This window comes from Nonomuraea sp. NPDC052634, assembly GCF_040678535.1.
Classification (GTDB): Bacteria; Actinomycetota; Actinomycetes; order Streptosporangiales; family Streptosporangiaceae; genus Nonomuraea; species Nonomuraea fastidiosa.
The window spans coordinates 79,909-192,919 of sequence record NZ_JBFATY010000002.1 but is presented as its reverse complement, the minus strand read 5'-3'; the positions used below and the strand labels follow the sequence as shown (position 1 = coordinate 192,919).

Sequence of the window (113,011 nt, the reverse complement as noted above, 5' to 3'; positions counted from 1 at the left end):
GGCCTGCGTGCATCCGCAGGAGTGGAGCATCGAGACCACCCCGTGGACTCAGGGCGTCTACGGGCCGATGCCACAGGTGAGCGGCGGCGTCGTACCGGCTCCGACCGCGCCGGGCTGGGGCGTCGAGCTGCTGCCGTCCTTCGTCCGCGACGCCGACAAGGCCGTGTCACGGGAGTGACGGCGGGGCGGCGGCTCCCGCCGGCTCCCGCCGGGGGACGGGTCCTCCGGCCGTAGAATGCCGGGTCTCGGCTGGCGACGGGAGCGTTCGTTGGGGCTGGAGATCAAACTACTCGGGCCGCTGGTGGTCGAGGCCGGCGGCACGGCGGTCGCGATCACCGGGCGGCGGCGGGTCGGTGTGCTGGTACGCCTCGCGCTCGACGCGGGGCGGGCCGTGGCCGCCGAGTCGCTGCTCACCGACGTGTGGGCGAGCAGTTCCGCCGCCACCGCGGGCAAGCAGCTGCACATCGTGGTCTCGAAGCTGCGTGAGACCCTGGCCGCCCACGGCGCGGCGGAGGCCATCGAGACCGTCCCCGGCGGCTACCGGCTCGCGGTCGAGCGCGATCGCGTGGACGTCCACGCCTTCGCGCACCTGGCGGAACAGGCCCGCGCCGCCTGGGCGGACGGCGCGGCGGCGACCGCGGACGTGCTGTTCCGCCGCGCGCTGGAGCTGTGGCGCGGGCCGGCGCTGCCGGAGCTGGACGCGCACTGGGCGGTGATCGAGGCCGAACGGCTGGAGACCGAGCGGCTCGGCGTGCTGGAGGACCACGCCGAGCTGCGCCTGGCCACCGGCGACCACCGGGCGCTGGCCGTGGATCTCATCGCGCACGTCAGGGAGCATCCGCTGCGCGAGCGCCTGGCCGGCCGGCTCATGCTCGCCCTCTATCGCGACGGGCGGGCACCCGAGGCGCTCGACGTCTACCGGCGCCTGCGCCAGGCCATGGTCGAGGAGCTGGGGCTGGAGCCCGGCGAGGACATACGCCGGCTGCACCAGGCCGTGCTCGCCGGCGATCCCGAGCTGGACCTGCCCGGTGAGCGGCGGGCCTGGCACGTCAGGCCGGCCGAGCTGCCCGCCGACGTCCAGGCGTTCACGGCGCGGGCCGCCGAGGTGGCGCGGCTGCGCGCCGACCTGCTGAGCGACAGCCCGGTGACGGTGATCGACGGGCCGGGCGGCATCGGCAAGTCGGCGCTCGCCGTCCACGTCGCCCATCTCGTCGCCGACCGGTTCACCGACGGCGTCATCTACGTCGACCTGCACGGCTCCACCGACAGGCTCGCCCCGCTCGACCCGGCGCAGGCGCTTCGCCGCCTGCTGCGCTCCCTGGGCCTGGACGGCGCCGCCATCCCCTCCGACGCCGAGGAGGCGGCGGCCCGCTACCGCTCGCTCACCGCCGCGAGCAACCTGCTGGTCATCCTCGACAACGCCCGCCACGTACGCCAGATCCGCCCGCTCATCCCCGCGGGGCCGCGCTGCCGCGTCCTGATCACCAGCCGGCATCCGCTCGCCACCCTGGACGGCGCCCGGCACCTGCACCTCGGCGGGCTCGGCGACGCCGACGCGGCCGCCCTGCTCGCCAGGATCGTCGGCGCGGACCGCGTGGAGGCCGAGCCCGAGGCGGCGCGGGAGATCGTCCGGCTCTGCGGCGGATTCCCGCTCGCGCTGCGCATCGTGGCCGCCCGGCTGGCCGCCCGCCCCGACCGCCCGCTCTCCCATCTCGCGGTCCGGCTCGCCGACGCCGCCCGGCGGCTCGACCTGCTGGAGTACGCCGACCTCGCGGTGCGTGCCAGCCTCGCGGTCAGCCACCAGCAGCTGCACGAGGAGCCCGCGGGCCGGGACGCTGCTCACCTGCTCTGCCTGCTCGGGCACGCGGACCTGCCGGCGTGCACGCCGCCCGCCACGGCCGCGCTGGCCGGCTGGCCGGAGCACCGCGCGGAGGACGCGCTGGAACATCTGGTGGACGCCCGCCTGCTCGAACGCGCCGGACCCGACCGCTACCGCCTGCACGACCTGGTCGGCCTGTACGCGCGCGAGCAGGACATCCCCGGCGAGGAGCGGAAGAGCGCGGCCGGCCGCATGCTGCAGCACTACCTGGCCACCGCGCAGCGGGCCAACGACCTGATGAACGACCACTCGACCACCGTCCTGTTCGCCCCGGAGCAGGCGGGCGAGGAGCTGCCCACGCTGCAGGACGCCAACGCCTGGCTGGACAGGGAACGCGACAATCTCCTGGCCGCGGTGCGCCAGGCGACGCGGCTTGCCGACCGCTCGGCGGCCGGGCTCGGCTATCACCTGCTGTGGCTGTTCGACCGCAGGGGATGGTTCGCCGAGGCCCTGGAGGTGGGGGAGGAGGTGCTGCGGCAGGCTCGTCAGGAGGGGGACTGGAAGGTGCAGAGCAACCTGCTGCAGGAGCTCGCCGCCATCCACCAGCAGCTCGGGCATCTCCAGGAGGCGGTCCGCTGCCTGGAGGAGGCGCTGGACTGCTGCGACCGGGCGGGGCTGCCCGACACGACGGCGGGCATCTTCAACGATCTCGGCATCACCTACACACAGATGGGGCGCTACGACGCCGCGCTCGCCGCGCTGGGGAGCGCCATCGAGGTCACCCGGCGCACGGGGCGCACCCTGCACGAGGCGTACGTCCGCAACAACCGGGCGCAGGTCTACTACCGGCAGGGCAGGACCGCGGAGGCCGTGGACGAGGCGCGGCGCGGTCTGGCGACGCTCAAGGAGGAGAGCGGCGCCGGCGGTCTCGGCATCGGCCACGACGCCCTCGCCGACTGCCTGCGGGCGCACGGGCTGCTGGAGGAGGCGGCCGAGGAGTACCGGGAGGGGATCAGGCTGCAGCGCGAGGCGGGCTACGCCATGGGGCTCGCCGTGTCCCACTGGTGGTACGGCCACACCCTGCACGACCTCGGCCGTCTTGAGGAGGCGAGGGAGTCCTGGCGGGAGTCGCTGAAGATCCTGCGCGAGGCCCGGCTGCTCACCCCCTCCGAGGAGGCCCGCTACCTCGCGAAGCCGGTGCCGGACACACCCGAGGTGATCAAAAACCAGCTCTGAGGTGGATGGCGGGCTCCGCCGTCCGGTGCGACCGTGGTGCGAGGCGACCACAGGAGGAGCCCGCTGGAGGAGAACGTGGGAAACCCCGAGCTGACCACCAAGACGGTTCTCGCCGCCATCCGCGACCACGGAGACGCGGCCTACGACTTCCTCGTCGACGACTACCCGCCCGACCAGGTGATCGCCGAGTTCACGAAGGCGGCGAGGTCGGGCTTCACCACGTTCGGCCTGGCGGTGCACATGGCGACGCTCACGGAGAAAGGGCGCAAGGAGCTCGGCTGACCGGCGAGCGCAACGCCTGAGCCCGGCAGGCCCGCGGCCCGTCCGCGCCGTCCGTGCGTACGGGCCGCTTGCCGCGCGTGCGGCACCCTGACGTTTCCGCATTCCGGCGGTCGATGACGGCTACCCGGCCGCTTCCGCCGCGAGACGGCCCGGGTCACCTTCCCGTATCAGCTGGTCGATCACTCTTGCCGCGGTTCCCCGCCCCGTCCGAAGGTCTATGAGGAACGGGGAAGGAGAGGCCGAACATGCGGGCGCCGCTGGTCGTGAAGCGGGCCCTGGACGAGCCGCTGCTCCTGCTCGGCGCGTTCGGGGCGATCCTCCTGGCGACGACCACGCTGGTGGCGATGATCATGTACGCCGCCGCCATCGCCGGGCCGGGCGTGCGCCGCGCCGTACAGGACGCCTCCTACCGCCAGACGAGCGTCACCGTCACCGCCCAGGTCGACGCCACCACATTCCCCCGGTACGACCGGCTCGTCCGCGACGAGCTGGCCGCCGCCTTCGGCGCACCCCCGGCCGTCACCACCAGCCTGCGCTCCGACTCGTACGTCATGCCCGGCCAGGAGGACGCGGACCTGCCGGGGCTGCTGCGCTTCGGCAGCCACGACGGGCTCGACCGGCACGCCCGGCTGGTCACCGGCAGGTGGCCGCGAACCGGCGGGGAGAGCGTGGAGGCGGTCATCTCGGAGCCGGCCGCCACCGCGACCGGGTTCGCAAGCGGCGCGGAGTTCGTCACGAAGGCCAGGAGCGACGGCAAGCCGGTCAAGGTCCGCGTCGTCGGCGTCTTCCGGCTCGACGACCCGGTGAGCGAGCGGTGGGCGGGCGAGGAGCTGCTGAGCCGGGGCGTGGAGCGCGGCGAGTACACCACGTACGGGCCGTTGATGGTGACGCGGGAGACGTTCGTCGCGGGCTTCGCCACCAGCGTCAGGGCGGTGTGGGCGGCCGAGCCGGACTTCGGCGCGCTCACCTCCGAGCGGCTGCGCCCCTTGGCGGCGGCCGCCGAGGGGATCGGCGCCAGGCTCATGGCGGGCGGCTGCGTGAGCTGCCTGGCCGCCACGGAGCTGCCCGCGCTGCTCACCCAGCTCGACAGCGCGTCCCTGGTGACCCGCTCCGTCCTGCTGATCTCCATGCTGCAACTGCTGCTGCTCGCCGGGTACGCGCTGGTGCTCACCGCGCGGCTGCTGGCCGACCACCGCCGCATGGAGACGGCGCTGCTGCGCTCGCGCGGCGCGGGCACGGGCAGGCTCGTGGCGCTGGCGGGCGGCGAGGCCCTGCTGATCGCGCTCCCGTGCGCGGTGGTGGCGCCGCTGCTCGGGCCGCCGCTGATCGCGCTGATCGGGCTGCTGCCCGGGATGGCGTCCCCGCCGGTGGCGCCGGACGCGGGCGCGTACCTCGTCTCGTCCGGGGCGGCGCTGGCCGCTGCCGTGCTGCTCGCGCTGCCGTCGGTGGCCGGCGGGCGGCGCACGTACGTGCAGGAGCAGTCGGCGCGCGGGCGCGGCCTGCGGCGCGCGCTGATCCACGGCGCGGGCGGCGACATCGCGCTGCTCGCGGCGGCCGCGCTGGCGATCTGGCAGCTCCAGCGCTACGGCGGGCCGGTCACCGCGACGGCGGCGGGCGGGCTCGGCATCGACCCGCTGATCATCTCCGGCCCCGCGCTCGCCCTGCTCGCGGGCGGCCTGCTGGGGCTGCGGCTGGTGCCGCGCGTGTCGCGGCTGGCCGAGCGGATCACCGCGCGCCGCGCCACCCTCCCCGCCGCGCTCGGCTCCTGGCAGGTCAGCAGGCGTCCGCTCAGGTACGCGGGCCCGGCGCTGCTGCTGACGCTGGCCATCGCGGTCGGCGTCGTCTCCATGGCCACCACCGCCACCTGGCGGGACTCGCACCGTGACCAGGCCGATCACCGGGCGGGTGCCGACCTGCGCCTGCCGGGCCCGTACGAGGCGCCCGAGCTGGGCGTGCTCGGCCGGGGCACGGCGTTCGCGGGGCTGCCCGGCATCACCGCCGCCTCGCCGGCCTTCCGCGCGCAGACCGACGTGGGCGGTGAGAGCGCGCTGCTGCTCGCCCTGGACGCCGACCGGCTGCCCCAGGTGTTCCACCTGCGTCCCGACCTGTCGTCGCGTACGGTCCCGCAGCTCGCCGCCGCGATCAAGGGCGAGCGGGCCGGCCGCCTGGAGCTGCCCGGCAGGCCGCGCGCCCTCACCGTGCGGGTGGAGTCTCCGGCCGCCGCGACCGGCAGGCTCGTGCTGTCGGACGCGCTCGGCACCTGGCACGACCTGCCGCTCGGCGAGCTGCGTGAAGGCGTCAACATGGTGCGGCTCGATCTGGCGGCGCTGGCGGGCCGCTCCGGCGAGATCACCTATCCGCTGTCCGTACGCGGCCTGGCCGGCGACGAGCAGGCGGGCCTGCGGCTGGCCGGGCTGAGCGCGGACGGCACGGATGTCCCCGTCACCTCGGCCGCGACGAACCCGCAGGGCGTGACCGCCTTCGGAGCCGACCGCTTCGCGCCGGGCCCGCTGCCCGTGGTACTCACGCCCGGCCTCGCCGCCACGCTCAAGCTCCGCGAGGGGCAGGACGGGTCCGTGCGCTTCGCGGGGAACGTCATGCGGATCAAGGTGGCGGGCATCGTGGCGAGCATGCCCACCGGCGAACCCGGGCAGCAGGCGGTGCTCGCCGACTGGGAGTCGCTGCACGCGTACGAGCTGGCCGCGGCGCTGCCGTCCCGCCCCGCCACCGAATGGTGGCTCGCCACCCCCGACTCCGCGCCCGCCGAAGAGGTGCTCCGCCGCAACCCCCAATGGGACGCCGGCGCCGTCGACCGGCACGAACTGGCCGCGCGGCTGCGTGGCGATCCGCTGGTCGGGGCGCTGCACGGCGGTCTGACGCTGGGGTTCGCCGCGGCGCTCGGCTTCGCGGTGCTCGGCTTCCTGGTGAACGCCGTGGTAGCCGCGCGCGAACGCCGGGCCGAGTTCGCCGTGCTGCGGGCGCTCGGCACCGGGCCCGGTCAGATGCTCGGCATGCTCGCCACCGAGCAGGCGTTCGTCGTCGGGCTGTCGCTCGTGTCCGGCACCGCGCTCGCCGTGGCCGTCGGGAACCTGGTCGTCCCGCGGATCGTCCTGTCCGGGCAGGCGGCGGCGGTCGAGCCCGCCGTGCTGTTCCGGCTCCCGTGGCCGTCCGTGGCCGTGATGCTCGCCCTGGTGACGGCGGCGCTTGCGGTGATCGTCGCCGGGCTGGCCCGGCGCATGTGGCGAGGGCAGAGCTTGGAGGAGCGGTGAGTATCCCCCTGGGCGTACGCGCGCACGCGGGCACCGTGGCGCTGCTCGCCGTGCTGGCGGCGGTCGCCTGCCTGCTCGTGTCCGGCCTGCCGAGGACCATGCAGGCGTCGTACGACGAGGCGCTGCGCCGGTCGCTGGCCACGGCCGGAGTGGCGCGTACCGACCTGGTCGTCACCGGCGCTCCCGCGCTGCCCGCCGGGGAGATGCACTCGCGCGCCGAGTTCGAGGCCGCCGGACGGCGCTGGCGCGGGCTCATACCGGCCGCGCTGCGCCCGCTCGTCGCGCCCGGCGGCCATATCAGCGCCAAGACCTTCCGCACGCCCGCCGACGGCACCGGCGATATTCGCGAGTTCGTCAACCTCGGCTGGCTGTCCGACGCCGACCGGCGCGTGACGTGGGTGCGGGGCCGCGCGCCCGGCGCGCCCTCGTCCATGCGGTACATGGGCTCGGCGATCCCCGTCATCGAGGTGGGCATCGCCGAGGAGGCCGAGGCCAGGATGGGGCTGCGCGTCGGGCAGATGCGGCTGCTCGGCGCGAGCGTCTCCACGGCCGTGCGCATCGTCGGCGTCTACCGGGCCGCGAACCCGGCCGACCCCGCCTGGGGCCACGACGCGGACATGCTCCACGTCACCAGGGTCGTCCCCATGGACGGGCCGGAGGAGCTGCACACCACCACGCTGATGTCGGACGCCGGGCTGGCCGCGCTGAGCGACAGGACCCGCACGCTCACCTACCGCTGGATCCTGCCGCTCGACCCATGGGGCGCGAACGCCCTCGATGCGCCCGGCATCCCGCCCGCGGTCGCCGACTTCCACCGGCAGGTGGACGTCCAGGGCGACGGCACCATCAGCTACCGCCTCGTCAGCGGGCTGCCGCAGCTCATCGACGCCTTCATGACCGCGCTGTCGGCCGCGCAGACCGTCCTGTACCTGGTGCTCGGCGGGCTGTTCGCGGTCGCGCTCGGCGTGATCGCGCTGGCCGTCCGGCTGCTGACCGACCGCCTGGAGCGCACGCTCGCCCTGGCCAGGGCACGCGGGGCCGCGCTGTGGCAGGTGGTGGCCGCGGGGGCCGGGCTGACCGCGCTCACCGTGGTCCCCGCCGCCCTCGCCGGGTACGGCCTGTCGTTCCTGCCGGCGGGACCCGCGCTGCCGATCGTGCACATCGGCCCGGCGGTCGTGGTCGTCGCCGCGGTGGCCTTCGCCGGGACCCGCGTGGCGCTGGCCCACCGCGCCCCGCTGCGGGAGCGCCGCGCCGACCTCGCCGCCGTCCGGCCGTCGGCGCGGCGCGTCACGGTGGAGGCGCTGGTCGTCGTGCTCGCGCTGGCGGGCGCGTACGCGCTGCGCGCCCGCGGGCCGTCCGGCACCGCGCAGCAGGACCCGTACCTGCTGCTGATCCCGGTCGCGCTGACGCTCGCCGCCGCGCTGATCACGTTGCGGTGCCACCCTTATCCGCTGCGGCTCGTCGTCCGGCTGGCCGCCAAAGGGCGCTCGGCCGTGCCGTTCCTGGGGCTGGCCAGGGCGGCGCGGCAGCGGTTCACCGGCGCGCTGCCGGTGCTGATCCTGCTGCCCGCGCTGAGCCTGTCGGTGTTCGCCGCCGTGATCCACGAGGGGATCACCACCACGCAGCTTCTGGCGTCCTGGCAGAAGGTGGGCGCGCCGATCAAGGTGACGTCGATCGAGGACATCCCGGCCGACGTGATCGAGCGGGTACGCCGGGCGCCCGGCGTCGACGAGGTGGCCCTCGCGCTCACCGGCCGCGCCCAGATCCCGGACACCGGCGAGCAGCCGTACACCGTCGCCGTGCAACTCGACGCCTGGCGCAGGGTCACCGAAGGCGCGCCCATCACCCCGCCCGCGCTGTCCGGCGCCACGTCCGCGCTGCTCTCGCCCGCGCTGGGACAGCGCGGCGCCTTCGACCTCACGTGGCTGTCGGAGGCGCCGGTGAACGGCCGGGGCGTGATCGACTCCGTGCCCGGGTTCTACTCCAGCGGGCAGTTCATCCTCCTGCCGTGGGAGGTGCTGCCCTGGCCCGCCGCCAACACGCTGCTGATCAAGGGCGACATCGCGCCCGCCGAGCTGGCCCGGCTCGTCCCATCGGCCACCGTGGAGACACAGGCGGCGGCGCTGCGCGACATCCAGGCCGACCCGCTCACCGCGACCGTCCGCACGACGATGGTGGTGGTGACGGTGGCGCTGGGGGCGTACGCGCTGGTCGCCATCGTCATGTCGCTCGTCGCCGGCGCCGAGGGGCGGACGCGGACGATCTCGCTGCTGCGCACGCTCGGGCTGTCCGACCGGCAGGCCCGGTGGCTGGTCCTGCTGGAGCTGCTGCCCGTCGTCCTCATCACCGCGCCCGTCGGCGTGGCGCTGGGCATGATCCTGCCGGCCGCGCTGGGGCCAGGAGTGGACGTGTCCGTCTTCGCCGGCGGCCTGCCCGTCACCGGCCACGCGCCCGGGCTGCTCACGCCGTTGGCGCTGGCGGCCGGGCTGGCGCTGTGCGCGCTGGCCGGGTCGTACGCGCACGCCACCCTGACCCGCCGCCGCAACCTCGACGCCGCGCTGCGCGTGGGCGGCGAGTGACTGCCGGGGATCGAGGGATGCGTTTTACTCAGGTTGACATAGGTAGCAAAGGTGCATAAGTTGCCGCACACGTGTGTGAACGATCATCATGATCGCGCGCCTCGCCGCGCAGCACGGCGGGAGGCCACCACTCACCGACGTCCATCGTTAGGAACGGCTTTTATGCGCATCTTCACCAGGGCAGGCGTGCTCGCGCTCACCAGCGCGGCGGCCCTCGCCGGATCCCTCCTCACGAGCGCCCCGGCGCAGGCCGCCTCGTCGCCCATCGCCGCCTGCGGCGGCGGCAAGTACCACGTGATCGACCGCCAGCCCCTGGGCGGCGCCACCGTCTACCTGCTCTACAACGGCACGACCAACTGTGTGGTGACCTGGCGCAACAAGCCCAGCAAGAAGAAGGTCTTCCTCAAGGCGATCATCCGCCGTGAGCGCCAGAATTACGTGGTGGACTCCGGCTACTTCACCACCTACGCCGGGCCGGTCAAGCTCAAGGCCAAGGGCTACTGCGTCCAGTGGGGCGGCGACTACGGCAAGAAGAAGTACACCTCGAAGCTCGAGCACTGCGGGAAGTGACCCGGTCGCCTAGAAGGTGAGCGGCGGGGCGGCGGCCCAGCCGGGCAGCGGCTCGCAGCGCACCCGCCACTGCCGTGGCAGGTGCGCCTGCGGGCCGGCGGCTACGATGCCGCCGACGATGGCGCACGTGGTGTCGACGTCGCCGCCCGCCACCGCCGTGGTCCACATGGCCGTCTCGAAGTCGTCGCGGTGCCGGGCGGCCACCCACAGCGTGAACGGCACCGTGTCGTGCGCCGCCACCTGCCGCCCGTTGCCGAGCGCACCGGCGGCCAGTGCGGGGTCGCCGATCGTGAGCAGCCGCCTGGCCTCGGTGATGCCGTCACGGACCATGCCGGGCGGCACGTGCTCGGCGACCCGGTCGAGGAACGGCCCCGCGGGCAGGCCGGGATCCGCGGCGGTCACCGCCGCCGCCACCGCGACGGCCACGGCGCCCGCCACCGCCTCGGGATGGGTGTGGGTGACCCGCGCCGACAGCTCGGCCTGCCGGGCGGCCTCCGCCGCGTCACCAGCGAACCACGCGCCGAGCGGCGCCACCCGCATCGCGGCGCCGTTGCCCCACGAGCCCTTCCCGTCGAACAGCCCCGCCGACAGTTCACGCCAGTCGCCGCCCTCGCGTACCAGCCGGAGCATCCGGTTCGTGGACGGGCCGTAGCCTCGATCGAAGTCGTGGCGGGCGGCGAAGCTCGCCGCCAGCTCGTCCTGGTCGATGCCGCCGTGATCGGCGAGCACCCGGTAGATCGAGCAGGCCATCTCGGTGTCGTCCGTCCACTGCCACGGAGCGGGCGGCAGCGAACGCGCGGACAGATGATCGCGGTTGGCGGGGACGAAGAACTGCGAGCCGAAGGCGTCGCCGAGCGCCAGGCCGTGGAGCGAGGCGGCGGCCCGCGCGAGGAGCTGATCTGACATCGCCCCCATTCTGGTGCACGCGGCTCCGATCGCACCGCCCCCGGCGCTGAGGGCCGCGCCGCTGATCTCGCTGCGCCGCTGGTCGCGTCGCCTGCCGGTCCCGCCGCTTACTCCACCCCGCCGCTTAGGCCGCTTCGGCGGTGAGCGTCGGGGCCACGGGGCGGCGGGCCGCCAGCCGCGCGGGCAGGGCGACGAGCGCCGCCGTCACCAGGACGGTCGCCACCGCCACCCCGAGCAGCCCCGGCATGGGCGGCGCCGCGGCGTTGCGCGCGGCGAGCAGCGACAGCAGCACAGCGCCCAGCGGAACACCCGCGAGCGCGCCGGACAGCGCCGGCAGGAGCTGGGCGACGGACAGCCCGGCGGCGACCTGCCCGGGGGTGGCGCCGACGGCCTGGGCGATGGCCAGGTTCAGCCGGGCGTCCATGGCGGTGGTCCAGGTGAGGATCAGCGTGTTCACCACGGCCAGGGCCACGATCAGCACGGTGACGGCGAGCAGCAGCGCGCGGTCGTGCTCGCCGCGCAGGTTCGGCAGGGCCTGCGAGCCGCCCAGGCCGTAGCCGCGGTCGTGCTGGGCGTGCAGGGCCAGCAGGGCGACCAGCGTGATCACGGTGACGGCGGTGGCGCACCCCTGCAGCACGGCGCGGCCCGGTCTGCGGGCGGTCAGCCGCAGTCCGAGGAGCAGCGGCGTGGGCAGCAGCGCGGACAGCCTGGTCAGCCAGGGCCGGTGCGCCGGCCTGCGGACGCCGGCGCTCAGTGCCGTGACCGTCGCCGTACGCATGGCGTGCAACGTGGGACGCAGCGTGGACAGCACCGCCACCGCGACGGCCAGCAGCGTCGCCGCGACCACGGCGGTGCCGGTCAGTGAGACGTCGCCGATACGGCTGGCGGTGGGGCTGGCGATGGCGGGCATGGCCAGCCGGGCGGTCACCAGTCCGAGTGCGTTCCCGGCCAGCGCCGGCACCAGGTATTCGGCGAGCAGGACGATCGCGATCAGGCCGGGCGTGGCGCCGACGGCCTTGAGCAGACCTGCCCTGCGGGTCTGCTCGGCGGCCCGCCCGGCGGCCAGCGCGGCCACGCCGGTGACGGCCAGCAGGTCGAGCAGCCAGCCGCCGAGCACCAGGATCGGCTGGGCGTTCCTGAGGATGGTCTTGTCGTGCCGGGCCTTGAACTGCCAGGAGTGGAAGTTCACCCTGATCCCGTCGAGCTCGTGGTGGGCGTCGCGGAAGGTGTCGGCGGTGGCGGGATCGCGCAGCTTGAGGTCCACGGCGGTGGTCACCGGCAGGTCGCCGGACCGAGCGAGGGTGCGCGCGTCGGACGTGGTCAGCCAGGCCAGGCCGCTGTAGTCGCTGGGACCTCCGCCTGGGCCGATCTGCGCCGCCCACGGGTAGATCGAGGTGGCCGCCGTGACGGCGATCCCCACGACGGGGTACGTCCGGCCGGCGATCGTGACCTCGTCGCCGGGGCCGACGCCGAGCGCGGTGGCGAAGCCGCGTTCGAGCACCACGCCGCCTGGGCTTACCCACCGGCCCGAGGTCACCACCGGCCGCTCGACCGGTGCGGGCCGCTCGCCGATGGCGTGCACCACGACCGGGGACGCGATCCCGTCGCGCGCGATGAGATCGGCGTAGACGACGCGGTACGGGCCCCGATGGGCGACGACACGCGGATCCTCCGTCAGGGAGGCCAGCGCCGAGGACACGGCGGGGCCCGTGTCGCCGGACAGCACCACCACGTCGGGGCCTGCGGTGGCGGCGCGCGTCTGCGCGTACAGCGAGTCGCTGACGTCGGGCAGGGACACCCCCACGGCCAGCGTCGCCGCGGCCACGGCCACCGCGATCAGCAGCAGCACGCCCTGAACGCGATGCCGGCGCAGATCGGCACGCACCAGCCGCACGAGAAGGGCGAGAAATCCGGCTGCGCTCAGTCCCCCGGTGCGATCGGAGCCCACGGCGCTCGGCTCTCCAGCCCGATGAGCCCGCCGGGCCTGCCTGGAGGCGTCAAGGGAGCCCACGGTGCTCAGCCCCCCAGCCCGATGTGGCCGCCCAGCCCGGACAACCATCCGCCGCCGCCCGTGCCCGCCATGACCGTGTCGCCGACGAACATGCCGTCGCGCATCATGATCAGCCGGTCGGCGGTGGCCGCCACCCGTTCGTCGTGGGTGACGATCACAAGGGTCTGACCGGAGCGCCGCAACTCCTCGAAGACGCGCAGGATGTCGTTGGTCGCCGCGCTGTCGAGATTCCCCGTCGGCTCGTCGGCGAGGACGACCCGAGGCTCGTTGACCAGCGCGCGGGCGATGGCGACCCGCTGGCGCTGCCCGCCCGACAGCTCCGACGGCAGATGCCTGGCACGCTCGGCGAGCCCCACCCGCTCCAGCAGCTCGGACGCCCGCCGCCTGGCCTGCCGGGGCGAACGCCCGGCCAGCAGCGCGGGCAGCTCCACGTTCTCCGCCGCCGACAGCTCCTCCACCAGGTGGAACGCCTGGAAGACGAAGCCGACGGAGCGCCGCCGCAGGCGGGCCAGGGCCCGCTCGCTCAGCGTGTCGATGCGCTGCCCCGCCACCCACACCTCGCCGCCGCTCGGCCGTTCGAGGCCGCCGAGCAAGTGCAGCAGGGTGGACTTCCCGCAGCCGCTCGGCCCCATGACGGCCAGCGTCTGCCCCTCGGGCACCTCCAGATCGACCTCGTCCACCGCGCGGACCCGGCTCCGCCCCTGGCCGTGCGTCTTCACCAGGCCACGGGCCTGCACCGCGATCATGCGTCCTCCGTACGGGTCCAGGCTCGTTCGCAGGCGTCGAGCCAGCGCAGGTCCGCCTGCAACCGCAGCACGACCCCCTCCAGCAGCAGGGCGGCGCCCGACTCCGGCGGCTCGGCGAGCGCCGCCTGCTGCGTCTCGCGCAGGCGGCGCAGCAGCTCGCGGCGCTGCGCCGCGATCAGCTCCACCGGGTCGGCCAGCCGGGCCGCCGCGGCGGCGGCCAGCTTGAGATGGAACTCGGCGAGGTCCGGCTTCGGCCAGCCCACCTCGGCCAGCCAGGCGGCCACCCGCTGCTGCCCGGCGGGCGTGAGCGCGTAGACCTTGCGCTCGGGCCGGTCGGGCAGGCCGTCGGCGCGCTCGCAGACGACGAGCCCTGCCTTCTCCAGCCGGGCCAGCGTCACGTAGATCTGGCCCCGGTTCATCGCCTCGCCGAGCGGGCCCAGGCTGCGGCGCAGCCGGGCGTGCAACTCGTAGCCGTGCGACGGCTCCTTGGCGAGCAGCGCCAGCACCGCGTCCTGCATGCCACCCCCTAACGGTTAGCCAAATAGATAGCGGTTACCTATGAAGGTGTCAAAGCGTCCCGTACGGTGATCGGCGCTGCCCGTCGTCGGCCCTCCGCCTGAAGCGGCCGGTCCGCATTGTGGCCGCCTGATGCCCTACTTGTAGGGGATCGAAGATTCCCCGGCCCTCGTGATCGAGTGATACTCCGATCGTCAGACGCGCGCCCGTGGCCGGCCCACGCATCCAGGGGGAGTACGAGGGCCACGGCGGACAAGGGGGATTGATGGTCGGCCATGCCAAGAACGTGCTGCGCATCGTGTTCACCGCGGACGATCTCGCGCTCACCCGCATCGCGACCCGTACCGACCTGTTATGGGAGATGGTGGGCAGCCTGCACCGCCTGCAGGCCCGCGACGGCGACCAGACGCTCGCGTCGTGGCGCCGCCAGGCGCGGGTCCGGCTCAAGCAGTACGGCCTGCTGCCGTCGGTGCGCCACCTGCTGCTTCCGCTCGTGCCACGGGGCCCGTACTTCCCCGACTTCCTCACTCCGATCCAGGCGCAGGCGGGCGACGACCTGGCCATCGAGGCGTTGCTGGACACCCCGACAAAGCGCGTGCGGCACGACATGGAGCTGCTGCGCCGCAGCGCCGGCGTGGCCTCGGCCGATCTCGAGGAGCTGGCACGCGGCGATCAGCGGACGTTGCAGCGGCTCGGGCGGGTCGTGACGGCGTACTGCCGGGCCGTGCTCGCTCCGCATTGGGCGGCGGCCGACCGGGCGCTGGCGGCGGAACGCGCCATCATGCACCGTCACCTGGTCTCCGGCGGCGCGGAACAGCTGCTCGCCGGGCTCGCGCCGGCGATGCGCTGGCGCCCTCCCGTGCTGGAGGTCGACTACCCGGCGGGGGCGGGCAGGGAGGTGCACCTGCGCGGGCGCGGCCTGACGCTGATCCCCACCTATTTCGGCCGGGCGAACCCGGTCACGCTGGTGGACCCGGCGCTGCCGCCCGTGCTGGTCTTCCCGATCCCCCGCAGGGCCATGCCGGACGACGTCGCGAGCCGGGACCTGGTGGCGCTCCTGGGCAGGACGCGGGCGGAGATCCTCAGCCGGATCGCGCACGCCCCGGGCTGCACCACCAGCGAGCTGGCCCGCGACGTCGGCGTCTCCGTCAGCACGGCGAGCGAGCACGCCCACGTGCTGCGCAGGGCCGGGCTCATCGCCAGCGTCCGCCAGGCCAACCTGATGCTCCACCACGCGACCGGGCTCGGCACGGCGCTCACCGGGCCGCCGCACGCCGAAGCGGCCGCCCGCACTTCGTACTGAGAAATCCGGCGGAAAAGACGGCACGCCCCGCGCGATAAAGGCACCGCACTTTCGGCGGCGGCCGAAAGAGATCGACGCCGGTCGCGCGCGGATCACACACTTCTCACGAGGCCCGGGAAATGCACGGGCGCACGCGGAAGAAAGGGTTTTACAGTGATTCGCTGGGGACGCATCATCGCCACGATGGGAACGGCCGTCATGCTCGCCGCCACCATGCTCGCCGGCAGCGCCGCCGCGCAGCCGCGGGCCGCCGCCCCGCCGGAGATCCAGCTCACCGAGTCGCAGAAGAAGGAGCTACAGGCCGAGGTGGACAAGCACCTCAAGGACTACGGCGGCGGCAAGCAGATCGGCATCAACGAGATCGCGTACGAGGACGGCGCGATGATCCTCACCCTGCCGCTGCCGGGCGAGGCGAAGGCCCGCTCGGTCAACGAGCCCGTCACTCCGCTGGGCACCGCGAACTGCTCGTACGAATACGCCTGCCTCTGGTCGGACACCAATTTCAACGGCAGCCGGTTATCGCGGTGGGCGTGCGGGACGGTCACTTTGGGCTCGCCGTTCAACTCCACCGTCGGATCCATTCACAACAACCAGACGACCGGCACGCAAACGGTTCTGCTCAATTCCGCGCGGCAGGTTTTGAACGCGAGCATGGCGCCGAGCAGGATCAGCGACACCGGCGTCGGCAGCCGCTGGAGCGCCCGCTACTGGGTGGTCTGCTGACGGCCTGAACGGGCCAGGCGGGCGGATGCGGGGTTCCCGTGTCCGCCCGCCGCCGTTTCACGCTGGGCTTCGGGTGCGGCGGGAGGCGTCCTGGCTGGGGGCCGTACGGGATGTCCGTCCGCGAGGCGCTGCGCCGCCGCACGCTCCTGCGGGCCTGGCGCGGTGCCGGTGGACGGCGTTCGCCTGTCGCCGTCAGCGGGTGAGGTGGCGGCCGCCGGCGACGGAGATGACCTCGCCGTTGACGTGGCCGTTCGCGGCCGAGCCGAGGTAGGCGACCGTGCTCGCGACGTCCTGCGGGGTGCAGATGCGGCGGGTGGGCGTCTTCGCCGCCTCGGCGTCCACCACCTCCTGGCCGAAGCCCGGCGTGGTCAGTGCCCGGTCGGTCAGCGTGAAGCCCGGCCTGACCACGTTGGTGAGCACGCCGTACGGGGCCTCCCGCGCCGCCAGCACCTCGGCAGCGGTCTCCAGCGCGGCCTTGGCGGCGGGGTAGGCCACGCCGGCCGGCAGCGGCTGGGCGACGACGTCCGACGAGATCACCACGATCCGCCCCCATCCGGCCGCCCGCATGCCGGGCAGCGCGGCCTCGATGACCGACAGCGTCCCCGTCACGTTGGCGGTGAAGTCGCCGGTCAGGCTCTCCCACGTCTCGGGTCCCCTCGTCGGCCAGGACACCGCGTTGGCGACGAGTACCGCGATCTCGCCGAGGTCGCGCCGCACCTGCTCGACGGCCGCCCGGATCGACCCCTCGTCGCGCTGGTCGAGGCGGACCGCCGTGGCCTTGCCTCCCTCGCGGGCGATCGAGTCCACCAGCTCGCGGGCCCGCTGCTCGTTCCGGTGCCAGGTCGCGGCGACCAGGGCGCCCTCCTGCGCCAGTAACGCGGCGATCGCGCGGCCGATGTCGCCCGACGCGCCCGTGACCAGCGCCACCCGTCCTGCCAGTCCGAGGTCCATTGCGATCTCTCATTTCCATAGTCGGCTATCTGGTAGCCGACTATATACCAGTAGGGTGAGGTCCTGTGGAAGCACGTGAGGTGATGCGCGTCAACCGGGCGCTGAACAAGATGAGCCAGCTCTACCGCGCGTCCAAGGCGCGCAAGCTCGCCGCGCTCGGCCTGCATCCCGGCCAGGACGTGCTGCTCTGGGTGCTGGCGCAGGAGCCCGACGGCATGACGGTCTCCCAGCTCGCCGCCCGGCTCGGCGTCGAGCAGCCCACCGCCACCCGCAGCCTCGCCCGCCTGGAGACCGGCGGCTGGTTCCGCCGCGAACCCGTCCCCACCGACCGCCGCCAGGTCCGCATCGTCGTCACCGAGGCAGGACACCGGCTGCTGCCCGCCATCGAAGGCGTCTGGACCGAGCTGGCCGAGGAGACGCTGGGCGAGGTGGACGAGGAGCGGCGGGCGATCGTGCTGGACGCGCTCGAACAGGCCAACGACCGGCTCCGCGCGAAGGTCGGCGAAGAGGCCCTCGCCGAGAGCTGACCGCCTCCTGCCCTGGGCCCTTTCCCGGTCTCGCCTCCTGTCCGGTCCTCCTTTCGGCATCTCGCCTTCTGACCGGTGCCGCTCAGCGCCCGAGGGGCGGGCCGGCCCTCACCGCCGGACCGGGGTCAAGGGAGGGCGGCGAGTTCGGCGCGTACCGCGTCCGCGTGCCGCCCTGCCCGATGGCAGGCGTGGCCGATGCCGTACGGGCGTCGGCCGCCGGGTCGCCCGCGTCGAGGGTGTCCAGCCGCCTGCCCCGGCCGGCGAGCCGGGCGGCGACCGCGGCCAGGGTGGTCGCGTGCGCGGCGGCGTGCGCGGCCGCGATGCCCAGCGCGAGCGGCAGCCCGGCGCAGCGCGCGACGATGGCGTCGGCCGCCTCGCGCTCGGCGGCGACGCGGGCCGCGCCGAGCCGGGCCGCCAGCAGCTCTCTTGCCTGGCCGGGACGCAGCAGGCCGAGGGGCAGCGCGGCGGCCGCCTCCGTCGCGATGAGGCCGGTCAGCGCGTTCCTGCTGGTCACCAGCACCGCGCAGGACGGTGCGGCGGGCAGCAGCGGCGTGACCTGATCGGCCTGCCCGGCGTTGTCCAGCACGATCAGGACCCGCTTGTCCGCCAGGATCGTCCGGTACAGCGCGGCGCGGGCGGGCAGGTCTTCGGGGATCCGGCGCGGCGGCACGCCCAGCGCCTCCAGGAACGTGGCCAGGGCGTCCCGGGGGTCCACCGCGTCGCCCGCCGGGCCGAAGCCCTTGAGGTTCACGTACAGCTGGCCGTCCGGGGAACCACGCGCGTGCCCGGTGTCCCCAGTGCAGGGCCAGGCACGTCTTGCCGATGCCCGCCATGCCGGAGACGACGCAGATCCGCGTGCCCGCCTCGTCCGCTCGCGGGCCCAGCAGCGCGTCCAGCTCCGCCAGCTCCCCGGCCCTGGCCACGAACCGCGGCACACCCCTGGGGAGCTGGCGGGGGGGCACGCCACCCGGCGGTGGCCTTAGCCTGGCGGCCGTCGCCCGTCTCGGCGTCGTCTCCCGCGTCCTTCGCGTGGGCGGCCTTGTCCGCGCTGCCCGCGGACGTCGCGGCGGCGGCCAGCAGCGCCTGCTCGTACGGGTCGAGCTGGAGCGCCTCCGCGAGCAGCCTGAGCGACCTGCTGCGGGGACGGTGGACGGCGTCGTTCTCCAGGCGGCGGATCGTCCGCACGTTGACGCCGCTCTTGGTGGCGAGCTCCTCCTGGGTCAGCAGCGCCCGGCCGCGCCAGGCCCGGATGAGCGCGCCCGAGCTCCGGCTCTGCGGCGCGGAGAAATCGCCCGCGCCGTCACGCATGTCAGCAGGCATGGCGACCCCTCGATCGAACGCCCTCGGCGCATCGCCCGCGTTCCAGTGACGCCGACGGGGTGGAGTCTACGTAGGCCCCGCGCTCCGCAAGAGCGTCGTGTCCGTTTGCGCCCGCTGCCTGTCCGGAATGACCCGTTCGGCATCTTCCTGTGCCGGGTCTTCGCGGTGGCCGCGGTGCCGGACAGCACGCTGGAGGCGGCCCGCCTGGACGGCGCGGGCGAGCTGCGGATCTTCGTCACGATCGTGCTGCCGATGATGACCAGGGCCTGGTCACGGTGTTCCTGCTGCAGTTCGTCGGCATCTGGAACAACTGCCTGCTGCCCTTCATCATGCTCTCCGACCAGGACAAGTATCCGATCACGCTGGGCCTGTACACGTTCCTCGGCAAGGGCGCGGGCGGCGGCGACCTGTACTCGCTGGTCATCACCGGCTCGGCCGTCGCCGTGATCCCGCTGATCGTGCTGCTGCTGGTGCTGCAGCGCTTCTGGCGGGCGGACCTGCTCGCGGGCGGGCTGAAAGGCTAGAACCATGAAGTTCACCGACGGGCTCTGGCAGCTCCGCCCCGGCGTCACCGCGCTGTACGCGGCCGAGGCCTACGACATCCACACAGAAGACGACGCGATCACCGTGACCGCGCCCACCACCGTCATCACCCGCCGCGGCGACACGCTCAACCGCCCGGTGCTGACCCTGCGGCTGTCGTCACCGCTGGAGAACGTGATCCGCGTCCGCATCGACCACCACATCGGCGGCGGCGAGCAGCGCGGCTTCGACCTGCCGGGCGACGGCGACGGCCCGGCCAAGACCGACGGCACGACGCTCACCAGCGGAGCGCTCAGCGCCACCGTGACGCCCGGCGCCCCCTGGAACCTGGCCTTCCACGCGGGCGAGCGGCGGCTCACCGAGAGCGGCCACAAGTCGATCGGCTACTTCCGGCTCGACGCCGACGCCCAGACCGACCCCGGGCCGGTCGGCAAGCGCAGGACCGGGCCGTCGGCCCACCTCGCCCAGCAGCTCTCGCTCGGCGTCGGCGAGGTGGTCTACGGGCTCGGCGAGCGCTTCGGCCCGCTGGTCAAGAACGGCCAGACGGTCGACATCTGGAACGCCGACGGCGGCACCTCGTCGGAGCAGGCGTACAAGAACGTGCCGTTCTACCTCACCAACCGGGGCTACGGCGTGTTCGTCAACCACCCGGGGCACGTCTCGTACGAGGTGGGCTCGGAGGTGGTGCAGCGCGTGCAGTTCTCCGTCGAGGGGGAGAGCCTTGAGTACTTCGTCATCTACGGGCCCACGCCCAAGGAGATCCTCGAACGCTACACCGCGCTGACCGGCCGTCCCGCCCGGCTGCCCGCCTGGTCGTACGGGCTGTGGCTGTCCACCTCGTTCACCACCGACTACGACGAGCAGACCGTCACCTCGTTCATCGGCGGCATGGCCGAGCGCGACCTGCCGCTGTCGGTGTTCCACTTCGACTGCTTCTGGATGCGCGAGTTCAACTGGTGCGACTTCACCTGGGACCCGCGCGTCTTCCCCGACCCCGAAGGCATGCTGGCCCGGCTGCACGACAAGGGCCTGCGCGTATGCGTGTGGATCAACCCGTACATCGGGCAGCGCTCGCCGCTGTTCGCCGAGGCGGCCGAGCGCGGCTATCTGCTGCGGCGGCCCGACGGCGGCGTCTGGCAGTGGGACATGTGGCAGGCCGGCATGGGCCTGGTGGACTTCACCAACCCGGGCGCGACGCGCTGGTTCCAGTCGAAGCTGCGCGGCCTGCTCGACCAGGGTGTGGACGCGTTCAAGACCGACTTCGGCGAGCGCATCCCGCTCGACGTCGTCTACCACGACGGCTCCTCGCCCGAGCGCATGCACAACCTGTACGCCCAGCTCTACAACCAGGCCGTCTTCGAGGTGCTGGAGGAGCGGCGTGGGCGCGGCGAGGCGGTGCTGTTCGCCCGTTCGGCGACCGCGGGCGGTCAGCGGCTGCCCGTCCACTGGGGCGGCGACTCGGGCTCGTCGTACGAGTCCATGGCCGAGAGCCTGCGCGGCGGCCTGTCGCTGGCGTTCTCCGGTTTCGCGTTCTGGAGCCACGACATCGGGGGTTTCGAGGGCACCCCCGATCCCGGCGTGTTCAAGCGGTGGGTGGCCTTCGGGCTGATGTCCTCGCACTCGCGGCTGCACGGCTCGTCGTCGTACCGGGTGCCGTGGGCGTTCGACGAGGAGGCGGTCGAGGTCACCCGGGTGTTCACCAAGCTCAAGCTGCGGCTGATGCCGTACCTGTATCAGGCGGGCATCGAGGCGCACGAGCGGGGCACGCCCGTCATGCGGCCGATGGCGATGGAGTTCCCCGGCGATCGCAACGTCGCCCACCTCGACACCCAGTACATGCTCGGCCCCGACCTGCTCATCGCCCCCGTCTTCAGCGCCGACGGCACCGTGGAGCTCTACCTGCCCGAGGGCACGTGGACGAACTACCTGACGGGCGAGCGCGTCGAGGGCGGGCGCTGGCGCACCGAGCGGCACGGCTTCACGTCGATGCCGATCTACGTGCGCGAAGGCGCCGTCCTGCCCGTCGGGGCCCGCGACGACCGGCCTGACTACGACTACCTCGACGGCCTGACGCTGCGCGTCTACCCCGGACCCGACGGCGAGACCACGCTCACCGTCACCGACCCGGCGACGGGCACGCCGGCCAGGTTCACGGTCGTACGCGCGGGCGGCGAGGTCACGGTCACCTCCACGCTCGGCTCCGGCTGGCGGCACGAGCCCGCCTGAGCGGGGGCGGCCGGGGTCACCTGGGGTTCACGTGGGCCGACAGGAACGCCACGACCCTGGTGACGAAGGCCGCCCTGTTGGCCATCCGCCGGATCTCGTGACCTTCGTCGTCGAAGATCAGGTGCTCGCAGGGCAGGCCGAGCGCGGCGGTCGCGGCGATCACCTGCTCGGCCTCGTACAGCGGCACGTTGGTGTCCTGCGCCCCGTGCACCACCAGCAGGGGAGCGGCCAGCCTGTCGAGCGAGCGCAGCGGCGACAGCGCGCGCAGCAGCCGCCGGTCCGCCTCAGGGTGGCCGTACTCGGGGACGGCCGCGGCGGCGATCCACGGCTCGGTGCGGGCGTAGAAGGTCTCGAAGTCGGCGATGCCGCTCACGGTCACGCCCGCCCGGAACAGGCCGGGGTGGGCGACGAGCGCGGCGAGGGTCAGGTAGCCACCGTACGACCAGCCCATGCAGGCGAGCCTGGACGGGTCGCCCGCGCCGATGCGGGCCAGCTCGGCCGCGCAGTCGGCGACGTCGTCGATCGCGTGGAAGCGCAGCTCGCGGTCGTCGGCCTCGCGGAAGGCCCGCCCGTACCCGCCGGAGCCGCGCACGTTCGGGGCGAGCACCCCGATCCCGGCGGCCAGCAGCCCCTGGTAGAGCGGGTTGAACGCGGGCCGCTCCTGGTCCTCCGGCCCGCCGTGCAGGAAGATCGCGAACGGCGCGGGGCCCTGCGTGTGCGGCGGCCGGTAGAGCCAGGCGGCGAGCTCCAGCCCGTCGCGGGCGGGAAAGCGCACCAGCTCGGCCCCGGCCGCCGTGGGCAGCCGGCCCGCGCCCGCCGCGTGCAGGTAGCCGCCGTGGTCGAGGTCGCAGAGCAGCACGTGGGACGGCTCCTGCGGGCTCTCGGCGGCGAGCGCGGCCAGGTCGCCATCCCAGCCGATCCTGGCCGAGGTGACGACGTCGGCGGGCGGCGGCGGCAGGTGTTCGAGCCGGCCGCGCTCCAGGTCCATGACGTCCAGCTCGGAGCGGCCGTGCCGGTTCCACACGAGCAGCGCGCGGCGGCCGTCCGGGCTGAGCGCGAACCTGTCCAGCTCGGCGTCCTGCCGCTCGGCCAGCACCACGGCCTCGGCCCCCTGGTGGACGGCGAGCAGCGCGGCGCGGTCGCGTCCCGCGTCCGACACCAGGTAGGCGGTCCTGCCGTCGGGGGAGAGCGCACCGTCGTCGGTGGTGCCCGGCAGGCCGGGCAGCAAGGGGTGCTCGTCGCTCGGCTCGTGCGCGCCGAGCGCCTCCGACACCAGATCGACCACGTACATGCGGCGGTGGCCGCGCGGCCCGCGCCGCAGCAGCATCCTGGCGTGGTCGCGGCTGACGGCGACGGGCCGCAGCAGCGGCCCCGCGGCGATGACCTGGCGCGCGCCGGTGACGGCGTCCACGAGCACGGCCCTGGACACGCCGTCGGCCGACGTCTCAGTGACGAGCAGCGTCTCGCCCCGCCCGGTCCAGCGCACCGGCACGGCCGAGCCGCCGGAGGGCGCGGCGAGCACCCGCAGGTCGCCGCCGTGCGGCTGGACGGCCCACACCTGGGTGTGCTCGCCGCCGCCCGGCGCGACCTGCACGGCGAGGTGCGTCCCCGCCGGTGACCAGCGCACGTCCACCACCGGCTGCGGCCCGGTGCCGACCGTCCACGGCTCGCCGCCGCCGCGCAGCGGCCGGATCCACACGCGGGGCGCGCCGTCCTGGTCGCTGACGTACGCCACCGCGCCGTCGCCGGGGGCGAGCGCGGGCGCGTGGCAGGTCCACGCGGTCAGCCCGGCCGCCGCCGGCAGATGCGACAGCCCGCCCAGCAGGTTCCCGTCGGGGTGCGGGCGCGCCAGGTCGTCGAGGCGCGGCACCTCGAACGGGTACACCGGCCCCGCCCGGCTCACGGCGACGGGCGGGCGGGGCGTGTCGTCACCCGGCCGCGCCATCACAACCCGTGGGTCTGCAGCCACAGCTCCAGCAGGCCGAGCTGCCACAACGTGTTCACACCCGTCGGCGTCCTGTCCCGCTCGGGGTCGGCGAGCAGCCGGTCCACCAGGTCGCGGCGGAACAGGCCGCGCTCGCGGGCGGCCCTGCCGGTCAGCGCGTCACGGAGCAGATCGAGCACGGCGCCCCGCACGTGCCGGATCGCGGGCACGGGGAAGTACCCCTTCGGCCGGTCGATGACCGCTGCAGGCAGCAGCCGCCGCGCGGCGTCCTTGAGCACGCCCTTGCCGCCGTGCGCCAGCTTCAGCTCGGCGGGGCAGGCCGCGGCCAGCTCGACCAGCTCGTGATCGAGGAACGGGGTGCGCGCCTCAAGCCCGTGCGCCATCGTCATGTTGTCCACCCGCTTGACCGGGTCGTCCACCAGCATGGCGGTGATCTCCAGACGGAGCACGGCGTCGAGCGCGGTGTCCGCGCCCGGCCTGGCCAGGTGGTCGCGGACGAAGTCGCCGCTCGCATCATGGTCGAGCAGGCGGTCCGGCTCCAGCAGCGCGGCCAGCTCCTCGTGCGAACGGTCGAAGAACGCGCGCTCGTACACGGCGGCCGCCTCGGCGCGTGGCACGCCGGCCAGCGGCGGGAACCAGCGGTAACCGGCGAACACCTCGTCCGCCCCCTGACCCGACTGCACCACTTTGACGTGCTCGGCGACCTCCTGCGCAAGCAGGTAGAACGCCACGCAGTCGTGGCTGACCATCGGCTCGCTCATCGCGCGCACCGCGCCCTCGAGCCCGTCCAGCAGGCGCGTGTCCGGGATGCGGATGCGGTGATGATCGGTACGGAAGCGGCCGGCGATCATGTCGGAGTAGGCGAACTCGTCGCCCTGCTCGCCGCCCGCCGGCTCGAACCCGATGCTGAACGTGACCGGCGGCTCCCGCCCCTCCTCGGCCAGCAGCGCCACGATGAGGCTGGAGTCCAGGCCGCCCGACAGCAGCACGCCCACCGGCACGTCCGCGACCATCCTCCTGCGTACGGCTTCGCGCAGCGCGCCCAGGACCGCCTCCCGCCACTCGGCCGCGGTCAGCCCGGCCGCCTCGGGGAGCGCGGCGCGGGTGTGAAGCGGGTCCCAGTAGCGGTGGCCGGTGCTCGCGCCGTCCGGCTCGATCACCCGTACGGTGGCCGCCGGCAGCTTGCGCACGCCCGCCAGGATCGTGCGCTCGCCGGGCACCAGCGAGTGGAACGTCATGTAGTGGTGCAGCGCCACCGGGTCGATGCCGGTGTCCACGCCCCCGGCGGCCAGCAGGGCGGGCAGCGACGAGGCGAAGCGCAGCCGGGTGCCGTCCTCGGCGACGTACAGCGGCTTGATGCCGAGCCGGTCGCGGCCCAGCACGAGACGGCCGGTGGCGCGTTCGTACACGGCGAAGGCGAACATGCCCTTGAAGTGCTCCACGCAGCGCGGACCCCACCGGTGGAACGCCTTCATCAGCACCTCGGTGTCGGAGGTGGAGGTGAACCGGTAGCCCGCGCCGCGCAGCTCCCGCCGCAGCTCGGCGTAGTTGTACAGGCAGCCGTTGAACACCACCGCAAGGCCCAGCTCGGCGTCCACCATCGGCTGCGCCGCCTTGTCCGACAGGTCGATGATCTTCAGCCGGCGATGGCCGAGCGCGACCGGGCCGCGCGACCACAGGCCGGAGCCGTCGGGGCCGCGCGCGTGCATCGCCTCCGCCATCCGCCCGACGGTCCCGATGTCGGCCTGCCCGCCGTCGAAGCGGATCTCTCCGCTCAGCCCGCACATGGGACGCCGTTCACGACGCCGACCGGTACGCGGGCGGATCGCCCTGCCGGTCCCACCCGCACGCCCGGGTCTCCGCCAGCAGCAGGTCCACCACGTCGGCGAGCCGCCCCCGCCGGGCGAACGCGCGGCGCTGCCGTTCCGCCGAACTTCCCCTGGCCAGCGCCCTCTCGACCAGGGTGGACACGAGGCCGGCGTCGCCCGCCCGTTCGAGCTGCGGCCGCAGGCCCTCCACCAGCCGCCTGATCACCACCGGCGCGGGGCGCGGCACGCCGTTCACCGGGTCGATCAGCTCGCCCTCCAGGCCCGAGCGCGCCGCCTGCCAGGAGGCCGCGCGCACCGCCGCGAGCTGCACCGTCCGCTCCACGCCCTGCCGGATCTCCTCAAGCTCCCTCGCCACCATCGCGCGGAACAGCCCGGCGATCAGCACGATGTCCTCAACCCGCGGGCAGGAGTCGCAGATGCGCAGCTCGACCGTGGGCACGTGCTGCGACGGCCGGATGTCGGAGTAGATCATCCCCGAGTCGGTGATCACGCCGGTCCTGATCAGCTCGTTGACCATGTCGTCGTACTCGGCGGCCGAGTCGTACTTGTCGATCGGGCCCGCCGTGGGCCAGCGCTGCCAGATCAGGCTGCGGTAGCTCGCGTACCCGGTGTCCTCGCCGTCCCAATAGGGCGAGCTGGCCGACAGCGCGAGCAGCGGCGGCACCCACGGCGTCAGCCGGTGCGCCACCGCGACCGCCAGATCGGGATCGCGCACCTGGGCGTGCACGTGCGTGCCGCAAATGAGCTGGTCGCGGGTGAGCTGCTGGTAGTCGCTCAGCATCTGCTCGTAACGCGGCTCCTGCGACACCTTCTGCTCGCGCCGTTCGACCAGCGGTGCGCTGCCCGCCGCGACGATGCCCAGCTCCACCGCGTCCGCCTCCTCGACCAGCCGCCTGCGCAGCCCGCCCAGATCGCGCGCCAGGTCGTCGAGCCTCATGAACGGCGCGCTGTTGGACTCCACCGTCGAACGCTGCAACTCCTGGGTGAAGCTCTCCGGCGGCAGCGCCTGGAGCAACAGGTCGGCCCGCGCGGCCAGGCGGCGGGTGGAGAGATCCACGACGTGGAACTCCTCCTCCACTCCCACCCGGATCGCGCCCTCGTCACTCTCCACGACCATCACCCCTTGCTCGAAAACCTGCGGACCTCTCCACTCCCCGCAGATCGGGCAAATGCACCTGAAAGTCGGGAGGTGAGGCGATAATGCGCAGTCGGGTGGTGGATCTCCCACCCGCTGTCATCGAACACCTGTTTTCATGGGGGAGGATTCTGCGTGGCGAAAGCTGTGCTCGTGGTGTCACTTCTCGCGATGGTGCTGGCGGGGTGTGGCGCGCCTGCGAACGGGGGAGGCGGCGAGGAAGGGCGGACACCGGCGAGTACCGGGTCACCCGTGGCGGGCGCCGCCACACCGCGCGCCCCGCGGCAGCCCGGCACGCCCACCCCGGAGCCGACGAGCTGCCCTCATGGGGAGCTGATCCCCGCCGTCGAGATCCCGGCCGTGCACAGTGACCCGGTGGTCATCCCTGAGGCCGTGATCGGCGGCGTCAAGGTGCCCTCCGTGACCATCCCCGGCGTGGACATCCCCGCACAGCGCGTCCCCGCCCAGTGCACCGAGGTCGCGCCCGCTCCCGGCGGGTGCCTCGGGAAGGCGTCGATCCCGCCGGTGGAGATCCCGGCCGTGGAGATCCCGCCGGTGGAGATCCCCGGCGTCAACGTGGGCGGCATCAAGCTCGACCCGGTACGCGTGGAGGGCGATCGGGAGGAGGCCAGGCGCCAGGAAGGGCGGTCCGAGCCGGAGGAATGCCAGGTCGTGCCCAAGGACGGCGGCTACGTGCCGAGCGTCTACCGGTCTTCCGTCTACCGGTCCTCCCTCTACCGGCCGTCCCTCTACCGGAGCTCCGCCTACCGGCCGAGTGCCTGCAACGAGCAGAACGAGTGCATTCCGGAGGTCAACGTGCCCGCCGTCGAGGTGCCCGCGGTCGACGTGCCGGCCGTGGAGATCCCCTCGGCGGAGCTCAAGGCGTACGAGGCGGGCGAGAGCGATGCGCTCGAAGGGGAGGACTCGATCGCGTTCAGCATCGAGGCGGACGTGCTGTTCGACTTCGACAGCGCGACGATCAAGCCCGCCGCGAAGGCCGAGCTCAAGCGCGTGGCCCGCGAGATCGCGAAGAAGGCGGCCGAGGACGCCGTGATCAACGTGGACGGCCACACCGACGCCAAGGGTTCGGACGACCACAACCAGGCGCTGTCGGAGCGAAGGGCGCAGGCGGTCGTGGACTGGCTGGCCACCGAGGGCGGCCTGGACAGGTCGCGGCTGAAGGCGCGGGGCTACGGCGAGAGCAAGCCGGTCGCGCCGAACACCAAGCCCGACGGCTCCGACGATCCCGACGGCCGCGCGAAGAACCGCCGCGTCGTGGTCTCGACCGCGACCTGAACCTGAGCCCCCGGGGGCTCGCCTGACGGAGGCGGGCGGGCAGGGTGGGCAGCGCGTGACGGCGGTAGAAGGCCGGGGGTGGCGCGTGGTGGACGGGCGGGGTGGGGTTCGCCTGGCGGCGGCGGGCGGGCGCGTCAGCGCGGGGCCGAGCGGAGGGCGCCCAGTTCCTCGTTCATCGTGTCGAGGAAGGCGGCGACCGTGCGCAGCTCGGCGGGGCTGAAGCGGCTCAGCGCACGCTCGGTGCCATCCGCCAGGGGACGGAAGAACGCGGCGGCCAGCTCCTGGGCCGCCTCGCGGTAGTGGAGGTGGACGACGCGCCGATCGTGCGCGTCGCGGACCCGGCGGATGTGGCCGGCCCGCTCCAGCCGGTCGAGGCAGGCGGTGACCGCGCCCGATGTGAGGTTGAGCTCCTCGCGCAGCTTGCCCGGCGTGATGGGGGACGGCGCGTCGAAGATCATGATGAGCGCCTGCACGTCGGTCGTGTGCAGGCCCTGTGCCTGCGCGAACTCGTGGGCGATGCGGTTGAACTCGGCGGTCATCCGGCGTAGCCGGGTCGCGAAGGAGTGCAGATCGATGTCCCCCTCGCCGCCGTTCATGGCGTCCATGCTACATTAGCTCAATCATTGAGAATCTCATTGGTTGAGCTACGAAGCATGACGAAAGGGTGACCGCCATGGCGCGGCGATCGATCCGCTGGCTCGTCCCGGCGCTTCTGGTGCTGGCCTGGCTGGCCGTGGGAGGCGGGCTCGGACCGTTCGCCGGCAAGCTCACCGAGGTCGCCACGAACGACCAGGCCGCCTTCCTGCCCCAGAGCGCCGAATCCACACGCGTTCTGGACGTCCAGGAGAAGTTCCGGCAGGGAGCCGCGCAACCGGTCATTGTCATCTGGACCTCAGGCGGCTCCGGCATCACCCCCGAGCAGACGGCGGCGGCCACCCGCGCGCTCGCCGGGCTGAGCGGCGCTTCCGGCGTCGTCGGCACCCCCACCCCCGCCTTCCCCTCCGATGACGAGCGGGCGCTGCGCGGCATCGTGCAGCTCAGCCCCGACATCGGCAGCGGCGAGCTCGGCGACGTGCTGGAGCGCATCCGCAAGGCCGTCCCCGTCGAGGGCCTGACCACGCACCTCGGCGGGCCCGCCGCCACCAGGGCCGACCTCGGCGACGCCTTCGCCGGCATCGACGGCCTGCTGCTCGCGGTCGCGCTGGTCACCGTCCTGGTGATCCTGCTGGCCGTCTACCGCAGCGTGCTGCTGCCGCTGGTGATTATCACCGGCGCGGTCTTCGCGCTCGGGCTGGCCTGCGCCGTGGTCTACTTCCTCGCCGACCGCGACATCGTCCGCGTGGACGGCCAGGTGCAGGGCATCCTGTCCATCCTCGTCATCGGCGCGGCCACCGACTACGCGCTGCTGCTCACCGCCCGCTTCCGCGAGGAGCTGGCCGCCGGACGCGACCGGTACGCCGCCGGCCGCATCGCGCTGCGCCGTTCGATCGAGCCCATCCTGGCCAGCGCCGCCACCGTGGCGCTCGGGCTGCTCGCCCTCCTGCTCAGCAACCTGACCAACAACCGCGCGCTCGGCCCCGTGGGCGCGATCGGCATCGCCTGCGCCGCGCTCAGCGCGCTCACGTTCCTGCCCGCGACCCTGGTGCTGCTGGGCCGCGCCGCCCTGTGGCCGGCCAAGCCGCGCCAGGGCGAGGCCGGCGCGCGCGGCATCTGGGACCGCGTGGCCGGGCTCATCGACCGCCGGCCCCGCCTCGTCTGGGTCGCGTCCGTGCTGCCGCTCGCCGCGCTCGCGCTCTTCGCGCCCCAGCTCAACGCCAGGGGCGTGCCGCTTGCTGAGACGTTCGTCAACGACGCGCCTTCCGTGGCCGCGCAGGCGGCGCTGAGCGAGCACTTCCCCGGCGGCTCAGGACAGCCCGCCGTCATCGTCGCGCCCGCCGGGCGCGCCGCCGCCGTGACGGACAAGGCCAAATCCGTCGAGGGCGTCTTCGACGCCGCGCCGGTCAGCGCCACCGGCCGGCCGGGCGGCGAGGCCAAGGTCGTGGACGGCAAGGTGCTCATCGAGGCCACGCTGCGCGACGAGCCCGACAGCGAACCGGCCAAGGAGACCGTCAAGCGGCTGCGCGACGCGCTGCACGCCGAGGACGGCGTGCTGGTCGGCGGCTACAGCGCCCAGCAGGTGGACACCACGGAGACCGCGCAGAAGGACACGCTGCTCATCGTCCCGGTCGTACTGGTGATCATCCTGCTGATCCTCATCGTGCTGCTGCGCTCGCTGGCCATGCCCGTGCTGCTGGTCGCCACCGTGGCGCTGAACTTCCTGGCCACGCTCGGCGTCTCCATGCTCGTCTTCGAGCACCTGCTCGGCTTCACCGGCAGCGACGCGTCCGTGCCGCTGTACGGGTTCGTCTTCCTGGTGGCCCTGGGCGTCGACTACAACATCTTCCTGATGTCCAGGGTCCGCGAGGAGACCCAGGCGCACGGGCCCCGCGAGGGCGTGCTGCGCGGCCTGGTCAGCACCGGCGGCGTGATCACCTCGGCCGGGGTCGTGCTCGCCGCCACGTTCGCCGCGCTGGTCGTGATCCCGCTGACGTTCCTCGTGCAGACCGCGTTCATCGTCGCGTTCGGCGTGCTGCTCGACACGCTCGTGGTGCGGTCGCTGCTGGTGCCCGCGCTCGTCCGCGACCTCGGCGGGCGCGCCTGGTGGCCGAGCAGCCTGGGCCGGGCGCGCGAGCCGCTGCCGGCCGCCGAGCCGTCACCGGTCCAGCGTCACTGACCAGCTGCGGCGGGCGTTGAGCGTGGTGGGTTCGAACCCGGCCAGCTTCTTGTAGTGCAGGGCGATCTCCTCGCGCTCGGCCCGCGGCATCACGTACTCGATGTCGGAGAAGCCCTGCGGCGCGCGCTCGTCGACCATCTTCAGGATGACCTCGGGGCCGTCCTTGCGGTTGGCCAGCACGATCTCGCCGGTGACCGGGCGGCGCTGCTCCTCGTAGAACTCCAGGCCCAGGCCGTTGGCCAGCGCGTACGCCAGCACGCGCGCGTCGATGATCGCCTGGGTGCCGCCGTTGGACCCGGTCGGGTACATCGGGTGCGCCGCGTCGCCCACCAACGTGACGTTCCCCTTCGACCAGTACGGCAGGGGATCCCGGTCCACCAGCGGATATTCGAGCACCTGCTCGGCCCCCGCGACGAGCCCGTACACGTCGAGCTCGTCGCAGTGCCAGCCCTGCACGTGGGGCAGCACCTTGGAGACGCTGATCGGCTGGTTCCAGTCACCGGTGGGCACGCCCAGGACGTCGGTGCGGTGCTGGATCGCCCAGTTGATGAGCTGGGTGCCGTCCTCCGACGGCGGCGCGATCGGGTAGATGACGAGCTTCTGCGTGCGGTCGCCGAGCATGATCATGGACCTGCCGGTCATGAACGGCCTGCCGTACGTGGTGCCGCGCCACAGCACGTCACCGCCCGGTATCGGCTCGCCCTCGTCGGGGAAGAGCGCCCGCCGCACGTCCGAGCGGATGCCGTCGGCGCCGACGAGCAGGTCGGCGTCGTGGTCGAGGCCGGTGATGCGGGAGCCGAGCACGACCGCGTCGGGGCCGAGCCGCTCGCGTACGGCGTCGAGCAGCAGTAACTGCAGCCGCCCCCGGTGGATGGAGTACTGCGGCCACCGGTAGCCGGCGGCGAGCCCGCGCGGCTCCGACCAGATCTGCTGCCCGCGCGGGGTGAGGAAGGTGAGGTCGGCCGTGGCCACCCCGACCTCGGCCAGGCGGTCGCCCAGTCCGAGCTCGATGAGCTCGCGTACGGCGTGGGGGAGGAGGTTGATGCCGACGCCGAGCGGGTGGATCTCCTCCACCGCCTCGTGGACGGTCACGTCGGTGATGCCGGCGGCGTGCAGGCTCAGTGCGGTGGTGAGCCCGGCGATGCCGCCACCGGCGATGATCACGCGCATCGAGCTGGTTCCTGGCATGGGCGGCTCCCTGTCAGGCGTCCGGCCGGGGCCGGGCGGTGGCCTCGGGGCTCCGATCACGCGGGCGGCGCCTGGGTCCGGCCGTGAACGCTCCCCTGGGGTGGGCGTGGTGCAGGACACATGATCTTGATCTGGAGCCTATAGCGGAAGGTGGAAGATCGCCATGGCCGCCGACCAGCCGGGACACCCCGTCCGCCGACCGCCCCCGGGGCCGGCGGACGGGGGTGTCGGGGGAGCGTGGGGACCGGCGTCGGCCGGGGTGTCAGGGGAGCGCGGGGACCGCCGGCGGCGTATCGGTCCAGCCGGCCTCGACCAGCGTCGTGGTCGTCCGGTCGGCAGGCCCGGCGCCGTCCTTCCTGATGTTCTCGAACGACAGCGGCACCATCCGCCCGGTGTCGATGATGAACCGTTGCGTGCCCGAGCTCTCGCCCTCGGCCCAGGTGATGACGACCGCGGCGCCGGTGCGGCCGAGCGCGTCCTTGGCCTGGCCTGCGGCGCGCGCGCCGGGCAGCGTGAGCAGCAGCCGGTACGCCCCGGCACGGACCTCCTTCGGGACGGGCAGGTCGAACAGGAGCTTTTCCAGGTTTCCCTGGACCCACGAGTTCATCTGGTTCTCAGCGATCTTCCGGACCCGGCCGGCCTGGCTGAGCCAGTCCTTCAGGCGGCGGGGGTCGGCGGGCAGGCGCTGCACCTCGTCGTACGTCAGCCGCTGCCCCGCCAGCGAGAACTGGTTCCGTTCGCGCTCGGGGGTGACGTGCCCGTGGGCGGGCTTGGCCGACAGCTTGACCGTCTTGCCGTCGATCGTCTTGTTCCACGTGGCCGGGGAGCCGTCCCGCCGCCACGCCTTCTCGTCGGCGGGACCGGCCGGCCGCGCCCCCAGGTGCCGGCTTCCACTCCAGAAACGGCCGTCGGGCGTGGCCCACTTCTCGGCGACCAGCCGTTCGGAGAGCCGGTACGGGTGCGCCTTCGTGCCGAACCTGTGCGAATTGCTCCACTCCATGATGATCCGGGTGCGCCAGTAGGCTCCCTCGGGCGGCGCGGCGGCGGCAGAGGCGGCCGGCGGTGCGGCGGCGAGGGTGAGCACCGCACCGGCGGCGATCACCGAGCGGACCATCGATCTCATACGTCTCGTCACGCCCTCCTATACGCCCGAGCCCGCCCGGAAGTTGCCCGCGGGCGCCCGCGAGATGATCGCCGGCCACCGGGCAACGCGGCTCGCGGCCCAGGCGTACTAGAGGGCGTGACAGTGGAAAGACGATCATGAGCGGCGCGGAACACGACTTCGCCGCGTTCGTGGCCGCACGCGGCACCAGCCTGCTGCGCGTCGCCTACCTCGCCTGCGGGGACGCGACGGAGGCCGAGGACGTGCTGCAGACGGCGCTGGAGCGTACGTATCGGAACTGGGACCGGGTCCGGCGCGACAGCCCCGAGCCCTATGTGCGCCGCGCCATCATCAACCTCTCCATCAGCCGCGCCCGCCGCCGGGCGATTCTCAGCATCATCCCGGTGCACAGCCCGCCGGAGCGTGCGGCCCGCGCCACGGACGCCGACCTGCGGCACGTGCTCATGGAGGCGCTGCGCGCGCTGCCGCCCAGGCAGCGCGCGGTGATCGTGCTGCGCTACTGGGAGGACCTCAGCGAGCAGCAGACGGCTAAGGTGCTGGGCTGCTCGGCCGGGACGGTGAAGAGCCAGGCGTCGAAGGCGATGGCGAAGCTGCGTGCGGCGTTCGGCGACGAGGAACTGGAAGGAGTGATCAGGAATGCCCACGCTTGAGGAGGCGCTCCGCCAGGCCATGGCCGAGGAGACCGCGCACCTGCAAGCCGCGCCCGACCTGCTGGAACGGGTGATCGCCGGCACCGGCAGCCGGCGCAGGAGGCTCAGGGCGGCCGCGGCGGCTCTGGCGATGGCGGCGGCCGCGGCCGTGCCCGCCGGGTACGTGGCCGCGGGCTCCCTGGCCACGCCTCTCGACCCGGTCACGGTCACTCCCGCGCCGGAGCCGCCGCCCATCGACGACCTCCCGCAGGAGCCATCGGATCCGCCGAGCCTCGGGGACCTGGGCGACGGGCGGGAGTTCGGCCACGTCAAGGTGGGCTACCTGCCCAAGGGCCTGCGGTGGAAGCACCGGTCGCTCGACTTCGGCGACAGGTACACCACCTCCTACGACTACAACGGCGACGAGAACGGCTACTACTGCGTCCAGCTCTACGTGTACGAGAACGACGCCACCGCGGACGTCACCGACCGCATCCAGGCGCTGCGCGACGAGAAGGACGGCGAGGACGTCACCGTCGGCGGCCGTGCCGGCTACTACGTCGTCCAGGGGGCCGGCGAGGACGGCGGCGACGGCACGCCGACGCTGCTGCTGCAACTGGCCGAGCGGCAGTGGGTGGAGATCTCCATCAGCCCGCTGCTCGTGAAGGACCTCGGGAGCATGGCGAAGGTCAAGGCCGAGATGTGGAAGATCGCCGAGGGGCTCAGTTCGACGCTCTGACCGCCCGGCCCGGCCTTCCGGCTGCGGACCTGGCGCGCAGGCGGCGGCCGAACGCGTGGGCGGGCCGCTCGACGTACCGGTAGGTCAGGGCGGCCGACCCCACCACCGTGCAGCCCACCGCGAGCCCGTAGCCGATGCGGGCGGGCAGCGGCACCGGCCCCGGGTCGGGGACCAGCCGCCGCAGCACCTGAATGTAGAGGGGGTGCACCAGGTAGACGGAGTAGCTGATGAGGCCGAGCCGGACGAAGGGGCGCGGCATCGCGTACGAGCGGAGCAGGCGGCAGGCCAGGAACGTCAGCCAGGCCGCCGCCACCGCCGCCGACCAGCTCCACCGGAACGCCATCGCCTCGTCGTCCGGCATCCCCCAGCCGGGGCCGTACCAGACGGCGGCGGCGATGGACGCCGCGGGCACCAGCCCGATCGTCCAGCGCGCCACGCCGCGCCTGAGCTGGCCGTGGTCGAGCCGGTAGAGCGCGGTCCCGGCGAACATGGTGGCCATGATGGCGACGCTCTGCCAGGCCCCGATGCGGCTGTTGACGCACAGCAGCACGACGGCCAGCGCGGCCATGGCGGCGGCCCCGGCCAGGCGCAGACGGGGGCCGCCGGCGAGGACGGCGGCCAGCCCCAGCACGCCCACGGCGGTGACGGCGAGCACGGTCGTCTCGACGCCCAGCGCGCTCGACAGCGCGCCCGCGGGCAGCAGCCCGCCCGCCAGCACGCCCGCGACGGCCACGCCGAGCACCCCGGCGGTGCGCGGGCGGCCCCGGCCGAGCAGGAAGAGCGCGGTCACCAGCAGGTAGAACACCATCTCGTACGACAGCGTCCAGAACACGTTGACGACGCTGGGCACCTGGAGGAAGTCCTGCAACATGGTCACGTGGGCGACGGCTCCCGCGATGGGGTGCTCGGCCACCTGCTCCGGCAGCTCCCAGTAGACGGGGACCAGAGCGAAGAGGGTCCCGGCGAGCGCCACCAGGATCCACAGCGGGTAGAGGCGGAAGAACCGCCCCGCCCAGAAGCCGGTGACGCTGCCCCGCCGTTCCAGCGAGGCCGGCACCACGTATCCGCTGATGAGGAAGAACACCATCACGCCGTACTGCCCGAAGTCGAACCACGGGCTGACGGTCGTACGAACCTCGGGGAACAGCGCGTCGATCAGATGCTCGAAGAGCACGGCGAGCACGGCCAGGCCGCGGAGCGCGTCAAGCCAGGTCTGCCGGGCTTCCAGCGCTTGCGTGTGCCTTTGCAGGCCGCTGCCTTTCTCGGCGGCCAGGTTGGTAACCATCCCATAACGCTAAAGGGTCAACCTGGGTGAACGCTGAGAGTCAAGATGTGGCGGGGTGCGGCTCCCCGCCGCGCACCCCCGCTGACCAGGTGTCATGCCAAAGCGGTTGGGCATGAGGGTGGCGAGGCGTCCCGGGGGGTGGAGGTGAGCGAGCAGGAACGCGAAAACGGCGCGTACGGCGACGATCTGGGCCCGCTCGGCGCGGAGAGCGTCCAGCGGATGCGAGCGGGGCTGCGGCAGATCCAGGAGCTGCATGGCCGGATGGGGCGGCTGCTCGACGCGTTTCTGGCGATCAGCTCGGAGCTGGAGCTGAACCAGGCGCTGCACACCATCGTGGAGGTCTCGGCCCACCTGGTGGACGCCCGCTACGGCGCGCTCGGCGTGCTGGACGAGCACGGCGAGTTCACCGACCTGGTCACGTACGGCGTGGCGGACGACGTCGCCGACGAGATCGGCCGCATGCCCACCGCGCACGGGCTGCTGGCCGAGCTGGTCTCCCGCCGCCGCCCCATGCGGGTGGACGACGTGACCACGCATCCCGCCTTCCGCGGCTACCCGACCGGCCATCCGGTGATGCGCACCCTGCTGGGCGTGCCCGTCATGGTGCGCGGCACCGCGTACGGCAACATGTACTTCGCCGACAAGCGCGGCGGCGGCCCGTTCACCGACGACGACGAGCACCTCATCGCGGCCCTGGCCAGCGCGGCCGGCGTGGCCATCGAGAACGCCCGCTTGTACGAACGACTCCGCCGCGCCGCGGAGACCTTCAAGCGCAGCCTGCTGCCGCATCTGCCCGACATGCGCGGCCTGCGGGCGTGCGCCCGCTACCGCCCCTCCAGCGCGGTCCCGCCGATCGGCGGCGACTGGTACGACGTCGTCATGCTGCCCGACGGCGTGGCCTGCCTGGTGGTCGGCGACGTCATGGGCCACGACGTGCGCTCGGCGGTCGTCATGAGCCAGATCAGCAACATGCTCCGCGTCATCGCCTGGGAGCAGTGCAGTCCGCCGTCGCGCATCCTCGACCGCCTGGACGAGGTGCTGCACGCCCTGCACGGCGGGCCGATGGCGACGGTGCTGCTGGCCCGGCTGGAGGAGCACGGCGACCGGGAGTGGCTGCTGCGCTGGTCCAGCGCGGGTCACCCGCCGCCGCTGCTGGTCACCGAGGACGGCACCGCCTCCTACCTGCGCACCGACGGCGGTCACCCGCTCGGCGTCGCACCCGAGCTGTCGCGCCCCGACCACGCGCAGGTCCTGCCCGCCCGCTCGACCCTGCTGTTCTACACCGACGGCCTGGTCGAGCAGCCGGCGGAGGGGATCGGCGCGGGCATGGACGACCTCGCGGCCGCCGCTTCCGCGCTGCGCCACCTGCCGCTCGAGGAGATGGCCGACCGGCTGCTCGCGCACCGCGGCGACCGGTTCTGCGACGACGTCGCCCTGCTCGCGCTGCGGCTGGACGAGCCCGCGTCGTTGCGGTCATGAGCCGGTACGGTGTCGCGCTCTCGGGCCGGGGTGTCGCTCGCGGTAGCGGAGGAAGACCGCCATCGAGCCCAGCGCCCAGACCGCCAGCACCAGGTACGGCATCAGCCGCTGGTGCCCGCTGAAGTAGACGGCGGTGTGCTGGGCGTTGACCGAGGCGCCGGGCGGCAGCCAGCGGCCGATCGCGCCGAGCGGCGACGGCAGCAGCGGCCAGGACACCGCGCCGCCCGACGACGGGTTGCCGAGCAGCACCATCAGCCCCCAGGTGGGCACCATGGCCCAGCGCCCGACGAGGGTGTTGAACATCGTGAACACCATCCCCGACGTGAACATGGTCAGCGCCAGGATGAACCACGACTCCGGCACCGGCAGGTGGAGCGCGCCGAGCACCCAGTCGACGATGGCCACGATGGCCAGCGCGCCGAGCCCCGCGTACGCCGCGACGGCCGCGATGCGCTCCCAGGGCGACAGCTCCGAGGCGTGCACGCTGAGCTGGACGGCGCCGATGAACCCCATGACCACGGCGGCCAGCGTGATGTAGAACAGCGCGAGGCCGCGCGGGTCGCCGCGCTGCAGCGGCTTGATGTCGCGCACGGTCAGCCGTACCCCGATGCGGGCGGCCACCTGGGGCGCGGCCTCGGTGAGCACCTGCGCGACCGACGCGCCCGCGGCGCCGGAGACGTCGAGCCTGACGTCAGAGCCGCGCACCACGAGGATGCCGAAGACCCGCTGCTCTTCGACCAGTTGCAGGGCCGCCGCCAGGGACGGCTGATAGGTCAGGTCGAGCGAGGCGTCCAGCGCCTGCTCCATGCCGGCGGCGAACGCTTCGCCGCGTACGGTCTCGTGGGTCACCCCGACCACGGCGACCGGGATCCGGTGCGGGGTGGGGTTCGCCATGGCGTACGTGTAGGACCCGGCGAACAGCCCCGCGCCCGCGGACACGATGAGGACGAGCACGGCGGCGGGCACGAACGGCGACTCCTTGAAAGCCGCCCAGTGATGGCGTATCCGGTCGTCCATGCGCTCACGCTAGGCACGGACGGGCCGCCGTCCCGCTGGTGACACGCGCCCCTTGTGCAGGTTTGATCCTCGCGGCTCTGCCGGCAGCGGATAGTCTCGCGCGGTGCAATCGACTGAGAACGACCGGCTGACCGACGACCTGCTGGAGATCGCCGACGCGCTGGTGCCCGGAGCGCCGCTCGACAAGGCGCGGCTCGGCCCAGGGAACGTGCACGACGTCGTGCTGCTGCCGGGGGTGGCGGCCGTCCGCGTCTCCAAGCGCCCGCTCGGAGCGGCGCAGATGCCGCGCGGGGTCGAGATCCTGCGGGCGATCAAGGCCGCGGGGCCGCCGTTCCAGGTGCCGGAGCCGCTGACCCCCGTGGTGGAGTTCGGCTCGCGCCGGGCGGTCGCGGTCTCGTGGATCGACGGTGCGGGGCTGCCTGAAGGCCAGGGCGATCCCCGGCGGATCGCCGGGCTGCTGTCGGCGCTGCGCGAGCTGCCCGTGACGGACGAGCTGCGCAGGCTGCTGCCCGCGCCCCGGGCGCACGACGGGCACTGGGCGCGCGTGATCGAGCACGACGTGCTGCCCCGGCTGCCGTCGCGGCTGCGGTCTGAGGCGGAGCGCCGGCTGGCGGCGGCGCTGGAGCTGGAGGCGGTGCCCGACGTGCTGGTGCACGGCGACCTCGCCGGCGGCAACGTGCACTGGGCCCCGGACGGGACGCTGGTCGGGGTGCTCGACTGGGACCGTGCGCACCTGTTCGACCCGGCGATCGACGCCGCGTTCATGAGCCGGCACGGCTGGCCGAACGTGCGTGCGGCCGTGGACGCCGGGACGTACCGCCGGGCGCGGGTCTGGGACCGGCTGTTCGGGGTGAACATCCTGTGCGCCGTGTTCACGATCGGCGGTGATCCGCTGCCTTATCCCGGCAGCTACGCCGAGCACATCGCGGCCTGGCTGTCGGCGGAGATGGGGGCCGCGGACGGGCCGATGCGTTGACCGCTTTACGTAGTGAATTCGCCGTCAAAGGTCGGCGAAATCCGGAAATATGTCCTAGTTTGTGGTGATTTCCGGCCTAGTGTGAATGCGAAGGGAGTAAACACGGGGGAGGAATCACCATGGCTGGGATCCCGGGATACGACCAAGGGGGCGGCTGCGGACGCCGAGGCTGGCGATGCCGCTGGCGGAGAAGGCGCTGGCGCTGGAGGAGGAGGCGCTGGTGGGGCTGGGGCGGCCCCTGGGGCGGCTGGGACTGGTAACGGTTCCCGCCCAAAGCGTACGAACGACCATGATCGTCCCGGGCCTGGGGGACCCGGTACGGTCACGACCGCTCGAACGTCACACGCGCAACGTCGCCGAGCCATTGCCGGGGAGCCATGGCTGAGCATGCTGGAGCCGGTCGCTGAGTCATGCTTGGAGCACGCAACCGCCGGCGGAAACGCCGCATCGGACGGTGGCGCCCTGACCACGGCCGCTGCGTCGGTGAAGGCGCACCGGACGGTGGCGCCCTGACCACGGCCGCTGCGTCGGTGAAGCCCCCGGCTTGTTCCCATACGCCCTGCCTTCGCCGGCCTCTCGCTGACACCGGGTCTGGCGGCGCCGCTCCCCGTGGCACACCGGTGCTGTCAGTGGCGCCGGTGCGGTCGGCGCCGCGTGCGTGGCGTCGGTCCGGTCGGCGTGCGTGGCGTCGGTGTGGCTGGTGCTGCGTGCGTGGCGTTGGTGTGGCTGGTGCCGCGCCCGTGACGCGGCATGGCCGGCGCCACTCTCGTGACGCCGGCCTGGCGGCGGGCCCCCGGCTCGTGGGTCCGCCGCGAGCTCCCCGGCCGGCCGCACTGTAAGGCCACCAGGGCTTCACGACCGGCCAGAGAGGTCGAAAGGCCCGGACCGGCCGGAGAGGACGGCCCTGACGGTGGGGGAGGGGGACGGCCTGACCCACCGGGAGAGGACGGGCCTGACGGTGTGGGAGGGGGACGGCCTGACCTGCCGAGAGAAGAGCGGCCCTGACCGTGTGGGACGGGGACGGCCTGACCTGCCGAGAGGAGGACGGCCCGGACCTGCCGGGGGCGACATCATGGACCGCCCCGGGGGAGCGGACGGCCACGACCGGCCGGGCGTGGAGGGCCGGTCCGGGCAGGATCGGCCGGCCTCTCGCGCCCCCGGCCGCCCGCGGTGGTCGCTCACCCCAGCCGACCCCGCACCTCCTGCCCGGACCGGTGACCGTGGGCTGCGGTCGCAGCCTGGCCTTGCAGCCGCCGTCCCGCCCGACCCGCCACTGCGGAAAGTGAGGCTGGGAGCTCCAGGGTGTGAGGCCGGATGAGCCCACACCCGTCTGCGCGCCTGCGCGAAGCCGGGCGGGGCGGCCATCGCCCTGGCAGCCGTCCCGGCAGACGGCGCCGCCGTCCCCGCCCGGCACCTCGCGCCAGGGGCCTGTGGTCGCACCTGGTCCTCGCGCGGGCGGTCGGTCACGGCGGCGGGTCACCCCCCCGATCGCACCCCACGAGGCGGGTCACCCCTCGCTCGCACCGCCAGAGGCGGGTCAGCCGGTACGGCAGGAGACCGAGGGCCAGTTCCAATTGCCGCCATGCTGGATCGTGAAGCCGAACGTGTTGCCGTTGCCGTTCGGCCGCATCGTCATCACGTACCCGCTGGAGTCCCACGACGGGGTGCCGTTCCAGGTGGCGATGACGCGCTGCGGCGGGGTCAGGGTGACGGTGACGATCCACGAGTTGGACCCGGACACGGTCACGGACAGGTTGAACCGGTCGTTCCACTGCTGGCCGGGCGTGATGGTGGCGGTGCAGGAGTCGCCGGGCGGCGGGGTGGTGGGATCGCCTCCGTCGTCGGGTGCGACGGCCCGGCCGGTGGTGGGCGAGATCATGCCGGCGCACAGGTTGCGGCTGCGGAGGTTCGCGGCGATCTGGGGGATGGCGGCCAGGGTGGTGGCGTACTGGTCGTGCATGAGGATGACCTGGCCGTTCTGCAGGCGGCTGGCGGCCTGGACGATCTGGGCGGTGCTGGCGCCGTTCCAGTCCTGGGAGTCGACGTCCCACAGCACCTCGGTGAGCCCGAGCTGCTGCGCGACGGACCTGACCGTGCCGTTGGTCTCCCCGTACGGCGGGCGGAACAGCCGGGGCGCGCTGCCGGTCGCCTGCTGGATCGCCTGCTGGGTGCGCTGCAGCTCGGAGGTGACCTGCGAGCTGCCGAGCTGGGTCAGGTGGGGGTGCGACCAGCTGTGGTTGCCGATCCACATGCCGGCGTCGCGCTGTGCCCTGACCAGGGAGGGGTTGTTCTGGGCGTTCTGGCCGATGTTGAACATGGTGGCGCGCAGGCCGTTCGAGGTCAGGGCGTTGAGCAGGTTGGCGGTGTTGCCGGGGTTGGGCCCGTCGTCGAACGTCAGCGCGACGTAACCCGCGCTGCAGTCAGCGGCTGCGGTGTGGCGCTGCGCGGCGGAGGCCGAGGCGACGGCGGAGGTCACGGTCACGGCGAGGCAGGTGGCGAGGAGCCCGCTTAAAAGCGCGGTGGCGAGCGCGCTGCGGCGTTTCCTTTCGATCATGCTGGTCCCTTTGATCATTTCGGGGGCTGCACCTGCCGGTCATTGTGAGTACGCCTCCGAAATGTGTCAACGAGAAGCAGAAATGTTTCGGTACATCATCGGTAAAAGCCCGGGTAACAGCGGCTCTCACGTGGATCTATAGCGGCCGAAAATTATCGGAACCATGAAAGCTTCTTTCAGTCCTACGGCAGGGGTCGGTCAACGGCGGCCCCGTAGTCGGTCACGGCCGCGACCGGGCGAGAGTCGAAAGGTATTCTCGGCAATAGATGCAGATTTGTGCGTCTATGTCAGCTCCTGTCCCTTATGTCCGGGAAGGTGAGGTGATCTGAACAGCCGTGAAGATCCACACGCTCGTCACCTTCTGGCAAGGGAGAGTGCCCCATGTCCGGCAACAAGGGAGTCGTGTACGAAGGCCCAGGCAAGGTCGAGGTGCACGAAGTCGACTATCCCGATTTCGAGCTCAAGGACGGCCCCGGCGTCAACCCGGCCAACGTGGGGCGCAAGGTACCCCACGCCGCCATCGTCAAGACCGTCGCGACCAACATCTGCGGCAGCGACCAGCACATGGTCCGCGGCCGTACGACCGCGCCCCAGGGGCTCGTGCTCGGCCACGAGATCACCGGCGAGGTCGTCGAGACGGGGCCAGGTGTCGAGTTCATCAAGACCGGAGACCTGGTGTCCGTGCCGTTCAACATCTCCTGCGGCCGATGCCGCAACTGCAAGGAGGGCAAGACCGGCATCTGCGAGAACGTCAACCCGGACCGGCCCGGCTCGGCGTACGGGTACGTCGACATGGGCGGCTGGGTCGGCGGGCAGGCGCAGTACGCGCTGGTGCCGTACGCGGACTGGAACCTGCTGAAGTTCCCCGACAAGGACCAGGCGATGGAGAAGATCCTCGACCTGGCGATGCTCTCGGACATCTTCCCGACCGGCTACCACGGCTGCGTGACGGCAGGGGTGCAGCCTGGCTCGACCGTCTACATCGCCGGCGCGGGCCCCGTGGGCCTGGCCGCCGCCGCGTCCGCGCTGCTGCTCGGGGCCGCCGTCGTCATCGTCGGCGATCTCAACGAGCAGCGGCTCGAACAGGCGCGCAGCTTCGGCTGCGAGACCGTGGACGTCTCGCTGGGCGACCCGAAGGACCAGATCGAGCAGATACTCGGCGAGCCCGAGGTGGACTGCGCCGTGGACGCGGTCGGGTTCGAGGCGCGCGGCCACGGCCGCGAGGCGCAGACCGAGCGCCCGGCGACCGTGCTCAACACGCTGATGGACGTCACCAGGGCGGGTGGCGCGCTCGGCATTCCCGGCCTGTACGTGACCGGCGACCCGGGAGCCGCCGACGAGGCCGCCAAGCAGGGCTCGCTGTCGATCAGGATCGGCCTCGGCTGGGCCAAGTCGCACGCCTTCACGACCGGCCAGTGCCCGGTGATGCGCTACAACCGGCAGCTCATGCAGGCGATTCTGCACGATCGCGTACAGATCGCCAAGGCCGTCAACGCGACGCCGATCCCGCTGGACGAGGCGCCGCGCGGCTACCACGAGTTCGACGAGGGCGCGGCCCGCAAGTACGTGCTCGACCCGAACGGCTACCTCGGCGCCGCCGCCTGAGCCCGACGCGCCTCCGGAGGCCGCCTCTCGTGGCCGGCGGCCTCCGGTACGGTGTCGCGCGTGCTCTGCGGCTCTCCCGGCACCGTCCTCGTCGTCATCCGCGGCAACTCCGGCTCCGGCAAGACCAGCGTCGCCCGCGCGCTCAGGCAGGCGTACGGCCGCCGCGGCCTCGCCCTGATCGGCCAGGACGTCGTGCGCCGCGACATCCTGCGCGAGCACGACCCGCAGCGCAGCGAGTTCACCGTGGAGCAGATGCGGCGGTGGTACCGCGAGCGCGATCTGCTGCCGGGCGGGCGGGAGACGATCGTGGGGCAGGACAGCACGCCGCAGGAGACCGTCCGCAGAATTCTCGACGCCACCGGCCTGGCTCCTCACCAGACCCCATGAGCCCGCACGAAAAGGACAGCTTCCGAAAAACCCGTTGAACGAGCGAGTACTCACTCATTAGCCTCGATCCCATGAGTATGAGGCGAAGGGTGCCGGCGAGTAAGAGGCGAAGGGTGCCGGCGATGGCGCCGGAAGACCGCCGGGCCGCACTCGTCGAGGCCACGCTCCCCCTGCTGCGCGAGCACGGCACCGCGGTGAGCACCCGGCAGATCGCCGAGGCCGCCGGCGTGGCCGAGGGCACGATCTTCGGCGTCTTCCCCGACAAGGCGTCGCTCGTACGGGCGACGCTCGTGCGCGCGTTCGACCCCCGGCCGGCGGTCGAGGAGATCGAGGCCGTCGGCACCGAGCTCGAACTGCGCGCCCGCCTGGTGCGGGTGGTCGGCAAAGTGCGCCAGGGCATGGCGATCAACGAAAGGCTGCACATCGCTGCCAGAGACCTCGCGATGGAGGACGAGGAATTCGGCCGGCATCTCGTCGACAGCCGCAACCGGATCATCGACGCGCTGGCCGCCCTCATGGAGCCCGACCGCGACCGGCTGCACCGTTCCCCCCGGACCGCGGCGCACCTGCTGCTCATGCTGATCGCGGTCGCCGCGCAGGCGAAGTCGAGCTATGGCGCCGACGAGATCGACGACATGGACGACGCCCAGATCGTGTCCCTGCTCCTCGACGGGCTGCTCGTACGGCCGTCGCAGCAGCGGCACGACGACGACCTCGTGCTGCTCGGCCGGCTGCTCGACCAGCCGGAAACCCCCACCCCTGACACAGAAAGCAGTAGTTGATGCTGTTCCGTCTCCTGCGCGTCCAGCTCAGGCCGTACGGGAAAGAGATCACGCTCGTCGTCCTCTTCCAGTTCGTCCAGACGCTGGCCACGCTCTACCTTCCCACGCTCAACGCCGACATCATCGACGACGGCGTCGTCAAGGGCGACACCGGCACGATCCTGCGCGTCGGGCTCGTGATGCTGGGCGTCACGCTCATCCAGATCACCTGCTCGATCGTGGCCGTCTACTACGGCGCCTACACCTCCATGGCACTCGGCAGGGACCTGCGGGCCGCGGTCTTCCACCGGGTGCAGGACTTCTCCGTCCAGGAGGTCAACAAGTTCGGCCCGCCGTCGCTGATCACCCGCAGCACCAACGACGTGCAGCAGATCCAGCTCCTCGTCATGATGACGCTGATCATGATGGTGGCCGCGCCGATCATGTGCGTGGGCGGCATCGTGCTGGCGGTGCGGCAGGACACCGCGCTGTCGTCGCTGCTGCTCGTGGTGCTGCCGGTGATGGTCGTCGCGGTCGGCCTGATCGTCGTACGGATGCGGCCGCTGTTCCGCCTCATGCAGGAGCGCATCGACCGCATCAACCAGGTGCTGCGCGAGCAGATCACCGGCATCCGGGTGATCAGGGCGTTCGTCCGCGACCAGCACGAGCGCGAACGCTTCGCCGTGGCCAACGACCGGCTCACCGACGTCTCGCTCAAGGCCGGCCGGCTGATGGCGCTGATGTTCCCCTCGGTCATGCTGATCGTGAACCTCTCCAGCATCGCCGTCGTCTGGTTCGGCGGCCACCGCATCGCCGGCGGCGACATGCAGGTGGGCGCGCTGACCGCGGTCATCTCCTACCTGATGCAGATCCTCATGTCAGTGATGATGGCGACGTTCATGTTCATGATGATCCCGCGCGCCGAGGTCTGCGCCGAGCGCATCAAGGAGGTGCTCGACACCGAGCCGACCGTGCATCCGCCGGCGAAGCCCGTCACGCCCGAGCGCCGCATCGGCGAGCTGGAGCTGCGCTCGGTCGGCTTCCGTTACCCGGGCGCGGAGGAGCCGGTGCTGTCGGACATCACGTTCACCGCCCGTCCCGGGCGCACGACCGCGATCATCGGCGGCACCGGCAGCGGCAAGACCACGCTGCTCAACCTCATCCCCAGGTTGTTCGACGCGACCGACGGCGAGGTGCTGGTCGACGGCGTCAACGTACGCGACCTCGACCCGGCCGTGCTCTCCCGCATCGTCGGCCTGGTCCCGCAGGCGCCCTACCTCTTCTCCGGCACCGTGGCCTCCAACCTCAGGTACGGCCGCCCCGACGCCACCGACGAGGAGCTGTGGCACGCCCTGGAGATCGCGCAGGCCCGCGAGTTCGTCGAGGCGATGCCGAACAAGCTGGAGGAGCCGATCGCGCAGGGCGGCACCAACGTCTCCGGCGGCCAGCGCCAGCGCCTGGCCATCGCCAGGGCCCTGGTGCACCGGCCGGAGATCTACCTCTTCGACGACTCGTTCTCGGCGCTCGACTACGCGACCGACGCCCGGTTGCGGGCCGCGCTCGCCGAGGAGATCACCGACGCCACCATCGTGATCGTGGCCCAGCGGGTCAACACGATCCGCGACGCCGACCGCATTCTCGTGCTCGACGACGGCCGCTTGGTCGGCAGCGGCACCCACGCCGAGCTCATGACGACCTGCCCGACGTACCGGGAGATCGTCCTGTCCCAGCTCACCGAACAGGAGGCCGCGGCATGACGACCCAGGCACCCGCGCGCCGGCCCCAACCGCAGATCGGCCCAGGCCGCATGATGGGCGGGCCGCCGGAGAAACCGCTCGACTTCGGCGGCACGCTGCGCAAGCTGCTGCGGCTGCTGCGGCCGGAACGCGCACATGTGATCGTCATCCTGCTGCTCGGCGCGTCCAGCGTCGCGCTCACGGTGATCGGCCCGAAGATCCTCGGCCACGCCACCGACCTGATCTTCTCCGGCGTCATCGGCGAACGGCTCCCGGCCGGCGTCACCAAGGAGCAGGCGGTGGCCGGGCTGCGCGCCCAGGGCCAGGACACCTTCGCCGACATGGTCGCCTCGATGCACGTCGTGCCCGGCCAGGGCATCGACTTCACCGAGCTGGCCCAGGTGCTCGGCTGGGCGCTGGCCGTCTACCTGCTGGCGGCCGGGCTCGGCATCGCGCAGTTCCGCATGACCACCACCGTCGTGCAGCGGGCCGTCGCCCGGCTGCGCGAGCGCATCGAGGGCAAGCTGAGCCGGCTGCCGCTGCGGTACTTCGACGACCAGCCGCGCGGCGAGATCCTCAGCCGCGCCACCAACGACACCGACAACATCGCCCAGAGCCTCCAGCAGACGATGGGGCAGCTCGTCACCTCGCTGCTGACGGTCGTCGCGGTGCTGGCCATGATGTTCGTGATCTCGCCGATCCTGGCGCTGATCGCGGTCGTCACGGTGCCGGTGACGGTCGTCGTCACCGCGTTCATCGGCAAGCGGTCGCAGCCGCAGTTCATCGCGCAGTGGGCCGCGACCGGCAAGCTCAACGGCCACATCGAGGAGATGTACGGCGGCCACACGCTGGTCAAGGCGTTCGGCAGGCAGAAGGAGTCGGCCGAGACGTTCACCGAGCACAACCAGGCGCTGTTCACCTCCGGCTTCCGCGCCCAGTTCATCTCCGGCGTCATCCAGCCGGCCATGATGTTCATCAGCAACCTCAACTACGTGCTGGTCGCCGTGGTGGGCGGGCTCAAGGTGGCGTCGGGGTCGATCTCGCTGGGCGACGTGCAGGCGTTCATCCAGTACTCCCGCCAGTTCAGCCAGCCGCTCACCCAGGTGGCCGGCATGGCGGGCCTGGTGCAGTCGGGCGTCGCCTCCGCCGAGCGGGTCTTCGAGCTGCTTGAGGCTGCCGAGCAGTCGGCCGAGCCGGCCGAGCCCGCGCGGCCCGAGCAGGTCAGGGGGCGGGTGGCGTTCGAGAACGTGTCGTTCTCCTACAGCCCCGACCGGCCGCTGATCGAGAACCTGTCGCTCACCGTCGAGCCCGGCCAGACCGTGGCCATCGTCGGCCCCACGGGCGCGGGCAAGACCACGCTGGTCAATCTCATCATGCGCTTCTACGAGGTGACCGGCGGCCGCATCACGATCGACGGCGTGGACATCGCCGAGATGCCGAGGGAGGAGCTGCGCTCCAACATCGGCATGGTGCTGCAGGACACCTGGCTGTTCGGCGGCACGATCGCCGAGAACATCGGCTACGGCGCCGAGAACGCCACCCGCGCGCAGATCGAGGCCGCCGCCGAGGCCGCCCACGTCGACCGCATCGCCCACACGCTGCCCGACGGCTACGACACCGTCATCGACGAGGAGGGCGCGGCGGTCAGCGCGGGCGAGAAGCAGCTCATCACGATCGCGCGGGCGTTCCTCGCCGAACCGGCGATCCTGATCCTGGACGAGGCCACCAGCTCGGTCGACACGCGTACCGAGGTGCTCATCCAGCGGGCGATGAGCAAGCTGCGCAAGGGGCGGACGAGCTTCGTCATCGCCCACCGGCTGTCCACGATCCGCGACGCCAGCCTCATCCTCGTCATGGAGAACGGGCAGATCGTCGAGCAGGGCACGCACGAGTCGCTGCTCGCCGCGGGCGGCGCGTACGCCCGCCTGCACGAGGCGCAGTTCGCGCAGCCCGTGGCGGAGGTCGAATAGCCGAGGAGCGGTGCGGGAGGGGCCGCGCGGGCCCTCCCGCACCCGCCGTCAGGTAAGGGCCTGGTCGATGCGGATGAACGTGGCGCCCTGGGAGACCGCGCGGGCGCCGAGCACGTGGCCGTCGCACATCCGCGTCTCGCCGCCCGACCGGTCGATCACCTTCCACGTCACCGGCGCCCCGCACGGCTGACCCGGCCGCGGGGTGCTCCGGCTCCACCCGCACACCCGGCACTTCGACACGCCCGCCATGGAGGAGAGCGTGTTGCCGTGCTCGGGGCAGACCGCCCAGGCCAGGCCGCACGGCTCCACCTGCAGCCTGGCCAGCTCGGTCGCCGCGCGCCGCAGGTCGTCGGTGCTCCTGGCCAGCCAGTCGGCGGCCTGCCGCGCCGCCGCCAGGGGGTCGGCGCCGGGCGACGCGCCGGCGTCCGGGGTGGTGACAGGGGAGGGGTGGGCGCACAGGGCGCGGACCTCGGCGGCGAGTGCTTCTGCCCGGTTCGCGAGTGCCCGCAGTTGCGCCGGAGTGACGGTCATGGACGCTCCACAAAAGGCCGATGTGGTGACGATCTCGACCCTACGTTCTGGCGGCGCCGCCCACGCCGGGAGCGCCGCCTTCCCCGGTCAGGCGGGTGAGAGTTCGAGGTTGCCGGAGTCGCTGGTCAGCTGGATCGAGCGCTGCGCCTTGGCGTCGCCGGTCGTCTTGATGTCCTTGTCACCGGAGTCGGTCTTGGCGGTGATCCGGTACGGCCCCTCGGGGACGCGTACCTCGGTGTCCCCCGAGTCGGTCTCGGTGGTGAGCGAATCCGGCGGCCCGGCGAAGGCCAGCGTCACGTCGCCCGAGTCGGACTTCGTGATGACCCGCTTGCCGCTCAGCTCGTCACCCTTGATCGAGCCGGAGTCGCTGGTGACCTCCACGTCGCCCGCGACGCCGATCACCTTCACATCGCCCGAATCGGAGGCCAGCTTGAGGCGGGTCGCCTTGGGCACCTCGACCCGGTAGGACACGTCGCAGGTGACGCCGGCCGCGCCGAGCCCCCACGCGGTGGGGCACTCGAACGCCAGCTCCAGCGTGTCGCCGCGCACGTCGTGGGACGTGGTCGGCTTGTCCTTGCGCCACTGCAGCCGCTCGGTCACGTGGATGCCCTCACGGTCGGACCCGACCACCTCGATGGTGCCGCTGTCGGTCGTGACCCGCAGCGCCGCCACCTTGTCAGGGACGTCGTACGAGACGGAGTCCTCGCTCACGTAGCCCCCCACGCCGCAGGCCGTCGTCACGGCCGCGAGCCCGGCGAGACCCGCGATCAGCACCGCTCTCCTCATCGTCATGTCGCACCATTCTTCCGGGGCGGGCCCGCTTCGCCCTCCGGGTCATCCCTGGAATCACCCCTGAAAGCGGGGGCTTCGGCCCGGCGGGGTCTCAGGACAGGTCGCACGTCGTCGTCGGTATCCACGGATTGGCCGGCATCTTGGCGCTGACGTTGGAGTAGCCCGGGTACTTCCACCGGCACACCGCGGCCAGGTCTATCGTCGAGTCGGAGCCGTTGCAGCCGGTGTAGGTCCACCCGGCGGTGTACGAACCCGAATAGCCCTTGGCCTTGCAGTACCCGTCGACGTCCGACCACGAGATCGTGCCCGTGGTGGGCTCGGGGGCGGGCGCGGCGGAGGTGCGCTTGGAGGCCGGTGACCTCGATGCTTTCGCGGTGGGTTCGGGCGTGCGGGTCGCCGGTCTGCGGGTGGGCGTCGCGGACGCCTTCCTCGTCGGAACGGAGGTCCTCGTCGGAACGGAGGCAGGGGTCGGGGCGGCGGTCGTGGCGGGGACGCGGCGCGGCGCGGTGGGCGTGGCGGATCTGGGCCGTGAGCTCGCCAGGTCCTTCGCCCTGCGGGTCCTGGCCTCGGCGGGCTTGCGCTCCTCCGTGGGCTCTTCTGCGGGCTCTTCTGCGGGTTCTTCGGTCGTCGTCTCGGCGGTGGGCTGCGGCGGTGGCTGCGTGGCGGTTGGCACGGGGGTGCGGGCCGCCGCCTCAGGCCGGGAGACGGCGGGCGACAGGGCGTACCAGCCGATCCCGGTGGCGGCGATCACGGCCACCGCCCCGACCGGGACGGCCACCTTCAGCGCGCGCGTCCTGCCGCGCGTAGTGGGTCCGGTGTCGAGCGCGGCCCCCTGCACCTGCGCGCTCGGGCCGGTGTCGGCGGAGGGCGGCCCCTGAACGGCGCCGAAAGGTCTGGAAGGTGGTCCTTGGACGGCGCCGGAGGGTCCGGAGGGTCGTCCTTGGACGGCGCCGAAGGGTCCGGACGGCGGCCCCTGAACCACGCCGAAGGGGCCGGACGGCGGGCCCCCGGGCGATGACGGATTCCCGGGCGGGTTCCCAGGAGCGGATGGGTGCCCAGGAGCGGATGGGTCTCTGGAGCACGGCGGGTTTCCGGGGCTCGGCGCGGGACCCAGGCTGGGCATGCGCGGGTCCGTCAACGAGGCGAACGCCCGTAACCGCTCCACCACCTGCGCCGACGCCGGACGGCGTGCCGGATCCTTGGCCAGGCAGTCGCGCAGCAGCCAGCGCAGCCGCTCGTCAAGCGGCGTCAGGTCGGGCTCGCTCGTCAGCACCGCGTGCAGCGTCGCCGGGATGCCCTCGCCGCCGAACGCGCGCCGGCCCGTGGCGGCGTAGTACATGGTGGCGGCCCAGGCGAACATGTCGGCGGGCGGCCCCACCTCGCCGCCGGAGATCTGCTCGGGGGCCATGTACGCCGGGCTGCCGAACGGCTGGCTGCTGATCACCGACAGGCTCTGGTCGAGCGCCTTGGCGATGCCGAAGTCGATCACTACGGGACCGTCGGGCCCGAGCAGCACGTTGGCCGGCTTGAAGTCGCGGTGCACCACCCCGGCGGCGTGGATGGCGGCCAGCGCCGTGGCGGTGTTGATCGCCAGCCGGTGCAGCGCCGCCGCGCCGCGCGGCCCGTCGTCGCGTACGGAGGTCTGCAGCGACGGTCCCGGCACGTACTCGCTGACGATGTACGGCCGGCTCCAGGCGAACCCCGAGTCGAGCAGCTGGGCCGTGCAGAACGGCGCCACCCGCTTGGCCGTCTCCACTTCGCGCAGGAAGCGGTCGCGGGCGCCGTCGTCGGCGACGAGGTGGGCGTGCAGCAGCTTGATCGCGACGAGGGGGCCGCCGGGGGCGCGGCCGGCGTACACGACGCCCTGCCCGCCGCTGCCGAGCCGCCTCTCGATCCGGTAAGGGCCGACCGTGGCGGGGTCCTCGGGGGACAGGGGCGGTAGGCCGTTGTCGTCGGTGTTCAGGGCGTCTTCTCCGTGGTCGGGATGGTGGGATCACCGGGGGGCTTGTGCGCCCATGGCGAGTCCGGGACGGGCGCGCCCGGCGGCAGCCGGGCGACCAGCCCCTCGACGGCCGCGCTGAGCAGCAGCACGAAGAGGTCCTCCGGGGTGTGGTGGGGGATGCCGGACTTGGCCTGACGCAGCAGTGCCGAGTCGTCCATCGAGGCGAGCGCCTGCGCGACGACCGGCGACCCGGCGATGGTGGCCCGCTCCTCCTGGGCCACCGTGAGGCCGAGCGCGATGATCGAGACGCCGGAGGCGATGACGGTCGCGGCGGCGGGATCGTAGCCGCGCCTGCCGAGGGCGAGCAGCTCCTCCTCCATCAGCCGGAGACCGGACGCCCCGCGCGGGAACAGGCGCAGCATGTAGGAGGCGCAGCCCGGATGGGCGAGCGCGAAGCGGTGCAGCTGCAGCGCGAAGCTCACCAGGTGGGCGACGAGCGGCTCGTCGGGGTCGTCGGCCAGCCGCAGCTCGTCGAGTATGGCCTCGCCGACCAGCGTCTCCAGGTCGGCGCGGCTCGGCACGTGGCGGTAGATCGCCGCCGTGGTCACGCCGAGCGCGTCGGCGACGCGCTGCATGGTCAGCTCGTTGAGCCCGATCCGCTTGCCGGCCGCGATCACGTCGGCGACGGTGAAGCTCGCCGGGCGGCCACCCGTCCGCACCGGATCACCCCCTAAGTTATGGACCGTAACTTAGGGGAGCGGTAGTACCCGCGCAAGCGGCTTGGATTGCTGGAACGTTCCCGGGTCGCAAGCCCGTCAATGGCGCGCTGCGCCGTGCCGTCCGGCCCTTGCGGGTCTTGAGTAACCGTTGAAGCAGCGCCGCGCGGGGCGGGGCGATGTGACGAGTTCGCCTATGTCCGAGGCCGGACCGTGTCCTTTGAATTGCTCTTCAACACCGCTGTTTCGGCGCCATTGAAGGCCGAACCGCGGGCCTCGCCGGCCCGTACCCGGAATCATGAGGTGGAGGGTATGTTTAGTGTTGACCAGGGAAAGCGCCGGAGGACGGGCCATCGGAGGCACGACACGCCCCTGAGATGCGATTCCTGCTGAAGAGCGTTACAGTACCTGCAACGTAAACGTATTTGGAGCACCTAATGGCGAAGCGCATTGTTGAATCCTTTATCGATGACATCGACGGCAGTGAAGCCGAGGGCACGACGAGGTTCGCGCTCGACGGCACCAACTACGAGATCGACCTGTCGGGAGCCAACAGAGAGAAGCTCGAGAAGGCGCTGGCGCCGTTTATCACCAAGGCCAGGGCCGTCCGCGCCGACCGGGGCGGACGCGGCCGCCGCGGCGGCTCCTCGCGTGCCGTGAGCCGCGAGAAGGCCACCGAGATCCGCAAGTGGGCCAAGGCCCAGGGTCTGCCGGTGAGCGAGCGAGGCCGCATCGCCTCCTCCGTCGTCGAGCAGTACGAGGCCGCTCACTGACGGATCCGGACACGGATCCGCTGACGGACGCGCCGAGGGGCGCGACGACCTCGCGTCCCCTCCGTCCGGCAGAGCCGGTGACGTGACTCCTCGCGCCGGAGGCGCCCGCTTCGCCGCCTTCGCCGCGCGCCGCCGGACAGGGTCGAGCCCCCACCGGGCCCCTATCCGGCGAGCGCCGGAGTCGCTCCACCGTCTCCCTTCCGAGCCGCTCTCCCGAGCAGGGCGGAGACCGGGCGAGGAGCACTTACGGCGGCCACGGCCGGGCCCGCCACGATCAGACATACGCGGGCCGGCCGCCGCCGCACGGGTGCCCCAAGAGTCCTCACGGGCCGGGCCGGGCCGCCGCCGCCCGGGTGCGCCCCTGAGAAACCCACACGGGCGAGCCGCTGCCGCACCTGAAATCCGCGCTGCCAGAGATCACGGGCAGTGCGCGTTCTTCGCTCCCGACGCCGTCACCATGCGCGACGAGGCGCTCCTGTACGACCTCGGTCCCGCCGGCGGGCAGCGCGTCGCGGGCGGCCGCGCCGCCTGCTCGCCGGCTACGACGGGGCCGGACCCGTCAGCAACTGGTCGGGCACCACCTTGGGCAGCCCGCGCAGCCACGTCTCCAGGTCCGAGGGCCACCACCGACCGGCCGCCAGGCGGCCCAGCTCATGGGCGACCGCCGACGACGACGCGGGCACCGGCACCACCCGTACGGGCGCCGCCCCCGCCAGCACGCCGAGCCACCAGTGCCGCCACGTCTGTGGCATGTCGCCGGACTCCAGCACCAGGTAGTAGTCGGGCAGCGCCAGCCGGTCCGCCCGCAGGTCGGCGAGCGCGGCCTCGATGGCCACCTCCAGCGCGCCGACCACGCCCGTGCCGTCGAAGTACGCGGTCCACGCCGCGGCCACGTCGGCCAGCGGGTCGGCGTCGTGCACCACGTACGTGGCCGCCGACCTGGCCGCGAGATCCGTCACCTCGGCCGCGGTGCGCTCGCCGCGCCGGATCGCGTACACGTTGTGCCGGTCGTCCAGCCCCGCGATCACGTCAGCGGCCCCATCCCCGGCGACCACGACCACCGTACTGCTCAAACGCCGCATATCCGGCAGTTTATGCGCCCGCCGTCCGGACGAGCCGCCGGTGCGGCGTGGCGCCGGCCGCGACGACGGTCGCGTTCGCCACCATGGGAGACGCCGGCCACACAAGGCGAGGGGGATGGATGCGGGCGATCGCGGCCATGGCGGTGACGCTCGCGCTCGTCGCCGCCCCCGTACAGGCCGCCGAGGACGATGACGACGGGAACGGCGACGGCAAGAAGCCGGTCTGGCGCACGCTCACCTCTTTCTTCGTCTCGCCCGAGTCGCCGCACCAGAACGACGTCATCCGCGTGCTCCTGCACTGCCCGGACGCCGCCAGCCACGCGATCGTCGGCTCGACGGCCTTCCCCATCAAGGGCTCCTGGCGCACCTTCCGCGAGGTGGGCGTGGGTCTCACGGGGCGGAACTTCGGCAGGCGCGGCATCATCATCTCCCGCTTCGCGCCGCCTGGGCACCACGAGGTGCGGATGAAGTGCGTCAAGGTGCGGATCGACAGGAAGAAGGGCATCAGGAAGGTCAAGGTGATCAGCCGCGCGTCGGCGTCGCTGACCGTGCGCCCCTTCCATATCGGCCAGTACTTCTGAACCGGCCAGTACTTCTGAGCCGGCCCTTGCCGGACCCGGCCGCTCTCATCCCGGCCCTCGCCGGAGCCGGCCGCCCCCGGCCGTGCCCGCCGGAAACGGCCCCTTCCGCCCCCGCGGGAGGAAGAGGCCGCACGGAACTCACTTCTGCTGGGCCAGCCACTCCTCGAACGTGGTCGGCATGATGCGTACGCGCTCGCCCGGCAGCAGCACGTCCCCCGCCATCGACGGCCCGAACAACCCCGACCAGGTCGGCACCAGCTTCACCTCGCGCCCCCGTACCTGGTGCGTGCGCCGTGCCATGTCCACGAGGTCCTGCGGGTCGGGCCCGGCGACGTCGGCATAGCGGCCCTGGGGCTCGCCGAGCGCGACCTCGGCCAGCACCGCTGCGACGTCCTCGGGCGCGATGGGCTGGACGAGCAGCGGCGCGATGGTGGCCACGCCGTCCTTCTCCGTCCAGCTCGCGACCATCTCCGCGAAGTCGTGGAACTGCGTGGCCGGCACGATCGTCCACGGCACCGGCCCTGCCTCCACCAGCCGCTCCTGCTCACGCTTGCCGGCGTAGTGGGCGTTGCCCGGCACGCGGTGGACGCCCACGATCGACAGCAGCACGTGGTGCCGAACCCCGGCGCGCTGCTCGGCGGCCAGCAGGTTGCGGGTGGTGGTGCCGAAGAACGCGACCGTCTCCTCCACGCCCCCCGGCGGGCCGTTGAGCGCGTCGATGACCGCGTCGGCCCCGGCCAGCGCCTGGTCGAGCCCCTCGCCCGTGGTCAGGTCGACGCCGAGCGACCGGCTGATGCGGACGACCTCGTGCCCGTCCTTCTCAAGGATGGCGGCCGTCCTGGAGCCGATGTTGCCGGTGGCTCCGGCGACTGCGATGCGCATGGTTGATCTCCCCCATGTGTGCGATGACGTCACGAACTATATCTCGGACTTTTCGGATCCTCAATATCTCAGATTATGCTGGTCGTCGTGAAGTTGCCTGTGAGCACCGAATGGCTGTTGCACTGCGCCACGACCCTGGCGCAGCTCGACCCGGGAGCGACCGCGTCGGCCGCACAGCTCGCCGACTACTACGACCTGCCCGCTCCCTACCTGGCCAAGCAGCTCCAGGCGCTGGTCAGAGCGGGGGTGCTGGCGACGACGACGGGGCCGAAAGGCGGGTTCAGGCTCGGCCGGCCGCCGGGCGAGATCACGCTGCTGGAGATCGTGGAGGCGGTGGACGGGGCTGCTTCGCCGTACGAGTGCCGCGAGATCCGGATGCGGGGGCGCGGCGCGCTGCCGCCCGAGGACTGCAGGGAGACCTGCGTGCTGGCGGCGAAGATGTTCGAGGCCCACGAGGCGTGGCGGCGCAGCCTCGCGGCGGTCACGCTGGCCGATGTGCTCGCCGACCTGCCGCCCACGGCTCCGGCCCGCACCCGCTCCATCATCGCGGGCATACCGAGAACGCCCCGCTGACCCCCGCGAACGGGGGCCGGCGGGGCGTACGCGTGGCTCCGCCGGGCTGACTCCGGTGAGCGGAAGGGGTCAGCGGGGCGTGGATGGTGTTCCACCGGGCCGCGCGGAGGGAGGAGACCCGCGCCTCGCCCGGTGAGAGCCCGCCCGGCCGCCACGACCGCCGGACGGACCCGGTCTCATCACGCGAGCCCGATGGTCATTCCGCGAGCCCGATGGCGGCCCCCGGGCACACGGCGGCCGCCTCGCGCACCGCGGCGTGCTGGCCCGCGCCCGGCGTCTCGTCCAGCAGGATCACGATGCCGTCGTCCTCACGCTGGTCGAACACCTCCGGCGCGAGCAGCACGCACTGCCCCGCACCACAGCACTTGTCCTCGTCGATGATGACCTTCATCGGTGTCCGTCTCCTCTCGAACGGGGTGTCACCAGCGGACGGGCAGCGTACGCAGGCCGCCGACCGCCAGCCCCTCCACGCGCTCCAGCTCTTCCACGGGCACGGCCAGCTCCAGCGACGGGAGCCTGCGCAGCAGCACCTCCAGCACGACCTGCAGCTCGGTTCGCGCCAGCGCCTGGCCGAGACACGAGTGCGCGCCGGAGCCGAACGCGAGATGCGGGTTCGGGCTGCGGGTCATGTCCATCTCGGAGGCGTTGGCGAAGGCGCGCTCGTCGCGGTTGGCCGCCGCCATGCTGCAGATCACCGTGGTGCCCTTGGGCAGCACCTCACCGCCGACCTCCGCCTCGACCGGCAGGTAGCGGGGCAGGCCGACGCCGGCGTTCGCGTCCATGCGCAGCGACTCCTCGACCGTCGTACGGATCAGCGCGGGCTCGTCCAGCAGCCGCTCCCACCGGCTCCGGTCGGCGAGCAGCATCGCGACCATCTTGCCGATCATGTTGGCGGTGGTCTCGTGCCCGGCAACCAGCAGCCCCATGCCCGTCACCAGGATCTGCAGGTCCGACAGCCCGCCCTGCTCGGGACCGCCGGCCGCGAGCAGCTCGCTGAGCAGGTCCTCGCCCGGCTGCTCCCGCTTGGCCGCGACGTGGCCGGACATGTACTCGAAGAACTCCGCCTGGGCGGCGTCGATCTCCTCCTTGGAGTAGCGGGTGAGGTTGAGGAACGTGTCCGACCAGTACGAGAACCGGTCGCGGTCCTCGGCGGGCACCCCGAGCATGTCGCAGATCACGTACACCGGCAGCGGGAAGCCGAGCGACGCCTTGAGGTCGGCGGGCGCGCCGCGCTTGACCATGTCGTCGATGAGGTCGTCGGCGATCTGCGTCATCGACGGCCGCAGTGCCGCCATCCGCTTGGCCGTGAACCACCGGCCCACCAGCCGCCGCCAGTGCTGGTGGCCCTCGCCGCCGTCGGGGATGATCTGCGCGATGTCGCTGTTGAACACCCCGCCGCCGTCCGCCGACAGCCGCGCCGCGTCGGGGGCGGTGAGCCGGCGGGTGAAGCGCGGGTCGGCGAGCACCGCCTTGACGTCCTCGTACCTCGTGATGAGCCGCGCGCCGTCGCCGCTCGGCAGCTTCACGTGCGCCACCGGGCACTCCGCGCGCAGCCGCGCCCACTCCGCGGGCGGGTCGAGCGCCGCGTCGTTGGGGATCGGGTAGTTCAGGACCTGCTCGTTGGCACTCATGCGGCCTCTCCTCGTGTTCGGATGGTCCGCCGCCCGGCGCGGGCGGCTCGGTGATGCCGGTGACGCCGCCTCACGCGGGCGTGAGGTGCTGCTGGCGCAGCACGCGGGCCTGCTTGGCCATGTTCCAGCCGAGCACGCCGGTGATCCGGCCGTCCTCGCGGTAGACGGCGGCGAAGCGGCGCTGCTCGGGATCGCCCTCCGCGATGCTCGTCTCGGCCGCGGCCGACGGCAGGCCGTGCGCCTGGATCTTGACGTCGTACTGGTCGGTCCAGAAGTAGGGGATCGGCGTGTACGCCCGGTCCGCGCCCAGCAGGTTGGCCGCCACGACCTGGGCCTGCTCGGTGGCGTTGGTCCGGTTCTCCAGGCGCAGCCTGCGGCCCAGCCCTTCGTGATGCCAGGACGCCACGTCGCCCACCGCGTAGACGCCGTCGGCCGCCCGGCAGCGCGCGTCGCACTCCACCCCGTCGCCCAGCCGCAGCCCGCTGCCCTCCAGCCAGCCGGTGGCCGGGCGGGAGCCGATGGCCACCACCACGGCATCGGCGTCGAGCGTCTCGCCGGTGGCCAGGCGCACGCCCGTCACCCGCCCGGCCGTGCCGGTCAGCGCCTCGACGGCGACGCCGAGCCGCAGCCGCACCCCCTGCTCGGCGTGCGTACGGGTCAGGTGATCGGCGATGACGTCGCCGAGCTGGTCGGCGAGGATCGCCCTGCCCATGCCGACGAGCGTCACGTCGAGGCCCATGCCCCTGGCCGTCGCCGCGATCTCCGCGCCCAGCACGCCCTCGCCGACGACCACCAGCCGCCTGGCCGCGGTCAGCCCGAGGCGCAGCGCGAGCGAGTCGTCAAGGCTGCGCAGTACGTGCACGCCCGCGAGGTCGTCCTGGCCCGGCAACCGGCACGGGACCAGGCCCGTCGCGATGACGACGGCATCGGCGCGCACCACGCGGCCGGACGCCGTGGTGACCGCCCGCGCCTTCGCGTCCAGGGCCGTGGCCGGCTCGCCGCGTACGAAGCCGGCGCCCAGGGCGTCGAGCTGCTGCTGCGTGCGGAGCTGCGCGCGCTCCGGCTCCCACGCCCCGGCCAGCACCTGCTTGGACAGTGGCGGCCGGTCGTAGGGGAGGTGCGGCTCGGCGTCGAGCAGCGTCAGCCGCCCGGTGTAGCCGTTGCGCCGCAGTGCCTCGGCCGTGCCCAGACCCGCGGCCGAGGCGCCGACGATCAGGATGCTCTCTGGCGGTGTCACTCCGCCTTCCTCCCGTCCCCGGCTGCATTTATGCGCATATGTCCTGGTCCTTTCCGCCCTCTCGCCCCGAACATTACCCACACATGTAGGAAAACCTACACCTGTCGTCAGAAGGTAGGGTGAAGCGCGTGGCGACCTCGAGAGCAAGCAACACACCATCGGGTGATCGGCGCGTCCGCCGCACTCAGGCCGCCCTCGCCCGTGCCCTGCTCCGGCTCGTCGAGGAACGCGACCTGTCCCGCATCGCCGTCGCCGACGTCGCCGAGCTCGCCGGAGTCAGCCGCTCGACCTTCTACGACCACTACCGCGACGTGCACGAGCTGGCCGAGGCCGCCTGCACCGCGATGATCGACCGGCTCATCGAGTCGCTGCCCATGCCCGGCCTCGACGCCGACGACCCGCTCGCCGAGGCGGCCGCGTCGCTGGAGGCGTTCTTCGCCAGCCTCGCCGAGCACGCCGGGCTCTACCGCGCGCTGCTCGGCCCTCAGGGCAGCGCCCGCGTCGCCGACCACATCCGCCGCCGCACCGCCGCCGCCATCGAGGCCCGCCTGCACGAAGAGTCCACCCGCGCCGGCGCAGGACCAGCCGAGCCCGCCGCCCGCGCCGGCGTGCGTCCGTCCGAGCCTGCCGCCCGCCCCGGCACGCCCGGCGACCGTGGCGACTCGCAGGACACGCACGACGTGGTCGCCGCCTTCACGGCCGGAGCGCTCATCGGCGTCGCCGCTGACTGGCTCCAGCGCGGCTGCCCCCGCCCTCCGTCGGAGATGGCCGCCCTCACCTGGCCCCTGATCGCCGCTGTCCACCCCATCCCCGTCCGCCAGACCCCCTCACGCACCCCTGCGACGGACGACACCCACCCGCGCACGTGACTCGGCCCGCCCACTGACCGTCGGGGCGCGTGCTCAGCCGGTGTGGTGCGGTCAGGTCGGCCGGAAGCGGGAGCGGGCGGGCGCCGGCACCCTGCTCGACCACCCGCTCCGGTTCCGCGCAGCGCCCGGCCCGGTCTCGAATGCGGGCGGTTGATCCACCTAGGATGCGGTTCATGCCGCTTCACCTCCCCCCGCCCGACGACCGGCTGTCCGGACACACCGGCTGGACCAGGGCCCACTGGGAGGCGATGGCCGACCATCTGCTGGCCTCGGTGGTGCCGTACGCCACCGAGGGCTTCGCCCAATACCGGCTGCCCGGCAAGCCCAGCATCTCCGGTACGGTCAGCGACGGGCTCGAAGGCTACGCGCGCACGTTCCTGCTGGCCGCGTTCAGGATCGCGGGGGCGCGCGGCGAGGTGCCGCCCGAGCTGATCGAGCGGTACGCGACCGGCCTGATCTCCGGCACCGACCGCGGCCACCCCTACGCCTGGCCGGAGCTGACCGACATGGCGCAGCCGCTGGTCGAGGCCGCTTCCATCGCGATCGCCCTGCACGAGACCCGGCCCTGGCTGTACGACGGGCTCACGCCGGAGCAGCAGGAGCGGGTGGTGAGCTGGCTGGCCGGGTTCATCGGCAAGCGCACCCCGGACAACAACTGGGTGCTGTTCCGGGTGATCGTCGAGCAGTTCCTGGCCGAGGTGGGCGGCCCGTACGAGCCCGGCGAGATCACCGGCGGCCTTGAGCGCATCGAGGAGTGGTACACCGGCGACGGCTGGTACACCGACGGCACGGGCAAGAACTACGACTACTACTGCGGCTGGGCCCTGCACCTCTATCCGTCGCTGTGGGCCAGGATGGCGGGCGACACCGCCCGCGCCGAGCGGTACGCCGAGCGCCTGCGCCTCTTCCTCGAGCAGTACCAGCACTTCTTCGCCGCCGACGGCGGGCCCGTGCACCAGGGGCGGTCGCTGACGTACCGGTTCGCGACCGTCGCACCGCTGTGGCTGGGCGCGCTGACCGGCGCCACGCCGCTGCCGCCCGGCCGGACCCGCCGCCTGGCCAGCGGCGTGCTGCGGCACTTCGCCGAACGCGGCGCGCCCGACGAACGCGGCCTGCTCACCCTCGGCTGGTACGACCCCTTCCCGCCGGTCGTCCAGCCCTACTCCGGTCCGGCGTCGCCGTACTGGGCCAGCAAGGCGTTCCTCGGCCTGCTGCTGCCGCCCGACCACCCGGTCTGGACCGAGCCCGAGGAGCCGGCCCCGATCGACCTGGCCGACCAGAGCGTGGCCATGCCGGCGCCCGGCTGGCTGATCGAGGCCACCCGTGGCGACGGCGTCGTACGCCTGCTCAACCACGGCAGCGACCGCGATCGCGTCAGGAACCCCGACGGCCCGCCCGACCCCCACTACCTGAGGCTCGCCTACACCAGCCACACCGGGCCCGAGGCGAGCGGCGTGGACAACAACCTGGCCGTCATCGCGCCGGGCGGCGCCACGTACCTGCGGCGGGTCATCGAGCCCCTCGCCGTCTCCGACGGGTTCGCCGCGTCGGCGTGGCAGGACGGGGAGGTACGCGTGGTGACGGCGGTCGTCGCGGCGGGCGCGTCAGAGATCAGGATCCACCAGGTCACCGCACCGGCCGGGCACCACGTACGCGACGGCGGCCACGCGCTCGCCGATGCCGCGCCGCCCGAGCTGCGGCAGGGCGACGGCGTGGCCTCGGCCCGGCGCGCCGACGGCCTGACCAGCGCCGTACGCGCCCTGCACGGCTTCACCGGCACCGGCCTGGCCACGGCGGAGCACGCCAACGCCTTCGGCCCCTGCTCCGCCACCCCGTACGCCGTCGCGATCGGACACCCGGGCGGCACCGCCGTCTACGTCAGCCTCGTCCACCTGTCGGGAACGCAAGCCGAGCCGCCCGCACCGTCGGTGACGGTGACGGACGACGCGGTTCTCCTGGGCCTGCCGGACGGCCAGACGGTCACCGTCCGGCTCGGCCCCGTCCCCGCCTGCACCCGCTGACCCGCCGTCACCGTGTCCTCGACGGCGCCGCCACGGCGGGCGCCCGCACCCCCGGAAGGCGCCCGGGCGGCGGCGCGGGGTCACTTCTTGAAGGCGTCCTTGACCTTCTTGCCCGCGTCCTTCACCTTCTCGCCGGCCTGCTTCAGGCCGCCCTCGGTCTGGTCGGCGCGCCCCTCGGCCTGCAGCCGCTCGTCGTCGGTGGCGTCGCCGATGTTCTCCTTCGCCCGCCCCTTCAGCTCCTGAGCCTTGTTGCGGATCTTGTCGTCGGTGCTCATGCCCGTTCCCTCCCGCTCGTCGGATGCGATCCCTCACCTAACCGAGCGGGAGGGCGGGAAACATCAGGCGTTCCTGAGGTGCTCGGCGGGCGACGGCCAGGACGCGAGCCGGGCGTGGATCTCCTCGCGCGCCGGGAGCGTGAGCGCCTCGGCGTACGCGCTGGACAGCAGCTCCTCGATCGAGACCCGCTCACCGGTCTCGGCCGCGTGGACCGCCGCCTCCACCATGGCCAGGCTGCCGATGTTACGGGCGATCGCCCCCGAGGGCGTCGGGCCGCCGCGCACCGCCGCGACGAACTCCACCAGCGCCCCGGCGATCTGCTCGTGCTCGCCGGGCGGCACGTCGGCGGCCCCGTCGAGGCTGGAGGTGATCCGGTGCTCGCCGTCCCAGGTGGCGCTGCCACCGGGGCCGACGGCCCGCCACTCGCCGTTCCACGAGGTCTCCAGCCCGTCGGCGCACCAGCTTCCGTTGTAGACGTAGCGGGTGCCGCCTTCGAAGCGGAAGGTCGCGGTGGCGGAGGCGTCGCCGCGGTACCAGCTCCACGGCGGGTTCCAGCTCTCGCACGTCACCGACACCGGCTCGGCGCCGAGCAGGTAGCGGGCCGCGTCGAAGGCGTGGATGGCCATGTCGACGAGCAGCGGCTGGGGCATCTCCTCGCGGAACCCGCCGAATCGCGGCCCGCGGAAGAACGACGTGGCGAGCAGGCCGGGCGGGCCCAGCCTGGCGATCAGCCGCCGGTACTCGGCCAGCGCGGCGTAGTAGCGGCGCGACTGACTGATCATCAGCAGCCGCCCCGACGCCTCGGATGCGGCGGCCTGCAGCATGGCCTCGGCCAGGGTCGGCGCTGCCGGTTTCTCGCACAGCACGGGCACGCCGGCGAACAGCGCCTCGACGCTGACGGAGGTGTGCGCGGCGGGGACGGTGACGTTGACGACCGCGTCCGGCTCGACCCGCGCGAGCAGCTCGCCGAGCGAGCCCGCGACCGGCGCCGCACAGCCCACCTCGCGTACGGCGGCCCGCGCCCGTTCGACATCGAGGTCGGCCACCCCGGCCACCTCGACGTCGGCCGACGCCGTCAGCGTGCGCAGCCAGGCCATGCCCATCGCGCCCGCGCCCACCTGGACGACGCGCAGCCTCCCGCTCACTCGGCGTCCTTGTTGTGCATCGCGCCCCGGTAGCCGTGCCCGTTGAAGAAGTCGCCCATCTCGTAGCGCAGCAGGGTCGGCAGCGCCCGCCGGTCGGGGTCTCCTGCGGCCCACTCGACCCCGTTGGCGATCACCTGCAGCACGTCGGGGTGGTGGTAGACGGGATAGTCCTGGTCACCCGGGCTGAAGTAGAAGATCTTGCCGTTGCCGCGCCGGAACGTACAGCCGCTGCGGAACACCTCGCCGCCGGTGAACGAGCTGATGAAGATCAGCTCGTCGGGGGTGGGGATGTCGAAGAATTCGCCGTACATCTCCTGGGCGGGGATCTCGATGGGGTGCGGCACGCCGCGTGCGATGGGGTGCGTCGGGTTGACCGTCCAGATCAGCTCGCGGTCGTTCTCGCTGCGCCAGCGCAAGGTGCAGGTCGTGCCCATCAACTTGGTGAAGATCTTCGACCAGTGGCCGGAGTGCAGCACCACCAGGCCCATGCCGGACAGCACGTGCCGGTGCACGCGTTCGACCACCTCGTCCGCCACCTCGGCATGCGCCGCATGGCCCCACCAGGTCAGCACGTCGGTGCCGGCCAGCACCTCCTCGGTCAAACCGTGCTCGGGGTCGTCGAGGGTCGCGGTGGAGACCTTCGCCCGCTCGCCCAGCCGGGCCTCGATGCCGCGCCTGATGGCGTTGTGCATGCCGTCGGGGTAGATCTCCCTCACGTGGGGTTCGACCTGCTCGTGCCGGTTCTCGCCCCACACCAGGACGTTGAGGGTTCGAGCGTTCATGCGGACGTCCTTTCCCGTCGTCATTTGACCGCGCCGCTGACGGCGCCGGCCGCTATGTAGCGCTGTGCGAAGATCAGCAACAGCCCCGCGGGGATGGACGCGAGCACGGCCGTGGCCATGACCGCGGCCCAGTCCTGCGAGTTGGCGCTGATGTAGTCGTAGATGCCGAGCGTGATCGGCCTGACCTCGGGCGTGCTGGTCAGGGTGAGGGCGAAGAGGAAGTCGCTCCACGCCGACAGGAAGGTGAACAGGGCGGCCGTGACGATCGCGTTCTTGCTGATCGGTACGACGATCGCGAGGAACGCCCGCAGGTTGCCCGCGCCGTCCACCATCGCCGCCTCCACCAGCGCCGGCGGGATGGAGCCCATGAACGCCCTGATGAGCAGCACCGCGAAGGGGATGCCCGCGGCGGAGTTGGCCAGGATCAGCCCGAAGACGTTGTTGATCAGAAAGAGCGCGTTGAACAGCGGGTAGAGGGCGTTGGCGATGACCATCGCCGGGATCATCTGCGTGATCAGCAGCACGAGCAGGAACACGTTCCCGGTCTTGGTACGGAAGCGGGCCAGCCCGTACGCGGCGGGCGTCGCGACGGCGAGGGTGAGCACCACGGTGCCGAGCGCGATGACCAGGCTGGTGACGAAGTTGCGGCCCTGCTCGGTGACGGCGGTGACGTAACCGCTGAGATCTGGACGTACGGGGAAGAAGTCGGCGGCGGCGGCCCCGGAGGCGGCCTGGAGGCTGGTGTTGACCATCCAGTAGACCGGGAAGATCATCACGGCCAGGAAGAGCACGCCGAGCATCGTCATGGGCAGCGTGCGTGCGGTGGAGGTGGGGTTCACGTGCGTCACCTCACTCGTGCGGCTCGCGGCGCGAGATGAACAGGTAGATGAGGGCGAAGACGAGCGAGACCACGACGAGGACGTTGCTGATGGCCGCGCCCTGGCCGAAGTCGAACTCGACGAACGACTTGTTGTAGGCGTTCGTGGCCAGCGTCTGCGTGGAGTTGGCGGGGCCGCCGCCGGTCAGGCCGAGGATGATGTCGACGACCTTGAGCGTGTAGACCACGCCGAGCACGATGACGATGCTCACCACCGACCGGATGTTGGGCCAGGTGATGTGCCGGAACGCGGTCCAGCCGGTGGCGCCGTCGAGCGCGCCCGCCTCGTACAGCTCCTTCGGCACGGCCTGCAGGCCGCTGTAGAGGATGGCGACGTTGAACGGGATGCCCAGCCAGATGTTCACGCCGATCACCCCGGCGAGTGCGAGCGTCGGATCGACCAGCCACGGCACGGCCGGGATGCCGAACAGGCCGAGGAACTGGTTGAGCGCGCCGCTCTCCTGGTCCAGCAGCCACTTCCAGACCGCGCTGGATGCGATCAGCGGCAGCAGCCAGGGCAGCAGCAGCAACGAGCGCAGGAAGCCGCTGAGCGGGAAGTTCCGCTTGAAGAACAGCGCGAGCGCGAGCCCGATCGCGAACTGGAAGGTGATCGAGCCGACCGTGAACAGCGCGGTGTTCACCAGCGTGGTCGTGAACAGGTAGCTCGACAGGATCGTCACGTAGTTGCCGAGCCCGACCCAGGGCGCGTGACCGCTGTAGAAGGTCGAGGTCGTGTACTCCTGGAAGCTCATGACGACGTTCTGGACGATCGGATAGCCGAAGAACATCGCCACGAACGCCATCGCGGGCAGCGTGAACAGCCACGGCGTGGCCCGCCTGAGCAGGCGCGCCCACAGCAGGTTGCGGCGGCCGCGCGCGGCGGCGGGGGAGAGGCTGAGCGGTGCCGAGGTCATCGCGCCGCTCCTTCGCCCTGTGCCAGGCGCAGGGCCTGCGCGGGCGGGGCCTTGCCGGTCAGCGCGAGCTGGACGCCGTTATAGATCTTGGTGGCCGCCTTCGGCCAGTCGGGCCCGAGCATCGCGGTACGCGAGCGCGCGGTCCGCACGGTGGTGACGAACGTCGCGATCGCCGGGTCCTCGGCCGCGGCGCGCTCGGCCACCTCAGGGTTCGTCGGTACGGTCTGCGTGACCTTGGCCGTTTCGAGCTGCTGCTCCGGTGAGACCAGGCACTTCACGAACCGTCCCGCGTCGGCCATCCTGGCCCGGTCGCCGGTGCGCGGCACCGTGAACAGCTCGCCGCCGAGCGGGGCGACCGTGGTCTGCGAGGCCAGCCGGGTCGGGATGGTGAACGTGCCCCAGTCGACGTCCCGCTGTTTTCTGAGCGCCGGGATCTGCCAGGGCCCGTTGACCACCATCGCGGCCTTGCCGGCGATGAACTGGTCGATGACGTCGTCCTGGCTCCAGATGATCGAGCTCTTCGACATCGAGCCGTCGTTTCGCAGATCGACCAGGAATTGCAGGGCCTGCACGGTCTCGGGGGTGGTGATGTCCTCCTCGGTGCCGCCGTTGCCCCACATGAACGGCAGGAACTGCCAGGAGCCCTCGTAGGTGTTGATGTTGCTCATCGCGAAGCCGTACCGGCCGGGCGCGGTGAGCCTTTTCGCGGTGGCGCGCAGCTCGTCCCAGGTTCTGGGGACTTTCGTGATGCCGGCCGCCTTGAACAGCGCTTTGTTGTAGAAGATGCTGAGCGTGTTCACCGAGGGGGCGAGGCCGTAGAGTTCTCCGGCGTACGTGCCCGCCTTCACCACGCCCGGCGTCATTCCCTCGCCGTGCATGCCGTAGTCGGAGAGCGGTGACAGCGCGCCTGACTCGGCGATCTGCTGGACGTCGGGGTTGTCGAGCATGAGCACGTCGGGCAGCGTGCGCGACGAGCTCTGCTGCAGCACCTTGGGGATCAGGCCGGGGCCGGCGATGTGATTGACCTGGATGTCGAGACCGGTCCTGCGCGCGCACGCCTGGTAGAGCGGGTCGCGCAGCTCGTCGTAGTAGTCCTGGATGACGAGCGGGCCGGTGTTGCGTACGCCGGCGGCCGCCCCGCCGCACGCCGACAGGGTGAGGGGAACGAGGACCGCCGCGACAGCCACTGTGGGCGCCTTCCCGTGACGCTTTCGTGCTGTCTCCATGTGAGCCACTCCTTGGGGGTCGCCACGGAGTCGATCAGGGGTCGAACAAAGTCGGAAATGGATCGGTGACAAGGAGAAAAGGGCTGCGGGAAGTGATCCGGCCGCTCGGGGCGGGGCCGGACGCTGCTTGATGTAAAGCGCTTAACCGCGCTGGCTTGACCGCTATGTTGCGCCTATCTCACCGTGATGTCAATAACAAGTTAAGCGCTTTACGAAACTCCGGCGGGCGATATAGTCACAGGTGCTTCGCGCGGCCCTGACGAGTCGGGAGGCGGCATCACATGGTCACGATGCGCGACGTCGCCGAGCGGGCGAACGTCTCGATCGCCACGGTCTCGTTCGTCATCAACGGCACCAAGCGGGTCGCGCCCGAGACTCGCGCCCGCATCGAGGCGGCCATCCAGGAGCTCAACTACCGGCGCAACGTCGTCGCCCGCGCCCTGGCCAGCTCGCGCACCCGCATACTCGCGCTGGCGCACCCCGATCTCGAGCCCAAGCCCAACGCCACGGTGATCCAGTTCGTCATGGGTGCGGCCCACGGCGCTCGCGAGCGCGGCTACGACCTGGTGCTGTGGCCGGTGAACGACGACGAGCAGATGTCGCACCTGCTGGCCGGCGGGCTGGTCGACGGCGTGCTGCTGATGGAGGTGCAGATCCGCGACGCGCGGGTGGAGCGGCTGCTCGCCGCACAGGTGCCGTTCGCGCTGATCGGCCGCACCGAGGACGACGACCTGCCGTACGTCGACATCGACTTCGCCACCACCATCCACCAGGCCGTCGAGCACCTGCGCGGTCACGGCCACGAGCGCGTCGCGCTGGTCACCCAGCAGACCGGCGCGGCCGGCGAGCCGGGCCGCATCAAGCGGGTGGAGTCGGCCTACCGCGACGCGATCGCGCCGCTCGGCCACCCGCCCGCGGTGATCGCCGTGGAGAGCACCAGCGCGGGCGGCCGGGACGCCGCCCGCCGCCTGCACGACGACTTCCCCGAGGTCACGGCCGCCGTCCTGGTCAACGAGGGCGCCGCGGCCGGGCTGGTGAAGGGCACGCGGGCGCTCGGCAGGCACGTGCCCGGCGACCTGTCGATCATCTCGGCGGCGACCACGCGCGAGCTGGGCGAGATGATCGAGCCCTCGCTCACCGTCATGGCCGCGCCCGCGGCCGAGCTGGGCCGGATGGCCGCCGACGCGCTCATCGACCGGCTCGAAGGAGCCGGAGAGGCGCCGCCCAGCGTGCTCATTCCGTGTGCGCTGGTGCCCGGCGAGTCGGTGGGGCCGCCACCGGCCCGCTGACGTCGAGCCCCGCGTCGGGGCCGACCAGCCTGGCCAGCGCCTCCTGCGCGGTCGCCCGTACGGCGGCGGGATCGTCGAGGTCGAAGCCGACGACGAGCCCGTCGCGCAGCACGAGCAGCAGGTCGGCCGTCCGCTCCGGGTCGAGCTGCCCGACCACATCGGCCCCGAGGAGGGCCGCGCGCTCGACGAAGCCATCCACCAGGTGTGCCCGTACTCCAACGCCACGCGGGGCAACATGCCGGTCGAGCTGGTCATCGAGTAGGCCGCCGCTCCTTAAAAGTCTTTGTCAGGGAATCTCCCGAAGATGGCGGCCAACGTCATCGCTGTGATGTTCTGGCCTCCGGGGGAGACGCGTGGGCAGACTGTGGGGCCGGTCGTTGCGGACGCGGCTTGCGATGTTCGCCAGTGTCACGATGCTGCTGCTGAACGTCATCGTGAGCGCTTTCGTGCTGGTCGGAATCAGGGACGAGGTCGCCGACATCCGGGCGCACGACCTGTCCGTCGTGTCCGTGCGCGTGCTCATCATGATCAAGCAGCAGCGGCTGCCGCAGGTGCTCGAGCCCGCGGGCACCGACGGCATTCAGGTCATCGACCAGACCGGCCGGCCGGTGGCCTGGACGCCCAGCCTGGCGGGGCAGCCGCGCCTGACCACCGCCCTGCCGGGCCGCACCCAGGCCAACGACACCGGGACGCTGTGCAACCTGCCGGCCTTCCCCGGTGAGTGCAAGATCGTCGTCACGGTGACGGCGTACCAGCCGGAAGGCGAGTGGCTCGTCTACGCCTTCGGCCCCGCCGTGCCGTGGTACGTCAGCCCGCAGACCGTCCTCTTCCAGCTCGGCGTGTCGGTCGCGCTGATCGGGCTCACCTGGTTCGGGGTCTCCCGCATCGTGGCCAAGACGCTGGCCCCCGTCGGCAGCATCACCAGGAAGCTCGCCGAGATCAGCGCGGGCGGCGGCGGGCTGCGGGTGCCGGTACCCGACACCGAGGACGAGATCAGGGAGCTGGCCGAGACGAGCAACCAGACCCTGGAACGACTGGAGGGCGCGCTCACCGGGCTGCAGGAGGCGATGGAACGGCAGCGCAGGTTCGCCACCGACGCCTCACACGACCTGCGCAGCCCGATCACCGCGATGCGCACGCAGGTGGAGGACGCCCTGCTCTACCCCGAGGACGCCGACTGGGAGGAGACCGGCAGGAAGGTGCTGGCCAGCCTCGACCGGCTCCAGGCGATCGTGAACGACCTGCTCACGCTCAGCAAGCTCGACGCCGGCGCCCCCGACGAGCGCGCGCCCATCGACCTCGGCGAGCTGGTCGCCGCCGAGACCGCGCGGCCGCGCAGCAAGGAGGTCGTCACCACCCTGCAGACCGGCGTCGTCGTCACCGGCGACCGGCTGCAGCTGGCCCGCCTGCTGACGAACCTGCTCGACAACGCGGAACGGCACGCAGAACGGAAGATCATCGTGACCGTGCGGCGGCAGGGCGACGAGGCCGTGCTCGAAGTCGTGGACGACGGCGCGGGCATCGCGCCGGAGCAGCGCGAGTTCGTCTTCCAGCGCTTCACCCGGCTGGACGCCGCACGCAACCGCGACGCCGGCGGCACCGGGCTCGGCCTGCCCATCGCCAGGGAGATCGCGACCGCCCACCTCGGCACGCTGACCATCGAGGACTCCGACGTCGGCGCCCGGTTCGTGCTGCGCCTGCCGATCCTCGAGGACTGACCCCGCTCTGCCGGGACGCGAGCGGGTCGTGACGCGAGCGGTTGTGGCGCGAGCGGTTGTGGCGCGAGCGCGGCCGGCGGCATGACTGACTTGGGGGCGATCGGGGCACATGCAGATCCGGACCAGATTTGTGCCACCGAGGAAGGAGCCCACATGGAACAGCCGGGGACCGGTAGCCGGAACGCCCAGGCGGCCACAGGAGAGGCGCGCGGCCACGTACGCTGCACGCCACCCGCCGCCGCCGAGCTGTTCGAGATCGCCGTCCTGGACACCACCGGCGGGGATCCGCACTGGCACACCATCGGCTGGGGCGTGGATCGCAGCGAGGCCGACTCCATCGCGCAGTCGTACGTCACCCGGCCCCTGTGCCCGTACGAGGAGGCCAGGATCCGGCAGAACGGGCACTTGGTCGGCGTGCACCGCCGCAGGTCCTGACTTTCGCCGCGGCTTTCGTGTAGCCGGCGCGGGACGGGGCGCGGCTCGGGTGCGTCAGCCGCGCTCGTCCATGACGCCGTACGCCGTCGCGCGGAAGAGGAACGACGCCCACGACCGGTAGGGCCGCCAGGCGTCGGCCAGCCGCCGGTACGCCGACGGCGGAGCGTCCTCCGGCAGCCCGTACGCCTCGCGCAGGTTCGCGAACAGCCGCGGCTCGTCACCGGGGAACGCGTCCGGCGCGCCCGCGCCCCTGATGAGGATCAGCCCCGCCGAGAACGGCCCCACGCCCGGCAGCTCCCGAAGCTGCGCCAGCGCCTCCTCGGGCGCGAGCGAGCGCAGGTGCTCGGCGGTGAGCAGGCCGTCGAGCGCCGCCCTGGCCAGGCCGCGCAGCCATTCCTCCTTCTGCGCGGGCAGTCCGAGCCCGCCCGCGTCCAGCAGCGAGACGGGCGGCGGGAACGCGACGAGCCGGTGCCCGTCCACCTCCACCTCGGCGCCGTACCGCTCCGCGATGCGCTGCTTGATCGCGGACGCCACGACCATCGACGAGCGCTGCACGATCACCGCCCAGCAGGCCGCCTCCCACGGGCTCCAGAAGCACACCGGCCGCAACCCGGGACGCAGCCGCTGCAGGTCGCCCAGCACCGGGTCGGCCTCGCCCACCTTGGCGAAGCCGGTGCCGTCCACGTCGAGCGACAGGATCCGCGCCACCTCGCCCCTGATCGCCGGACCGGCCGGACGCGTCGTGGCGACCCGCACGCCGCCCGGGGCGGCCGTCACGCGCACGCCGATCGGCCGCCAGTCGGCCTCGGCGCAGTACGCGAAGCGCAGCGTCCGCCCGTCGGACGGCAGCCTGCTCGTGACCGGCCAGTCCTCCACGAAGCGCAGGGAGTCGGCGAAATCGAACGGGCCCTCGGCGGTCAGCGTGAACTCGTGCGTGGTCATGCCGCGTATGGTAGGCGGGCCCGGCCGTGCTCTGAGGGCGGGGATTACGCTGAATCCCTGACGCCGACGTCAAAGGCACAGGTCACGGCACGGGCCGCGGAGGGGGACGGGATGCGAATCGGCGAGCTTGCCGCCAGGACCGGCGTGAGCGTGCGCGCGCTGCGCTACTACGAGGAGCAGCGCCTGCTCGCCTCCGAGCGCACCGCCAGCGGGCAGCGCGTCTACCCCGAGAGCGCGGTGGAACGGGTCCGGCTCATCCGGCAGCTCTTCGCCGCCGGGCTCGCCAGCAAGGCCATCGAGCCGATCATGCCGTGCGTGGTGACCGGCGAGGTCGTGCCCGAGCTGCTCGAACGGCTGCGCGCCGAGCGCGAGCGCATGGACGCCAAGATCAACGAGCTGATCGCGGCCAGGGACAAGCTCGACGCCATCCTCGCCGGCGCCGACGCGGCCGCCCACAAGGGCAGGCCCTGCCCGCGCTGATCTCGGAGCCGGTGGGCCTCAGCGGGGGCGGAAGGCGTCGAGGAGCAGGTTCACCGTTCTGTGCCGGAGGTCGTCCGGCCAGCTGGCGGCGAGCGCGCCGTGGGTGACGGCGGTCAGCAGGGCCATGACCTCGTCGAGACGCACGTCCGCGCGGACCGTCCCGACCTCGCGCGCCGCGTCGAGCAGCCTGGCGAAGACGTGGTCGAGCGCCATGATCTGCTCGCCCGGCTCGATGGGCGTGCCTTCATCGGCGAGCAGGCTCACCACGGCACCGGCTCCGGCCGAGCTGCCGACGAGGAACGTGAAGTACTCGAAGAACGCGGTGGCCGGATCGCCGCCGGCGATGAGCGCCTCCGCCTTCTCGATGAGCCGGCGCCGCAGATCCTTCATGATCGCGGCGAGGAGGTCGCGCTTGGTGGGGAAGTGGCGGAACACCGTCCCGATGGCCACGCCGGCGCGGGCGGCGACCTCCTCGGTGGACGCGGAGGCACCCCGTTCGGCGAACACCTCCTCGGCGGCGGCCAGGATGCGGGCGCGGTTGCGCCGGGCGTCGGCGCGCATGGGCTTGCTGTCGGTCATCCGTCTGCTCGTTGACAAAAGTGAGTCGTGGACTCATATTCATAAAGTGAGTCTGTTGCTCACTTTATCCTCGCCTGTGGAGGAAAGCCATGTCCGAGCGAACCTCGCGCGACCTCTTCGCCCGCTTCCAACGCAACGTCCTGTCCGGAGCGCCCGCCCTCGACGAGGAGATGGTGGCCGCCGACGTCGTGGTGGAGCAGCCGCACGCCCCTGACGGGCGGGGCACGATCGAGGGACGCGAGAAGGTCGTGGCGATGTCCCGGGCGGGCCGCGCGTCCCTCCCCGTCACGTTCGAGGAGTTCAGGGACGTGACCATCCACGACACCGCCGACCCCGAGGTGATCGTCGCCGAGTACCGGCTGGTCGGCACCGTCCCGGGGACCGGCGCGCGAGCCCACGCCGCGTTCGTCGTGGTGCTGCGCGCCAGGGACGGGCGGATCGTGCACTGGCGCGAGTACCAGGACCGCGCCGCCATCGCCGAAGCCCTGGCCTGACTGACCCCGGCCCGCCGCGTCGCGCGCTCAGGCGCGCCTGCCCGCCGTGTCGTCCCCTTCGGCGCGTCGCTTGCGGCGTCGCCTCACCGGCCCGCCTGGCGCCGCTCGCCGGCCCTGGCGTCGCCTCTCGCCCGGCCGCGTTGTCCGCCGCATGGTCCAGCCGGCTGTGTCGTCCTCGGCCCGTGGCGCTGCCCCGGCCTGTCGCGTTGTCCGGTGCCCGGCGGGTGGTGCGCCGTTCGGGTGCTGCTCGCTGCGGCACCGCCCACTGTCCGTGGGTGTCGCCTTGCCGTGGCCGCGTGCGGCCTCCTAGGCGCGTCGGCGTCACTTCCGGCCTGCGGCGTTGCTCCCTCTCGCCCTCCGTCCGCGGTGTCATCATGTCTCGTCGCGCGCGGCTTGCTTCGGCGTCTCCGGTGTCAGCCCTGGCGCGCGGTGGCGCCCGCTTTCGGCGGTTGTCCCGTTACGCGGGTGGGGCGCCGGGTGGGAGGGTGGGGAGGGTCTTCGGGGGGCCCTGGTCGATGAGGCGGAGGAGGGCGTCCGTGTTCAGGTTCTGCTCCACCAGGTCGGCGAGGGCGTCCAGGCGGTGCTCGCGTAGCCGGGCGAAGTCGGTGTCCGGGGCGGGGGTAAAGTCCCGGCCGGCTCGGCGGGCCACGTCGGTGAGGAAGGCGCGGCGGAAGCCGTCGTTCTCCAGGGCGCCGTGCCAGGTGGTGCCGAAGACGTTCGCCGAGCGGCAGCCGTCGAGGAAGGGCTCGCCGCCCTCCACGGTCGGGATCCCGTGGTGGATCTCGTACGCGCGCACCGGCTCCCCGTACGCCGTCCCCGCGGGTCTGCCGAGCCGCTTGTCCGCCCCGAACACGAACCGCACCGGCAGCAGCCCGAGCCCCTCGACCCGGCCCGCCCCCGACTCGACGTCGTCCACGATCTCCCGTCCGAGCATCTGAAAGCCGCCGCAGATCCCGAGAATCGGCCCGGTTCGCTCGCGCAGGGCCGCGGCCATGCCGTTCTCCCGCAGCCAGGCGAGGTCGGCGACGGTGGCCCGGGAGCCGGGCAGCACGACGAGGTCGGCGTCGTCCAGCTCGGCGGCCCCGGTGGCGAAGCGCACGACCACACCGGGCTCGGCGGCGAGCGCGTCCACGTCGGTGAAGTTCGAGATGCGCGGCAGCCGTACGACGGCGACCCGCAGCGTCTGCCGCCCGTACGGGGGCCGCACGGCCACCTGCCGCCCGTCGAGCGCCAGCGAGTCCTCGACGTCCAGCCAGAGCCCGTCCAGCCAGGGCAGCACTCCGTACACCTCGCGGCCGGTGAGCTTCCTGAGCATGTCGAGCCCCGGTTCGAGCAGCTCCTTCGCGCCCCTGAACTTGTTGACCACGAACCCCGCCACATGCGCCTGGTCGGCGGCGCCCAGGAGGCCGACCGTGCCGTAGAAGGCGGCGAACACCCCGCCCCTGTCGATGTCGCCGACCACGATGACGGGCAGGTTCGCGGCCCTGGCCAGGCCCATGTTGGCGATGTCGCCGCGACGCAGGTTGATCTCCGCCGGACTGCCCGCGCCCTCGCACACCACCACGTCGTACTGCTTCCTGAGCCGCTCCAGCGCCTCCAGCGCGGTCGTGCGCAGCAGGTCCTTCAGCGCGCCGTACTCCATGGCGTCCACGTCCGCGACCGGGCGGCCCATGAGCACGACCTGGCTGCGGCGGTCGCTGCCCGGTTTGAGGAGGATCGGGTTCATGCCGGCGGTCGGTTCGAGGCCGGCGGCCCGCGCCTGAACGGCCTGCGCGCGGCCGATCTCGGCACCGTCGGCCGTGACGTACGAGTTGAGCGACATGTTCTGCGCCTTGAAGGGCGCGACGCGCACGCCCTGGCGGGCCAGCCAGCGGCAGATGCCCGCCGTGACCACGCTCTTCCCCGCGTCGGAGGTGGTGCCCGCCACCAGGAGTGCGCCGTTGACCATGGCCCACACGGTACCGAAGCCGCAGATCACGAAATTTCCCGGTAACCGGCCATTTACGAACGCTGTGATCTCTGTCACTCTGTCTAGAACATCGCCCTAGAACTGGATTCTAGAGTTAGCTAGCGAAAGGGTGGGCATGGTCGGGACGTTCGGCTCGCCACGTACGGGCACCATCGACGCGCGGTCCCGCGCACCGTTCGGCTGGGCACCGCTGGTGGTGCTGTTCATCGTCGGGCTCGTGGACAGGATGGAGGCCAACCTGCTGTCGGGCGTGCTCCCGCTCATCCAGCAGGAATGGCGATTCAGCGACACCGCGGCGGGCTCCATCCCGACCGCCGCGGCTCTGGCCGCCGCCGTGGTCTCCCTGCCGGCCGGTTACCTGGCCGACCGCTTCAGCCGTACCCGGATCATCGCGATCGTCGTCTTCTGCTGGGCGCTCGCCACGCTCGGCTCCGGCCTGGCCACCGGGTTCGCCATGTTCTACCTGATGCGCGTGCTGCTGGCCGCCGCCGAGAACATCGACAACCCGGCCGCGGGCAGCCTGCTCGCCGACTACTACCCGCCCGCCAGCAGGGCCAAGGCGTACGGGCTCACCCGCGTCACCACGTACCTCGGCGGCGTCGGCACCCTGCTCGGCGCGCAGCTCGCCGCCGCGTTCTCCTGGCGGACGGCGTTCCTCATCATGGTCGTGCCGGGCGTGCTCACGGCGCTGCTGGTCTGGATGCTGCGCGAGCCGCGGCGCGGCGAGCTGGACCGGCTGATCGCCGCCGGCGCGATCGCCCCCCACCCGTCAGGGACCGCATTCGGCGGGGCCACCTCCGGGGCCGGCGATTCCGCGTCCGGGACCTTCGCGACCGGGTCCGGGTCCGGCGAGTCCGCATCCGGTGCCTTTACGACCGCGTCCGGGGCCTTCACAACCGGGGCCGGGTCCGGGGCATCGCGGGAGGGCAAGCCGCCGTTCCTCAAGCAGATCCGCAGCGTGGCGGTCATCCCGACACTGCTGTTCGTCTGCGTCGGGCTCGCCCTGCTCAGTCTCGGGCTGGCCGGGGTGTTCTTCTGGCTGCCCACGTTCATGGTGCGCACCCTCGGCGCGGACGTCGCCACGGCAGGTACGATCAGCGGCCTGCTCACCATCGCGGGCACGCTCACCGGCACCCTCATCGGCTCCTGGCTGGGCAGGAAGTGGCACGGCACGATCAAGGGCGGCCGCCTGCTCGCGGGCGGCGGCGGCATCACGGCAGGCTCGGTGGTGCTGGCCGGAGCGCTGTCCATGGACTCGATCGGCACGCTGGCCGGGCTGACGCTGGTGTCGAGCGCGCTGATGTCGATCGCGATCCCCAACATGACGGCCTGCCTGGCCGACGTGGTTCCCGCCGCCTCCCGCGGGCTGGGCTTCGCCGTCCTGCAGCTCTTCCTGACCGTCGGTACGGCCTTCGGCTCGCTGGTCGTCGGCATCGTCTCCGACGCGACCGGCTCGCTGCTGACCGGCATGTACGTCCTGATCATCCCCATGGTCGCAGGCGGCCTGCTCACGCTGGGGGCCAGGCCGTCGTTCGAGCGGGACGCGGCGAAGGTCCTGGAGGACGCCCGCCGCTGAAGCTCGGCGGCGGGCACCCCACGAGGACGCCCGCCGCCGGAACCTTTCGCTGCTCAGCCCTCAGGCGGCATGCGCCGTTCCCGCTCTTCCTGCGTCGGAGGCTGCTGCTGCTCCGCCTGCTCACCGGGCTGCTGCTCCTGTCCGCCACCGTAGCGCTGCTGGATGGTGTCGGCGCCCTTGCTGATGTGCTCGTCGTACTTGTGGCCGGTGCGCTCCTTGGCGTACTCCTCGGCGCGGTCGACGATCTGGTCGGCCTGCTTGGAGTGCCCCCTGGCGAAATCCTCTGCCTTCTTCAGCCACTCTCCGATGCGGCTCATGACCATTTCCCCGTTTCTATCGGTTACGTCCGCCCCCTACCCCGCCAACCTGGGTTGATGTCTTTGCCGGAAATCGGCAGCGAAAGGCCCCGCAACTGCCGTACTCGCCCCATGACGCCGAACCGCCGCCGGCGCGACGATGCGGGCATGACAGCAGCGGTGCAGGCCGAGGGTCTGACCAAGTACTACGGCGACCGCCGCGGCCTTGAAGACCTCACGCTCGGCATCCGGCCGGGGGAGGTCTTCGGCTACCTCGGTCCCAACGGCGCGGGGAAGACCACGACGCTCAGGCTCCTCCTCGACGTCATCAGGCCCACCAGGGGCACCGTACGCGTGCTCGGCGGCCACCCCTGCGACCCCGCCGTCCGCGCGAGGATGGGCTACCTGCTCGGCGAGCTGGTGCTGGAGGGTCGCGACCGGGCCGCCGACTACCTGCGCTTCCTCGGCCGGGTTCGCGGTGGCGTGCCCGCCGCCCGCATCGAGGCCCTGGCGGAACGCTTCGACGCCGACCTGTCGGTGCCCATGCGCAGGCTGTCCAAGGGCAACCGGCAGAAGATCAGGCGGTGACGTACCGGCTGGAACGCATCCGTCGCCTGACCGGCTTCTTCCCCGGACGACCCCACGCAGCGCTTCACGCTGGAGACGGCCGTGCTGGGCGCCCGCCTCCTCGGCTGGCCGGACGCCTTCGGCAAGGAGCCGAGGTCTTAGCCGGAGTCAGTCGCTGACCGCCAGCCGTACCCCGAACCCGACGATCACCACCCCGGTCACCCGATCGAGGAGCCGCCGCACCCGAGCCGACCGCAGGAACCCGCTCATCAGCGACGCGAACCAGATCACCGCCATGCTCCACACCAGCCCCTCGGCCACGTGCACCCCGGCCAGCGCCAGCCCCATGAGCGCGTGCGGCACCCCGTCAGGGATGAACTGCGGGAGCATCGCCACGTAGAACGCCCCCACCTTCGGATTGAGCAGGTTCGTCACCAGCCCTCTTCTGAACCCCCTCCAGAAGCGGACCTCCTGCCCGTCCACCCCCTCATGGCCGGAGGCGTCCCGCGCCAGCAGCATGCGCACCCCCATCCACACCAGGTACGCCGCTCCCGCCCAGCGCAGCACGTCGTAGGCCACCTGCGAGGCCGCCAGCAACGCCGACAGCCCCGCGGCGGTGAGCACACCCCACATCAACGTGCCGAGCTGGATGCCCAGCGTCACGCCCACGGCCGGACGCCGCCCGGCCAGCAGGGACGTACGCAGGACCAACGCCGTGTCCAGACCCGGCGTGACCGTGAGCAGCGCGACCACGGCCGCGAACGACCAGATCGATGTGGCGATGTCCATGAAGGTCAGGGTATGAGGAGGAGCTTCCCCGTGGTGCGCCGCCCCGCCAGGTCCTCATGCGCCTGCCGCGCCTCGGCCAGCGGGTAGCGGTGGGAGACGTTGATCCGTACCTGGCCCTTCTCGATCCAGCCGAACAGGTCGGACGCGCGCTGCAGCAGCTCAGCCCGCTCCGCCACGTAGTGCGCCAGCGTCGGCCTGGTCAGGAAGAGCGAGCCCTGCTTGTTGAGCACCTGCGGGTCGACCGGCGGTACGGGGCCGCTGGCGGCGCCGTACAGGGCCATCAGGCCGCGCGGGCGCAGCACCTCCAGGCCGCCGTCGAACGTGGCCTTGCCGACGCCGTCGTACACCACGTCGATCGAGCCCCGCAGCGCCTGCGCGAAGTCGTCGTAGCGCAGCACCTCGTCCGCCCCGGCCTCCCTGGCCAGCTTCTCCTTCTCGCTGGTGGAGACCGTCGTGTACACCGTGGCGCCCTTGAGCTTGGCAAGCTGGATCAGCAGCTGCCCCATGCCGCCCGCCCCGGCGTGCACCAGCACCCGGTCGCCCTCCTTCACCTCGAACGTGGAGTGCGTCAGGTAGTGGGCGGTCATGCCCTGCAACATCGCCGCGGCGGCCAGCTCGGCCGGCACGTCGTCCGGCACCGGCACCACCCGGTCGGCCGGCACCACGGCCTTCTCCGTGTAACTGCCCAGCACGCTCGCCCAGGCCACCGTGTCACCCACCTTGACGTCCTGCACGCCGGGGCCGACGGCGGACACGGTGCCTGCGCCTTCGGAACCGATGGTGGCAGGCAGGTCGAGGGGGTAGGCGCCGGAGCGGTGGTAGATGTCGATGAAGTTCACGCCGCTGGCGGCCACGTCGACCACCACCTCACCCTCACCGGGCACCGGATCGGGACGCTCGACGTACTCGAGAACCTCTGGACCGCCGTGGGCGGAGACAATGATCGCATGCATACCTCCTAGTCAACCCCGCCTCCGCCGACCCCCGCCACCCGCCGTACGCGGTCGGCCGCCCAGCTTGGCAGGGGCGCTGCCCGCGCGCAGCTCCGGGCAACGGAGTGAGGACTGCATGCCGTTCCGAGCTGCGGGCGAGGACCGCGCACCGTTGCGTGGACGGCGCGAGGCCGCCCGCAGCGCCGTTCCGGGGCGCGGGAGAGGCCCGCGCGGTGCTTCCAGGGCACGGAGCGAGGTCCGCGGTGCTGTTCTGGGCGCGGGATGTGGTCCGTAGTGCTGTTCCGGGCGCGGACGCGGTTGGTGGTGCTGTCTGGGCGCGGGATGTGGTCTGCGGTGCCGTTTCGGGCGGGGGATGGGTCTGTGGTGCTGTTTCGGGCGGGGGATGTGGTCCGTGGTGCCGTTCTGGGTGCGGGGGCGAAGGCCACGTGCCCTTCGGGGGTGCCGGTGGGATCTGCGTGCCGTTGCGGGTTGCGCGACGATGCCCGCGTGCCGTTGCGGGTTGCGCGACGATGCCCGCGTGCAGCCGTTCTCGCCTCGCGAGCTCACGGGTGCTCCTGCGGGTCAGGCGCACTCCGGCGAGCGGGCCACCGTCGAGTTCCACACTCCGGCGAGCGGGGCTTTGCCGGGTGCCGGCGGCTACGGCGAGGCCGCCGGGGCGTGGCGCCGGGTTCGCCCTGCCGCTGAATATCGGGGCAGCGCTAACCCAACCTCACACGGGCGGCGCTAACCCGGGATTTGCCGGGCAACGCTCAGCGGCGCGGCTTTCTCGTCGCCTGCCGAACCTTGCCGGGCAGCGCTAACCCGGTGCCGACGCGTCGCTGGGGAGGTGCCGGCCCGGGTCGCCGACGCGTTACTGAGACGGCGCTGCGCTCGGGCCGCCGAGGCGGCGCGAGGCACAGTCGGCCCGGCCTCGGCGCTACACGGTGCAGTCCTCAGACCAAGGCGCCGGCTTCCAGGGCCGCCCAGGTCGCGCTGCCCGGGCCGGCGGTCAGGCCGTGGGGTCTGCCCTGCGGCGTGGGACGGTCGGCCTGGCTGCGGCGTTACGAGGTGCGGTCCACTCGGGCCAGGGCGCCGGCTTCCAGGGCCACCCAGATCGCGCCGTCCGGGCCGGCGGTCAGGCCGTGGGGCTCTGCCCGGCGTTCGGTGGCCGGCCCCTGATCAGCCTCCTTGTGCTCGGCGTTCGTTCCCCGCGAGGCGTCTTCGTGCCCAGCGCTCGTTCCCCGCGAGGCGTCCTCGCGCTCGTCGTTCACCCCCTGCGCTTCCTCACCGCGTTCGGTGGGAGCCGGCACCGAAGGGAGGGGGTGTTCGGTGATGTGGCCGTCCACGGTGATGCGGCCGAGGCGGCCGATGCCCCACTCGGTGAACCAGAGGGCGCCGTCGGGGCCGGGGATGATGGCGTGGGGACGGGCGGCGCGGTCGGGGAGCGGGTATTCGGTGATCTTGCCGTTGACGTCGATCCGGCCGATCTGGCCTGCGCCGATCTCGACGAACCAGAGCGCGTCGTCGGGCCCCCGCGTGATCCCCACCGGCGCCGCGCCCTCCGTGGGCAGCGCGTGCACGGTCACCTCGCCCGACAGCGAGATCCGGCCGATGGCGTTGCCCTGGTTGAGCGTGAACCAGAGCGCGTCGCCAGGACCGGCCGTGATGAACGACGGCATGCCGCCCTTGACCGGCACCTCGTAGGAGGTGATCGTGCCGTCGGCGGCGATGCGCCCGATGCTGTCGGTCTGCATATGGGTGAGCCACATCGCGCCGTCCGGCCCGGCGGCCAGCCCGTACGGCGAGTCGACGGTGTGCACCGTACGCCGCCCGTCGGCGGTGATGCGCGTGACCCGGCCGCCCTGCCACTCGCTGAACCACATGGCGTCGTCGTGGCCGCGCACGATCACCGTGGGCTGCCCGTCGGCCGGGTCGAGCTGGTGGATCTCAGGCTTCTCGCCCGGCACCAGCCGCCCGACGCGCCCTTCGTGGACGAGCGTGAACCACAGTGCGCCGTCGGCGGCGGTCGCGATGCCGTACGGCGAGCCGGAGTCGATCATGGTCAACATGGGAGTCCCCCCGATGGTGGTGGTCAAAGGATGCGCCCTCCTGCGAGCTCGATCTCCCTGCCCCGGAAGCGGCGGACGAGGGCGCGATCGTGGGAGACCATGACGAGCGTGCCATGGTAGCCGTCGAGGGCGCGTTCGAGCTCCTCGGCGAGCAGCGGCGACAGGTGGTTGGTGGGTTCGTCGAGCAGCAGCAGGTCGTGCTCGCGGGCCAGCAGCTTGGCCAGCGCCAGCCGCCGCTGCTGGCCGACCGAGAGCTCGCCCACCCGCTGGTCGAGGGTGTGCGGCCGGAACAGGCCGGTGGCCAGCAGCGCCGCCCTGCGCTCGTCGGGATGACCCTCTCCGTACGCCTCCAGCACCGGCAGCGCCGGGTCGAAGCTCACCTCCTGCGGCAGGTAACCGACCCGGCAGCGCGCCTGGTCGGCCAGGACGCCCAGCAACGTGGACTTGCCCGCGCCGTTGCCGCCCTTGACCAGGATCCGCTCGCCTGCCTTGATGGTCAGCTCCTCGACCTGCAGCCGATCGCCGACCCGGACGTTCCTCAGTCGTACGAGTACCTGGTCGGTGTTCTGGTCGCCCTGACCGTCCTGGCCATTTCGTTGGTTCTGATTGTCCTGGTGGTTTCGGTCGTCCCGTCTGTCGCGGGTGACGTTGCTCGCGCCGGGGCGGTGGGGTGCCGGTACGGTCTGTGCGCGGGCGCCCATGCCGGCCTGCTGCCGAAGGGCGGTCGTGCCAGTCGGCTTCGTGGGAGTGCTGCCGGCGAGGGCGTGCGGGCCCGGCTGCTGCGCGGAGGTGCCGGTGCCGGGTTGCTGGGTGCGTGCTGCCTCCGTCTGGGCATCGGTGGTGGTCCGCGACATCGCCGGCGTGTCGGAGGTGGTGTCCGGGGGCGGGGTCGGCGCCGGGCCGAACGTCGCGCGGAAGTGGAGTGGGTCCGGCGGGCGGGGGACCGGGTCGGCTTCCAGACGGCGCAGCCGCTCGTGGGCGTTGCGGACCCGGCTGGCGATCGAGCTCTGCACCCGCCCGGCGTTGCGGTCGTACGCCATCTTGTTGTTGTCGCGCATCGCGCGCCCGGCCGCGACGCGATGGGCGGTGGTGGCCGCGTGTTCGCGGACCTGGCGCACCTCGGCACACCAGGCCGCGTACGCCTGCTCCCACCGCGCCCTGGCCGCCGCCTTGGCCGCGAGGTAACCGGTGTAGCCCCCGCCGAACCGGGTCACCGCACCCTGCTCGACCTCGACGATCGCGGTGGCCACCCGGTCGAGGAAGACGCGGTCGTGGGACACCACGGCCACCGCGCCGCGATGCTCGCGCAGCCGGTCTTCGAGCCAGGTCAGGGCCGACTCGTCGAGGTGGTTGGTGGGCTCGTCGAGCAGCAGCGCGCGGGGCGCGGCCGCCAGCACGCAGGCCAGGCCCAGCCGCGCCTGCTCGCCGCCCGACAGGCTGCCGAGCGTGCGCTCGCGGCCCACGTGGGCCAGGCCGAGCCCGTGGAAGGCCCGGTCGACGCGGGCGTCGGCCTCGTAGCCGCCGCGCAGCTCGTACGCGGTGCACAGCTCGCCGTACTCGTCCATGACCTCCTGCGACGCCTCCTCGGCCAGCGCCGACTCCAGCTCGCGCATCCTGCGCTCCATGGCACGCAGGTCGGCCAGCGCGGCGTCGACGGCCTCCTGGACCGTGCTGCCGGGCGGCAGGCCCAGCGTCTCGGCGAGCGTCTGAGCGACATAGCCGAGGTCGGAGGTCAGGTGAACCTCGCCCTCGTCGGGCCGCTCGACCCCGGCGAGCAGGCGCATCAGCGTGGACTTGCCCGAGCCGTTTTCGCCGACGATGCCGACGCGCTCGCCGGTTCGTACGGACACGGACACGTCGCTGAGGACGGCGCGCCCGTCGTAGGACTTGGAAACTCCGCGGAGGGTGATCAGGATAGAACTCCAATCGCAACCGTTGTAGCTTTAGCATGGCATGCGAACCGAGTTAACGCAACTGGAGTAGTTTTTGGAGCACAAAGAGCCCATGAAGCGCCCCGGTGGGCGCAGCGCCCGCGTACGCATGGCCGTGCGCCAGGCGACACTCGCCGAGCTGGCGGAACACGGCTACAGCGGCCTGACCGTCGAGCGCGTGGCGGAGCGTTCAGGCGTGCACAAGACGACCGTCTACCGGCGCTGGGGCGGAGTCGAAGGACTCATCGCCGACGCGCTCGAGCTCGCCGCCGACGAGCCGTGGCCCATCCCCGACACGGGCTCGATCGAAGGCGACCTGCGGGGGATCGTCCAGCTCGTCCGGTCCGGGTTCGCCGATCCCGAGCTGGGGCCGGTGTCGTCGGCCTTCGTGGCCGCCGCCGTGCAGAACGAGGCGGCCGCCCGTTCGCTGCACGATTTCCTCGTCTCGCGCAACGAGCAGTCGGCCGACGTCGTGCGCCGGGCGATCGAGCGTGGCGAGCTGCCCGACGTCGTCGATCCCCGAGAGGTGATCAGGGTGGCGGTCGCGCCCGTCTACTACCGGCTGTTCGTCGCCCACGAGCCGGTCACCGAGGACGACGCGAACCGCGCAGCCGACGCCGCACTCGCCGCCGCCCGCGCCGGCGTCCTCTGAGCCCCGCGTCCATGTCGGGCGGTCTCATGCGCCGTCCGTTCGTTGGGCGGTCTCTCGCGCCGTCCGCCCGTCGGACGGCCCATGAAAGCCGCTGTCCGCCCGTCGGACGCTCGTGAAAGCCGTCGTCCGTCCGGGCGCTGGCTGATACGGGCGTTCGCGGCAGGGCTCGCGGACGCGGGCGTCCGGCGAAGGTGCACCCGCGCCGCAGCGAGGGGAGGGTCAGCGCTCCAGGTTGCCGCGCAGCTCGAAGTCGTCCCAGGTGGTACGCACCACCGACCGGTCATCCTTAGGCGTGCGCGCGAACAACCCGAGCGAGCCGTTGCCGATCCCGTTCGGGTCCTCGACCTCCTGGACGAGCTCGTCGTTGACCCACATCGACAGCCGCACGGTCTTGCCGCTCTGCTCGCACGCCACGGTGATCCGCGCCTTGCCGGGCAGCGCGTCCACCTTCACGGGCTGGGCGATCACGCCGCCGGAGCCGTCGACGATGCGCCGGATGCGGGCGTTGCCCTTGGTGTCGAGGATGAACTCGTAGTAGTTCTCGCCGTCTTCGGAGTTGTGACAGTAGAGGCCGTACTCGCCGGTGCCGACGGACCTCTTGACGTCGGCGGTGACCGACATGACGACCGATTCGGGCAGCATCGGCGTCGGGCTCGCCGACGGGTCGGGTGACTGCGTCGGCTTGTAGAACAGGAAGGGGACGGGCGCCTTGGCCCACCGCTCCTCGTAGTCGGGCTCGGCGTCGATGCCGTACGTGCCGTCGGGCCGGTAGCCGACGCTCCCCGGGCTCTCCGGGTCGTAGGTGCCGCTCCAGCCGCCCGTCGTCTGCGTGAAGTCCTCCTGGTACAGCAGCCCCAGGTTGTCGGGCGGCCCGCTGGGGCCGAACAGCGCCCACGCGCCCACCCCGGCCGCGACCACGACCGCCGCGGCGGCGGCCAGCCCCGCGTACAGCCTGCCGCGCCGCGCGCGATCGCCGCCTCCCGTGGGAGGGATCGTGTACGGGGCGGTGGACTGCTGCCAGGCCACCTGTACGGTGTGCGCCGCCTGCTCGGGCGCCGCCGACCGGCCCACGAGCTGGTCGAGGAGCTGCTGCGCGGTGGGCCGCTTGGCCGGGTCCTTGTTCAGCGCCGCCGCGACCAGCTCGCGCAGGCCGGGGTCGATGGCGTCGAGGTTCGGCTCGGTGTTGAGCACCTGGTAGACCATGGCCGGCAGCGTGTCGCCGCCGAACGGCGCCCGCCCGCTGGCCGCGAACGCCACCAGGCAGCCCCACGAGAACACGTCGCAGGCCGGCGAGACCGGGTCGCCGCGCAGCACCTCGGGCGCCATGTAGCGGGGCGTGCCGATGACCTCGCCGGTGCCGGTGACGCCGCCGATCGTGTCGAGCGCCCTGGCGATGCCGAAGTCGATCACGCGCGGGCCGACCGGCGACAGCAGCACGTTGGACGGCTTCAGGTCGCGGTGGACGACCCCCGCCGCGTGGATCGCGGTGAGCGCGGTGGCCACGCTGACGGCCAGCGCGTCGAGGCTGGAGCCGCGCAGCGGGCCCGACTGGCGTACGGCCTCGTCGAGGTTGGGGCCCGGGACGTACTCGGTGACCACGTAGAGCTGGTTGCCCTCGAGCGCGGCGTCGAGTACGGCGGCCGTGCAGAACCTGCGCACGCGCTGCGCCGCGTCCGCCTCCCGGCGAAAGCGCGCCCGGAACTGCTCGTGCTGGCTGAGCTCAGGGTTGATCACCTTGATGGCGACCTTCTGGCCCGTGGGATCTTCGGCGAGGTGGACCGTGCCCATCCCACCTCGCCCCAGCACGCTTAGCAGTCTGTAGCGCCCGATGTGGGAGGTTTCACCGCTCACGCCGCGCAAGCTTACCGATACAGGCGTCATCGTCGCAGTTCTGCGCCCCGACACGCGGCGTACGCCGTCGGAGGCCCCGCACGCCTCGGCGCATGACGGGACTCAGCGCCCGATGCGGCCGCATGCCGAGCGCGGCGACGGCGGCCCGCGGTCCGGTCCCGCGATCGTCACCGCCCTGGCAGCGCGGTCTTCAGCAGCAGAAACCCGATCGGCGCGAACCGGCTCGCAAGGCATGCGGGCGACTTGCGTTTCGAGCCGGGAGAACATATGTTCGAGTCATAAGCGCCCGTCTTCCCCCGGGTGGCTCAGCACAGGCACCAGAGCCGCGGGGAGAAGCGTCTTGAGCAGACTCTATGGCGATCCGATAGAGGTGTGGACCCGAGACGGGGAGCCGACTCAGTTCGTCTGGCGTGACCGGCTCTACCTCGTCCGCCGCGTGCTCGACCACTGGGTGGTCGCACGCGAGTGGTGGAAGACCAGCGAGGCCGATCCCGGCGAGCGTCAGTTCTGGCGGGTGGAGGCGAGCCCGGGCCGCGAGGTGGGCTCCTACGAGCTGCGTTACGACACCGCCGGCAACGGCTGGCTGCTGCTGAGGGCGTGGGACTGATGGCGCCCCCGTTCCCACACCTCCACGTGTGCTCCGCCTACTCGATGCGCTACGGCACGGCGTTTCCGCGAGCGCTGGTGAGCCGGGCGGCCGAGTACGGCATGGACATCCTGGCGCTGACCGACCGCGACGGTCTCTACGGCGCGATGAAGCACGTGCAGGCGTGCGCCGACGCCGGGATCGCGCCGGTCATCGGCGTGAACCTGGCGCTCGACGCGCCCGCCACAGCGCCCGCCACAGGGCTCGCCACAGCGCCCGCCACAGGGCCCGCCACAGGGCCCGCCACAGCGCCCGCCACAGTGGCCGTCAGGGCGCCCGGCATCCGCACGCCCCGCCCGCGCACCGGTCCCGACGCCGAAGACCGCGTCACGGTGCTGGCCCGCGGCAAGGGCTGGGCGCGGCTGTGCCGCCTGGTCACGGCCGCACACTTCGCGGGCGAGCGCGGCGCGCCGAAGGTGACCCGCGAGCTGATCGCCGAGTGGGCGGGCGGCAGGGAGACGCCGGGGTTCGGCGCGGAGGACGGCCTCGTGGTGCTGCTCGGCCCCCGCTCCGACGTGGGCCGCGCGGTGGCGGAGCGGCGCGACGAGCACGCGCGCGCGCTGCTCGGGCAGTGGCGCGCCGCCGTGCCCGGCGTGGTGATCGAGCTGGTCGACCAGTACGGCTTCCGCGACGCCACCACGGCCGTGCGCATGCTCGGCCTGGCCGAGTCGATGGACGTGCCGGCCGTGCTGACCAACGCCGTGCGCTACCTCGACCCCGCCGACCACCAGGTGGGCGACGTGCTCGACGCGGCCCGCCAGCTCGTCCCGCTGCACCCGCGCCACCTCGACCGCACGACCTCACACGCCTACCTCAAGGGCACCAAGGAGATGCTTCAGGTGGCGGCCAAGGTGTGCGCGGGCGACCAGGAGCGGATGGTCCGCCTGCTGCGCACCACGAGGCTGCTGGCCGAGGCGTGCGCGATGGACCCGCTCGACGTGCTGGCGCTGCGCAACGACCCGCCCGCCCTGCACCTGCCGGAGATCGGCCGCGACCCGGTGCCGCTGCTGCGCAACCGGGTCGAGGACGGCCTGCACAGGCGCGGCCTCGACCGCTCGGCCGAGGCCAGGCGGCGGCTGGACGACGAGCTCGCCATCATCGAGCGCAAGCGCCTGTCGGGCTACTTCATCGCGGTGGCCGGCATCACCGACATGATCCGCGACATGGGCATCCGCTGCGCGATCCGCGGTTCGGGCGCGGGCAGCCTGGTCAACTACCTCATCGGCATCGGCGAGGTGAACCCGCTCGACCACGGCCTGCTCATGGAGCGCTTCCTGTCGGAGGGCCGCATCGGGCTGCCCGACATCGATGTGGACGTCGAGTCGGCCCGCCGTCTGGAGTGCTACCAGGCCATCTTCGAGCGTTACGGCGAGTCCAGGGTGGCCTGCGTGTCCATGATGGAGACCTACCGCGCCCGCAGCGCCATCCGCGACGTCGGGGGAGCGATGGGCCTGCCGCCACACGAGATCGACGCCATCGCCAAGGCGTTCCCGCACATCAGGGCCAAGCAGATCACCGCCTCCCTGCGCGACCTGCCCGAGCTGCGCGAGAGCCGGCTCGGCGACGCGGGGCTCGACCGGGTGTTCCGGCTGGCGGAGAGGCTCGACGGGCTGCCCAGGCACATCGCGCTGCACCCGTGCGGCGTGCTCATCGGCAACGCCGGCCTGCGCGACCGCACGCCGGTGGAGCGCAGCCTGCTGGAGTTCCCGATGTCGCAGTTCGACAAGGACGACGTGGAGGAGGCCGGGCTGCTCAAGCTCGACGTGCTGGGCGTGCGGATGCAGTCGGCCCTGGCGTACGCGCTGAGCGAGATCAAGCGGGTGGACGGCATCACGGTCGAGCTGGACACCCAGCACGGCCCCGAACGCCCCGACGTCCAGTACGTCCCCCACGACGACCAGGACACCTACGACATGATCTGCGCCGCCCGCACCCTCGGCTGCTTCCAGATCGAGTCGCCGGGCCAGCGCGAGCTGGTCGCCAAGCTGGAGCCGCGCAAGATGCACGACCTGATCGTGGACATCTCGCTGTTCCGCCCCGGCCCGGTCAACTCCGACATGGTCACCCCCTACCTGGAGGCCAGGGGCGGCTGGCGGAAGCCGTACTACCCGCACGAGAGCCTGCGCGAGGCGCTGAAGGAGACCCACGGCGTGGTGGTGTTCCACGAGCAGGTGCTGAAGATCATCTCGGTGATGACCGGGCGCGACCTGTCCTACGCCGAGAAGCTGCGCCGCACGCTCGACACGCCGGAGGGCCGCGAGCGGGTGCGCCGCGCGTTCGTGCCGCTGGCCAGGGCCAACGGGTTCGACGACGCGGCCGTGGAGCGCGCCTGGCAGGTGCTCGACGCGTTCGGCTCGTTCGGGTTCTGCAAGGCGCACGCGGCGGCGTTCGCGCTGCCCACCTACCAGTCGGCCTGGCTCAAACGGCACCACACGGCGGCGTTCTTCGCCGGGGTGCTCACGCACGAGCCCGGCATGTACCCGCCGCGCGTCATCATCGACGAGGCCAGGCAGTGCGGGGTGCGGATCCTGCCGCTCGACATCAACAAGTCGGGCAGGCACTGGCAGGTCGAGCGGCTCGGGCCGCGCGTCCAGGTGCGGGTGCGGCCGTCCGAGCTGGAGGGCGGCGGCTCGCGGGTGCGCAGGGAGTTCAGGATCGGCGACATCGGCAAGGGGTACGCGCTGCGCGTGCCGTTCTCGGCCATAAAGGGCGTGAGCGAGGCCGAGGTCGAGCGGATGGTGGCGGGGCAGCCGTACACGTCGCTGGCCGACTTCTGGGACCGCGCGCGGCCCTCGCGGCCCACGATCGAGCGGATCGTCCAGGTCGGCGGCCTCGACGCGCTCCACGGCCTGCGCCCCGGCGGCCCGCGCTGGCGGCCGGGCGAGCTGACCCGCCGCGACCTGATCGCCCAGGTGGGCGCGCTCGACCGCGCGTCGGCCATCGGGGTGCAGGCGGGCCCGCGCAAGTCCCGGCGCTACAGCTCCCACAGCTCCCGCAGCTCCCGCAGCTCCCACATGTCCCCGATGTCCCAGGGTGCGTCGGCCAAGGACGCGGCTCCGCCGGCGGTGCAGCTTCCGCTCGGGTTCAGCGAGAGGCTGCCGCCGGGGGAGCTGCCCGAGATGACCGAGACGGAGATGGTCGAGGCCGAGCTGGAGATCCTCGGCATCGACGTCAGCCGCCACGTCATCAGCTTCCACGAGGAGCTGCTCGACGCGCTCGGAGTGGTACGTTCCAAAGACCTGCTCCGCCAGCGCAACGGCGCGGAGATCCTGGTCGCGGGGGTCAAGGTGGCCACCCAGACGCCGGCCATCCGCTCGGGCCAGCGGATCATCTTCACCACGCTCGACGACTCGACCGGGCCGATCGACCTGACGTTCTTCGAGTCGGTGCAGGGCCGGTGCGCGTCGATCGTGTTCGGCTCGTGGCTGATGCTGGCCAGAGGCGTGGTCAGGCGCACGGGCGCGCGGGCGGTGACGATGCGGGCGCTCGACTGCTGGAACCTGGCCGACCTCGACGCGCTGTGGCGCTCGCGGGGCATCGAGGCGGTGCGCGCCGTCATCGACCGTGCTCCCGAGGAGGCGGCGGGCGGCGTCGGTGGGCGCCCGATCGAGTACGCCAACGGCTTCCGCCTGTCGCCCTACTCCGACCTCGCCCCGCCCGCCACCGCGAACCCGCCGAGGCGGCTCTGGCACGCCAGCCCGGGCAGCTCGGGCCCGACGGCCGCCTGAGCCCTCAAGAGCCTTGAGGAGACGTTCGGAGTCGCACGGGGGCCGCTCGACCCGCCTGAGCCTGAGCCCTGAAGCCGCCCGGCGGCCCGGAGCCGCCCGGAGGCCCGGAGCCGCCCGGAGGCCCGGAGCTGCTCAGCCGGAGCCGCTCAGCCTGGGGCCGCTCAGCCCGTCTGCGGCTGCGTCTGGGGTGGCGCCTGAAGCGGGGCCTGCAGCGGCGTCTGGGGCGCGCTCTGGGCGGCGTCCTGCGGCGAGGACTGCGGCTGCGCCGGCACCATCGGCTGCGCGGAGGCCACCGGTTGCGCTGAGGCCACCGGCTGGGCCGGGACCACGGGCTGGGCGGGGACCACTGGCTGGGCCGGGGCCACGGGCTGCGCCTGGGTCCGCGGGGCGGACGGCTCCGCGGACCAGGTCGTGCGGGCGGCCCGCTGCAGCCCGGTCAGCTCGTGCACCGTGGCGGCGCACAGCACCGCCGCCACCGCCGCGCAGCCCAGCTCCGGCACGCCCACCCCGGTCAGGTCGCCCGCCGAGGAGCCGAGCGGCACCCGGATCGTCACCAGCGCCAGCGTGGCCAGCCAGCTCAGCCACCACGCCGCCAGCAGCGCGAGCCACCTGCCGCGGCGGCCGGCCGGCGGGCGGGCGCCCCGCCACACCTGGTCCACCAGCACCGCGGGGGCGGCGAGGTTGACGAACGGGATCAGCCAGGCCGCCGCCACCGGGCCGGTCGCGGCCGAGCGGTCGTTGGCCCGCCTGGCACGTACCAGCCAGGTCAGGTAGGAGGCCGCCGCGGCCAGCGTGGTGCCCGCCACCAGCATCATCAGCACCGCGAACGCGGTCACCGCGCCCACCACCGCCTCGGCGTCGGCGCCCTGGGGGCGGCCGCCGAACGCGGCGAGCCGCGCGGCGAGGTCGCGGCCGCGGGTCATTTCGAAGATCACGAGGGCGGCGAGGGAGAGTACCTGGGCGGTCAGCGTCACGTAGACGGCGGCAGCGGCTCTGGTGGGTGATGCCTGGGTGTAGCGCACGTTGTTCTCCCCCCGGGCCATGCGCTGAGGTTCTGATTCACTTGTATCCCGGGAGCCCCGCTGTTAATCAGCTCACCACGCCGGATTCCCACGCCCAAGCCGCGATTCCGACCCTGTTGCGCACGCCGAGCTTGGCCTGGATGCTCCCCAGGTGCGTCTTGACCGTCGACAGCGACACGAACAGCTCGGCGGCCACCTCCTTGTTCGTCTTTCCCCTGGCCACCAGGCGTACGACGTCCAGCTCGCGCTCGGTCAGCGGCTCGGCGCCCGGCGGCAGGGCGGGCTGCCGGGGCTTGGCCAGGTGCTGCAGCAGCCGTACGGTCACCGACGGCGACACCAGCGCGTCGCCCACGGCGGCGGCCCTGACCGCCTCCACGAGCAGCGTGGGGCCGCTGTCCTTGAGCAGGAAGCCGGTGGCCCCTGAGCGGAGCGCGCCGTAGACGTACTCGTCGAGGTCGAACGTGGTGACGATGACGACCCGCAGCGGGTTCTCCACGCCCGGCCCGGCCAGCAGCCTGGTCACCTCCAGCCCATCGAGCTTGGGCATCCGGATGTCGAGCAGGCACACGTCGGGGCGCAGCCTCCTGGCCTCGGCCACCGCCTCGGCTCCGTCGGCGACGGCGGCCACGACCTCTATGTCTGGTTGTGCGTCCAAAATCATCTGAAAGCCGGTTCGCACCAATTGTTGGTCGTCGGCGATGAGAACCCGAATAGTCACGTCGTCAACTCTAAGGATCGGCCGTTCGGCCGATGCAGGAATGGACGCACGGCCGATCCCCGGGCACCGGCCTTCGCGGAAGGCTTGACCTTATGAACGAGGTACTTGTTGGACGGGCCTTGACGAAGCGGTTCGGGCAGACGACGGCCCTGGCCGGCGTGGACATCACGGTGCAGGCGGGCGAAGCGGTGGCGATCATGGGTCCGAGCGGGTCCGGCAAGTCCACCCTGCTGCACTGCCTGGCCGGGATCATGAAGCCGGACAGCGGTGAGGTGCACCTGCTCGGCCAGCGCATCGACACCCTCGGCGAGCGCAAGCGCAGCGCCCTGCGGCGCACCCGCTTCGGCTTCGTCTTCCAGTTCGGTCAGCTCCTGCCCGAACTGCCCGCCGACGAGAACGTGGCCCTGCCGCTGATGCTGGGCGGCGTGTCACGGGCGCAGGCGGTGAGCCAGGCCCGCGAGTGGTTCCCGCCGCTCGGCCTGCAGGGCATGGAGGTCAGGCGGCCCGGCGAGCTGTCCGGCGGCCAGGCGCAGCGGGTGGCCATCGCCAGGGCCCTGGTCACCAAGCCGGCGGTGGTCTTCGCCGACGAGCCCACCGGATCGCTCGACCAGCGGACCGGCCAGGAGACCATGCGGCTGCTGGTGGAGGCGACCAAGCACAACGGCGCCAGCCTGCTCGTCGTCACCCACGACCCCAACGTGGCCTCCTGGTGCGACCGCACGGTCGAGGTGCGCGACGGCCGCCTGCTGCAGAGCGGAGCGATGGCGTGAACCTCGATCTCACCTGGCGACTGATCAAGGGTGGCGGGCGCAGGGGGATGCTCGGCACCTGGCTGACGTTCGGGGCGGTGGCGATGGCGACGGCGCTGCTGCTGTTCGTGGTGGCGGCCAACCTCGCGTTCCAGGCCAGGGCCGATCGCGGCGCCTGGCGCAACCCGGTGCCCGCCGCCTCCGCCTCGGCCGCGGTCGCGGTCGAGGCGATGCGCTTCGACTACGTACGCGACAAGAAGATCACCGTCATCGACCTGGCCGCGCTCGACGGCGCGAACCCGGAGGCGCCGCCCGGCCTGCCGCGCTTCCCCAAGCCCGGCGAGGTGTGGCTGTCGCCCGGGCTGGCCGCGCTGGCCGACGAGCTGCCCGCGAACGAGCTGGCCGACCGCTATCCCGGGCGCGCGGGCGTGCTCGGCGACGAGGCCCTGGTCTACCCGGGCGAGCTGGTCGCGGTCTTCGGCCAGAGGCCGGACGCGCCCGCGATGACGGCCCAGCGCGTCGACGACTGGGTCCAGTCCCAGCCGCCGGTCAAGGTCGCGAGCCTGGCGGGAGAGCCCAGCGAGGACGCGGTCGCCTACCAGTGGCTGTCGGCCATCGCCGGCGTGCTCATGGTGGTGCCGCTGCTGGTGTTCGGCGGGGCGGCGGCCCGGCTCACGGTGGCCAGGCGCGACAGCAGGCTCGCCGCGCTGCGGCTCGTCGGCGCCACGCCCGGCCAGGTCGTCGCGATGACCGTCACGGAGGCGGTGCTGGTCGCGCTGGGCGGCGCGATCGCGGGGGCCGTCCTGTACGCGCTGTCCGTGCCGCTGCTCACGCGGATCGAGATGCAGGGCGGGCCGTGGTTCGCCGGCGACCTGCTGCCCGGTCCGCTGACCCTGGCCGGGGTGCTGGTCGCGGTGCCGCTGCTGGTCGGCCTGTCGGCCGTGGTCGGGCTGCGGCGGGTCGTGGTGAGCCCGCTCGGCGTGGCCAAGCGGGAGACGCCGCCCGCCATGCGCTTCGTCCGCGTGCTCGCGCTGCTCGCCTCGCTCGCCGTCTTCCCCCTGCTGGGCGTGCAGACCAGCGTCACCATCATCCTGATCGCGCTCGCCGTGGCGTTCCTGTGCATCAACCTGGCGGGGCCCTGGGTGGTCGGCATGATCGGCAGGATCGCGGCTTCGACCGCGCGCGGCCCCGCCATGCTGCTGGCGGCCCGCAGGCTTGTGGACGACCCGCGCTCGGCCTGGCGCACGGTGAGCGGCGTCGCGCTGACCGGGTTCGTCGCGGGCTTCCTCGGCCTGCTCAGCCCGGCGGCGTTCGAGCAGGTGCCGGGGCCGCCGCAGCTCAGCGTGAACGTCACCGACGGCAGCCCCGCCGAGGCGGCCGCGCAGGCCCGCGAGCGGCTGCGGGCGGCCGGCGTGACCGCCACCGTCGAGCGGCGCGAGGACGTCGTGGTCGCCGCCCTGGGCAGCTCGGCCGACGAGGCGACCGTGGACAGGGCGCGCACCGCGCTGGCCGATCTCGTGCCCGGCCACACGCCCACCACGCCGGAGGACAGCCGGCGCTTCGGCACGGACATCGTGGCCGACATCCGGGTCGGGACGATCGTGGTGCTGTCGGTGTCGTTCCTGGTGGCCATCACCAGCTCGGGGATCACCGCGATGTCGTCGGTGCTGGACCGGCGGCAGACGTACGCGCTGCTGCGCCTGGCCGGCACGCCCCTGGAGGTGCTGGACAAGGCGCGCAGGTCGGAGACGCTGCTGCCGCTGATCGTGATGGGCGGCGGGTCGATCCTGACGGGCGTGTTCTGCGCGGCGCCGTTCATGCTCGACGAGCCCAACCTGACCGGCGCGCTGACGCTGGCGGCGTGCGTGGTCGTGGGCTTCGCCGGGGTGCTCGGCGCGGGCGCGATGAGCCGGCCGCTGCTGCGCGCGGTCACCATGGACCCCGCGCCCCGCCCCGACTGACCCGCCCCGACTGACCCGCCCCGACCGACCCGCTCCGACCGACCTGCTCCGGCCGACTCGCCCTGACTGACCCGCCCCGACTGACCCGGCGCCCTTTGACGCGCTCAGCCGAGCACGAGGTCGCGGACGAGCTTCAGCGAGGGCTCGTCCCGCACCCCCATCACCAGCAGGGTGGTGACCGGGCTGCGGTGCCACAGTTCGAGGCGTTCCTTGATCCGGCCGGGCGGGCCGACGAGCGAGATGCCGTCGGCCAGCTCGTCCGGGATCGCGCGGAACGCCTCGTCCTTGCGCCCGGCCAGGTAGAGCGACTGGATGTGCTCGGCGGCCTCGGCGTAGCCCATGCGGCCGATGATGTCGGCGTGGAAGTTGCGCTGCCTGGCCCCCATGCCGCCGATGTAAAGGGTGAGCATGGTCTTGACGCCGTCGAGCGCGGCCCGCACGTCGTCGGAGATCACCACGAGCACCATGGCGGCCACGTCGAAGTCCGCGGGGGCCTTCGACAGTGCGTCGCCGTACATCTGCTCGATCTTCTCCGGGAACGCGAACAGCGGCAGCCAGCCCTGCGCCACCTCGGCGGCCAGCTCGACGTTCTTCGGCCCCTCCGCGCCCAGATAGACGGGGATGTCCTGGCGCAGCGGGTGCGTGATGAGCTTGAGCGGCTTACCGAGGCCGCCCGGCAGCGGCAGCGGGTAGTGCGGTCCCTCGCTGGTCACCGGCTCCTCGCGGCGCCAGACCTTGCGCATGATCTCGATGTACTCGCGGGTCCTGGCCAGCGGCTTGGCGAACGGCTGGCCGTACCAGCCCTCCACGACCTGCGGGCCCGACGCGCCCACGCCGAGCAGCAGCCGGCCGCCGGTGAGGTGGTCGAGGGTCATGGCGGTCATCGCCGTGGTGACCGGGGGACGGGCCGAGATCTGCGCGATCGAGGTGCCCAGCTTGATGCGCCTGGTACGCGCGCCGTACCAGGCGAGGGGCGTGAAGACGTCGCTGCCGTACGCCTCGGCGGTCCACACCGAGTCGTAGCCGAGCCGCTCGGCCGCGAGCACCGATTCGGTCGCGTCGTCGGCGTGGCGCTGCCAGTAGCCGAGGTTCAAGCCGAGCTTCATCGAGGACCACCTCCGGAATTAAGTTCTATTACCGCCGTGACGGGCCTCACGTGTCAATAACGGACGCTCCGGGGAAGTCACACTCTGTGCTCAAGGCCCTGTGTCGACTCGTCTGCCTGCTGCTTGTTCTGCCGGCGGCCGAGCCCACCGTTGCCCAGAGCCAGTCGCGGCCCAACATCGTCGTCATCATGGCCGACGACCTCGAAAGCGGCACGCTGCGGCAGTTCCCGAACATCACCCGCCAGCTCGTGGAGCAGGGCACCTCGTTCGACCGCCACTTCGTGACGAACTCCTGGTGCTGCCCGTCCCGCTCGTCGATCCTGCGCTCGCAGCACGTCCACAGCCACGGCGTGCTGACCAACACCGCGCCCGAGGGCGGCTTCCACCGCTTCCACGAGCTGGGCCTGGAACGCTCCACGCTCGGCACCTGGATGCAGCAGGCCGGCTACCGCACGGCGCTCATGGGCAAGTTCCTCAACCACTATCCGGGGGGCTCGGCGCCCGAGACGTACGTGCCGCCCGGCTGGAACGACTGGCGGGTCCCCGTACGCGCCCTGTACGAGGAGTACGGCTACCGCCTCAATGAGAACGGCGCGCTGCGCGACTACGGCTGGGGAGAGCGGGACTACCTGTCCGACGTGCTCGCGGGTCACGCCCGCGCCTTCATCAAGGCCTCGGACCAGCCGTTCTTCCTCTTCCTGAACCCGGTGGGCCCGCACAATCCGGCCAATCCCGCCTACCGGCACGCCGACGCGTTCCCGATGGAGGCCGCGCCCCGCACCCCGTCGTTCGACCAGGAGGACATCAGCGCCGAGCCGTTGTGGATGCAGATGCTGCCGCCCCTGTCGCGGCGCGCGGAGGCCGCCGTCGACGAGCGCTACCGCACCAGGCTGCGCTCGATGCTCGGCGTGGACGACCTGGTCGGCTCGGTGATGTCGGCGCTGCAGGAGTCCGGCAAGCTCGACAAGACCTACATCTTCTTCACCTCCGACAACGGCTTCCACCTCGGCACCCACCGGATCAAGCACGGCAAGACCACGCCGTTCGAGGAGGCGATCAGGGTGCCGCTCGTCGTGAGGGGGCCAGGCGTCGAGCCGGGCGCGACGATCGCGCACATGACGGCCACGATCGACCTCGCGCCGACCATCGCCGAGCTGGGCGGGGCCACCGTGCCGGCGTTCGCCGAGGGGCGCTCGCTGGTGCCGCTGCTGCGCGGGCAGCCGCCGCCGCAGTGGCGAAAACAGGTGCTGGTGGAGTTCGTCCGCCCGGCCAACCGGACGTCGGCCGCGCAGACGCCGGTGCCCGCCTATCAGGCGCTGCGCACCGAGCAGTACACGTACGTGCGGTACGAGACGGGGGAGCGGCAGCTCTACGACCTCGACGAGGACCCCTACCAGCTCGACAACCTCATCATGTCCGCCGACCTGTCGCTGCTGTCGCGGCTGGACCAGCGGCTGTCGGCGATGGTCGCCTGCTCGGGCGCGAGCTGCCGCCAGGCCGACATGGCGGAGTGAGTGTCAGCGGAAGAGCGTGGGGTAGGCGTGCGCCAAGTGCTCGGAGACCGCTCTCGCCGCCTCCTCGGGGTCGCCGGACTCGATGGCCTCCAAGATGCGTACGTGGTCGGCGCGCAGGATCGAGGTGTCCATGACCTGCCGCACCGCCTCCACCGAGTACTTGCGCATCGAGTCGCGCAGCGACCGCATGATGGCGGCGACGAGCCGGTTGCCCGAGGCGTCCGCGATCGCGCAATGAAAGGCCGTGTCGTGCTCCACGAACTGCTCGGGCGAGCCCGCCGCGTCCATCCCGGTCAGCGCCGCCGCCAGCGCCGAGGTGTCGGCCCGCGCCGTGGCCGCGCGGGCGGCGGCCCACTGCTCGATCATGAGCCGGGCGTCGATGACCTCGCGCAGCTCGAGACCGGTCAGGCCGAGATGCAGCCGCAGCAGGTCGCTCAGCGCCGCGTCGGGGCGCGAGGTGAGCACCGCGCCCGCGTCGGGGCCCCGGCCGACCTGGGAGGAGACCACGCCGAGGGTCTCCAGCACGCGCAGGGCCTCGCGTACGGAGGAGCGGCTGACACCGAGCTGCTCGGCGAGCTGGCGCTCGGCGGGCAGCCGGTCGCCCACGGTGAGGCCGTCTTCGGTGATGCGCCGTTCGATCTGGGCGAGCACGTCCTCGAACGTCCGCGTCCGCTTGACCGGACGCCAGCCGCTTACGTCCAAGAGCCCTCCCTGGCCCGAAATGATGTCTTCGACTATGGTCTGACCATAATGTGGTCGGACCATACCTTGGAAGGAGAGTCGTGCGAGTCGCACTGTTCATCACATGCGTGAACGACACGCTCTTCCCCGGAACCGGCAAGGCGGTCGTGTCGCTGCTGCGCAGGCTCGGCTGCGAAGTGGACTTTCCCGCCGCCCAGACCTGCTGCGGCCAGATGCACGTCAACACCGGCTACCGGACGGAGGGCGTACGGCTGGCGCGGCACTTCACCGAGGTCTTCGCCGGCTATGACGCCGTGGTGGCGCCGTCGGGATCGTGCGCGGCCATGGTGCGCGAGCAGTACCCGAAGCTGGTCAAGCCCGGCAGCAAGGGCGCGGCGGCCATCGCGGAGGTCACGCCGAAGGTGTACGAGCTGTCGGAGTTCCTCATCGACGTGCTGAAGGTCGAGGACGTCGGCGCGTACTTCCCGCACCGGGTGACCTACCACCCGACCTGTCACTCGCTGCGCGGCCTGCACCTGGGCGACCGCCCCCTGCGGCTGCTGCGGAACGTGCGCGGCATCGACCTCGTCCCGCTGCCGGGCGCGGAGGAGTGCTGCGGCTTCGGCGGCACGTTCGCGGTGAAGAACCCGTCGGTCTCCGCCGCCATGGGCGCCGACAAGACCCGCAACATCCTCGACACCGGCGCCGAGGTGCTGTGCGCGGCCGACAACTCCTGCCTGATGCACATCGGTGGCACGCTGAGCCGCCAGCGGGCGGGCGTCAGGACCATGCATCTGGCCGAGATCCTCGCGTCCACGGAGGAGTCCCAATGAGCGTGACCTTCATCGGGATGCCCCAAGCGTTCCCGAAAAAGTCTGAAAAAGCCGTACAGGACGCCCAGCTTCGCTTCAACCTCCGCAAGGCCACCCACACCATCCGGGAGAAGCGCGCCTCCGTCGTCAATGAGCTGCCCGACTGGCAGGACCTGCGCGCCGCGGGCAAGGCCATCAAGGACCACACCCTGCGCAACCTCGACCGCTACCTGCTCCAGCTCGAGGCGGCGGTGACCAGCGCGGGCGGCACCGTCCACTGGGCCAGGGACGCCGCCGAGGCCAACCGCATCGTGGCCGACCTGGTCAAGGCCACCGGCGAGACCGAGGTGGTCAAGGTCAAGTCGATGGCCACCCAGGAGATCGGGCTCAACGACGCCCTCGCCAAGGAGGGCATCACCGCGTACGAGACCGACCTCGCCGAGCTGATCGTGCAGCTCGGCGACGACTACCCCAGCCACATCCTGGTCCCCGCGATCCACCGCAACCGCTCGGAGATCCGGGAGATCTTCCTCGACAAGATGCCCGAGGTCTCGCGCGACCTCACCGACGACCCGCCCGCGCTGACCGAGGCGGCCCGGCTGCACCTGCGCGAACGCTTCCTCAAGAGCAAGGTCGCGATCTCCGGCGCCAACTTCATGGTGGCCGAGACCGGCACGCTCGTCGTGCTGGAGTCGGAGGGCAACGGTCGCATGTGCCTGTCGCTGCCCGAGACGCTCATCAGCGTCGTCGGCATCGAGAAGCTGGTGCCGACCTGGCGCGACCTGGAGGTGTTCCTGCAGCTGCTGCCCAGGAGCTCCACCGGCGAGCGGATGAACCCGTACACGAGCACGTGGACGGGCTCCGTCGATGGCCAGGAGTTCCACCTGGTGCTGCTCGACAACGGCCGCACCGACGTGCTCGCCGACGAGGTGGGCCGCCAGGCGCTGCGCTGCATCCGCTGCTCGGCCTGCCTGAACGTGTGCCCCGTCTACGAGCGCGCCGGCGGTCACTCCTACGGCTCGCCCTATCCCGGACCGATCGGCGCGATCCTCACCCCGCAGCTCAGGGGCATGCACTCGGACCTGGACGCCTCGCTGCCGTTCGCCTCCAGCCTGTGCGGCGCCTGCTACGAGGTGTGCCCGGTCGCCATCGACATCCCGTCGGTCCTGGTGGACCTGCGCGCCAAGGCGCCGCACGCGGCGGCGGAGAAGGCCGCCATGAGGGCGGCCGGCTGGGTGCTGGAGGACCACCGGCTCCTGACGAAGGCGCAGCGTACGGCCTCCCGCATGCGCAAGCTGGTGCCGAAGCGGCTCCCGGGGCCGCTGTCGGCGTGGACCGACACCAGAGACCTGCCGGACATCCCCGCCGAGCCGTTCAGGGACTGGTGGGAGCGCACCGGCGGCGGCGAGAGCGACGGGCACGACCGGAAGGAGGAGCGGTGAGCGCGCGCGAGGAGATCCTCGCCAGGATCGGCAAGGCCGTGGCAGGGGCTCCCGACGTGGAGATCCCCCGCGGCTACCGCGCCGGCCGGCAGGTGGAGGACCAGGAGGCGCTGGTACGGCTGTTCGCCGAACGGGTGGACGACTACCGGGCCATCGTGCACGTCGTACCGGCGGCCGAGGTGCCGGCCAAGATCGACGCGTGCCTGGGCGACAGGAAGATGTTCGTTCCCGAGGGCTTCGACCGCGAGGGCGGCTGGCCTGACCTGCGCACCGCCGACGGCGTCATCACCGGCTGCGCCGTCGCCATCGCCGAGACCGGCACCATCGTCCTCGACCACGGCCCGGGGCAGGGCACGCGGGCGCAGACGCTGGTGCCCGACTACCACCTGTGCGTGGTGCGCGCCGACCAGATCGTCCCCGGCGTGCCCGAGGCGATCGCCAGGCTCGACCCGTCGCGGCCGCAGACGTGGATCAGCGGACCCTCCGCGACCAGCGACATCGAGCTGAACCGGGTCGAGGGCGTGCACGGCCCCCGCACCCTGGAAGTGGTCGTCAGCGCCTGAGCGCCGGGGAGCGGCCGTCAGTACCCGGGTGGCGGGAGCGGCCGTCAGTACCTGAGCACCGCCGCGACGTCGTCCACGGCGTCGGTGAACCACACCTCGGCGTCCGTCATCGCGGCCGCCCTGATCAGCGCGGAGTCGGCGCGCTCGCGCACCGGCTCCGCCACACCCCAGTGGCGCAGTTCGTTGGGGTCGGTGCCCACCTGGGTGCCGGCCTCGCCGACCCAGACGGGCGCGGGCACCTCGCCGGGCATCAGCACCGCGTGCACGCGGCCCTCGCGCAGCGCCTTCGACACCCGGCACGGCCCGGTGGGCGCGTCCGTCTCCTGGTGGCGTTCGAGCAGCTCGGCGCAGCGGCGCGCGAGCCACTCGTCGAGCGCGCGCTCCACGTCCCGCTCGAACTGGCCGTGGTCCTCACGGCTGCCGTGCTCGACGATCGTCACCCGATCGGCCGCCTGCGTGCTGAGATGCCGCAGCAGGAACGCGCGCGACCTCGGCTGCCCGGCCACCAGCACCAGCTCGGCGCCGATCCTGCGCACCTGCTCGTCGATCTCCTGGGCCACGGCCACCGCGTTCTTCTCCCAGGTCTCCTCGACGGCCCGCTCGTAGCGGCGCTGCGACCAGCCGCCCTGCGAGGTCTTCTGCAGCGGCCACGACTCGCCCTGCACCGTCGTACGGCGCGGCGCGCCCTCGCCGAACACGGTCACCTCGGCCCCCGCATGGTCCACGATGACCCGGATGTGCCGCACGTTCTCACCGCGCCGCATCAGCATCGGCGTCACGTGCGGCAGTGGCGTGTAGGTCACCAGCTCCGACGGCGGCTCCTCCAGCGACTCGGCGAGCACCACCGAACCGTCCGTGGCGAACAGCGCCCGCCCGGCCGCCGCCTGCAGCGCCTCCTCCTCCAAGGCGTCCATCGTGGCCTCGTCGACGTCGTGATCGAGCCGGTCGCGGACGCTGCGCCAGTGGGCCTTGCGCTCGGCGACGGTGAGCGCGCCCAGGTAGACCGACGCGTACGGGCCGGGACGGTCGTACAGGTGGCGGATGAAGTCGAGCCGCACGGTTCAGAACCTCCGCTGCTCCACGCCGAGGCCCAGGGCCTTGGCGATGTCGGCCATGTTTCTGTAGTCGCGGTCGGGCAGGGACTCCACCATGTCGAGCACGGGATCGGGAGCGCCTTCACGCCGGGCGCGGTCCAGCAGCTCGCTCTTGGAGGCCGGCCAGTGGGTGTCGCTGAGCCACTTGGCCAGATCGCTGCGGACGTCCACGTCATGCGGAGTCATGCCCTGCGGGACCCCGGGCGCGTGGCCGGGCGCGTACGACGGGGTCTCCTCGCCGGACGACGACATGGCCTCGGGCTCCCTCCACTCCTCGGCGTGCGTCGTGCCGCCGCCGCGCACCATGCCCTCGGTCTCGTGCTTCTGCTGCTCGTCCAGGCGCGGGCCGTGCTTGTCGCTCCCACGTTCCATGGTTCCCACACTCCTTCCAAGCCCGGCCCCTACCCCCGCTTTCGTGGGCAAACATCGCGGCTGTGTACCCTGCCGAGCGTGTTCGACCCCGATGTGCGCATCTCTACGGCACGGCTGACGCTGCGGCCGTTCCGCCCCGAGGACGCGCCCAGGATCCGCAAGATCGTCGCCTCCGGGGCGCGGTTCCTGCCGCCCGGCGCGCCCGTCAAGACCGGCGGAGTCGACCACTGGCTGCGGCACGGCGTCCACGAGCTGCGCCGCAGCGGGCAGGGCATCCACCTGGCCATGACCGACGCCGAAGGGCTCATCGTCGGCGCGATCAGCCTGTTCAAGACCTCGTGGAGCACCGGAACCACCGAGGTCGGCTACGGCGTGCACCCGCTCTACCGGGGCCGCGGCTTCGCCACCGAGGCGGTGCGCGGGCTGACGAAGTGGGCGTTCGAGACGGTCGGGCTGCGCCGTATCGAGCTGACCGCGAACCTGGACAACCTCGCCTCGCTCGCCGTCGCCCGCAAAGCTGGCTTCACCTGGGAAGGCGTCATCCGCGACGGCGTGCTGGACGACGACGGCACCCACGACCTCGTGGTCTTCGGCCTGCTGCGCACCGACAGCCCAGCACCAGGCCCCATGCTGCCCAAGGACGACCTGCTCACCCCGCGGCTGCGGCTGCGCCCCCAAGAGCCGCGCGACGCGCCGTACCTGGCGGCCACCGGCGCCGACCCGGTCACCCAGGAGCTCACCGGCGTCCCGCGCGGCTACACCGAGGAGCACGCCCGCGCCTACATCGCGCACGCCGAACGCCAGCGCATCCGCGGCCTCGGCATCGCCTGGACCGCCGAGGAGCTCACCACCGGCCGGTATGCGGTCAACGTCGACCTGCGCGACCTCGACTGGCACAACAGGACCGCCGAGGTCGGCTACATGACCGCGCCCTGGGCCCGCGGCAACGGCTACGCCGCCGAGGCCGTGCGGGCCATCGCGCGCTGGCTGTTCGACCGGCACGGCTTCGCCCGGCTCCAGCTCCGCGCCGCCACCGTCAACACCGCGTCCCAGCGGGTCGCCGAGAAGGCCGGCTTCGTCCGCGAGGGCATCGCCCGCTCGTCCCTGGCCGGCGAGGACCTGATCGTCTACAGTCTCATCCCCTCGGACCTGGCCTGAAGGCACGGCGGACTGACCTCGCCACCCTTTGTGAAACCCCTCCGCAGCCGTCACCCTTGAATTGAGGACGGTGAGGCGCATGATCACGGTTGTCGGCTGGGACGGATCCGAGCTGTCGGCCAAGGCGGTGACCAAGCTGCACGAGGCGGGGCTCGTCATCGGCCCCGACGCCATTCTCGGGCGGCTCAAGCTGAACGCGGCGACCGCAGGAGACGGCGCGCTGCTGCAGACCATCGACGACCATCTCGAACACGGCGAAGGGCCCGCGGTCGTGCTCGCGCCCGGCGATCCCGGCTTCTTCGGCGTCGTACGCGAACTGCGCGCACACGGGCTCAAACCGGACGTCCTGCCCGCCACGTCGCTCGTCGGCCGGGCCTTCGCCGGTGCCGGGCTGCACTGGGATGACGCGCTGGTCGTCGCGCCGTCAGGCCCCGAGCAGCTCGCCCGCGTGGTCAACGCCTGCCGCGCGCACCCCAAGGTCGCCCTGCTCGTCGCGCCCGGCGTCGGCCCCGCCGAGATCGCCAGGGAGCTGGCGCCCACCACGCCGCGCGCCCTGATCGTCTGCGAGGACCTCGGCGGCCCCGACGAGCGCGTCACCCACAGCCGCATGGGCGAGGCCACCACCCGGCCGTGGAAGGACCCCCAGGTGGTGCTCGTCATCGACCCGCTGCACCGGCCCGGGGAACGCGGCTGGGCGGCGGGCGCCCAGCCGGGGCCGCGGGAATGGGCGCTGACCTTCGGCGACGACGTCATGCCGCCGGAGGTCAGGGCGTACGTGCTGGCCAAACTGGGGCCGCGCCTCGGCGACCTGGTCTGGGACGTCGGCGCGGGCGTCGGCCAGATCGCCGTCGAGTGCGCCAGGCTCGGCGCGGCCGTCGTGGCCGTCGAACGGGACGAGGCCCGCTGCGCCGAGCTGCGCCGCACCGTGCTCGCGCACGGCGTGAAAGTGGCTCTCACCAGAGGGCAGGCGCCGCCCGCCCTGGAGCCGCTGCCCGACCCCGACGCCGTCTTCGTCGGCGGCGGCGGTCTCGACGTGATCGACGCCTGCGCCGCCAGGCGGCCGCGCACGCTCGTCTGCGCGCTGCGCAAGGTCGAGCAGGTGCCCGCCGTGCTCGACCGGCTGCGCGAGCAGGGCTACCGAGGCGAGGGCACGCAGATCCTGGCGTCGAGGCTCAGCGTCGAACCCGACGGCGCGCACGGCCTGACCCCCGCGGATCCCGTCTTCGTCGTGCACGCGAGGCCCGCCCACACAGCGTGACCTGTTCCCTACCGGCGCCCATCGGTTATCCTCGCGTGTCTTTGTCCACCGCACCGGAGATTCCCCCACGATGAAGCCACCGCTCCTGCTGATCGGGCAGGGCTCCCAGGACGACGCCTACGCCGCCGAGTTCGGCAGGTTCGTACACCGCCTGCGCTGCCGCCTCGACCAGACCGGCGCCGACGTCTCGGGTGGCTACCTCGAGCGGGCCACACCCCGGCTGAGCGACTCCGTCGCCTCCCTGGTCGCCAGGGGGCACCACAGGCTCGTCGCGCTGCCGCTGAGCCTGAGCAGGATGGGCGAGGAGTTCTCCGCCGCGATGGCCCTGGAGCAGCAGCGCCACCCCACGCTGGTCTGCGACTACGGCCGCCCCCTCGGCCCGGACCCGCGCGTGCTCGCCCTGCTGGCCGAGCGGCTCAACGAGGCGGCCACCGAGATCTCCAGGCCGCGCTCGCTGGAGCTGGCGGGCGCGCGGCCCCGGCTGCGCGCCGTCGACTCCTCGCCGTCGGAGGACCCGCACGCCCACGTCGAGCCGGGCGAGACCGCCGTCGTCCTGGTCGGCGAGGGCTCGACCGACGCCACCGCCAACGCCGACGTCCACCGCGTCTCCCGGCTGTTCTGGGAGACGCACGCCTACGACTTCATGACCGTCGAGACCGCGTTCGTCTCGGTCACCCCGCCCGGCGTGCCCGGCGGGCTCGAACGCTGCCGCCGGCTGGGCGCCAAGCGCGTCATCGTGGTGCCCTACCTGCTGTTCGCCGGCGGGCTGCTGGAGCGCGTGTGGGCGCAGGCGCTGGCGTACGGCGCCGGGCACCCCGATCTCGACATCCGCTGCGCCGAGGTGATCGGCGACTGCGAAACCCTCGCCGACGTCGTCATCGACCGATACGAGGAAGCACTCCAACTCGTCCCGTAAGTGGAGGTTTTTCGTGCTCGCCGAGACGCTCTCCGCCATCCGGCCCGCCGACCCGCAGGCGCTCGCGGACGCCCGCGCACACCACGACCGCCTCACCAAGCCGCGCGGCTCCCTCGGCGCGCTTGAAGAGGTCGCGATCCGTCTGGCGGGCGCGGCAGGCGTCAGCCCGCCGCCCATGCCCGAGCCGGCCGCCCTGGCCATCTTCGCCGCCGACCACGGCGTGCACGCGCGCGGCGTCAGCCCGTGGCCGCAGGAGGTGACCGTGCAGATGGTCGCCAACTTCCTGAACGGCGGCGCGGTCGCCAACGCCTTCGCCGCCCAGGCGGGCGCGTCGGTGACGGTGGTGGACGTCGGCGTCGCGGCCGACCTGCCCGACGCGCCCGGCCTCGTCAACCGCAAGATCGCGTACGGCACCGCCGACCTGTCGCAGGGCCCCGCCATGACCGTCGACCAGGCCGTCAGAGGGCTGGAGGTGGGCATCCAGGTGGCCAAGGACCTCGTCGCCGACGGCGCCCGCTGCCTCATCACCGGCGACATGGGCATCGCCAACACCACCGCATCGGCCGCTCTCGTCTCCGCCTTCACCGGCAGGGACCCCGGCGAGGTGACCGGGCGGGGCACCGGCATCGACGACGAGACGTACGAGCTGAAGGTCGGCATCGTCCGCCAGGCCATGCGTACGCACGCGCTCGCCGGCGTGGCCTCCTCGCCCAGCGAGTCGCTGCGGGCGCTCGCCGCCGTCGGCGGGTTCGAGCACGCCGCCATCGCGGGCTTCATCCTCGGCGGGGCCGCCCTGCGCGTGCCGGTCATCCTCGACGGCGTCATCTCCGGCGCCGCCGCGCTCGTCTCCGCCGCGCTCGACCCGGCCGTGACCGACCACTGCGTGGCCGGCCACCGTTCCGCGGAGCCCGGGCACGGCGCCGCGCTCGAGCACCTCGGGCTCCGCCCGATCATGGACCTGGAGCTGCGGCTCGGCGAGGGCACGGGCGGGCTGCTCGCGCACCCGACGGTGTGCGCGGCGGTACGGGTGCTGCACGAGGTGGCGACGTTCGACTCGGCGGGGGTGACCGAGAAGCAGGTGTGACCTCAGGGACCTGGACGGGGCCGTGACCGGGGAGGCTGCGCGGCCTCCCCGGGGACGCCGCAGCGATGGGGGAGGTTGTGCGGCTTCCCCGGATGTCGCGCGGTGAGGGACGCTGTGCGGCTTCCCCGGATGTCGCGCGATGAGCTGGGCGGTGCGGTTTCCCCGCTCGTCGCGCGATGGGCGAGATCGGCCGCGTTCCCGGACGCCGCGTTGTGGGGCTGCGGCGCGATTCTGTGGACACCGGTGCTCACCTGCGGAGGCGGGTTATCCTGGGACCCTGACAGCGATGGCCGGACGCCGTGGTCACGATGAAGGCGGGCCTCGCAGGAGAGGCGCGGGGATCGCAACAACGGTCGTTAACGTGTGCGCAGCAAATGACACAGGCGAAGCCGGTAGGTTTACCTCTTAACACAACCTTCGCGAACGGGAGATTCCCCCCATGGGTCCCTACCTCCTCGGCCTGCGGCTTTCCGGCCGCCGGGTTCTCGTCGTTGGCGGCGGCCGCGTCGCCCAGCGCCGGGTGCCCGCGCTGCTAGAGGCCGGTGCGGAGGTCACGGTCGTCTCGCCGTCCGTCACACCGGCGCTCGACGACCTGATCGCCGCGGGAAGGGTCACGTGGCACGCCCGGCCCTACGAGGTCGGCGACTGCGACGGGGCCTGGCTCGTACAGGCGTGCACCGACGACCGATCGGTCAACACGGCGGTCGCCGCCGAGGCGGAGGCCAAGCGCGTGTGGTGCGTGCGCGCCGATGACAAAGACGCCTCCGCCGCCTGGACCCCCGCCACCGGACGGGTCGACGAGATCAGCGTGGCCGTCACCGCGGGCGGCGACCCGCGCAGGGCAGCCGGCATCCGCGACGCCGTCGTCGGCGCGCTGCGCGACGGCACTGTCGACGCCCGGCGAAACCGCACCAAACCCGTCGGCGTCGCCCTCGTCGGCGGCGGCCCCGGCGACCCCGGCCTCATCACCGTGCGCGGACGCCAGCTCCTCGCCCAGGCCGACGTCGTCGTCGCCGACCGCCTCGCGCCCCGCGCGCTGCTCGACGAGCTCGCCCCCGACGTCGAGCTGATCGACGCCGCCAAGGTCCCCTACGGCCGCTCGCTGCCCCAGGAGACCATCAACGAGCTGCTCGTGGATCGCGCCAGGCAGGGCAAGTTCGTGGTCCGGCTCAAGGGCGGCGACTCGTTCGTGTTCGGGCGGGGCGGCGAAGAGCTCATCGCCTGCGCCGAAGCCGGCATCCCGGTGACCATCGTGCCCGGCCTCACCAGCGCCGTCGCCGTGCCCGCCGCGGCCGGCGTGCCCGTCACCCATCGCGGGGTGAGCCAGGAGTTCCACGTCATCTCCGTACACGTCGCACCCGACGATCCCCGCTCCACCGTCGACTGGCCCGCACTGGCGCGTTCCCAGGGCACGCTGGTGTTGCTGATGGCCCTCGAACGCCTCCCGAAGGTCGCAGAAGCGCTCATCCGTGACGGACGTTCGCCGGAGACTCCCGTAATGGTGGTGCAGGACGGTACCCTTCCGACCCAGCGGGCGGTCACCGCTTCGCTTTCCACCGTGGCCGACCGCGTGTCCGCGGCTGGGATCCGGCCGCCGGCGATCGTCATCGTCGGCGACGTCGTGAGGATCGGCCAGGAGGTCGAGATGGTTCGAGCGGAGCGCTTGCCGTGAACACGGCCATGGATGACGGGCGGCCCGAGTCGCCCGGGGAGCAGACAGTGAGCTTCCGCCCGGTGACCGACGAGGATCTCTCCGAGGTCCACGACGACACCACCCCCGGCCAGGGCGCGGGCGGGTCCGCGGACACGCCCGAGCCGGCGGATTCCGAGTCGCCCGGACCCGGCAAGCCGAGGGTGCCGGGCGACGTTCTGGACGACGAGCCGGCAGCGGAGGCACCCGCAGCGAGCGCGAGCGAAGGCACCGCCCAGCCCGCCCCGGACGGCGAGTCAGCCGAGCCCGCACCCGAGAGCGCCGGCCCCGCGCCGGAGGCCGTGACGTCCGCTGCCGAAGGCGCGGCGGCGGCTGATTCCGGCGAGACCGGGACCGGCCGGGCCGATGAGACCGAAGACGCCGCTTCCTCGGAGCGCGAGGCGCCTTCGAAAGGCGGCGCAGAAGCCCGCGGTGGCCTCAAGGCCGAGGTGGCCGACGTGCTCGCCAAAGTCGCCGCGGCCGGCCTGCCGGTTGACACCGAGCTGGGTGCGCTCAGCGGAGCCGCGCCGGGCCCGAGCGCCGAGGCCGAAAGCAGCAAGCCGGCGTCCGGCGGGCAACCTGGCGGCCCCCGTTCGCTCTCCGAACAACCTTCTTCCCCCAGACCTTCGCTCTTCGAAAAGCCAGCCGTGCTGCAAGACCCCTCTACGACCGACAGCCCTTCAGCGGAGTTCCCGCCACCGGCGCCAGGCCGGTCGGCCACCGCGGCTCGCGGCCCCCGTACGCCGTCCGGCGACGGGCCGCCTGGAACGCCCCGTACCGGAGGCGGCGGTGAGAGCCGCCCCGCAGCGGAAAGTCGCTCGGCGTCCGATGACGGGACCTCGTGGGCGTTCCGTCCGGCGCGCAAGGTCGATCAGCAGCCCGAGCCGCCTTCGGGACGCCCTTCGTTGTTCGAGAAGCCGGCCGCGCTGCGTCAGCCCGCACCGCCCGGCGAGCGGCCGTCCACCGACGGGCCGTCGTTTCCGTCCACGGACGCGCCGTCCATGCCGTCGATCGACTGGCCGTCGTTCCCGTCGATCGACACTCCGGCCGCCGGGCCCGCCTCCGGCGCGCCCGCGCCGCCTTCGGGGCGTCCTTCGCTGTTCGAGAAGCCGGCCGTGCTGCGGCAGGACGACGCCGGGGACGCCGCCGCGCCCGTTCAGGAGACCGATGCTTCCGTACGTACGGACGAACCCGGAACATCGGAGACCGGCGAGAGCGTCGCGCCTCAGTCTCAGGACGAGCCGGAAGGCCGGGGCGAGCCGGACTCCGGCGAGCCGGCGGACGCAGCGGAGCAGCCGGTCTCCGGCGCGGAGCCGGGCTCGGACGCGGAGCCGGGCTCGGACGCGGAGCCGGGCTCGGACGAGCGCGCGGAAGACGAGGCCGAGACCGTAGACGACAAGGAGCCGGCCGCAGCGGGCGAGGCGCAGGCCGAGGAGGCGACCGGCGTACCGGAAGCAGCGGCACAGGAGACCGAGGCGCAGGAGACCGAGGCGCAGGAGAGCGACGACTCCTGGCCGGAGGTGTCGCCGCCGGGTCCCGGCGAGCGTGTGGAGGAGCTGCCGCCCGAGACGGTCGAAGCGCTCACCTCGGCACTGAACGCCCTCCGCGAGACCGTCGCCGACGTGCGCTTCTGCGAAGACCTCCCGGGTTCGGCCGAGGCGCGGCAGGCGCAGCAGGCACTGCTGGCCCAGCTGGAGAACTACGTCGTCCCAAGGATCAAGACCAGCACGGCCCCGGCGCTCATCGTGGTCGCGGGCTCGACCGGCGCGGGCAAGTCCACGCTGGTCAACAGCCTGGCCGAGAAGAACGTCTCGCGTACGGGCGTACGCCGCCCGACGACCGGCGTCCCGGTGCTGGTCTGCCATCCGGAGGACCACAAGTGGTTCGCCGAGGGCGAGCTGCTGGGCGGCCTGCGGCGGCTCGACAAGCCGGCCCCCGACGCGGGCCTGGACAGCGTGGTCATCGTCCCGACGGAGAAGCTGCCGCAGGGCGTGGCGCTGCTCGACACCCCCGACATCGACTCGGTGGTCGAGGAGCACCACGAGATCGCCCGCCGCATGCTCGACGCCGCCGACCTGTGGATCTTCGTGACGACGGCCGCCCGTTACGCCGACGCCCCGGCCTGGAATGTGCTGCGCCTGGCCAAGGAGCGCGGCGCGCGGATGGCCATCGTGCTGTCGCGGGTGCCGGAGAAGTCGGCGGACGTGGTGCTGAAGCACTTCGTCCGCATGCTGACCGAGTACGGCCTCGGCGAGATCGAGCGGTTCGTCATCCACGAGTCGAAGGTGACCGACGGCAGGCTGCCCGACAGCGAGGTGACGGAGCTGCGGCTGTGGCTCGCGGAGCTGTCGGTGGACGAGGCGCGGCGGGCGCAGGCCGTACGCGAGACGCTGAACGGCGTGCTCAACAGCTTCCGCACCCGCGTGCCCGCGCTGGCCAAGCACCTTGAGGCGCAGGCCGCGCTCAGGGCGGAGCTGCGCAGCGACGTCGAGACGGCGTTCACGGGCGCGATGCGCGACATCGACGCCGCGTCGAAGAACGGCTCGCTGCTGCACGGCGAGGTGCTGGCGCGCTGGCAGGACTTCGCCGGGTCCGGTGACCTGATGCGGGCGCTGCACCTGCGCAGGAAGGGCCGGGCGGCCAAGCAGGCGCCGGAGCGGGTGCTCGCGTTCAAGGCGGCGATCAGGTCGGGGCTCGAATCGGTGATCGTCGCCGCGGCCAACCGGGCGTCGAAGGAGGTGGCGGCGCGCTGGCGGCACCGTTCGGAGCTGGGGGCCAAGCTCGGGGAGGACCTCGACAGGCCGTCGGACGATCTCGTACGCCACGCGGGCCGGGCCATCGCGTCCTGGCAGGATCACCTGGGCGAGCTGGTACGCACGGAGGGCGTGGCCAAGCGTTCGGTGTCGAAGATCGTCTCATTCGATCCCGAGTCGCTGGCCCTGATCTTCATGGTGGCCATGTTCAGCGGGGGCAACGGCGAGGGCGTGCCGCACCGGCTGGTGAACGCCCTGCTCGGCGCCGAGTCCCTGCGCGGCATCGGCACCAAGGCGTTCAGTGATCTGCGGGCCAGGATCGGCATGCTCTTCGATGAGGAGGCCATGCGTTACGTGAAGGCGCTCGACTCCGCCGGCATACCGGATGAGTCCGTCGCAACCCGCCTCTATCAGGCAACGTACAATCTCGAGGTCGCTCGATGACCACCACGACCACGACCACCCGGCCTCGGCTCGCCCAGAGGTTGTCCGCGCTCGCCAAGGTGGTTGAGCATGGAAGAGGGCGGCTCGATCCGAAGCTGCTCGAGGAGGCCAAGGCGCTGCTGTCGCGCGCCGGCGACCGGCTCAAGCTGTCGTCGGAGCACACCGTCGTCGCCCTCGCGGGCGGCACGGGCAGCGGCAAGTCGTCGCTGTTCAACGCCATCTCGGGGCTTGAGCTGTCGCCCACCGGCGTACGCCGCCCCACCACCGCCCGTACCCACGCCTGCGTGTGGGGGCTCGACGGCTCTGGCCCGCTGCTCGACTGGCTGCAGATCCAGTGGCGGCACCGCTTCTCCCGGGCGAGCGCGCTCGACAAGGGCGACAGCCAGCTGCACGGGCTGATCCTGCTCGACCTGCCCGACCACGACTCGATCAGAGCGCTCACCGACACCGAGGCCGACCGGCTCATCGGGCTCGCCGACCTGGTGGTGTGGGTGCTCGACCCGCAGAAGTACGCCGACGCCTCCACCCACCGCCGCTACGTCACCGAGCTGGCCGGGCACGACGCGGTCACCGTGTTCGCGCTCAACCAGGCCGACCGGCTGACCACCGAAGAGCTGGCCGAGCTGGTCATCGACCTCAACGACCTGCTGCGCAAGGAGGGCGTCGAGCACCCGAGCGTCGTACCGACCTCGGCCGTCACCGGACGCGGCATCGAAAGCCTCAAGAGCGTGATCGCCACCGCGGTCGCCCGGCGCCGCGCCGCCATCCAGAAGCTCGAAGCCGACCTGCAGCGGCTCGAGCAGAAGCTCAGCCAGGCCATGCCGCTGGGCGAGGCCCTGTCGGTGCCGTCCTCGGTCGACGAGGCCCGCCGCATGGGGCTCACCGACGCGCTGTGCGACGCCGTGGGCGTGCCGGCCGTGGGCGAGGCCATGGAGAACATGTACGCAGAACGGTCGAACCGCTACGTCGGCTGGCCGTACCCGCGGTGGGTGGCGAAGTTCCGTGCCGACCCGCTGAAGAGCCTCAAGCTCAACGACATCGCGCAGGAGATCCGCGGTATCAGCGCCACCTCGGTCTCCGCGCAGTCGGCCGAGGTCGCCAACGCGGTGCAGGCGCTGGCCGACGGTCTGTCGGCGAGCATGCACCCGGTGTGGCGCACGGCCGTCTACAAGGCGGCGCGGTCGCGTTCCCGAGACCTCCCGAAGAAGCTCACCGACGACCTCGCCGAGGTGGCGCCGCAGCTCGACCGCGTACCGGTCTGGTGGTGGCTGCTGAAGGTGTGGCAGTACCTGCTGGTGGTGGCGTTCGTGGCCGGGCTCGCCTGGCTGGCGGTCGGGCTGCTCATGCCTGACCGGCTGCCGCAGTCGCTGGAGTGGCTCGGCGACAGCGCGACGCTGCCGTGGGTGGGGCTCATGACGGCGTCCGTCCTGGGGCTCGGCGCGCTGTCCGGCATCGCCTCCCGCAACTTCGTCGAGCTGGGGGCATCGCGGGAACGCGAACGCCTCGAACGCGAGATGCGCCGCCGAGTCGCCGCCGTATCCTCCACCATGGTGGTGGAGCCGGTGGAGCAGGAGCTGAAGCGGCACCACGCGTTCTACACGGCGCTGCGAGACCTGTCGGTCTGAAGGCTGTCGCCCGGGCTGGGGTGCTTGTCCGTACGAGCAGGCACCCCACCACGGCCACTCGCGAGATGACGGCCCGGCCCCGACACGGGCACTTCTTGGCCGGCGGTCGCCGCGCCCGCCCCGCTATTGCCGGTTCTGATGAGGGATGGCCCGCCTGGATACGGGCACTTCTTGGCCGGCGGTCGCCTCGCCCGCCCCGCTATTGCTGGTTCTGATGAGGGATGGCCCGCCTGGATACGGGCACTTCTTGGCCGGCGGTCGCCGCGCCCACCCCGCTATTGCTGGTTCTGATGAGGGATGGC

General features: G+C 72.5%; 97 protein-coding genes (1 of these 97 cut by a window edge). 50 read left to right on the top strand and 47 right to left on the bottom strand.

The window, feature by feature from the left end:
- The 6 genes from AB0K67_RS13520 to AB0K67_RS13495 form a co-directional block, all read left to right on the top strand.
- A protein-coding gene (locus tag AB0K67_RS13520; RefSeq protein WP_364058136.1) for a mandelate racemase/muconate lactonizing enzyme family protein crosses the window boundary here: on the top strand, positions 1–178 show its 3' portion. Its footprint begins 914 nt before the window's first position; 178 of the gene's 1,092 nt are visible here — the last part of the coding sequence; its start codon lies off the left edge, out of view; it ends in the stop codon at positions 176–178.
- 90 nt (positions 179–268) lie between these two features.
- Entirely contained in the window at positions 269–3,055 is a 2,787-nt protein-coding gene (locus AB0K67_RS13515) for a BTAD domain-containing putative transcriptional regulator (protein WP_364058133.1), read from the top strand.
- Between the two features lie 33 nt (positions 3,056–3,088).
- Positions 3,089–3,337 carry a hypothetical protein gene (locus AB0K67_RS13510; protein ID WP_364058130.1) on the top strand — a complete coding sequence of 83 codons (249 nt, stop codon included), beginning with the start codon at positions 3,089–3,091 and terminating at the stop codon, positions 3,335–3,337.
- Positions 3,338–3,582: 245 nt separating this feature from the next.
- On the top strand, positions 3,583–6,606 hold the full coding sequence (locus tag AB0K67_RS13505; protein ID WP_364058127.1) for an ABC transporter permease: 3,024 nt from the start codon (positions 3,583–3,585) through the stop codon (positions 6,604–6,606).
- On the top strand, positions 6,603–9,185 hold the full coding sequence (locus AB0K67_RS13500; RefSeq protein WP_364058124.1) for an FtsX-like permease family protein: 2,583 nt from the start codon (positions 6,603–6,605) through the stop codon (positions 9,183–9,185). The genes AB0K67_RS13505 and AB0K67_RS13500 overlap by 4 nt, the downstream gene beginning before the upstream one ends.
- Before the next feature lie 162 nt (positions 9,186–9,347).
- Positions 9,348–9,755, top strand: coding sequence for a spore-associated protein A (locus tag AB0K67_RS13495; protein ID WP_364058121.1), 408 nt, complete (start codon positions 9,348–9,350; stop codon positions 9,753–9,755).
- Between the two features lie 9 nt (positions 9,756–9,764).
- Here AB0K67_RS13495 and AB0K67_RS13490 read toward each other — a convergent pair whose 3' ends face one another.
- The 4 genes from AB0K67_RS13490 to AB0K67_RS13475 form a co-directional block, all read right to left on the bottom strand.
- Positions 9,765–10,661: an ADP-ribosylglycohydrolase family protein gene (locus AB0K67_RS13490; protein ID WP_364058118.1), complete on the bottom strand. Its 897-nt coding sequence runs from the start codon at positions 10,659–10,661 to the stop codon at positions 9,765–9,767.
- 124 nt (positions 10,662–10,785) lie between these two features.
- Positions 10,786–12,546: an FtsX-like permease family protein gene (locus tag AB0K67_RS13485; RefSeq protein WP_364058115.1), complete on the bottom strand. Its 1,761-nt coding sequence runs from the start codon at positions 12,544–12,546 to the stop codon at positions 10,786–10,788.
- 131 nt (positions 12,547–12,677) lie between these two features.
- A complete protein-coding gene (locus AB0K67_RS13480; protein WP_364058112.1) occupies positions 12,678–13,418 on the bottom strand; it encodes an ABC transporter ATP-binding protein in 741 nt (246 codons plus the stop codon).
- On the bottom strand, positions 13,415–13,936 hold the full coding sequence (locus AB0K67_RS13475; RefSeq protein WP_364058109.1) for a PadR family transcriptional regulator: 522 nt from the start codon (positions 13,934–13,936) through the stop codon (positions 13,415–13,417). Before AB0K67_RS13475 ends, AB0K67_RS13480 begins: the two co-directional genes overlap by 4 nt.
- Before the next feature lie 263 nt (positions 13,937–14,199).
- Here AB0K67_RS13475 and AB0K67_RS13470 point away from each other — a divergent pair, with 263 nt between their 5' ends.
- Together AB0K67_RS13470 and AB0K67_RS13465 are read left to right on the top strand one after the other, a co-directional pair.
- Positions 14,200–15,237, top strand: a complete 1,038-nt coding sequence (locus AB0K67_RS13470) for a winged helix-turn-helix domain-containing protein (RefSeq protein WP_364058106.1) — start codon at positions 14,200–14,202, stop codon at positions 15,235–15,237.
- 183 nt (positions 15,238–15,420) lie between these two features.
- Positions 15,421–15,960, top strand: a complete 540-nt coding sequence (locus tag AB0K67_RS13465) for a peptidase inhibitor family I36 protein (RefSeq protein WP_364058103.1) — start codon at positions 15,421–15,423, stop codon at positions 15,958–15,960.
- Between the two features lie 192 nt (positions 15,961–16,152).
- Here AB0K67_RS13465 and AB0K67_RS13460 read toward each other — a convergent pair whose 3' ends face one another.
- Positions 16,153–16,911, bottom strand: coding sequence for an SDR family oxidoreductase (locus AB0K67_RS13460; RefSeq protein ID WP_364058100.1), 759 nt, complete (start codon positions 16,909–16,911; stop codon positions 16,153–16,155).
- A 65-nt stretch (positions 16,912–16,976) separates the two neighbouring features.
- On the opposite strand from AB0K67_RS13460, the gene AB0K67_RS13455 reads away from it, so the two are divergent.
- Positions 16,977–17,438 carry a MarR family transcriptional regulator gene (locus AB0K67_RS13455; RefSeq protein ID WP_364058097.1) on the top strand — a complete coding sequence of 154 codons (462 nt, stop codon included), beginning with the start codon at positions 16,977–16,979 and terminating at the stop codon, positions 17,436–17,438.
- An 82-nt stretch (positions 17,439–17,520) separates the two neighbouring features.
- On the opposite strand, the gene AB0K67_RS13450 is transcribed toward AB0K67_RS13455, so the two are convergent.
- Together AB0K67_RS13450 and AB0K67_RS13445 are read right to left on the bottom strand one after the other, a co-directional pair.
- Positions 17,521–18,189: an NB-ARC domain-containing protein gene (locus tag AB0K67_RS13450; protein ID WP_364058094.1), complete on the bottom strand. Its 669-nt coding sequence runs from the start codon at positions 18,187–18,189 to the stop codon at positions 17,521–17,523.
- Positions 18,186–18,746, bottom strand: a complete 561-nt coding sequence (locus tag AB0K67_RS13445; RefSeq protein WP_364059542.1) for a helix-turn-helix transcriptional regulator — start codon at positions 18,744–18,746, stop codon at positions 18,186–18,188. Before AB0K67_RS13445 ends, AB0K67_RS13450 begins: the two co-directional genes overlap by 4 nt.
- 287 nt (positions 18,747–19,033) lie before the next feature.
- On the opposite strand from AB0K67_RS13445, the gene AB0K67_RS13440 reads away from it, so the two are divergent.
- Both AB0K67_RS13440 and yicI read left to right on the top strand, forming a co-directional pair.
- A complete protein-coding gene (locus AB0K67_RS13440) occupies positions 19,034–19,282 on the top strand; it encodes a hypothetical protein (RefSeq protein WP_364058091.1) in 249 nt (82 codons plus the stop codon).
- Positions 19,283–19,286: 4 nt separating this feature from the next.
- Positions 19,287–21,527, top strand: coding sequence for an alpha-xylosidase (yicI, locus tag AB0K67_RS13435; RefSeq protein ID WP_364058088.1), 2,241 nt, complete (start codon positions 19,287–19,289; stop codon positions 21,525–21,527).
- 16 nt (positions 21,528–21,543) lie between these two features.
- On the opposite strand, the gene AB0K67_RS13430 is transcribed toward yicI, so the two are convergent.
- The 3 genes from AB0K67_RS13430 to AB0K67_RS13420 are packed head-to-tail and all read right to left on the bottom strand — an operon-like array spanning position 21,544 to position 26,412.
- Positions 21,544–23,496 carry an alpha/beta fold hydrolase gene (locus AB0K67_RS13430; protein WP_364058084.1) on the bottom strand — a complete coding sequence of 651 codons (1,953 nt, stop codon included), beginning with the start codon at positions 23,494–23,496 and terminating at the stop codon, positions 21,544–21,546.
- A complete protein-coding gene (locus AB0K67_RS13425; RefSeq protein ID WP_364058081.1) occupies positions 23,472–25,259 on the bottom strand; it encodes an N-acetylglutaminylglutamine amidotransferase in 1,788 nt (595 codons plus the stop codon). The genes AB0K67_RS13430 and AB0K67_RS13425 overlap by 25 nt, the downstream gene beginning before the upstream one ends.
- Positions 25,260–25,269: 10 nt before the next feature.
- Entirely contained in the window at positions 25,270–26,412 is a 1,143-nt protein-coding gene (locus tag AB0K67_RS13420) for a glutamate--cysteine ligase (RefSeq protein WP_364058078.1), read from the bottom strand.
- A gap of 276 nt (positions 26,413–26,688) precedes the next feature.
- Here AB0K67_RS13420 and AB0K67_RS13415 point away from each other — a divergent pair, with 276 nt between their 5' ends.
- Positions 26,689–27,732: an OmpA family protein gene (locus AB0K67_RS13415; protein ID WP_364058075.1), complete on the top strand. Its 1,044-nt coding sequence runs from the start codon at positions 26,689–26,691 to the stop codon at positions 27,730–27,732.
- Between the two features lie 134 nt (positions 27,733–27,866).
- Here AB0K67_RS13415 and AB0K67_RS13410 read toward each other — a convergent pair whose 3' ends face one another.
- Positions 27,867–28,328 carry a MarR family transcriptional regulator gene (locus tag AB0K67_RS13410; RefSeq protein ID WP_364058072.1) on the bottom strand — a complete coding sequence of 154 codons (462 nt, stop codon included), beginning with the start codon at positions 28,326–28,328 and terminating at the stop codon, positions 27,867–27,869.
- A gap of 77 nt (positions 28,329–28,405) precedes the next feature.
- Between AB0K67_RS13410 and AB0K67_RS13405 the strand changes: the two genes are divergently transcribed.
- Positions 28,406–30,505: an MMPL family transporter gene (locus AB0K67_RS13405; protein ID WP_364058069.1), complete on the top strand. Its 2,100-nt coding sequence runs from the start codon at positions 28,406–28,408 to the stop codon at positions 30,503–30,505.
- On the opposite strand, the gene AB0K67_RS13400 is transcribed toward AB0K67_RS13405, so the two are convergent.
- Together AB0K67_RS13400 and AB0K67_RS13395 are read right to left on the bottom strand one after the other, a co-directional pair.
- Positions 30,485–31,693, bottom strand: coding sequence for a flavin-dependent oxidoreductase (locus AB0K67_RS13400; RefSeq protein ID WP_364058066.1), 1,209 nt, complete (start codon positions 31,691–31,693; stop codon positions 30,485–30,487). The genes AB0K67_RS13405 and AB0K67_RS13400 overlap by 21 nt on opposite strands.
- A gap of 262 nt (positions 31,694–31,955) precedes the next feature.
- On the bottom strand, positions 31,956–32,816 hold the full coding sequence (locus AB0K67_RS13395; RefSeq protein WP_364058063.1) for a CU044_5270 family protein: 861 nt from the start codon (positions 32,814–32,816) through the stop codon (positions 31,956–31,958).
- A gap of 137 nt (positions 32,817–32,953) precedes the next feature.
- Between AB0K67_RS13395 and AB0K67_RS13390 the strand changes: the two genes are divergently transcribed.
- Both AB0K67_RS13390 and AB0K67_RS13385 read left to right on the top strand, forming a co-directional pair.
- Complete coding sequence (locus AB0K67_RS13390; protein ID WP_364058060.1) at positions 32,954–33,466, top strand: SigE family RNA polymerase sigma factor; 513 nt, start codon at positions 32,954–32,956, stop codon at positions 33,464–33,466.
- Complete coding sequence (locus AB0K67_RS13385; RefSeq protein ID WP_364058057.1) at positions 33,453–34,184, top strand: hypothetical protein; 732 nt, start codon at positions 33,453–33,455, stop codon at positions 34,182–34,184. The genes AB0K67_RS13390 and AB0K67_RS13385 overlap by 14 nt, the downstream gene beginning before the upstream one ends.
- Here the strand turns inward: AB0K67_RS13385 and AB0K67_RS13380 are convergent.
- Positions 34,168–35,469, bottom strand: a complete 1,302-nt coding sequence (locus AB0K67_RS13380) for an acyltransferase (RefSeq protein WP_364058054.1) — start codon at positions 35,467–35,469, stop codon at positions 34,168–34,170. The genes AB0K67_RS13385 and AB0K67_RS13380 overlap by 17 nt on opposite strands.
- Positions 35,470–35,613: 144 nt before the next feature.
- On the opposite strand from AB0K67_RS13380, the gene AB0K67_RS13375 reads away from it, so the two are divergent.
- Positions 35,614–36,948, top strand: a complete 1,335-nt coding sequence (locus AB0K67_RS13375) for a GAF domain-containing SpoIIE family protein phosphatase (RefSeq protein WP_364058051.1) — start codon at positions 35,614–35,616, stop codon at positions 36,946–36,948.
- Here AB0K67_RS13375 and AB0K67_RS13370 read toward each other — a convergent pair.
- A complete protein-coding gene (locus tag AB0K67_RS13370) occupies positions 36,943–37,965 on the bottom strand; it encodes an ABC transporter permease (protein WP_364058048.1) in 1,023 nt (340 codons plus the stop codon). The two genes, AB0K67_RS13375 and AB0K67_RS13370, sit on opposite strands and share 6 nt — an antisense overlap.
- A gap of 103 nt (positions 37,966–38,068) precedes the next feature.
- Between AB0K67_RS13370 and AB0K67_RS13365 the strand changes: the two genes are divergently transcribed.
- Entirely contained in the window at positions 38,069–38,941 is an 873-nt protein-coding gene (locus tag AB0K67_RS13365) for an aminoglycoside phosphotransferase family protein (RefSeq protein WP_364058045.1), read from the top strand.
- A 1,537-nt stretch (positions 38,942–40,478) separates the two neighbouring features.
- Here the strand turns inward: AB0K67_RS13365 and AB0K67_RS13360 are convergent.
- Positions 40,479–41,495 carry a polysaccharide deacetylase family protein gene (locus AB0K67_RS13360; protein WP_364058042.1) on the bottom strand — a complete coding sequence of 339 codons (1,017 nt, stop codon included), beginning with the start codon at positions 41,493–41,495 and terminating at the stop codon, positions 40,479–40,481.
- Between the two features lie 381 nt (positions 41,496–41,876).
- On the opposite strand from AB0K67_RS13360, the gene fdhA reads away from it, so the two are divergent.
- The 5 genes from fdhA to AB0K67_RS13335 all read left to right on the top strand — a co-directional run bounded on the left by fdhA (position 41,877) and on the right by AB0K67_RS13335 (position 47,954).
- Positions 41,877–43,100 (top strand): formaldehyde dehydrogenase, glutathione-independent, encoded by a 1,224-nt coding sequence (fdhA, locus tag AB0K67_RS13355; RefSeq protein WP_364058039.1) that lies wholly within the window; start codon positions 41,877–41,879, stop codon positions 43,098–43,100.
- Positions 43,101–43,160: 60 nt separating this feature from the next.
- Positions 43,161–43,487 carry an AAA family ATPase gene (locus tag AB0K67_RS13350; protein WP_364058036.1) on the top strand — a complete coding sequence of 109 codons (327 nt, stop codon included), beginning with the start codon at positions 43,161–43,163 and terminating at the stop codon, positions 43,485–43,487.
- A 122-nt stretch (positions 43,488–43,609) separates the two neighbouring features.
- On the top strand, positions 43,610–44,269 hold the full coding sequence (locus tag AB0K67_RS13345) for a helix-turn-helix domain-containing protein (RefSeq protein WP_364058033.1): 660 nt from the start codon (positions 43,610–43,612) through the stop codon (positions 44,267–44,269).
- Entirely contained in the window at positions 44,269–46,005 is a 1,737-nt protein-coding gene (locus AB0K67_RS13340; protein ID WP_364058030.1) for an ABC transporter ATP-binding protein, read from the top strand. Before AB0K67_RS13345 ends, AB0K67_RS13340 begins: the two co-directional genes overlap by 1 nt.
- Positions 46,002–47,954, top strand: coding sequence for an ABC transporter ATP-binding protein (locus tag AB0K67_RS13335; protein WP_364058027.1), 1,953 nt, complete (start codon positions 46,002–46,004; stop codon positions 47,952–47,954). Before AB0K67_RS13340 ends, AB0K67_RS13335 begins: the two co-directional genes overlap by 4 nt.
- Positions 47,955–48,002: 48 nt before the next feature.
- On the opposite strand, the gene AB0K67_RS13330 is transcribed toward AB0K67_RS13335, so the two are convergent.
- The 4 genes from AB0K67_RS13330 to AB0K67_RS13315 all read right to left on the bottom strand — a co-directional run bounded on the left by AB0K67_RS13330 (position 48,003) and on the right by AB0K67_RS13315 (position 51,938).
- A complete protein-coding gene (locus tag AB0K67_RS13330; RefSeq protein ID WP_364058024.1) occupies positions 48,003–48,485 on the bottom strand; it encodes a hypothetical protein in 483 nt (160 codons plus the stop codon).
- A gap of 87 nt (positions 48,486–48,572) precedes the next feature.
- A complete protein-coding gene (locus tag AB0K67_RS13325; protein WP_364058021.1) occupies positions 48,573–49,277 on the bottom strand; it encodes a DUF4097 family beta strand repeat-containing protein in 705 nt (234 codons plus the stop codon).
- A 91-nt stretch (positions 49,278–49,368) separates the two neighbouring features.
- On the bottom strand, positions 49,369–51,171 hold the full coding sequence (locus AB0K67_RS13320) for a protein kinase (protein WP_364059539.1): 1,803 nt from the start codon (positions 51,169–51,171) through the stop codon (positions 49,369–49,371).
- A 65-nt stretch (positions 51,172–51,236) separates the two neighbouring features.
- Positions 51,237–51,938, bottom strand: coding sequence for a TetR/AcrR family transcriptional regulator (locus AB0K67_RS13315; protein ID WP_364058018.1), 702 nt, complete (start codon positions 51,936–51,938; stop codon positions 51,237–51,239).
- A 434-nt stretch (positions 51,939–52,372) separates the two neighbouring features.
- On the opposite strand from AB0K67_RS13315, the gene AB0K67_RS13310 reads away from it, so the two are divergent.
- Positions 52,373–52,708 (top strand): Lsr2 family protein, encoded by a 336-nt coding sequence (locus tag AB0K67_RS13310; protein ID WP_364058015.1) that lies wholly within the window; start codon positions 52,373–52,375, stop codon positions 52,706–52,708.
- A 539-nt stretch (positions 52,709–53,247) separates the two neighbouring features.
- On the opposite strand, the gene AB0K67_RS13305 is transcribed toward AB0K67_RS13310, so the two are convergent.
- Entirely contained in the window at positions 53,248–53,790 is a 543-nt protein-coding gene (locus AB0K67_RS13305) for a hypothetical protein (RefSeq protein WP_364058012.1), read from the bottom strand.
- Between the two features lie 119 nt (positions 53,791–53,909).
- Here AB0K67_RS13305 and AB0K67_RS13300 point away from each other — a divergent pair, with 119 nt between their 5' ends.
- On the top strand, positions 53,910–54,371 hold the full coding sequence (locus tag AB0K67_RS13300; protein ID WP_364058009.1) for a hypothetical protein: 462 nt from the start codon (positions 53,910–53,912) through the stop codon (positions 54,369–54,371).
- 138 nt (positions 54,372–54,509) lie between these two features.
- Here the strand turns inward: AB0K67_RS13300 and AB0K67_RS13295 are convergent, their stop codons facing one another.
- On the bottom strand, positions 54,510–55,253 hold the full coding sequence (locus tag AB0K67_RS13295) for an NAD(P)H-binding protein (protein WP_364058006.1): 744 nt from the start codon (positions 55,251–55,253) through the stop codon (positions 54,510–54,512).
- 87 nt (positions 55,254–55,340) lie between these two features.
- On the opposite strand from AB0K67_RS13295, the gene AB0K67_RS13290 reads away from it, so the two are divergent.
- Positions 55,341–55,826 carry an Rrf2 family transcriptional regulator gene (locus AB0K67_RS13290; RefSeq protein WP_364058003.1) on the top strand — a complete coding sequence of 162 codons (486 nt, stop codon included), beginning with the start codon at positions 55,341–55,343 and terminating at the stop codon, positions 55,824–55,826.
- 196 nt (positions 55,827–56,022) lie between these two features.
- Here the strand turns inward: AB0K67_RS13290 and AB0K67_RS13285 are convergent, their stop codons facing one another.
- From AB0K67_RS13285 to AB0K67_RS13275, 3 genes are all read right to left on the bottom strand, one after another.
- Complete coding sequence (locus AB0K67_RS13285) at positions 56,023–56,217, bottom strand: ferredoxin (protein WP_364058000.1); 195 nt, start codon at positions 56,215–56,217, stop codon at positions 56,023–56,025.
- A gap of 28 nt (positions 56,218–56,245) precedes the next feature.
- Positions 56,246–57,457 (bottom strand): cytochrome P450, encoded by a 1,212-nt coding sequence (locus tag AB0K67_RS13280; protein ID WP_364057997.1) that lies wholly within the window; start codon positions 57,455–57,457, stop codon positions 56,246–56,248.
- A 70-nt stretch (positions 57,458–57,527) separates the two neighbouring features.
- On the bottom strand, positions 57,528–58,694 hold the full coding sequence (locus tag AB0K67_RS13275; protein ID WP_364057994.1) for an FAD-dependent oxidoreductase: 1,167 nt from the start codon (positions 58,692–58,694) through the stop codon (positions 57,528–57,530).
- 128 nt (positions 58,695–58,822) lie between these two features.
- Between AB0K67_RS13275 and AB0K67_RS13270 the strand changes: the two genes are divergently transcribed.
- Together AB0K67_RS13270 and AB0K67_RS13265 are read left to right on the top strand one after the other, a co-directional pair.
- Positions 58,823–59,563: a TetR/AcrR family transcriptional regulator gene (locus tag AB0K67_RS13270; RefSeq protein WP_364057991.1), complete on the top strand. Its 741-nt coding sequence runs from the start codon at positions 58,823–58,825 to the stop codon at positions 59,561–59,563.
- A gap of 173 nt (positions 59,564–59,736) precedes the next feature.
- The gene (locus AB0K67_RS13265; RefSeq protein ID WP_364057988.1) at positions 59,737–61,584 is read left to right on the top strand and encodes a DUF2264 domain-containing protein; all 1,848 of its coding nucleotides are present in this window, start codon (positions 59,737–59,739) and stop codon (positions 61,582–61,584) included.
- Positions 61,585–61,664: 80 nt separating this feature from the next.
- Here AB0K67_RS13265 and AB0K67_RS13260 read toward each other — a convergent pair whose 3' ends face one another.
- From AB0K67_RS13260 to AB0K67_RS13235, 6 genes are all read right to left on the bottom strand, one after another.
- Entirely contained in the window at positions 61,665–61,859 is a 195-nt protein-coding gene (locus AB0K67_RS13260) for a CsbD family protein (protein WP_364057984.1), read from the bottom strand.
- Between the two features lie 63 nt (positions 61,860–61,922).
- Positions 61,923–63,005 (bottom strand): Gfo/Idh/MocA family oxidoreductase, encoded by a 1,083-nt coding sequence (locus AB0K67_RS13255; RefSeq protein ID WP_364057981.1) that lies wholly within the window; start codon positions 63,003–63,005, stop codon positions 61,923–61,925.
- Positions 63,002–63,787 (bottom strand): ThuA domain-containing protein, encoded by a 786-nt coding sequence (locus AB0K67_RS13250; RefSeq protein ID WP_364057978.1) that lies wholly within the window; start codon positions 63,785–63,787, stop codon positions 63,002–63,004. The genes AB0K67_RS13255 and AB0K67_RS13250 overlap by 4 nt, the downstream gene beginning before the upstream one ends.
- A gap of 20 nt (positions 63,788–63,807) precedes the next feature.
- Entirely contained in the window at positions 63,808–64,626 is an 819-nt protein-coding gene (locus tag AB0K67_RS13245; protein WP_364057975.1) for a carbohydrate ABC transporter permease, read from the bottom strand.
- A gap of 10 nt (positions 64,627–64,636) precedes the next feature.
- Entirely contained in the window at positions 64,637–65,578 is a 942-nt protein-coding gene (locus AB0K67_RS13240) for a sugar ABC transporter permease (RefSeq protein ID WP_364057972.1), read from the bottom strand.
- On the bottom strand, positions 65,575–66,765 hold the full coding sequence (locus AB0K67_RS13235; protein WP_364057969.1) for an extracellular solute-binding protein: 1,191 nt from the start codon (positions 66,763–66,765) through the stop codon (positions 65,575–65,577). Before AB0K67_RS13235 ends, AB0K67_RS13240 begins: the two co-directional genes overlap by 4 nt.
- 320 nt (positions 66,766–67,085) lie before the next feature.
- Between AB0K67_RS13235 and AB0K67_RS13230 the strand changes: the two genes are divergently transcribed.
- Positions 67,086–68,093 (top strand): LacI family DNA-binding transcriptional regulator, encoded by a 1,008-nt coding sequence (locus AB0K67_RS13230; RefSeq protein ID WP_364057966.1) that lies wholly within the window; start codon positions 67,086–67,088, stop codon positions 68,091–68,093.
- On the opposite strand, the gene AB0K67_RS13225 is transcribed toward AB0K67_RS13230, so the two are convergent.
- Positions 68,038–68,292, bottom strand: a complete 255-nt coding sequence (locus tag AB0K67_RS13225; protein ID WP_364057963.1) for a hypothetical protein — start codon at positions 68,290–68,292, stop codon at positions 68,038–68,040. The two genes, AB0K67_RS13230 and AB0K67_RS13225, sit on opposite strands and share 56 nt — an antisense overlap.
- A 196-nt stretch (positions 68,293–68,488) precedes the next feature.
- Here AB0K67_RS13225 and AB0K67_RS13220 point away from each other — a divergent pair, with 196 nt between their 5' ends.
- On the top strand, positions 68,489–69,811 hold the full coding sequence (locus AB0K67_RS13220) for a HAMP domain-containing sensor histidine kinase (RefSeq protein WP_364057960.1): 1,323 nt from the start codon (positions 68,489–68,491) through the stop codon (positions 69,809–69,811).
- Between the two features lie 153 nt (positions 69,812–69,964).
- Positions 69,965–70,246 carry a hypothetical protein gene (locus AB0K67_RS13215; protein ID WP_364057957.1) on the top strand — a complete coding sequence of 94 codons (282 nt, stop codon included), beginning with the start codon at positions 69,965–69,967 and terminating at the stop codon, positions 70,244–70,246.
- Positions 70,247–70,300: 54 nt separating this feature from the next.
- On the opposite strand, the gene AB0K67_RS13210 is transcribed toward AB0K67_RS13215, so the two are convergent.
- On the bottom strand, positions 70,301–71,188 hold the full coding sequence (locus AB0K67_RS13210) for a hypothetical protein (protein WP_364057954.1): 888 nt from the start codon (positions 71,186–71,188) through the stop codon (positions 70,301–70,303).
- A 111-nt stretch (positions 71,189–71,299) separates the two neighbouring features.
- Here AB0K67_RS13210 and AB0K67_RS13205 point away from each other — a divergent pair, with 111 nt between their 5' ends.
- On the top strand, positions 71,300–71,668 hold the full coding sequence (locus tag AB0K67_RS13205) for a MerR family transcriptional regulator (protein ID WP_364057951.1): 369 nt from the start codon (positions 71,300–71,302) through the stop codon (positions 71,666–71,668).
- Positions 71,669–71,686: 18 nt separating this feature from the next.
- Here the strand turns inward: AB0K67_RS13205 and AB0K67_RS13200 are convergent, their stop codons facing one another.
- Positions 71,687–72,247, bottom strand: coding sequence for a helix-turn-helix domain-containing protein (locus AB0K67_RS13200; RefSeq protein WP_364057948.1), 561 nt, complete (start codon positions 72,245–72,247; stop codon positions 71,687–71,689).
- Positions 72,248–72,336: 89 nt separating this feature from the next.
- Between AB0K67_RS13200 and AB0K67_RS13195 the strand changes: the two genes are divergently transcribed.
- A complete protein-coding gene (locus AB0K67_RS13195) occupies positions 72,337–72,741 on the top strand; it encodes a nuclear transport factor 2 family protein (RefSeq protein WP_364057945.1) in 405 nt (134 codons plus the stop codon).
- Positions 72,742–73,198: 457 nt separating this feature from the next.
- On the opposite strand, the gene AB0K67_RS13190 is transcribed toward AB0K67_RS13195, so the two are convergent.
- Positions 73,199–74,689 (bottom strand): cobyric acid synthase, encoded by a 1,491-nt coding sequence (locus AB0K67_RS13190; RefSeq protein WP_364057942.1) that lies wholly within the window; start codon positions 74,687–74,689, stop codon positions 73,199–73,201.
- A 136-nt stretch (positions 74,690–74,825) separates the two neighbouring features.
- Between AB0K67_RS13190 and AB0K67_RS13185 the strand changes: the two genes are divergently transcribed.
- The gene (locus tag AB0K67_RS13185) at positions 74,826–76,286 is read left to right on the top strand and encodes an MFS transporter (protein ID WP_364057939.1); all 1,461 of its coding nucleotides are present in this window, start codon (positions 74,826–74,828) and stop codon (positions 76,284–76,286) included.
- 53 nt (positions 76,287–76,339) lie between these two features.
- Here AB0K67_RS13185 and AB0K67_RS13180 read toward each other — a convergent pair whose 3' ends face one another.
- Positions 76,340–76,603, bottom strand: coding sequence for an antitoxin (locus tag AB0K67_RS13180; protein ID WP_364057936.1), 264 nt, complete (start codon positions 76,601–76,603; stop codon positions 76,340–76,342).
- A 147-nt stretch (positions 76,604–76,750) separates the two neighbouring features.
- Here AB0K67_RS13180 and AB0K67_RS13175 point away from each other — a divergent pair, with 147 nt between their 5' ends.
- The gene (locus AB0K67_RS13175) at positions 76,751–77,170 is read left to right on the top strand and encodes an ATP-binding cassette domain-containing protein (protein ID WP_364057933.1); all 420 of its coding nucleotides are present in this window, start codon (positions 76,751–76,753) and stop codon (positions 77,168–77,170) included.
- A gap of 147 nt (positions 77,171–77,317) precedes the next feature.
- Here the strand turns inward: AB0K67_RS13175 and AB0K67_RS13170 are convergent, their stop codons facing one another.
- The 4 genes from AB0K67_RS13170 to AB0K67_RS13155 all read right to left on the bottom strand — a co-directional run bounded on the left by AB0K67_RS13170 (position 77,318) and on the right by AB0K67_RS13155 (position 82,795).
- A complete protein-coding gene (locus tag AB0K67_RS13170) occupies positions 77,318–77,938 on the bottom strand; it encodes a LysE family translocator (RefSeq protein ID WP_364057930.1) in 621 nt (206 codons plus the stop codon).
- A 5-nt stretch (positions 77,939–77,943) separates the two neighbouring features.
- A complete protein-coding gene (locus AB0K67_RS13165) occupies positions 77,944–78,891 on the bottom strand; it encodes a quinone oxidoreductase (RefSeq protein ID WP_364057927.1) in 948 nt (315 codons plus the stop codon).
- A gap of 1,040 nt (positions 78,892–79,931) precedes the next feature.
- A complete protein-coding gene (locus tag AB0K67_RS13160) occupies positions 79,932–80,939 on the bottom strand; it encodes a virginiamycin B lyase (RefSeq protein WP_364057924.1) in 1,008 nt (335 codons plus the stop codon).
- 23 nt (positions 80,940–80,962) lie between these two features.
- Positions 80,963–82,795 (bottom strand): ATP-binding cassette domain-containing protein, encoded by a 1,833-nt coding sequence (locus AB0K67_RS13155; protein WP_364057921.1) that lies wholly within the window; start codon positions 82,793–82,795, stop codon positions 80,963–80,965.
- Between the two features lie 148 nt (positions 82,796–82,943).
- Here AB0K67_RS13155 and AB0K67_RS13150 point away from each other — a divergent pair, with 148 nt between their 5' ends.
- Complete coding sequence (locus AB0K67_RS13150) at positions 82,944–83,522, top strand: TetR/AcrR family transcriptional regulator (RefSeq protein WP_364057918.1); 579 nt, start codon at positions 82,944–82,946, stop codon at positions 83,520–83,522.
- Between the two features lie 219 nt (positions 83,523–83,741).
- Here the strand turns inward: AB0K67_RS13150 and AB0K67_RS13145 are convergent, their stop codons facing one another.
- A complete protein-coding gene (locus AB0K67_RS13145) occupies positions 83,742–85,403 on the bottom strand; it encodes a serine/threonine-protein kinase (RefSeq protein WP_364057915.1) in 1,662 nt (553 codons plus the stop codon).
- A 310-nt stretch (positions 85,404–85,713) separates the two neighbouring features.
- Between AB0K67_RS13145 and AB0K67_RS13140 the strand changes: the two genes are divergently transcribed.
- Together AB0K67_RS13140 and dnaE are read left to right on the top strand one after the other, a co-directional pair.
- Positions 85,714–85,980 (top strand): DUF6504 family protein, encoded by a 267-nt coding sequence (locus AB0K67_RS13140; protein WP_364057912.1) that lies wholly within the window; start codon positions 85,714–85,716, stop codon positions 85,978–85,980.
- Positions 85,980–89,747, top strand: a complete 3,768-nt coding sequence (gene dnaE / locus AB0K67_RS13135) for a DNA polymerase III subunit alpha (RefSeq protein ID WP_364057909.1) — start codon at positions 85,980–85,982, stop codon at positions 89,745–89,747. Before AB0K67_RS13140 ends, dnaE begins: the two co-directional genes overlap by 1 nt.
- Positions 89,748–89,908: 161 nt before the next feature.
- Here dnaE and AB0K67_RS13130 read toward each other — a convergent pair whose 3' ends face one another.
- Both AB0K67_RS13130 and AB0K67_RS13125 read right to left on the bottom strand, forming a co-directional pair.
- Complete coding sequence (locus AB0K67_RS13130) at positions 89,909–90,790, bottom strand: DUF4328 domain-containing protein (RefSeq protein ID WP_364057906.1); 882 nt, start codon at positions 90,788–90,790, stop codon at positions 89,909–89,911.
- 46 nt (positions 90,791–90,836) lie between these two features.
- Complete coding sequence (locus AB0K67_RS13125; RefSeq protein ID WP_364057903.1) at positions 90,837–91,487, bottom strand: response regulator transcription factor; 651 nt, start codon at positions 91,485–91,487, stop codon at positions 90,837–90,839.
- Positions 91,488–91,579: 92 nt separating this feature from the next.
- Here AB0K67_RS13125 and AB0K67_RS13120 point away from each other — a divergent pair, with 92 nt between their 5' ends.
- Both AB0K67_RS13120 and AB0K67_RS13115 read left to right on the top strand, forming a co-directional pair.
- Positions 91,580–92,257 carry an ABC transporter ATP-binding protein gene (locus tag AB0K67_RS13120; protein WP_364057900.1) on the top strand — a complete coding sequence of 226 codons (678 nt, stop codon included), beginning with the start codon at positions 91,580–91,582 and terminating at the stop codon, positions 92,255–92,257.
- Positions 92,254–94,197 (top strand): FtsX-like permease family protein, encoded by a 1,944-nt coding sequence (locus tag AB0K67_RS13115; RefSeq protein WP_364057897.1) that lies wholly within the window; start codon positions 92,254–92,256, stop codon positions 94,195–94,197. The genes AB0K67_RS13120 and AB0K67_RS13115 overlap by 4 nt, the downstream gene beginning before the upstream one ends.
- Before the next feature lie 104 nt (positions 94,198–94,301).
- Here AB0K67_RS13115 and AB0K67_RS13110 read toward each other — a convergent pair whose 3' ends face one another.
- Positions 94,302–95,303, bottom strand: coding sequence for an LLM class F420-dependent oxidoreductase (locus AB0K67_RS13110; protein ID WP_364057894.1), 1,002 nt, complete (start codon positions 95,301–95,303; stop codon positions 94,302–94,304).
- An 86-nt stretch (positions 95,304–95,389) separates the two neighbouring features.
- On the opposite strand from AB0K67_RS13110, the gene AB0K67_RS13105 reads away from it, so the two are divergent.
- Positions 95,390–96,817 (top strand): sulfatase, encoded by a 1,428-nt coding sequence (locus AB0K67_RS13105; protein ID WP_364057891.1) that lies wholly within the window; start codon positions 95,390–95,392, stop codon positions 96,815–96,817.
- A gap of 3 nt (positions 96,818–96,820) precedes the next feature.
- On the opposite strand, the gene AB0K67_RS13100 is transcribed toward AB0K67_RS13105, so the two are convergent.
- On the bottom strand, positions 96,821–97,519 hold the full coding sequence (locus AB0K67_RS13100; RefSeq protein WP_364057888.1) for a FadR/GntR family transcriptional regulator: 699 nt from the start codon (positions 97,517–97,519) through the stop codon (positions 96,821–96,823).
- 80 nt (positions 97,520–97,599) lie between these two features.
- Between AB0K67_RS13100 and AB0K67_RS13095 the strand changes: the two genes are divergently transcribed.
- Genes AB0K67_RS13095 through AB0K67_RS13085 form a run of 3 tightly spaced genes read left to right on the top strand, consistent with a single transcriptional unit; the run spans position 97,600 to position 100,315 of the window.
- Entirely contained in the window at positions 97,600–98,331 is a 732-nt protein-coding gene (locus AB0K67_RS13095; RefSeq protein ID WP_364057885.1) for a (Fe-S)-binding protein, read from the top strand.
- On the top strand, positions 98,328–99,752 hold the full coding sequence (locus AB0K67_RS13090) for a lactate utilization protein B (RefSeq protein WP_364057882.1): 1,425 nt from the start codon (positions 98,328–98,330) through the stop codon (positions 99,750–99,752). The genes AB0K67_RS13095 and AB0K67_RS13090 overlap by 4 nt, the downstream gene beginning before the upstream one ends.
- On the top strand, positions 99,749–100,315 hold the full coding sequence (locus AB0K67_RS13085; RefSeq protein WP_364057879.1) for an LUD domain-containing protein: 567 nt from the start codon (positions 99,749–99,751) through the stop codon (positions 100,313–100,315). Before AB0K67_RS13090 ends, AB0K67_RS13085 begins: the two co-directional genes overlap by 4 nt.
- A 44-nt stretch (positions 100,316–100,359) precedes the next feature.
- On the opposite strand, the gene AB0K67_RS13080 is transcribed toward AB0K67_RS13085, so the two are convergent.
- A complete protein-coding gene (locus AB0K67_RS13080; protein ID WP_364057876.1) occupies positions 100,360–101,373 on the bottom strand; it encodes a Vms1/Ankzf1 family peptidyl-tRNA hydrolase in 1,014 nt (337 codons plus the stop codon).
- A gap of 3 nt (positions 101,374–101,376) precedes the next feature.
- Positions 101,377–101,781, bottom strand: a complete 405-nt coding sequence (locus tag AB0K67_RS13075; RefSeq protein WP_364057873.1) for a DUF2795 domain-containing protein — start codon at positions 101,779–101,781, stop codon at positions 101,377–101,379.
- A 78-nt stretch (positions 101,782–101,859) separates the two neighbouring features.
- Here AB0K67_RS13075 and AB0K67_RS13070 point away from each other — a divergent pair, with 78 nt between their 5' ends.
- The 7 genes from AB0K67_RS13070 (at position 101,860) to AB0K67_RS13040 (ending at position 112,709) form a co-directional block, all read left to right on the top strand.
- Entirely contained in the window at positions 101,860–102,939 is a 1,080-nt protein-coding gene (locus tag AB0K67_RS13070; protein ID WP_364057870.1) for a GNAT family N-acetyltransferase, read from the top strand.
- Between the two features lie 79 nt (positions 102,940–103,018).
- Positions 103,019–104,197 carry an SAM-dependent methyltransferase gene (locus tag AB0K67_RS13065; RefSeq protein WP_364057867.1) on the top strand — a complete coding sequence of 393 codons (1,179 nt, stop codon included), beginning with the start codon at positions 103,019–103,021 and terminating at the stop codon, positions 104,195–104,197.
- 70 nt (positions 104,198–104,267) lie between these two features.
- Positions 104,268–105,113, top strand: coding sequence for a sirohydrochlorin chelatase (locus AB0K67_RS13060; protein WP_364057864.1), 846 nt, complete (start codon positions 104,268–104,270; stop codon positions 105,111–105,113).
- A 13-nt stretch (positions 105,114–105,126) separates the two neighbouring features.
- Positions 105,127–106,197 carry a nicotinate-nucleotide--dimethylbenzimidazole phosphoribosyltransferase gene (gene cobT / locus AB0K67_RS13055; RefSeq protein WP_364057861.1) on the top strand — a complete coding sequence of 357 codons (1,071 nt, stop codon included), beginning with the start codon at positions 105,127–105,129 and terminating at the stop codon, positions 106,195–106,197.
- Positions 106,198–106,636: 439 nt separating this feature from the next.
- Positions 106,637–107,869, top strand: a complete 1,233-nt coding sequence (gene cobA, locus AB0K67_RS13050) for a uroporphyrinogen-III C-methyltransferase (protein ID WP_364057858.1) — start codon at positions 106,637–106,639, stop codon at positions 107,867–107,869.
- A 62-nt stretch (positions 107,870–107,931) separates the two neighbouring features.
- Complete coding sequence (locus tag AB0K67_RS13045) at positions 107,932–111,084, top strand: dynamin family protein (RefSeq protein ID WP_364057855.1); 3,153 nt, start codon at positions 107,932–107,934, stop codon at positions 111,082–111,084.
- Complete coding sequence (locus AB0K67_RS13040; protein WP_364057852.1) at positions 111,081–112,709, top strand: GTP-binding protein; 1,629 nt, start codon at positions 111,081–111,083, stop codon at positions 112,707–112,709. The genes AB0K67_RS13045 and AB0K67_RS13040 overlap by 4 nt, the downstream gene beginning before the upstream one ends.
- The last annotated feature ends 302 nt before the right edge of the window (positions 112,710–113,011 follow it).

What these genes read in the sequence shown, in the direction of transcription:
- AB0K67_RS13505 (WP_364058127.1), top strand. Translation starts at nt 3,583, where the DNA reads ATGCGGGCGCCGCTGGTCGTGAAGCGGGCCCTGGACGAGCCGCTGCTC.
- AB0K67_RS13495 (WP_364058121.1), top strand. Translation starts at nt 9,348, where the DNA reads ATGCGCATCTTCACCAGGGCAGGCGTGCTCGCGCTCACCAGCGCGGCG.
- AB0K67_RS13490 (WP_364058118.1), bottom strand. Translation starts at nt 10,661, where the DNA reads ATGTCAGATCAGCTCCTCGCGCGGGCCGCCGCCTCGCTCCACGGCCTG.
- AB0K67_RS13480 (WP_364058112.1), bottom strand. Translation starts at nt 13,418, where the DNA reads ATGATCGCGGTGCAGGCCCGTGGCCTGGTGAAGACGCACGGCCAGGGG.
- AB0K67_RS13475 (WP_364058109.1), bottom strand. Translation starts at nt 13,936, where the DNA reads ATGCAGGACGCGGTGCTGGCGCTGCTCGCCAAGGAGCCGTCGCACGGC.
- AB0K67_RS13470 (WP_364058106.1), top strand. Translation starts at nt 14,200, where the DNA reads ATGGTCGGCCATGCCAAGAACGTGCTGCGCATCGTGTTCACCGCGGAC.
- AB0K67_RS13465 (WP_364058103.1), top strand. Translation starts at nt 15,421, where the DNA reads ATGGGAACGGCCGTCATGCTCGCCGCCACCATGCTCGCCGGCAGCGCC.
- AB0K67_RS13460 (WP_364058100.1), bottom strand. Translation starts at nt 16,911, where the DNA reads ATGGACCTCGGACTGGCAGGACGGGTGGCGCTGGTCACGGGCGCGTCG.
- AB0K67_RS13445 (WP_364059542.1), bottom strand. Translation starts at nt 18,746, where the DNA reads ATGCGTGACGGCGCGGGCGATTTCTCCGCGCCGCAGAGCCGGAGCTCG.
- yicI (WP_364058088.1), top strand. Translation starts at nt 19,287, where the DNA reads ATGAAGTTCACCGACGGGCTCTGGCAGCTCCGCCCCGGCGTCACCGCG.
- AB0K67_RS13425 (WP_364058081.1), bottom strand. Translation starts at nt 25,259, where the DNA reads ATGTGCGGGCTGAGCGGAGAGATCCGCTTCGACGGCGGGCAGGCCGAC.
- AB0K67_RS13410 (WP_364058072.1), bottom strand. Translation starts at nt 28,328, where the DNA reads ATGAACGGCGGCGAGGGGGACATCGATCTGCACTCCTTCGCGACCCGG.
- AB0K67_RS13405 (WP_364058069.1), top strand. Translation starts at nt 28,406, where the DNA reads ATGGCGCGGCGATCGATCCGCTGGCTCGTCCCGGCGCTTCTGGTGCTG.
- AB0K67_RS13400 (WP_364058066.1), bottom strand. Translation starts at nt 31,693, where the DNA reads ATGCCAGGAACCAGCTCGATGCGCGTGATCATCGCCGGTGGCGGCATC.
- AB0K67_RS13395 (WP_364058063.1), bottom strand. Translation starts at nt 32,816, where the DNA reads ATGAGATCGATGGTCCGCTCGGTGATCGCCGCCGGTGCGGTGCTCACC.
- AB0K67_RS13390 (WP_364058060.1), top strand. Translation starts at nt 32,954, where the DNA reads ATGAGCGGCGCGGAACACGACTTCGCCGCGTTCGTGGCCGCACGCGGC.
- AB0K67_RS13385 (WP_364058057.1), top strand. Translation starts at nt 33,453, where the DNA reads ATGCCCACGCTTGAGGAGGCGCTCCGCCAGGCCATGGCCGAGGAGACC.
- AB0K67_RS13380 (WP_364058054.1), bottom strand. Translation starts at nt 35,469, where the DNA reads ATGGTTACCAACCTGGCCGCCGAGAAAGGCAGCGGCCTGCAAAGGCAC.
- AB0K67_RS13370 (WP_364058048.1), bottom strand. Translation starts at nt 37,965, where the DNA reads ATGGACGACCGGATACGCCATCACTGGGCGGCTTTCAAGGAGTCGCCG.
- AB0K67_RS13360 (WP_364058042.1), bottom strand. Translation starts at nt 41,495, where the DNA reads ATGATCGAAAGGAAACGCCGCAGCGCGCTCGCCACCGCGCTTTTAAGC.
- fdhA (WP_364058039.1), top strand. Translation starts at nt 41,877, where the DNA reads ATGTCCGGCAACAAGGGAGTCGTGTACGAAGGCCCAGGCAAGGTCGAG.
- AB0K67_RS13345 (WP_364058033.1), top strand. Translation starts at nt 43,610, where the DNA reads ATGGCGCCGGAAGACCGCCGGGCCGCACTCGTCGAGGCCACGCTCCCC.
- AB0K67_RS13340 (WP_364058030.1), top strand. Translation starts at nt 44,269, where the DNA reads ATGCTGTTCCGTCTCCTGCGCGTCCAGCTCAGGCCGTACGGGAAAGAG.
- AB0K67_RS13335 (WP_364058027.1), top strand. Translation starts at nt 46,002, where the DNA reads ATGACGACCCAGGCACCCGCGCGCCGGCCCCAACCGCAGATCGGCCCA.
- AB0K67_RS13330 (WP_364058024.1), bottom strand. Translation starts at nt 48,485, where the DNA reads ATGACCGTCACTCCGGCGCAACTGCGGGCACTCGCGAACCGGGCAGAA.
- AB0K67_RS13325 (WP_364058021.1), bottom strand. Translation starts at nt 49,277, where the DNA reads ATGACGATGAGGAGAGCGGTGCTGATCGCGGGTCTCGCCGGGCTCGCG.
- AB0K67_RS13310 (WP_364058015.1), top strand. Translation starts at nt 52,373, where the DNA reads ATGGCGAAGCGCATTGTTGAATCCTTTATCGATGACATCGACGGCAGT.
- AB0K67_RS13305 (WP_364058012.1), bottom strand. Translation starts at nt 53,790, where the DNA reads ATGCGGCGTTTGAGCAGTACGGTGGTCGTGGTCGCCGGGGATGGGGCC.
- AB0K67_RS13300 (WP_364058009.1), top strand. Translation starts at nt 53,910, where the DNA reads ATGCGGGCGATCGCGGCCATGGCGGTGACGCTCGCGCTCGTCGCCGCC.
- AB0K67_RS13295 (WP_364058006.1), bottom strand. Translation starts at nt 55,253, where the DNA reads ATGCGCATCGCAGTCGCCGGAGCCACCGGCAACATCGGCTCCAGGACG.
- AB0K67_RS13285 (WP_364058000.1), bottom strand. Translation starts at nt 56,217, where the DNA reads ATGAAGGTCATCATCGACGAGGACAAGTGCTGTGGTGCGGGGCAGTGC.
- AB0K67_RS13280 (WP_364057997.1), bottom strand. Translation starts at nt 57,457, where the DNA reads ATGAGTGCCAACGAGCAGGTCCTGAACTACCCGATCCCCAACGACGCG.
- AB0K67_RS13265 (WP_364057988.1), top strand. Translation starts at nt 59,737, where the DNA reads ATGCCGCTTCACCTCCCCCCGCCCGACGACCGGCTGTCCGGACACACC.
- AB0K67_RS13260 (WP_364057984.1), bottom strand. Translation starts at nt 61,859, where the DNA reads ATGAGCACCGACGACAAGATCCGCAACAAGGCTCAGGAGCTGAAGGGG.
- AB0K67_RS13250 (WP_364057978.1), bottom strand. Translation starts at nt 63,787, where the DNA reads ATGAACGCTCGAACCCTCAACGTCCTGGTGTGGGGCGAGAACCGGCAC.
- AB0K67_RS13240 (WP_364057972.1), bottom strand. Translation starts at nt 65,578, where the DNA reads ATGACCTCGGCACCGCTCAGCCTCTCCCCCGCCGCCGCGCGCGGCCGC.
- AB0K67_RS13230 (WP_364057966.1), top strand. Translation starts at nt 67,086, where the DNA reads ATGGTCACGATGCGCGACGTCGCCGAGCGGGCGAACGTCTCGATCGCC.
- AB0K67_RS13220 (WP_364057960.1), top strand. Translation starts at nt 68,489, where the DNA reads ATGTTCGCCAGTGTCACGATGCTGCTGCTGAACGTCATCGTGAGCGCT.
- AB0K67_RS13215 (WP_364057957.1), top strand. Translation starts at nt 69,965, where the DNA reads ATGGAACAGCCGGGGACCGGTAGCCGGAACGCCCAGGCGGCCACAGGA.
- AB0K67_RS13210 (WP_364057954.1), bottom strand. Translation starts at nt 71,188, where the DNA reads ATGACCACGCACGAGTTCACGCTGACCGCCGAGGGCCCGTTCGATTTC.
- AB0K67_RS13205 (WP_364057951.1), top strand. Translation starts at nt 71,300, where the DNA reads ATGCGAATCGGCGAGCTTGCCGCCAGGACCGGCGTGAGCGTGCGCGCG.
- AB0K67_RS13200 (WP_364057948.1), bottom strand. Translation starts at nt 72,247, where the DNA reads ATGACCGACAGCAAGCCCATGCGCGCCGACGCCCGGCGCAACCGCGCC.
- AB0K67_RS13195 (WP_364057945.1), top strand. Translation starts at nt 72,337, where the DNA reads ATGTCCGAGCGAACCTCGCGCGACCTCTTCGCCCGCTTCCAACGCAAC.
- AB0K67_RS13190 (WP_364057942.1), bottom strand. Translation starts at nt 74,689, where the DNA reads ATGGTCAACGGCGCACTCCTGGTGGCGGGCACCACCTCCGACGCGGGG.
- AB0K67_RS13185 (WP_364057939.1), top strand. Translation starts at nt 74,826, where the DNA reads ATGGTCGGGACGTTCGGCTCGCCACGTACGGGCACCATCGACGCGCGG.
- AB0K67_RS13180 (WP_364057936.1), bottom strand. Translation starts at nt 76,603, where the DNA reads ATGAGCCGCATCGGAGAGTGGCTGAAGAAGGCAGAGGATTTCGCCAGG.
- AB0K67_RS13175 (WP_364057933.1), top strand. Translation starts at nt 76,751, where the DNA reads ATGACAGCAGCGGTGCAGGCCGAGGGTCTGACCAAGTACTACGGCGAC.
- AB0K67_RS13170 (WP_364057930.1), bottom strand. Translation starts at nt 77,938, where the DNA reads ATGGACATCGCCACATCGATCTGGTCGTTCGCGGCCGTGGTCGCGCTG.
- AB0K67_RS13165 (WP_364057927.1), bottom strand. Translation starts at nt 78,891, where the DNA reads ATGCATGCGATCATTGTCTCCGCCCACGGCGGTCCAGAGGTTCTCGAG.
- AB0K67_RS13160 (WP_364057924.1), bottom strand. Translation starts at nt 80,939, where the DNA reads ATGTTGACCATGATCGACTCCGGCTCGCCGTACGGCATCGCGACCGCC.
- AB0K67_RS13150 (WP_364057918.1), top strand. Translation starts at nt 82,944, where the DNA reads ATGAAGCGCCCCGGTGGGCGCAGCGCCCGCGTACGCATGGCCGTGCGC.
- AB0K67_RS13145 (WP_364057915.1), bottom strand. Translation starts at nt 85,403, where the DNA reads ATGACGCCTGTATCGGTAAGCTTGCGCGGCGTGAGCGGTGAAACCTCC.
- dnaE (WP_364057909.1), top strand. Translation starts at nt 85,980, where the DNA reads ATGGCGCCCCCGTTCCCACACCTCCACGTGTGCTCCGCCTACTCGATG.
- AB0K67_RS13130 (WP_364057906.1), bottom strand. Translation starts at nt 90,790, where the DNA reads ATGGCCCGGGGGGAGAACAACGTGCGCTACACCCAGGCATCACCCACC.
- AB0K67_RS13120 (WP_364057900.1), top strand. Translation starts at nt 91,580, where the DNA reads ATGAACGAGGTACTTGTTGGACGGGCCTTGACGAAGCGGTTCGGGCAG.
- AB0K67_RS13110 (WP_364057894.1), bottom strand. Translation starts at nt 95,303, where the DNA reads ATGAAGCTCGGCTTGAACCTCGGCTACTGGCAGCGCCACGCCGACGAC.
- AB0K67_RS13090 (WP_364057882.1), top strand. Translation starts at nt 98,328, where the DNA reads ATGAGCGTGACCTTCATCGGGATGCCCCAAGCGTTCCCGAAAAAGTCT.
- AB0K67_RS13075 (WP_364057873.1), bottom strand. Translation starts at nt 101,781, where the DNA reads ATGGAACGTGGGAGCGACAAGCACGGCCCGCGCCTGGACGAGCAGCAG.
- AB0K67_RS13065 (WP_364057867.1), top strand. Translation starts at nt 103,019, where the DNA reads ATGATCACGGTTGTCGGCTGGGACGGATCCGAGCTGTCGGCCAAGGCG.
- AB0K67_RS13060 (WP_364057864.1), top strand. Translation starts at nt 104,268, where the DNA reads ATGAAGCCACCGCTCCTGCTGATCGGGCAGGGCTCCCAGGACGACGCC.
- cobA (WP_364057858.1), top strand. Translation starts at nt 106,637, where the DNA reads ATGGGTCCCTACCTCCTCGGCCTGCGGCTTTCCGGCCGCCGGGTTCTC.
- AB0K67_RS13040 (WP_364057852.1), top strand. Translation starts at nt 111,081, where the DNA reads ATGACCACCACGACCACGACCACCCGGCCTCGGCTCGCCCAGAGGTTG.